Annotated in this window: 120 protein-coding genes, 2 pseudogenes, 2 riboswitches and 1 other annotated feature (1 of these 125 only partly in view); of the genes and pseudogenes, 12 read left to right on the plus strand and 110 right to left on the minus strand. The window is 48.0% G+C overall.

The features are described 5' to 3' along the window. The 48 genes and pseudogenes from TX85_RS27550 to TX85_RS10335 all read right to left on the minus strand — a co-directional run. Nucleotides 1-167: pseudogene (locus TX85_RS27550) on the minus strand (anthranilate phosphoribosyltransferase); the annotation flags it as partial. 38 nt (nucleotides 168-205) lie between these two features. Further along, complete coding sequence (trpE, locus tag TX85_RS10120) at nucleotides 206-1,768, minus strand: anthranilate synthase component I (protein ID WP_044479010.1); 1,563 nt, start codon at nucleotides 1,766-1,768, stop codon at nucleotides 206-208. A gap of 354 nt (nucleotides 1,769-2,122) precedes the next feature. Beyond that, nucleotides 2,123-2,491: a chorismate mutase gene (gene aroH / locus TX85_RS10125; RefSeq protein WP_044479011.1), complete on the minus strand. Its 369-nt coding sequence runs from the start codon at nucleotides 2,489-2,491 to the stop codon at nucleotides 2,123-2,125. Continuing rightward, complete coding sequence (gene aroB / locus TX85_RS10130) at nucleotides 2,484-3,590, minus strand: 3-dehydroquinate synthase (protein WP_044479012.1); 1,107 nt, start codon at nucleotides 3,588-3,590, stop codon at nucleotides 2,484-2,486. Before aroB ends, aroH begins: the two co-directional genes overlap by 8 nt. Then, nucleotides 3,590-4,759, minus strand: a complete 1,170-nt coding sequence (gene aroC, locus TX85_RS10135; protein ID WP_044479014.1) for a chorismate synthase — start codon at nucleotides 4,757-4,759, stop codon at nucleotides 3,590-3,592. Before aroC ends, aroB begins: the two co-directional genes overlap by 1 nt. 301 nt (nucleotides 4,760-5,060) lie before the next feature. Continuing rightward, nucleotides 5,061-6,116 carry a LacI family DNA-binding transcriptional regulator gene (locus tag TX85_RS10140; RefSeq protein ID WP_049894896.1) on the minus strand — a complete coding sequence of 352 codons (1,056 nt, stop codon included), beginning with the start codon at nucleotides 6,114-6,116 and terminating at the stop codon, nucleotides 5,061-5,063. 43 nt (nucleotides 6,117-6,159) lie between these two features. Then, on the minus strand, nucleotides 6,160-6,855 hold the full coding sequence (locus tag TX85_RS10145; RefSeq protein WP_044479967.1) for an MgtC/SapB family protein: 696 nt from the start codon (nucleotides 6,853-6,855) through the stop codon (nucleotides 6,160-6,162). Between the two features lie 64 nt (nucleotides 6,856-6,919). Further along, nucleotides 6,920-9,013: a methyl-accepting chemotaxis protein gene (locus tag TX85_RS10150; protein ID WP_044479015.1), complete on the minus strand. Its 2,094-nt coding sequence runs from the start codon at nucleotides 9,011-9,013 to the stop codon at nucleotides 6,920-6,922. An 18-nt stretch (nucleotides 9,014-9,031) separates the two neighbouring features. Continuing rightward, the gene (locus TX85_RS10155) at nucleotides 9,032-9,841 is read right to left on the minus strand and encodes a histidinol-phosphatase (protein WP_044479017.1); all 810 of its coding nucleotides are present in this window, start codon (nucleotides 9,839-9,841) and stop codon (nucleotides 9,032-9,034) included. Nucleotides 9,842-9,924: 83 nt separating this feature from the next. Continuing rightward, entirely contained in the window at nucleotides 9,925-10,764 is an 840-nt protein-coding gene (locus tag TX85_RS10160) for a sugar ABC transporter permease (RefSeq protein WP_044479019.1), read from the minus strand. After that, nucleotides 10,764-12,029: a carbohydrate ABC transporter permease gene (locus tag TX85_RS10165; RefSeq protein WP_316244883.1), complete on the minus strand. Its 1,266-nt coding sequence runs from the start codon at nucleotides 12,027-12,029 to the stop codon at nucleotides 10,764-10,766. Before TX85_RS10165 ends, TX85_RS10160 begins: the two co-directional genes overlap by 1 nt. A gap of 137 nt (nucleotides 12,030-12,166) precedes the next feature. Beyond that, on the minus strand, nucleotides 12,167-13,489 hold the full coding sequence (locus tag TX85_RS10170; protein WP_044479021.1) for a sugar ABC transporter substrate-binding protein: 1,323 nt from the start codon (nucleotides 13,487-13,489) through the stop codon (nucleotides 12,167-12,169). Nucleotides 13,490-13,532: 43 nt separating this feature from the next. Further along, complete coding sequence (locus tag TX85_RS25360) at nucleotides 13,533-14,231, minus strand: histidine phosphatase family protein (protein WP_233500681.1); 699 nt, start codon at nucleotides 14,229-14,231, stop codon at nucleotides 13,533-13,535. Nucleotides 14,232-14,623: 392 nt separating this feature from the next. Further along, nucleotides 14,624-14,797, minus strand: a complete 174-nt coding sequence (locus TX85_RS27010) for a hypothetical protein (protein ID WP_187375137.1) — start codon at nucleotides 14,795-14,797, stop codon at nucleotides 14,624-14,626. Between the two features lie 69 nt (nucleotides 14,798-14,866). Beyond that, nucleotides 14,867-15,673: a CheR family methyltransferase gene (locus TX85_RS10180; protein WP_044479022.1), complete on the minus strand. Its 807-nt coding sequence runs from the start codon at nucleotides 15,671-15,673 to the stop codon at nucleotides 14,867-14,869. Nucleotides 15,674-15,691: 18 nt separating this feature from the next. After that, entirely contained in the window at nucleotides 15,692-16,135 is a 444-nt protein-coding gene (gene ndk, locus TX85_RS10185) for a nucleoside-diphosphate kinase (RefSeq protein ID WP_044479023.1), read from the minus strand. A 122-nt stretch (nucleotides 16,136-16,257) separates the two neighbouring features. Then, nucleotides 16,258-17,232 carry a polyprenyl synthetase family protein gene (locus TX85_RS10190; RefSeq protein WP_044479024.1) on the minus strand — a complete coding sequence of 325 codons (975 nt, stop codon included), beginning with the start codon at nucleotides 17,230-17,232 and terminating at the stop codon, nucleotides 16,258-16,260. Continuing rightward, on the minus strand, nucleotides 17,229-18,095 hold the full coding sequence (locus TX85_RS10195) for a menaquinone biosynthesis protein (protein ID WP_044479025.1): 867 nt from the start codon (nucleotides 18,093-18,095) through the stop codon (nucleotides 17,229-17,231). The genes TX85_RS10190 and TX85_RS10195 overlap by 4 nt, the downstream gene beginning before the upstream one ends. After that, nucleotides 18,076-18,702 (minus strand): UbiX family flavin prenyltransferase, encoded by a 627-nt coding sequence (locus tag TX85_RS10200; RefSeq protein WP_044479026.1) that lies wholly within the window; start codon nucleotides 18,700-18,702, stop codon nucleotides 18,076-18,078. The genes TX85_RS10195 and TX85_RS10200 overlap by 20 nt, the downstream gene beginning before the upstream one ends. A 2-nt stretch (nucleotides 18,703-18,704) precedes the next feature. Then, complete coding sequence (locus tag TX85_RS10205) at nucleotides 18,705-19,571, minus strand: UbiA-like polyprenyltransferase (RefSeq protein ID WP_044479027.1); 867 nt, start codon at nucleotides 19,569-19,571, stop codon at nucleotides 18,705-18,707. Between the two features lie 3 nt (nucleotides 19,572-19,574). Continuing rightward, a complete protein-coding gene (locus tag TX85_RS10210; protein ID WP_044479969.1) occupies nucleotides 19,575-20,288 on the minus strand; it encodes a demethylmenaquinone methyltransferase in 714 nt (237 codons plus the stop codon). A gap of 10 nt (nucleotides 20,289-20,298) precedes the next feature. After that, entirely contained in the window at nucleotides 20,299-21,168 is an 870-nt protein-coding gene (locus TX85_RS10215; RefSeq protein ID WP_044479028.1) for a heptaprenyl diphosphate synthase component 1, read from the minus strand. 107 nt (nucleotides 21,169-21,275) lie between these two features. After that, nucleotides 21,276-21,818 carry a hypothetical protein gene (locus tag TX85_RS10220; RefSeq protein ID WP_044479029.1) on the minus strand — a complete coding sequence of 181 codons (543 nt, stop codon included), beginning with the start codon at nucleotides 21,816-21,818 and terminating at the stop codon, nucleotides 21,276-21,278. A gap of 91 nt (nucleotides 21,819-21,909) precedes the next feature. Then, a complete protein-coding gene (gene mtrB, locus TX85_RS10225) occupies nucleotides 21,910-22,155 on the minus strand; it encodes a trp RNA-binding attenuation protein MtrB (RefSeq protein WP_044479030.1) in 246 nt (81 codons plus the stop codon). 91 nt (nucleotides 22,156-22,246) lie between these two features. After that, nucleotides 22,247-22,519, minus strand: coding sequence for an HU family DNA-binding protein (locus TX85_RS10230; RefSeq protein ID WP_044479031.1), 273 nt, complete (start codon nucleotides 22,517-22,519; stop codon nucleotides 22,247-22,249). 274 nt (nucleotides 22,520-22,793) lie between these two features. Continuing rightward, on the minus strand, nucleotides 22,794-24,272 hold the full coding sequence (gene spoIVA, locus TX85_RS10235) for a stage IV sporulation protein A (RefSeq protein ID WP_044479970.1): 1,479 nt from the start codon (nucleotides 24,270-24,272) through the stop codon (nucleotides 22,794-22,796). Nucleotides 24,273-24,707: 435 nt separating this feature from the next. Beyond that, on the minus strand, nucleotides 24,708-25,451 hold the full coding sequence (locus TX85_RS10240; RefSeq protein WP_044479032.1) for a DUF3939 domain-containing protein: 744 nt from the start codon (nucleotides 25,449-25,451) through the stop codon (nucleotides 24,708-24,710). Between the two features lie 31 nt (nucleotides 25,452-25,482). Beyond that, nucleotides 25,483-25,839: a 2Fe-2S iron-sulfur cluster-binding protein gene (locus TX85_RS10245; protein ID WP_044479033.1), complete on the minus strand. Its 357-nt coding sequence runs from the start codon at nucleotides 25,837-25,839 to the stop codon at nucleotides 25,483-25,485. 15 nt (nucleotides 25,840-25,854) lie between these two features. Then, nucleotides 25,855-26,469, minus strand: coding sequence for a nucleotidyltransferase family protein (locus tag TX85_RS10250; RefSeq protein WP_049894898.1), 615 nt, complete (start codon nucleotides 26,467-26,469; stop codon nucleotides 25,855-25,857). A gap of 22 nt (nucleotides 26,470-26,491) precedes the next feature. Further along, nucleotides 26,492-26,671 (minus strand): DUF2768 family protein, encoded by a 180-nt coding sequence (locus TX85_RS10255; protein WP_044479034.1) that lies wholly within the window; start codon nucleotides 26,669-26,671, stop codon nucleotides 26,492-26,494. Between the two features lie 128 nt (nucleotides 26,672-26,799). After that, on the minus strand, nucleotides 26,800-27,072 hold the full coding sequence (locus tag TX85_RS10260) for a stage VI sporulation protein F (RefSeq protein WP_044479035.1): 273 nt from the start codon (nucleotides 27,070-27,072) through the stop codon (nucleotides 26,800-26,802). Between the two features lie 103 nt (nucleotides 27,073-27,175). Further along, on the minus strand, nucleotides 27,176-28,216 hold the full coding sequence (locus TX85_RS10265) for an NAD(P)H-dependent glycerol-3-phosphate dehydrogenase (RefSeq protein WP_044479036.1): 1,041 nt from the start codon (nucleotides 28,214-28,216) through the stop codon (nucleotides 27,176-27,178). Further along, nucleotides 28,209-28,820: a glycerol-3-phosphate 1-O-acyltransferase PlsY gene (gene plsY / locus TX85_RS10270; RefSeq protein WP_044479037.1), complete on the minus strand. Its 612-nt coding sequence runs from the start codon at nucleotides 28,818-28,820 to the stop codon at nucleotides 28,209-28,211. Before plsY ends, TX85_RS10265 begins: the two co-directional genes overlap by 8 nt. 15 nt (nucleotides 28,821-28,835) lie before the next feature. After that, nucleotides 28,836-30,158, minus strand: a complete 1,323-nt coding sequence (gene der, locus TX85_RS10275; RefSeq protein WP_044479038.1) for a ribosome biogenesis GTPase Der — start codon at nucleotides 30,156-30,158, stop codon at nucleotides 28,836-28,838. Between the two features lie 191 nt (nucleotides 30,159-30,349). Beyond that, nucleotides 30,350-31,585 carry a 30S ribosomal protein S1 gene (gene rpsA / locus TX85_RS10280; RefSeq protein ID WP_044479039.1) on the minus strand — a complete coding sequence of 412 codons (1,236 nt, stop codon included), beginning with the start codon at nucleotides 31,583-31,585 and terminating at the stop codon, nucleotides 30,350-30,352. Between the two features lie 114 nt (nucleotides 31,586-31,699). Continuing rightward, nucleotides 31,700-32,281 carry a lysophospholipid acyltransferase family protein gene (locus TX85_RS10285; RefSeq protein ID WP_044479040.1) on the minus strand — a complete coding sequence of 194 codons (582 nt, stop codon included), beginning with the start codon at nucleotides 32,279-32,281 and terminating at the stop codon, nucleotides 31,700-31,702. Between the two features lies 1 nt (nucleotide 32,282). Then, the gene (gene cmk / locus TX85_RS10290) at nucleotides 32,283-32,984 is read right to left on the minus strand and encodes a (d)CMP kinase (protein WP_044479041.1); all 702 of its coding nucleotides are present in this window, start codon (nucleotides 32,982-32,984) and stop codon (nucleotides 32,283-32,285) included. 117 nt (nucleotides 32,985-33,101) lie between these two features. Beyond that, nucleotides 33,102-33,311, minus strand: coding sequence for a hypothetical protein (locus TX85_RS10295; RefSeq protein ID WP_101781132.1), 210 nt, complete (start codon nucleotides 33,309-33,311; stop codon nucleotides 33,102-33,104). Nucleotides 33,312-33,392: 81 nt separating this feature from the next. Continuing rightward, nucleotides 33,393-34,046 (minus strand): flagellar brake protein, encoded by a 654-nt coding sequence (locus TX85_RS10300; protein ID WP_187375138.1) that lies wholly within the window; start codon nucleotides 34,044-34,046, stop codon nucleotides 33,393-33,395. 230 nt (nucleotides 34,047-34,276) lie between these two features. Beyond that, nucleotides 34,277-34,786: a GNAT family N-acetyltransferase gene (locus tag TX85_RS10305; RefSeq protein WP_044479044.1), complete on the minus strand. Its 510-nt coding sequence runs from the start codon at nucleotides 34,784-34,786 to the stop codon at nucleotides 34,277-34,279. Between the two features lie 87 nt (nucleotides 34,787-34,873). Further along, entirely contained in the window at nucleotides 34,874-35,356 is a 483-nt protein-coding gene (locus TX85_RS10310) for an SDR family NAD(P)-dependent oxidoreductase (protein ID WP_262362626.1), read from the minus strand. Beyond that, nucleotides 35,350-35,625: an SDR family NAD(P)-dependent oxidoreductase gene (locus TX85_RS27950; RefSeq protein ID WP_262362627.1), complete on the minus strand. Its 276-nt coding sequence runs from the start codon at nucleotides 35,623-35,625 to the stop codon at nucleotides 35,350-35,352. Before TX85_RS27950 ends, TX85_RS10310 begins: the two co-directional genes overlap by 7 nt. 22 nt (nucleotides 35,626-35,647) lie before the next feature. Beyond that, nucleotides 35,648-36,241, minus strand: coding sequence for a TetR/AcrR family transcriptional regulator (locus tag TX85_RS10315; RefSeq protein ID WP_316244894.1), 594 nt, complete (start codon nucleotides 36,239-36,241; stop codon nucleotides 35,648-35,650). A gap of 307 nt (nucleotides 36,242-36,548) precedes the next feature. Beyond that, nucleotides 36,549-37,904, minus strand: coding sequence for a germination protein YpeB (gene ypeB, locus TX85_RS10320; protein ID WP_044479046.1), 1,356 nt, complete (start codon nucleotides 37,902-37,904; stop codon nucleotides 36,549-36,551). 347 nt (nucleotides 37,905-38,251) lie between these two features. Further along, nucleotides 38,252-38,401 carry a hypothetical protein gene (locus TX85_RS27015; protein ID WP_187375139.1) on the minus strand — a complete coding sequence of 50 codons (150 nt, stop codon included), beginning with the start codon at nucleotides 38,399-38,401 and terminating at the stop codon, nucleotides 38,252-38,254. Nucleotides 38,402-38,474: 73 nt separating this feature from the next. Further along, the gene (gene prsW / locus TX85_RS10325) at nucleotides 38,475-39,164 is read right to left on the minus strand and encodes a glutamic-type intramembrane protease PrsW (protein ID WP_044479047.1); all 690 of its coding nucleotides are present in this window, start codon (nucleotides 39,162-39,164) and stop codon (nucleotides 38,475-38,477) included. Nucleotides 39,165-39,185: 21 nt separating this feature from the next. Then, nucleotides 39,186-39,806 (minus strand): genetic competence negative regulator, encoded by a 621-nt coding sequence (locus tag TX85_RS10330; RefSeq protein WP_044479048.1) that lies wholly within the window; start codon nucleotides 39,804-39,806, stop codon nucleotides 39,186-39,188. 193 nt (nucleotides 39,807-39,999) lie between these two features. After that, nucleotides 40,000-40,368 (minus strand): hypothetical protein, encoded by a 369-nt coding sequence (locus TX85_RS10335; RefSeq protein WP_044479049.1) that lies wholly within the window; start codon nucleotides 40,366-40,368, stop codon nucleotides 40,000-40,002. 99 nt (nucleotides 40,369-40,467) lie between these two features. Between TX85_RS10335 and TX85_RS10340 the strand changes: the two genes are divergently transcribed. Then, nucleotides 40,468-41,352: a polysaccharide deacetylase family protein gene (locus TX85_RS10340; RefSeq protein ID WP_081671691.1), complete on the plus strand. Its 885-nt coding sequence runs from the start codon at nucleotides 40,468-40,470 to the stop codon at nucleotides 41,350-41,352. Nucleotides 41,353-41,377: 25 nt separating this feature from the next. On the opposite strand, the gene TX85_RS10345 is transcribed toward TX85_RS10340, so the two are convergent. Both TX85_RS10345 and TX85_RS10350 read right to left on the minus strand, forming a co-directional pair. Next, nucleotides 41,378-41,674 (minus strand): hypothetical protein, encoded by a 297-nt coding sequence (locus tag TX85_RS10345; protein ID WP_044479051.1) that lies wholly within the window; start codon nucleotides 41,672-41,674, stop codon nucleotides 41,378-41,380. Continuing rightward, nucleotides 41,671-42,264 (minus strand): CPBP family intramembrane glutamic endopeptidase, encoded by a 594-nt coding sequence (locus TX85_RS10350; RefSeq protein ID WP_044479052.1) that lies wholly within the window; start codon nucleotides 42,262-42,264, stop codon nucleotides 41,671-41,673. The genes TX85_RS10345 and TX85_RS10350 overlap by 4 nt, the downstream gene beginning before the upstream one ends. Nucleotides 42,265-42,391: 127 nt before the next feature. Here TX85_RS10350 and TX85_RS10355 point away from each other — a divergent pair, with 127 nt between their 5' ends. Next, nucleotides 42,392-43,309, plus strand: a complete 918-nt coding sequence (locus tag TX85_RS10355; RefSeq protein ID WP_044479053.1) for a hypothetical protein — start codon at nucleotides 42,392-42,394, stop codon at nucleotides 43,307-43,309. Between the two features lie 91 nt (nucleotides 43,310-43,400). Beyond that, nucleotides 43,401-43,629: a binding site (T-box leader), on the plus strand. A gap of 147 nt (nucleotides 43,630-43,776) precedes the next feature. Continuing rightward, nucleotides 43,777-45,366 carry a phosphoglycerate dehydrogenase gene (gene serA / locus TX85_RS10360; protein ID WP_044479054.1) on the plus strand — a complete coding sequence of 530 codons (1,590 nt, stop codon included), beginning with the start codon at nucleotides 43,777-43,779 and terminating at the stop codon, nucleotides 45,364-45,366. A gap of 112 nt (nucleotides 45,367-45,478) precedes the next feature. Here serA and TX85_RS10365 read toward each other — a convergent pair whose 3' ends face one another. The 17 genes and pseudogenes from TX85_RS10365 to TX85_RS10445 form a co-directional block, all read right to left on the minus strand. Beyond that, nucleotides 45,479-46,906, minus strand: coding sequence for a sensor histidine kinase (locus tag TX85_RS10365; protein ID WP_044479055.1), 1,428 nt, complete (start codon nucleotides 46,904-46,906; stop codon nucleotides 45,479-45,481). After that, entirely contained in the window at nucleotides 46,907-47,623 is a 717-nt protein-coding gene (locus tag TX85_RS10370; protein WP_044479056.1) for a response regulator transcription factor, read from the minus strand. A gap of 76 nt (nucleotides 47,624-47,699) precedes the next feature. Then, nucleotides 47,700-48,962, minus strand: a complete 1,263-nt coding sequence (gene ccsA, locus TX85_RS10375) for a cytochrome c biogenesis protein CcsA (protein WP_044479057.1) — start codon at nucleotides 48,960-48,962, stop codon at nucleotides 47,700-47,702. Next, nucleotides 48,959-50,629 (minus strand): cytochrome c biogenesis protein ResB, encoded by a 1,671-nt coding sequence (resB, locus tag TX85_RS10380; protein ID WP_044479058.1) that lies wholly within the window; start codon nucleotides 50,627-50,629, stop codon nucleotides 48,959-48,961. The genes ccsA and resB overlap by 4 nt, the downstream gene beginning before the upstream one ends. Nucleotides 50,630-50,650: 21 nt before the next feature. Then, nucleotides 50,651-51,178 (minus strand): redoxin domain-containing protein, encoded by a 528-nt coding sequence (locus TX85_RS10385; protein WP_044479059.1) that lies wholly within the window; start codon nucleotides 51,176-51,178, stop codon nucleotides 50,651-50,653. Nucleotides 51,179-51,686: 508 nt separating this feature from the next. Beyond that, a pseudogene (locus TX85_RS10390) lies at nucleotides 51,687-52,418 on the minus strand (pseudouridine synthase); the annotation flags it as partial. Between the two features lie 75 nt (nucleotides 52,419-52,493). Then, nucleotides 52,494-53,027 (minus strand): spore maturation protein, encoded by a 534-nt coding sequence (locus TX85_RS10395; RefSeq protein WP_044479060.1) that lies wholly within the window; start codon nucleotides 53,025-53,027, stop codon nucleotides 52,494-52,496. A gap of 6 nt (nucleotides 53,028-53,033) precedes the next feature. Then, nucleotides 53,034-53,666, minus strand: coding sequence for a nucleoside recognition domain-containing protein (locus tag TX85_RS10400; RefSeq protein ID WP_044479061.1), 633 nt, complete (start codon nucleotides 53,664-53,666; stop codon nucleotides 53,034-53,036). After that, the gene (locus TX85_RS10405) at nucleotides 53,659-54,720 is read right to left on the minus strand and encodes a D-alanyl-D-alanine carboxypeptidase family protein (protein WP_081671693.1); all 1,062 of its coding nucleotides are present in this window, start codon (nucleotides 54,718-54,720) and stop codon (nucleotides 53,659-53,661) included. Before TX85_RS10405 ends, TX85_RS10400 begins: the two co-directional genes overlap by 8 nt. 143 nt (nucleotides 54,721-54,863) lie before the next feature. Continuing rightward, a complete protein-coding gene (gene ytfJ, locus TX85_RS10410) occupies nucleotides 54,864-55,313 on the minus strand; it encodes a GerW family sporulation protein (protein WP_044479062.1) in 450 nt (149 codons plus the stop codon). Next, a complete protein-coding gene (locus tag TX85_RS10415) occupies nucleotides 55,283-55,987 on the minus strand; it encodes a DUF2953 domain-containing protein (RefSeq protein ID WP_044479063.1) in 705 nt (234 codons plus the stop codon). The genes ytfJ and TX85_RS10415 overlap by 31 nt, the downstream gene beginning before the upstream one ends. Before the next feature lie 114 nt (nucleotides 55,988-56,101). Next, a complete protein-coding gene (locus TX85_RS10420) occupies nucleotides 56,102-57,376 on the minus strand; it encodes an extracellular solute-binding protein (RefSeq protein ID WP_044479974.1) in 1,275 nt (424 codons plus the stop codon). A 149-nt stretch (nucleotides 57,377-57,525) separates the two neighbouring features. Then, nucleotides 57,526-58,305: a response regulator transcription factor gene (locus TX85_RS10425; protein ID WP_044479064.1), complete on the minus strand. Its 780-nt coding sequence runs from the start codon at nucleotides 58,303-58,305 to the stop codon at nucleotides 57,526-57,528. Then, nucleotides 58,302-60,059, minus strand: a complete 1,758-nt coding sequence (locus TX85_RS10430; RefSeq protein WP_081671694.1) for a cache domain-containing sensor histidine kinase — start codon at nucleotides 60,057-60,059, stop codon at nucleotides 58,302-58,304. The genes TX85_RS10425 and TX85_RS10430 overlap by 4 nt, the downstream gene beginning before the upstream one ends. Nucleotides 60,060-60,864: 805 nt before the next feature. Beyond that, nucleotides 60,865-62,172, minus strand: coding sequence for an ABC transporter substrate-binding protein (locus TX85_RS10435; protein ID WP_044479065.1), 1,308 nt, complete (start codon nucleotides 62,170-62,172; stop codon nucleotides 60,865-60,867). A 57-nt stretch (nucleotides 62,173-62,229) separates the two neighbouring features. Then, nucleotides 62,230-63,060 carry a carbohydrate ABC transporter permease gene (locus tag TX85_RS10440; RefSeq protein ID WP_044479066.1) on the minus strand — a complete coding sequence of 277 codons (831 nt, stop codon included), beginning with the start codon at nucleotides 63,058-63,060 and terminating at the stop codon, nucleotides 62,230-62,232. Then, the gene (locus tag TX85_RS10445) at nucleotides 63,060-63,941 is read right to left on the minus strand and encodes a carbohydrate ABC transporter permease (protein ID WP_044479067.1); all 882 of its coding nucleotides are present in this window, start codon (nucleotides 63,939-63,941) and stop codon (nucleotides 63,060-63,062) included. The genes TX85_RS10440 and TX85_RS10445 overlap by 1 nt, the downstream gene beginning before the upstream one ends. 127 nt (nucleotides 63,942-64,068) lie before the next feature. Between TX85_RS10445 and TX85_RS10450 the strand changes: the two genes are divergently transcribed. Next, nucleotides 64,069-65,874 (plus strand): cache domain-containing sensor histidine kinase, encoded by a 1,806-nt coding sequence (locus TX85_RS10450; RefSeq protein WP_044479068.1) that lies wholly within the window; start codon nucleotides 64,069-64,071, stop codon nucleotides 65,872-65,874. Between the two features lie 25 nt (nucleotides 65,875-65,899). Then, entirely contained in the window at nucleotides 65,900-67,543 is a 1,644-nt protein-coding gene (locus TX85_RS10455) for a response regulator transcription factor (protein WP_044479069.1), read from the plus strand. A 456-nt stretch (nucleotides 67,544-67,999) separates the two neighbouring features. Here TX85_RS10455 and scpB read toward each other — a convergent pair whose 3' ends face one another. The 8 genes from scpB to TX85_RS10495 all read right to left on the minus strand — a co-directional run bounded on the left by scpB (nucleotide 68,000) and on the right by TX85_RS10495 (nucleotide 77,330). Beyond that, nucleotides 68,000-68,617: an SMC-Scp complex subunit ScpB gene (gene scpB, locus TX85_RS10460; protein WP_044479070.1), complete on the minus strand. Its 618-nt coding sequence runs from the start codon at nucleotides 68,615-68,617 to the stop codon at nucleotides 68,000-68,002. Beyond that, nucleotides 68,586-69,377 (minus strand): segregation and condensation protein A, encoded by a 792-nt coding sequence (locus TX85_RS10465; RefSeq protein WP_044479071.1) that lies wholly within the window; start codon nucleotides 69,375-69,377, stop codon nucleotides 68,586-68,588. The genes scpB and TX85_RS10465 overlap by 32 nt, the downstream gene beginning before the upstream one ends. 103 nt (nucleotides 69,378-69,480) lie before the next feature. Continuing rightward, complete coding sequence (ribH, locus tag TX85_RS10470; protein WP_044479976.1) at nucleotides 69,481-69,945, minus strand: 6,7-dimethyl-8-ribityllumazine synthase; 465 nt, start codon at nucleotides 69,943-69,945, stop codon at nucleotides 69,481-69,483. 37 nt (nucleotides 69,946-69,982) lie between these two features. Then, entirely contained in the window at nucleotides 69,983-71,221 is a 1,239-nt protein-coding gene (locus TX85_RS10475; protein WP_044479072.1) for a bifunctional 3,4-dihydroxy-2-butanone-4-phosphate synthase/GTP cyclohydrolase II, read from the minus strand. Between the two features lie 36 nt (nucleotides 71,222-71,257). Then, nucleotides 71,258-71,935, minus strand: coding sequence for a riboflavin synthase (ribE, locus tag TX85_RS10480; protein ID WP_044479073.1), 678 nt, complete (start codon nucleotides 71,933-71,935; stop codon nucleotides 71,258-71,260). Further along, nucleotides 71,916-73,067, minus strand: a complete 1,152-nt coding sequence (gene ribD, locus TX85_RS10485; protein ID WP_049894899.1) for a bifunctional diaminohydroxyphosphoribosylaminopyrimidine deaminase/5-amino-6-(5-phosphoribosylamino)uracil reductase RibD — start codon at nucleotides 73,065-73,067, stop codon at nucleotides 71,916-71,918. The genes ribE and ribD overlap by 20 nt, the downstream gene beginning before the upstream one ends. A 176-nt stretch (nucleotides 73,068-73,243) precedes the next feature. Continuing rightward, a riboswitch (FMN riboswitch) is annotated at nucleotides 73,244-73,411 on the minus strand. 367 nt (nucleotides 73,412-73,778) lie between these two features. Next, nucleotides 73,779-76,076 (minus strand): beta-L-arabinofuranosidase domain-containing protein, encoded by a 2,298-nt coding sequence (locus TX85_RS10490; protein WP_044479075.1) that lies wholly within the window; start codon nucleotides 76,074-76,076, stop codon nucleotides 73,779-73,781. 21 nt (nucleotides 76,077-76,097) lie between these two features. Beyond that, the gene (locus TX85_RS10495) at nucleotides 76,098-77,330 is read right to left on the minus strand and encodes a dicarboxylate/amino acid:cation symporter (protein ID WP_071784183.1); all 1,233 of its coding nucleotides are present in this window, start codon (nucleotides 77,328-77,330) and stop codon (nucleotides 76,098-76,100) included. Between the two features lie 291 nt (nucleotides 77,331-77,621). Between TX85_RS10495 and TX85_RS10500 the strand changes: the two genes are divergently transcribed. Together TX85_RS10500 and tlp are read left to right on the plus strand one after the other, a co-directional pair. Continuing rightward, nucleotides 77,622-78,521, plus strand: a complete 900-nt coding sequence (locus TX85_RS10500; RefSeq protein WP_044479076.1) for an AraC family transcriptional regulator — start codon at nucleotides 77,622-77,624, stop codon at nucleotides 78,519-78,521. A 74-nt stretch (nucleotides 78,522-78,595) separates the two neighbouring features. Then, entirely contained in the window at nucleotides 78,596-78,823 is a 228-nt protein-coding gene (tlp, locus tag TX85_RS10505; protein WP_044479077.1) for a small acid-soluble spore protein Tlp, read from the plus strand. 99 nt (nucleotides 78,824-78,922) lie between these two features. Here the strand turns inward: tlp and TX85_RS10510 are convergent, their stop codons facing one another. From TX85_RS10510 to TX85_RS10600, 19 genes are all read right to left on the minus strand, one after another. Next, nucleotides 78,923-79,360: a peptidylprolyl isomerase gene (locus TX85_RS10510; protein ID WP_044479078.1), complete on the minus strand. Its 438-nt coding sequence runs from the start codon at nucleotides 79,358-79,360 to the stop codon at nucleotides 78,923-78,925. Nucleotides 79,361-79,450: 90 nt separating this feature from the next. After that, complete coding sequence (gene lysA, locus TX85_RS10515; RefSeq protein ID WP_044479079.1) at nucleotides 79,451-80,782, minus strand: diaminopimelate decarboxylase; 1,332 nt, start codon at nucleotides 80,780-80,782, stop codon at nucleotides 79,451-79,453. A 112-nt stretch (nucleotides 80,783-80,894) separates the two neighbouring features. Next, a complete protein-coding gene (locus TX85_RS10520; protein ID WP_044479978.1) occupies nucleotides 80,895-82,499 on the minus strand; it encodes a spore germination protein in 1,605 nt (534 codons plus the stop codon). 74 nt (nucleotides 82,500-82,573) lie between these two features. Further along, on the minus strand, nucleotides 82,574-82,996 hold the full coding sequence (locus tag TX85_RS10525) for a stage V sporulation protein AB (RefSeq protein ID WP_044479080.1): 423 nt from the start codon (nucleotides 82,994-82,996) through the stop codon (nucleotides 82,574-82,576). Next, nucleotides 82,996-83,643, minus strand: coding sequence for a stage V sporulation protein AA (locus TX85_RS10530; RefSeq protein WP_392391817.1), 648 nt, complete (start codon nucleotides 83,641-83,643; stop codon nucleotides 82,996-82,998). The genes TX85_RS10525 and TX85_RS10530 overlap by 1 nt, the downstream gene beginning before the upstream one ends. An 88-nt stretch (nucleotides 83,644-83,731) precedes the next feature. After that, on the minus strand, nucleotides 83,732-84,439 hold the full coding sequence (deoD, locus tag TX85_RS10535; protein ID WP_044479082.1) for a purine-nucleoside phosphorylase: 708 nt from the start codon (nucleotides 84,437-84,439) through the stop codon (nucleotides 83,732-83,734). A gap of 60 nt (nucleotides 84,440-84,499) precedes the next feature. Continuing rightward, nucleotides 84,500-85,255, minus strand: coding sequence for an RNA polymerase sporulation sigma factor SigF (gene sigF, locus TX85_RS10540; protein WP_044479083.1), 756 nt, complete (start codon nucleotides 85,253-85,255; stop codon nucleotides 84,500-84,502). A gap of 11 nt (nucleotides 85,256-85,266) precedes the next feature. After that, nucleotides 85,267-85,719 (minus strand): anti-sigma F factor, encoded by a 453-nt coding sequence (spoIIAB, locus tag TX85_RS10545; RefSeq protein ID WP_044479084.1) that lies wholly within the window; start codon nucleotides 85,717-85,719, stop codon nucleotides 85,267-85,269. Continuing rightward, entirely contained in the window at nucleotides 85,716-86,069 is a 354-nt protein-coding gene (spoIIAA, locus tag TX85_RS10550; RefSeq protein ID WP_044479085.1) for an anti-sigma F factor antagonist, read from the minus strand. The genes spoIIAB and spoIIAA overlap by 4 nt, the downstream gene beginning before the upstream one ends. Nucleotides 86,070-86,158: 89 nt before the next feature. Further along, entirely contained in the window at nucleotides 86,159-87,349 is a 1,191-nt protein-coding gene (locus TX85_RS10555) for a D-alanyl-D-alanine carboxypeptidase family protein (protein WP_044479979.1), read from the minus strand. Nucleotides 87,350-87,835: 486 nt separating this feature from the next. Beyond that, on the minus strand, nucleotides 87,836-89,167 hold the full coding sequence (locus tag TX85_RS10560) for a pyrimidine-nucleoside phosphorylase (RefSeq protein ID WP_044479086.1): 1,332 nt from the start codon (nucleotides 89,165-89,167) through the stop codon (nucleotides 87,836-87,838). 11 nt (nucleotides 89,168-89,178) lie between these two features. Continuing rightward, nucleotides 89,179-90,015: a purine-nucleoside phosphorylase gene (locus tag TX85_RS10565; RefSeq protein ID WP_044479087.1), complete on the minus strand. Its 837-nt coding sequence runs from the start codon at nucleotides 90,013-90,015 to the stop codon at nucleotides 89,179-89,181. 18 nt (nucleotides 90,016-90,033) lie between these two features. Beyond that, nucleotides 90,034-91,221 (minus strand): phosphopentomutase, encoded by a 1,188-nt coding sequence (locus TX85_RS10570; RefSeq protein WP_044479088.1) that lies wholly within the window; start codon nucleotides 91,219-91,221, stop codon nucleotides 90,034-90,036. Between the two features lie 66 nt (nucleotides 91,222-91,287). Then, on the minus strand, nucleotides 91,288-92,202 hold the full coding sequence (locus TX85_RS10575; RefSeq protein WP_044479089.1) for a site-specific tyrosine recombinase: 915 nt from the start codon (nucleotides 92,200-92,202) through the stop codon (nucleotides 91,288-91,290). 105 nt (nucleotides 92,203-92,307) lie between these two features. Then, on the minus strand, nucleotides 92,308-92,544 hold the full coding sequence (locus tag TX85_RS10580; RefSeq protein ID WP_044479090.1) for a DUF4227 family protein: 237 nt from the start codon (nucleotides 92,542-92,544) through the stop codon (nucleotides 92,308-92,310). A gap of 152 nt (nucleotides 92,545-92,696) precedes the next feature. Continuing rightward, nucleotides 92,697-93,152, minus strand: a complete 456-nt coding sequence (gene fur / locus TX85_RS10585) for a ferric iron uptake transcriptional regulator (RefSeq protein WP_044479091.1) — start codon at nucleotides 93,150-93,152, stop codon at nucleotides 92,697-92,699. Nucleotides 93,153-93,244: 92 nt separating this feature from the next. After that, the gene (gene spoIIM, locus TX85_RS10590) at nucleotides 93,245-93,889 is read right to left on the minus strand and encodes a stage II sporulation protein M (protein WP_044479092.1); all 645 of its coding nucleotides are present in this window, start codon (nucleotides 93,887-93,889) and stop codon (nucleotides 93,245-93,247) included. A 101-nt stretch (nucleotides 93,890-93,990) separates the two neighbouring features. Then, nucleotides 93,991-95,175: an endonuclease Q family protein gene (locus tag TX85_RS10595; protein ID WP_044479980.1), complete on the minus strand. Its 1,185-nt coding sequence runs from the start codon at nucleotides 95,173-95,175 to the stop codon at nucleotides 93,991-93,993. Between the two features lie 3 nt (nucleotides 95,176-95,178). After that, the gene (locus TX85_RS10600) at nucleotides 95,179-95,751 is read right to left on the minus strand and encodes an NUDIX hydrolase (RefSeq protein ID WP_044479093.1); all 573 of its coding nucleotides are present in this window, start codon (nucleotides 95,749-95,751) and stop codon (nucleotides 95,179-95,181) included. Nucleotides 95,752-95,836: 85 nt separating this feature from the next. On the opposite strand from TX85_RS10600, the gene TX85_RS26770 reads away from it, so the two are divergent. Beyond that, nucleotides 95,837-95,977: a Z-ring formation inhibitor MciZ gene (locus TX85_RS26770; RefSeq protein ID WP_148444357.1), complete on the plus strand. Its 141-nt coding sequence runs from the start codon at nucleotides 95,837-95,839 to the stop codon at nucleotides 95,975-95,977. A 54-nt stretch (nucleotides 95,978-96,031) separates the two neighbouring features. Next, entirely contained in the window at nucleotides 96,032-96,991 is a 960-nt protein-coding gene (locus TX85_RS26280; RefSeq protein ID WP_049894900.1) for a tetratricopeptide repeat protein, read from the plus strand. A gap of 5 nt (nucleotides 96,992-96,996) precedes the next feature. Here TX85_RS26280 and TX85_RS10610 read toward each other — a convergent pair whose 3' ends face one another. Next, entirely contained in the window at nucleotides 96,997-98,124 is a 1,128-nt protein-coding gene (locus tag TX85_RS10610; RefSeq protein WP_044479094.1) for a M20/M25/M40 family metallo-hydrolase, read from the minus strand. Nucleotides 98,125-98,195: 71 nt separating this feature from the next. On the opposite strand from TX85_RS10610, the gene prli42 reads away from it, so the two are divergent. After that, nucleotides 98,196-98,297, plus strand: coding sequence for a stressosome-associated protein Prli42 (gene prli42, locus TX85_RS26515; protein ID WP_101781135.1), 102 nt, complete (start codon nucleotides 98,196-98,198; stop codon nucleotides 98,295-98,297). 102 nt (nucleotides 98,298-98,399) lie between these two features. Here the strand turns inward: prli42 and TX85_RS10615 are convergent, their stop codons facing one another. The 4 genes from TX85_RS10615 to lpdA all read right to left on the minus strand — a co-directional run bounded on the left by TX85_RS10615 (nucleotide 98,400) and on the right by lpdA (nucleotide 103,689). Then, the gene (locus TX85_RS10615) at nucleotides 98,400-99,773 is read right to left on the minus strand and encodes a dihydrolipoamide acetyltransferase family protein (protein ID WP_044479095.1); all 1,374 of its coding nucleotides are present in this window, start codon (nucleotides 99,771-99,773) and stop codon (nucleotides 98,400-98,402) included. Between the two features lie 128 nt (nucleotides 99,774-99,901). After that, nucleotides 99,902-100,888, minus strand: coding sequence for an alpha-ketoacid dehydrogenase subunit beta (locus tag TX85_RS10620; protein ID WP_044479096.1), 987 nt, complete (start codon nucleotides 100,886-100,888; stop codon nucleotides 99,902-99,904). Further along, nucleotides 100,879-101,919, minus strand: coding sequence for a thiamine pyrophosphate-dependent dehydrogenase E1 component subunit alpha (locus TX85_RS10625; protein ID WP_044479097.1), 1,041 nt, complete (start codon nucleotides 101,917-101,919; stop codon nucleotides 100,879-100,881). The genes TX85_RS10620 and TX85_RS10625 overlap by 10 nt, the downstream gene beginning before the upstream one ends. Nucleotides 101,920-102,264: 345 nt before the next feature. Beyond that, complete coding sequence (gene lpdA / locus TX85_RS10630; RefSeq protein ID WP_044479098.1) at nucleotides 102,265-103,689, minus strand: dihydrolipoyl dehydrogenase; 1,425 nt, start codon at nucleotides 103,687-103,689, stop codon at nucleotides 102,265-102,267. A 153-nt stretch (nucleotides 103,690-103,842) separates the two neighbouring features. On the opposite strand from lpdA, the gene TX85_RS10635 reads away from it, so the two are divergent. Further along, a complete protein-coding gene (locus TX85_RS10635; protein ID WP_044479982.1) occupies nucleotides 103,843-104,124 on the plus strand; it encodes a DUF2627 domain-containing protein in 282 nt (93 codons plus the stop codon). A 68-nt stretch (nucleotides 104,125-104,192) separates the two neighbouring features. On the opposite strand, the gene TX85_RS10640 is transcribed toward TX85_RS10635, so the two are convergent. The 9 genes from TX85_RS10640 to TX85_RS10665 form a co-directional block, all read right to left on the minus strand. Continuing rightward, complete coding sequence (locus tag TX85_RS10640; protein WP_044479099.1) at nucleotides 104,193-104,423, minus strand: hypothetical protein; 231 nt, start codon at nucleotides 104,421-104,423, stop codon at nucleotides 104,193-104,195. A gap of 202 nt (nucleotides 104,424-104,625) precedes the next feature. Next, complete coding sequence (locus tag TX85_RS10645) at nucleotides 104,626-106,287, minus strand: methyl-accepting chemotaxis protein (RefSeq protein ID WP_158297318.1); 1,662 nt, start codon at nucleotides 106,285-106,287, stop codon at nucleotides 104,626-104,628. A gap of 89 nt (nucleotides 106,288-106,376) precedes the next feature. Then, the gene (locus TX85_RS10650; RefSeq protein WP_044479100.1) at nucleotides 106,377-108,053 is read right to left on the minus strand and encodes a pyridoxal phosphate-dependent decarboxylase family protein; all 1,677 of its coding nucleotides are present in this window, start codon (nucleotides 108,051-108,053) and stop codon (nucleotides 106,377-106,379) included. 81 nt (nucleotides 108,054-108,134) lie between these two features. Further along, a riboswitch (cyclic di-GMP riboswitch) is annotated at nucleotides 108,135-108,220 on the minus strand. Between the two features lie 417 nt (nucleotides 108,221-108,637). After that, entirely contained in the window at nucleotides 108,638-108,781 is a 144-nt protein-coding gene (locus TX85_RS26520; RefSeq protein ID WP_392391818.1) for a sporulation initiation factor Spo0A C-terminal domain-containing protein, read from the minus strand. A gap of 65 nt (nucleotides 108,782-108,846) precedes the next feature. Beyond that, nucleotides 108,847-109,203, minus strand: coding sequence for a peptidoglycan recognition protein family protein (locus tag TX85_RS25860; protein WP_071784184.1), 357 nt, complete (start codon nucleotides 109,201-109,203; stop codon nucleotides 108,847-108,849). Nucleotides 109,204-109,311: 108 nt separating this feature from the next. Then, the gene (locus TX85_RS10655) at nucleotides 109,312-109,818 is read right to left on the minus strand and encodes a GNAT family N-acetyltransferase (protein WP_044479101.1); all 507 of its coding nucleotides are present in this window, start codon (nucleotides 109,816-109,818) and stop codon (nucleotides 109,312-109,314) included. Nucleotides 109,819-109,826: 8 nt separating this feature from the next. After that, nucleotides 109,827-109,991 (minus strand): hypothetical protein, encoded by a 165-nt coding sequence (locus tag TX85_RS26775; protein WP_158297319.1) that lies wholly within the window; start codon nucleotides 109,989-109,991, stop codon nucleotides 109,827-109,829. A gap of 349 nt (nucleotides 109,992-110,340) precedes the next feature. Further along, nucleotides 110,341-110,571: a hypothetical protein gene (locus tag TX85_RS10660; RefSeq protein WP_044479102.1), complete on the minus strand. Its 231-nt coding sequence runs from the start codon at nucleotides 110,569-110,571 to the stop codon at nucleotides 110,341-110,343. Between the two features lie 201 nt (nucleotides 110,572-110,772). Continuing rightward, the gene (locus TX85_RS10665) at nucleotides 110,773-112,848 is read right to left on the minus strand and encodes an ATP-dependent DNA helicase (protein ID WP_158297320.1); all 2,076 of its coding nucleotides are present in this window, start codon (nucleotides 112,846-112,848) and stop codon (nucleotides 110,773-110,775) included. Nucleotides 112,849-112,932: 84 nt separating this feature from the next. On the opposite strand from TX85_RS10665, the gene TX85_RS25865 reads away from it, so the two are divergent. Beyond that, a complete protein-coding gene (locus TX85_RS25865; protein ID WP_071784185.1) occupies nucleotides 112,933-113,169 on the plus strand; it encodes a hypothetical protein in 237 nt (78 codons plus the stop codon). 433 nt (nucleotides 113,170-113,602) lie between these two features. Here TX85_RS25865 and spo0A read toward each other — a convergent pair whose 3' ends face one another. Beyond that, a complete protein-coding gene (gene spo0A, locus TX85_RS10670) occupies nucleotides 113,603-114,403 on the minus strand; it encodes a sporulation transcription factor Spo0A (protein WP_044479103.1) in 801 nt (266 codons plus the stop codon). A 240-nt stretch (nucleotides 114,404-114,643) separates the two neighbouring features. Then, nucleotides 114,644-115,343: the 3' portion of a SpoIVB peptidase gene (gene spoIVB, locus TX85_RS10675; protein ID WP_044479104.1), read on the minus strand. Its footprint extends 635 nt past the window's final position; 700 of the gene's 1,335 nt are visible here — the last part of the coding sequence; the start codon falls outside the window, past its right edge — the gene reads right to left on this strand; its stop codon occupies nucleotides 114,644-114,646.

Genomic DNA, 115,343 nt, shown 5'->3' on the forward strand with positions numbered 1-115,343 from the left:
ACCGTCTCCCCCTTGATTCGCAGCGCTGTCAGCAGCGAGCCGATCTGAGCAGGCGTCGATTGTCCGTCCATAATGGATTCCATGACTCCCCTTGCCTCTTCCCGGCTCAGATTTTGACCGTCAATCAGTTTTGAGATTCCGCTTTGAATCGCTTCTTGTGCATTCATCTTCCTTCCTCCTGTTCCTAGTCGTAATTGGATATCGGTCAACCCCGCGGCTGGTATTCATACAGATAGTCCTGATTCACCGTCGAGTCATTCTTCTGTTGCGGCGGAAACATCTCTTCCGCGGTTCGTATCGCAGTCAGCAGCGCCTTGGCTTTGTTCACGGACTCCTGATATTCGTTCTCGGGAATCGAATCCCAGACAATACCTCCGCCAGCCTGGACATAGGCCCTGCCTTGCTTGAACACTATAGTTCGAATCGTAATACAGGAGTCCATATTGCCGGAAAATCCAAGATAGCCAATGGCCCCGGCATATGTGCCGCGCAATTCATTTTCCAGCTCCGCGATAATCTCCATCGCTCTCAGCTTGGGTGCGCCGGATACCGTACCGGCTGGCATACAGGAGAGAAAGGCGTCGAAGAAGTCTTTATCCTCACGAATCTTGCCTGATACCTTGGACACCATGTGCATCACATGAGAATATCGTTCGATCTCCATGTAGGAATCACATCTGACCGTTCCGAATTCGGCTACCCGCCCCAGGTCATTACGGCCCAGATCAACCAGCATCAAGTGCTCGGCGCGTTCCTTCTCGTCCTGCAGCAGCTCTTGCTCCAAGCGTTGATCCTCGGCATCTGTCGCTCCCCGCGGTCTTGTGCCGGCTATAGGTCTCGTCTCAACGCGCTCACCCTCCACCTTGACAAGCACCTCAGGGGAAGTGCCTACAATGATCTCTTCCCCGAGCTTCAGGTAATACATATATGGCGAAGGATTCATCGTGCGCAGCACCCGATAGACATGAAGCGGATCAACCTCGGTCTCGATGTGAAATCTCTGGGACAATACCACCTGGAAAATATCTCCTGCCCGGATGTATTCTTTGCCTTTTTCCACATTGGCAATGAACTGCTCCTTGGTCAGATTCGATTGAATATTCCCCAGATCCACCTGCCGCGGCACCGGTCTGCGGTTAAAGCTCTCTCCAGGTCCTTCTTCCTGCAGCAGGGCAGCCATATCGTCGAGCTTGCGTTCGGTCTCCGCATAAGCCCGGCGGATATCCTCATCCCTATCGCCCTCCTGGATATGCACATTCGCCACCAGCAAAATATGCTGTCTCACATGGTCGAATACAATTACTTGATCGCAGAACATAAATTGCATATCTTGCATGTTCAGATCGTCACGGCGATGTGCCGGGAGCTTCTCATAATACTGGAGCAGATCATATCCGAAAAATCCGATGGCTCCGCCTGTGAAAGGAGGAAGATCAGGAAGCTCGGGACTGCGGTATCCCCGTAAGATTGCCTTAAGCTCATCCACGGGCTTCTCGGATTGGAGCGTCGTCTGGACGCCCTTCTTCTCAAGAATCACCTCCCCCTTCTTCACCTTCATAAGCAGGAAAGGATCGGTACCGATGAAGGAGTAGCGAGCCCATTTCACCCCGCCCTCTACACTTTCAAGCATAAAAGCATAATTCCGTTCGGCAATCCGCCGAAAAATGCGGATAGGGGTTTCCATGTCAGCAAGCAAGGTGCGGACGACTGGAATCAAATTATATTCTTTGGCCATCCCGATCACTTGCTCCACTTGCGGCGTTGTCATTTCGCTCACTTCCTTCGCGGATATTGAAAATCTTCGGTATATAACAAAAAACCTCTACCGAAGTAGAGGTTTGCTTTTATCGCAGATTATTCACGTATGACGAACATATCAAGGAAAACAGAACCATGGACAATTTCTCCAGAACAGATAGGCAAATTACACCTGTCCCCAGGATTCATCCTCTGTTAACCCGGCCCTACAGCCGCTGCTCATCATGATCTCAACTCTGCTCAACTCAGCTAAACTCAACTCTACTCGGCTCTAATACTCACTCACTACAGACTAGCATGCCCTATGGCCTCAAAAATCTTAAAACTAATATACCTTATGCCAACTGCTTTTGGCAACAGGGAATTACTTGACGCTCAGATCGGGACGAAGGCTCTGCGCCTCGTTCAGGTACACATGATGCATTTCCCTCTGGCCTTTGTTCGTGTTGACCTGCACCAGCAGCCGAATACATTTCGGCAGACTTCCCTTCACCGGAATTTCGGTGGAGCACATCAACGGAACCATATCCCAGCCGCTTAAGCCGCGGATGGCGCGAGCCGGGAAGGTCGCATCCAAATCCGGTGTGACCGTGATCCAGACATTGCTGATATCCTCGGGAACAATTTCATTCCGCTTTACGATTTCTTTCAATAATTCCAAGGTAGCTGATAACATTTCCTCTTCTTCATTACGGGCAATCGTCGTCGCCCCGCGAATCCCCCGGTTATACACGGCGGTCGACCTCCTTCAATTCACGGATGACCTGACGGACTTCATCCAAGGTCACATCCGGAACAATCTCTACAGTTCCAATCTCCCTAGGCAGTACAAAGACAAGCTGCTGGGACACAAACTTTTTATCATGCATCATTGCAGCAATCAGCCGCTCCTCATCCATGTGCCCGGGAAGGGTTACAGGAAGTCCGAACCGCTGCAGCAAATCCTTTGTCTCCTCATAAAGCTCGGCAGGCGCAAATCCCCGATTGACAGCGATTTTTGCGGATGCTGCCATGCCGATGGATATCGCTTCACCGTGCAACAGCTCTCCATAGCCGCCAACCGCTTCAATCGCATGGCCCAGCGTATGCCCCAGGTTGAGGATGGCCCGCAGACCAAGCTCCCGCTCGTCTTTGGATACAACCTGTGCTTTGATTGCACAGCCCATCTCCAGACCGTAACCAAGCGATTCGGGCTTGAGATTCAGCAGCTCCTCAGCATGCTCCCTGCACCAAGACGTAAATGCCGCGTCCCAGATCAGGCCATGCTTCACCATCTCAGCAAGCCCGGCACGAATTTCACGAATCGGCAAGGTTTGCAGGGTATCCAGATCGTATAATACCATTTCAGGCTGATAGAAAGCGCCAATCATATTTTTCGCGAGTCTGTGGTTGACTGCAACCTTGCCGCCCACACTGCTATCATGCGCCAGGATGGTTGTCGGCACCTGAATAAAGGGTACTCCCCGCATATAGGCAGCGGCGACAAACCCGGCCAAATCCCCTACGACTCCGCCGCCAAGCGCCAGAACAGCCGAGCGGCGGTCCAGTCCGCCTTCGATCGCAGAGGTCATAACCTCCTCGAATACCGTCAACGACTTCGACTTTTCGCCGGCTGCAACCACCGCATGAACCGTACGGTATCCGCTGGCAGCCAGCGAAGTGGTCAGACGCTCCAGATACAACGGCCCCACTTGATCGTCGGTTACGATCAAATGCGGACTCTTCTTGCTAATCCCAAGCCGCTCCAGATATTCGCCGGCTGATTCAAGCAAGCCGGAGCCAATATGAATCGGATACGAGCGTTCGCCCAGCTCAACCGTTAACGTACGCATTAGTAATTCTCCAGCTGAGCCAGGTAGCTTTTCACATTCCGTTCGATTTCCTCCAGCGAGTCACCGCCGAATTTCTCCAGAAATGCCTTCGCAACCTCCCAGGCTACCACATGCTCAAGCACAACGCTGGCTGCTGGCACTGCACATGCATCCGAACGCTCCACCTGGGCCGCGAACGGCTCCTTCGTATCGATATCTACACTTTGCAGCGGCTTATACAACGTCGGGATCGGCTTCATCACACCGCGGACGACGATCGGCATTCCATTCGTCATACCGCCTTCAAAGCCGCCAAGCCGATTGCTGGCCCGATGATATCCGCGTTCTTCACTATACAGAATTTCATCATGCACCTTGGAGCCAGGCAATCTGCCCGCCTCAAAGCCAATCCCGATCTCCACGCCCTTAAAGGCATTAATCGACATCACGGCTTGGGCAATACGTCCGTCCAGCTTGCGGTCATATTGTACATGACTTCCCAGGCCAATCGGCACGCCTTCGACAATACATTCGACGATCCCGCCGATGGAGTCTCCCTCCTCCTTAATCTTGTCGATATAAGCCTCCATCAGCTTCTCTGTCTCCGGATCAACAACCCGCACCGAGGAATTCTCGGTCTTCGAGATCAGTTCATCAATCGGAAGCTGGTGCGGAGGGGCTTCGATCTCGCCGATCCGGATAACCTGACCGGCAATCTTGATGCCGAAATGGCCCAGCAGCTGCTTGGCAATCGCGCCAACGGCTACCCGTATCGCTGTCTCGCGAGCACTGGAGCGTTCAAGTACATTCCGCAGATCCTTCAGATTATATTTAAGTCCTCCGTTCAAATCCGCATGACCAGGACGCGGACGATGAACCCGCCGCTTCTCTTCATCTGTGCCGGAGATCGGTTCGATATTCATGATATTGCGCCAGTGGGTCCAATCATTATTGGCAACCACCAATGCGACAGGCGCACCGGTCGTCAAGCCGTGGCGGACTCCGCCGACAATCTCAGCCGTATCCTTCTCGATTTGCATGCGCCGGCCTCTACCATAGCCTTTCTGACGACGGGCAAGCTCAAAGTTCAAAGCCTCGAAATCCAGCTTCAAATTGCTGGGCAATCCTTCAATAATCGCGGTCAGCTGGGGTCCGTGCGTCTCCCCGGCCGTTAAGTAACGTAATGTCATGGATGCGTTCCCCCTTTAAACTGTTAAACTGTAAAGAGCTAAAATCCGATAATTCTTCTGACCATTATAATATTAGTTGCAATGTCTTGTCACGCATGTTTCCGTAAAAAACAAGAAAGCTATAATTTTAGCACGCTGGAATATAGGGTAGTGAAAAAGAAGATCGCCACAACCCTACCCGGTATGGGTGAACTGCTGACGATCTTCTTTATTTGCACTAATTTACATCATTAACTCCTCTTAGAGGCTTTTGGTTGTCTACGCGACCGCCACTGCCGAGACTTATAGAGACCTTCTTTTGTCAGATCAAACTAACTGTAGAACGATTTGTAGATTGCCGTTCAATAATTTCTGAAGGTAATGTCACACTTTTGTGTACCCAAGCCGGTGGTTTCGAATCCATTAATTCGCTTAGCAATTGAACAGCTTCGGTTCCAAGTGCTGATGGATTCAGGTTTAAGCCAGTGATGGATGGTGCGACTTTGTCTAAATATGTAACGTTATTGAAAGTCAAAATACCCACATCCTCCGGCACTCTCATTTTTTTGTTTTGACAATACTTCAATGTAATTAAAGAAGCAATGGGCTCCATTGTTATTATTGCATCGAAGCTCACTTCTTCCTCAATAGCCTTGTCCAGGGCTTTTGTTATATCCAATTCTTCATTGTCACAATAGATGATATTGGTAAAGTCGGTCTCTTCGCTTTCCTCAATAGCTCTCTGATAGCCATGAATACGGTCATAAGTAAAATCTTGTTTTAAATCGGGGGTCAGAAACAATATTTTACGGTAGCCCTTATCCAGTAAATACTTAGTCGCCATATAGCTATCTCGTATATTATCGTTGTGAACAGAAAAAACATTCTGGTTCAGGCTGCTTCCTATCATCACAAACGGAACATGACTCTCCTGCATACTCTTCAGCAATAAATCCTTGTCCGAGGAGAATATGCTGGTAAAAACAAACCCATTAACTTGCTTCTTCTTAAACAAGTCTATAGACTTCTCAATCAACTCTTCAATGTTATAGTACAGGGAGAATTGAACGTTGTAGCCAAACTTCTTCACTGCATCAGAAATTCCGCAAAGTACGTTGCTGAAGAACACATTGTCAAGCATATCCTTTGGATCCCTAGCGATTGAAAAGCCTATTGTTCCAGATTTATCATTTGCTTGAGAATGCACCGGCACATACTGGATTTGCTCCATGGCGGATAAAACCCTTGCTTTTGTTTCACTTGCAATATTACCTTTTTGCGTAATAACTCTCGAGACAGTTGCTGGCGAAACTCCTGCCAGAAGAGCTACATCTTTTATAGTAGAGATTTCAATCACCTCTCCAAAAAATGAGTACATTAAAGATATTACTCTTTATTTTATAATGAATATCCCGTTGAATCTAGTTGAGTTTCTTAGAGAGATTGAATAAATTTGATACTTCTATTGACAATACGTCTTCAAAATTGTAAATCCTGTTTATTGCACTTACAATTTTATTCTCCCGGGGCAATTTAACGCTTAAGCGAACAATTATGGTTTTCGATTTTTCTTCAGTCTTGTTGTTTGACTGAACCAGCAATTCGTGTATCTGTACTCCCTGTTCATCTAGTTCTTCTACAATTTGCCCTAAAGTTCCTTGATGATCATACATTTTTATATTCATTTCATGTCTTCTGTATTTGCGGAGTATATACTTCTCCCACTTCTGGAATACGAACAAGCTGACTAGTACGAGCAAAGTGACAAGAACTGCCACATAATAGAATCCAGCTCCAACACAAAGGCCAATCCCCGCCACGACCCAGATTGAGGCTGCTGTCGTTAAACCGGAAACAAACGATCCTGTTCGAATAATAGCACCTGCCCCTAAAAAACCAATACCAGTGATAACCTGAGCAGCTAGCCGGGCCGGGTCCATTCTAACATTGAATTCACTGGCAAATTCCCCAAATCCATAAATAGATAACAACATAATTGTCGCAGAACCAACACAGACAAGAATATGGGTTCGAAATCCAGCTGCATGATTATTAACTTCCCGTTCAAAACCAATGATCCCGCCCAGTAATAAGGCGATTAATATCCTGATCGTCATATCCAAGTAAGTGATATGCCATACACCTGAGCCTATATCAAACACATGTCTTCCCTGCCTTTCCCTATTCACTCTCCTTATTTCTTGTTTGGAATAGTTTTAATGATTCTTTCAGTTTTTGTGACAAATCCTCAAGTTTGCGGGAGAGACCGACTAGCTTCTCGCTGCTGCTTAATTGCTCGGATGTGATCGAAGCCACCTCCTCAGAAGCTGCTGATGACTGCTCCGCTACCGCGCTCACATTACTTATTGACTCCGACAAAATTAACTGTGATTGATTCAATTCCTTTATTGACGAAATAGATGACTTATTATGCTCAATAAACAAGTCCATTTTCTCCCGTACATGATCAAATATAGTTGCAGCTTCCTTAATTGAACGAATCTGTTCGTTTAACAACGGAGATGCTGTAAGGAGCAATTCAACTGTCGCCTCAACTTCATTTCGAATATCGCTTGTAATTGCCTGTACAATACCAATAGACTCCTTCGATTGATCTGACAGATTGCGTATTTCATTGGCGATGACCATAAATCCTTTTCCTGCTGCACCTGCCCTAACTGCCTCAATCGACGCATTCAAAGATAAAATGTTCGTCTGCTGCGTCATCGTCTTTAATACTTCCAATATTTTATGAATTGAAATGGTACTTTCCTTCAACCGATCTACTTTACCGACCATGGAGCTTGTCAGTTCTTCCGTTGTATTGGTCTTTGAGATGAGGTCGTTCATATACTCTGTTCCCTGACTGCTAATTAAATACACTTGGTCAGCCGACTCTTCCATTTTTGAATTAAAATCAATCACTTTATTCATACTCAGGCCAATGTTCTCGGCATAAGTCATCTCTCTTTCCGCCTCTATCGAAAGCTCCATAGCCCCTTTTGCGATTTGTTCAATTGCTGAAGCCACTTCTCTCGCCATCTCAGAAGTCTTCTCAGAAACCTCAGACAATTCAAAAGCAGTATGGAATACATGCTGTGCGGAACCATCGGTTTTGGTGACTAATAGGGAGATTTTCTCCATCATCTGGTTAAAGCTCTTTCCCAGCTTGCCTATTTCATCTTGTCCTTTAAATTTTGTGCGTACCGATAAGTTCCCTCCCTCTCCCTCCTCCATTAAGGAAGAAAGCTGCTGCAAGGGTTTCCCTACCATTCGAAGTACAAAAAAACCGATAGCGATACTTAATAACGCAGAAATGATTATGATACCAATAGTAACTGTAATAATACTGCTTGTCTCTTGAACCAGCTCACTAACCGGTGCTACACCCACCACCATCCAATTGGATAGTTCATTGCGCTTGTACACTACAAGCTGAGTCTTGCTCTGCTCATCTTTAATAAAGATGGATCCCCTGTCTTCTTCTCCATGACCGGTATCAAATATACGGAGTGATGATTTACTTTCCAGTAAAGTTATATCCTCAATGTGAGCAATATTGTTGTCATTGCCGATTAACATAATCTGGCTCGATTCAGCTAGAGAGATGTTCGCCAGAACATCTGTTAATGCCTGATCCCTGACTTCAAACAAGATAATATATTCTTTGTCTGGATTATTTAGGTTCTTTTGTAGTCGTCCAATCATCATCGTAGGCTCGGAATTCAGATCAAATAGCCCCTTCTTCTGAGCAGGCATATATACGACTTCACCATTCGCTTCAATCACTTGGCTGAGCCACGAATGGTTATCATCAGTCAAATTCAGTGAGCTTGCACCCTTGGAACTCAATAGCTTTGTTTTATCCAAATTTTTCGGGACAAGTCTCACCGAGAACAGCCTTTTATCTGCCGCAACTAAACTGTTTAATCTCTCAACAATATTATTCGTTAACTGGTTCTTCCCTGCAGTGGATAATCCAGGCTCATTATAGGCAAGCAATTGTCCAATGAGTTCTTGATCTACCATTAGCTGTCTAGCTTGACTCTCGTATACCCCAAATAGAAAATTTAATTTATCCGAAGCTTGTTCAATCGTTTGCAGAGACGCAGAAGCAACCTTCTTTTTAATAATATTCTTCGATATTGAATAAGAGGCCACTCCAAGAGTCGATACGAGCACAACAATACTGCAAATAATTATCAAAAAGAGCTTTAGTCCCACTGATTGATTGATGACGCTGAAGGGCCGTACTCCTGACAACCTGTTCTTCATAAATACCCTCCAGATTTATTAAGATTTGAGATCCAAGTAATAAGGATTGCGTTGTCTGAAAATAACCCATCTTCTAAATCCAATTTGCGCTAATGTGTTACGTACCTTCTCCCACTCGTTTCCGACCCGCAAAGGATCATGAGCATCTGAGCCAAATGTAATCTCCACTCCATAATAATAGGCCTGCTCAATCACATTGATAGATGGATACCAGTCCTCTGGGGATTTTCGGAATCCTCCAGTATTTACTTCTAGGGCAACTCCTCTTTGGGCCATAGTCTTGAGCAGCGGTCCTATATAAGGCGCATATAAATTTTGGAACGACTCATAACCCCGATTAAACCTGTCCATATGTCCAATGATATTCACCCATCTACTCTGAACAGACAGTTGCATTAACTCAATAAACCTTTTGAATTCCTCGTCCCGCTCTTCTTCAGAGGCGGTGCTCCAATCTACGCCCTTACTCACAAGCGAGGGAGAAGTGAAATGGATCGACCCAATGACATAATCAAGCGGAAAGCTGGTATAAGAGTGATCATATAAGTCAATGTGTTCCTTAAAAATATCCGATTCAACACCAATTAACAGTTCTATTTGATCCTTGTATTTCTTTTTTAAATAGTAAGCTTCTTCTATATATTTAAAGAATTCACTTTTTCCCATCGCTAGTTTCGGAAAAGGCTTGTCCTCATCTGAAAAAAAGTACGGAGAATGATCGGTTATTCCCAGAACTTTCATACCTCTTGAAATTGCGATTTCTATATAGTCCTCCAATGCGCCGCTTGCATGTCCGCATCTTTCGTGGTGTGTATGTAAATCAAACACTGCTTCTCCTCCAATCTCCTTCTACGACAAGATACAATTCAGAGATTTCTCGCGAGACAATAGCCTCGCATGCTCTCTTGGGACTATCCTTTATCAGCACCAGCGGTCAACCCTTCCACTAAGAAGCGTTGGAAGAACATGAACACTAGTGTAATAGGCAGTGCAACTAATACACATCCAGCAGCAAACAAAGTAAACTGTGTTGAAAATTGACTGCTTACCATGTTGTATAATCCAACTGCCAGCGTCTGCTGCTCCTTGGTTCGAAGCACCATTTGAGCGAAAATAAAATCATTAAACGCCCCGGCAAACGAGGTTACCGACAAATACACAATTAATGGCCTCGATAGGGGAACAAAAATTCTAAAGAACACAATCCAGTGATTGGCCCCATCTATTCTGGCCGCCTCTTCCAGACTCCGTGGTATGGTGTCGAAATAGCCTTTTACCAGCAAATACCCCATAGCTGCCCCGCCTGAATAAACAAACATCAAAGCAGAATGCTTATTCAGTAAATTCATATTTAACAACAAAATGTAAACTGCAATCATACTCATAAAAGAAGGAAACATATTCAGAACAAATAGTCCCGACATCAAGCTTTTCCGTCCACGGAAGCGGAAGCGTGAAACAGCGTAACCGGTCAGCAGTACAAAGAATGTACTGCATACCATGGATACAATCGCAATTTTGAGCGTATTCATATACCATTGTGCAAAAGGAAACTCTCTAAAAAGCTCTAAATAATGCTCAATGGTAAAACGTTCAGGCAGCAAATGCTCGCTGTATAGCGCAGTTCCTGGCCGGAAAGAGGCTAACACAACCCATAAGGCAGGATAGATCGTAACGATGGCAATAACAATCAAGAGTAAATGGTGACTAAAGTCGCCCACAATTTTTTTCAACTTCGCTGCACTTATCATCAGTTAAGATCCTCCTCTTTAAATGAGCGTGTCCGGCGAACATTCCAGATCGACAGAGTTGCCAAGATGATAAAGATTATGATACCGATGACAGATGCAAAATTATAATTGCCTTGGTTCATCGTAAGGTTATATAGCCATGTAATCAAAATGTCTGTATTTCCCGCGAATTGATACTCGCTGTTAGCCGGGTTGCCGTTGGTTAATAGGAAAATAGCACTGAAGCTATTCACATTGCCGGCAAACATACCAATTAGGATCGGAGATAAAGAATACATAACGCTTGGGAATGTGATCATTCTAAATTTTTGGAAGGCAGAGGCTCCATCAACTTCTGCAGCTTGATACAATTCTTTGGAAATCGTAGTTAGTATTCCGATGATCAACAGCATCGATATTGGATAACCATGCCAGAGATTAACTAATAACACGGTTACCTTTGCCCAGGTAGGGTCAGAGAGCCAGGATGGTCCCTGAATACCGATCCATTTCAAATACTGATTAATCGGTCCAAACTGAGAATTAAACATGTTGCGCATAATTAAATATGAGACAAAACTCGGAATCGCAAATGGCAAAATATAAATCGTCCGCCATACGGATTTGAGTCGTGTTCTGGTGCTCTGCACCAGTAGCGCCACGCCAAATCCACCGAAGAATGTCGATACCGTAGCAAGAACCGCCCAAATAACATTCCATTTGAGCACCCCATAGAATGTATTTGCCCATTTGTTCAATGTAAACAATTGTTTAAAGGCGTCAAAGCCAATCCAATCTATCAAATTAGCGGGGGGTAAATACTTAGGGGACGAATAGTTAGTAAAAGCAATCATGACCGAGAATACAAGCGGTAGAACGGTAAAGAAGAACACAAAAAGAAGCGGTACAGAAATAATCAGCTGCGGAAACCTATGCTGACTAACATATTTCAATGATTCTATAAAATTATGAGGTCGAATTCCTTGTTCAAGGGATTTCCCGACTTTATATGCATCTTTAATGTTAGCGATGTATACATAGCCAAACACAATAAGCCCGAACAACACAATCAATCCTTGAACAATCAAGAAAATGGAATGATCACCAGGAACCATCTTATATACTTTTCCAACCAGTTCCAATTGCTGAGCCTTTTCGCCCAAAGTAATGATGCCCCATAATGCTTCTTTTAAATTTAAGACAATGTAATATAATCCCAAGCCATGTAACAGGAGCATTAGAATACCCTTTATGTATTGGCGATTATAGATTTGTCCCAGTCCCATTGCAACGACGGAGAGAATGGATGCCGTCTTCCTGTTGGGTTTCATTATCAGTATTACATCTCCTTCAAGTTAAGCAATTATCCATTTTTGAAGAGGATAACTGCTTAACTTTTATGTTATCTACTACAATCCGAGAATCACTTAGCGCTTTGCTGTTCAATGCCTGCCTTGATGTCAGTAACAGCCTTGTCCAGCGTCGTCTTTACATCGGCGCCTTCCCAGATTAATTCCAAGGCAGCAGTCATCGGTCCCCACATTTGAGTCGCTGGAAGAATATTGGGCATCGGCTGAGAGTTTTTAATTTGTTCTGTAAATGCTTTCACTACCTCATTACCAGTAATTTCAGGCAGAGAATCCATGCCATTAAGCGACGGAATGACCCCCGTTAATTCAAAGTTCTTCATTGCAGCCTCTTCTGTAGTGGCAAAATGAATAAACAATTTAGCGGCATTCGGATATTGGCTGAATGAGCTTACATAATAAGCTTTCACTCCAGAGAAACTGATAGGCGTCTTGCCGTTTGGCATCGGAGGAAGAGGAACCGCCCCAACTTCAAATCCCAGCTTTTCCTTCGTGAAGTTCCCCAATTGAGCTACTCCATCCATATTGATCGGCAATTTCCCGGTTTGGAACAGGTTAGTTTTTACGTCTGCGGTTGCATCGACACCTTTAATCGGAAGAGCTGCTTTCAAGCTTTGGAAAAATTGCATTCCTTCAATAGCGCCGTCGCTATTCAAACCAATATCTTCCGGGTCCGTTCCATTGTTTCCAAAGATATAACCCCCGCTCCCCCCAATCCAAGAATAGTTATAATAAAAATCCGTCACCTGCCACATAAAACCAAACTTATTGTTAGCTACATCGTTATACCCTTTAGCAAATTCGACAATGCTGTCCCATGATTTTAGAACCTCCTCATCAACAAGCTCCTTGTTGTAATACAAGAGGTAGGTTTCTACATTACGAGGGTAGCCGTAGATCATACCGTCCAACGATACAGCATCCACCAGTTCCTTAGGGTAGTTGGCTATTGTTTCTTCTGCATAATAATCATTAGGCAGTAAAATGCCAGAAGCTACCGCATCGCCTAAGGTATTATGAGGCATAACCAATATATCCGCGCCCAGGCCGGCAGGGCCGTCAGTTTTCAATTTTTTCCGTTGTTCCGTAGCTGGAACCTCCTGAAATTCGACCGGAATATTATATTTGCTTGTAAACTCCTTCGCAATCGCTTCAATGAAAGGCTGCTCATCCTTACCTTCCCAAATGACCAGCTTTGCACCAGGCTCCGGTACTAAACCTTCATCTTCACCATTCACTGATGTTGATGACCCATTCTCGGACGAAATGTTATTGCTTGCATCGGATGTCACTGAATTGCCAGAGCCCGACGAGCATGCAGTAATAGAAAAAACTAAAACTAATGCAGTCAACAAAAGTGTAATTTTTTTGAAATTCATTAAAAAACCTCCTAATTGGGCTTTGTTATTAGGTGAATAAGATTCAATCAGATACATGTATTCCTAGATGTTCGGTAAAAACTTCAGCAGACTCGCATTTACCATCAGCTCTCATCGTGAACTTGACAATACCGGCATTATAGACCGGAATCATATCACCTGGATTAGCAATTTGCTTCAAGTCCGCAGTAGATTGTCCATGCCCAACAACAACAATGTTCTCGTCAGTCCCTAGTTCTGGAGCAATATGCCTATCATAAAAAGAACGAACTCTAGCTCTTACCGCACGTTGATCCTCCGGCCATACCGGCCACCACTGCTTACTTTTATCGTGTGTATGTATAAACCTCACGTTGTCGTAATCGCTTTCAATTTGGTCGCACCTTAGCCAGTTATAATCCCGATACTCTGTCCATTGATCCAGAAACATCTCAGACATTTCGGGAACCAGGATCACCGGCAAGTTGCAGGCCCGTGCAAGAGGCAATGCTGATAGAAGAGCTCTTCGAAGCGGACTAGAAAATATGACCTTAACTTTAATATCCTTAAAGTACGTGGGTATTTGCTGAGCTTGCCAATATCCTATTTCAGATAGCTCACAATCTGCTCCGCCTCCTTTTCCGATATTCATTGTTGATTGTCCATGTCGGATTACGTACAAATTCAACGTACAATTCCCTCCCTTCTCCAAATGGAATACTTCAAGTGAAATTAGATTCATATTTATTTCATAATATTTCATATTTATTTCACTTGATACTTTCTTATTTAATCACATATACCTTTCTTTGTGAAGCGTTTTTTTACATAATAAACCCTAAAACATCAATATTCGTTTATAATAGACGTTAACATAGTCTATATTGACATAAATTATGAATAAATTCGCGAAATGTTTATAAGATATTTCATTATCATTCAGAAATAATTCCATAAAAATTATACTTGGATTACATGGCATATACTTTGGGGTGGTTTTTATCTAGGGGAATTCTGTTTATGATGCTCGCTGAAAAAATCATTTGTGTGATCGGCTGCATAAAGATAAAAAACCCGTTTCTGCAGGAATACTACCTGCAAAAACGGGTGGTTAAAAAATATGCAGCAAGGAAATCGGCCCGGGATACCGGAAGATTAAGGATGTCCTGACGCATGCTGCTGCTCATCCAACAGCTCACGCCGCTTGTCACTGTAGGATTGCTCCAATATTCCTGACAGCTGTGCCTTTTCGAGCCCCAGCACCTGAGAGCACTCCTGCAGCGTCAATAATCCTCTCCGGTAAGCATCAATGACCTTTCTCTTATCCATATATGCCCTGCCTCCTATTGACCCTGTTGTTCGTCATTATGGGATAACAAGAGGAGGAATATACAGCGGCTAGGCTTTTTTACGATAAAAGAACGTATCGGCAGACTCAAATCCGTATTGCGAAGGCGAGAAGATCTGTTCAGTGCTTCCGACGAATAAAATGCCCCCTGGGCGCAGCGCTCCTGCAAACTTGTGATAGAGCTGATGCTTTGCTTCCTCTGTAAAATAAATCATTACATTGCGGCATACGATCAGATCAAAGCCCTCTTCGAATTTGTCCAGCAGCAGGTTCTGCTTCTTGAAGCTCACCGCTTTCTTCACCTTCTCGTCGAAGCGGAACATCGCTCCGTCCTGTGTGAAGTATTTCTTGGCAATCTCCTCGGGAACATCCTTCAATGAACGCTCCAGATATTTGCCCTCGGCGGCTTTTGCCAGCGCCCCTTCATCAATGTCAGACGCCAGCAAATATGTACTATGGAGCAATCCCTTCTCAGCCAGAATCATGGACAGCGTATATGGCTCCTCTCCTGTTGAGCAGGCCGCACTCCAGATGCGCAGCTTGGGGGTTCCGGATTCAGGAAGCAAAGACGGGAGCACCTTGTCCCGAAGCACCTCCCAACGATTCGGGTTCCGCCAGAACTCCGATACATTGATCGTCATCTTGTCCAGAAATTCATAGAATAAAGGCTTGCTTTGCATCATGGCTGTGTAAAAGGCATCGAATGAAGGAAAGCCGTTCTTGTTGCGCAGCGTAGTCAGTCTGCGTTTCATTTGGGCTTCCTTGTATTGGGCCAAATCTATGCCTGTGCTCTTCTTGATACTTTGAATAAATCCGAGATAGTCCGGATCCATCTGAATCTGTTCTTCCGGCAGCATCACATTATCCCCCAATCATTAGACCCAAGTTGCAATACTTTTAGCGTAGAGCACGAGCTCCGATTCGTCAAAAAAGTTGGCGATCTCCCGCTCCGCACTATCCGGACTGTCCGAACCATGAATCAGATTGAATGGCGTGTGAGCAGCGTAATCACCGCGAATCGTGCCTGGCAGCGCTTCCGTTACTTTCGTCTTGCCGATCACCATTCTCGACAGCTCGATAATATCGTCGCCTTCCCATACCATGGCAAATACAGGCCCTGAGGTAATGAATGTAATCAGGCTGTCGAAAAAGGGCTTGCCCTCATGCTCGGCATAATGAGCTTTTGCCTGCTCCTTGCTAACGGTCACCAGCTTCCCCGCCACCAGCTTGAAGCCCTTCTTCTCAAACCGGCCAACAATCTCGCCGATCAATCCGCGTTGAACGCCATCCGGCTTCACCATCAAAAAAGTCCGCTCCATAACTAACCTCCGTCTCACTTGTCAATATACTGCAGCATCCGCCTACCGGCGAAGGATAAAGATCAACCGTATTTTACCAGAAAAAAAGAGAGCTGATAAGGAGTTTATCACTTTTCACTGCTCTAGTAAGAACGTTTGTTAACAAACAAAGCGATCTCCTTCAAATGCGATTTCGCCTTGCACTCCGGCAGCCCTTCCAGAGCATTAAAGGCCTTGGCGATAAATCGGTCAGCCAGCTCCTCGGATTGGCGTATTCCATCGCTCCGGCGAATCATGTTGATGGCTGAGGAAGTATCAGCCGTTAGTCCGGCCGCGCGGATTTGTTCCAGTTCTGCAAGCAGCGGCGCTCTCAATCCTTCTTCCTGCAGCGCATAAATGACCGGCAGCGTAATATTGCCTTGTCGCATATCGCTTCCCGGCGGCTTGCCAATGGTCTTCTCGGTGCCCAATAAATCCAGCAGATCATCCCGGATTTGAAAGGCCATGCCCACATTATAGCCATAGCGGTATAACCGGTGATGCACTGATGAAGGCGCGTCGGCAGCCAATGCTCCCAACTGGCAACTGATTGCGATCAATAGCGCCGTTTTGCGGCGGATGCGGAGCAGGTAATTGCGCACGCTTTGATCCGTATTGAAGAAATCACGAATTTGCTCCATTTCCCCGATGGACATCTGAACCATCGCCTTGGCCAAAATCCGATGCAGCTCCGGGTTCTCCAGCGTAGTCGCCATCATCAATGCCTTGGCATAGATGAAATCCCCCGTGTACATCGCAATTTTATTATCCCACTTGGCCTTTACCGTGGGCTTGCCGCGTCTTGTCCCCGCATCATCAATGACATCATCGTGAACGAGGGATGCCGAGTGAATAAGCTCTAGCGGAACAGCTACATGCTGCAGCTTGTTCAAATCGTAGTCTCCGAACTTTCCGCCCAGCAGGACAAACACAGGGCGCAGCCGCTTCCCTCCCGCCTTCAGCAGGTGGAGAGAAGTCTCGCTCAGCAGGTCCTCATCGCCTTCGATGCTCCGGTACAATTGCTGCTCAATAACATCCATATCTTTTTTTAGTGCGCCGAAAATGTCCAATAATTTCATTCTTTCACCCGCATCAGCTTATTGTCATTCCATATGTTCATCCGGACTTCATGATCCAGCAGACCCAATTCTCTGGCATAAGCGAAATACAGAGCCAGCCCTGCTTGACGGCGTTCCGGGAAGTCGTAGCGCAAGTTATGAAAATAATGATTCCAGTAAGATGCTGTACCGCCGATTTGAGTCATCGCCTCATCTGCAAGCGGCTTAAGATTAGAAAGGCTTCTCGCCTTGCTGGTCTGGAACGCCTCACACACGGCGGAGACAAACTCCGGATACTGCTCGGCAAGAGAACGCTGCACCGCCCAGACGGCAAATGTCATGCCGTACCCGGTCCACTCCCTCCAGACTTCCCCCAAATCGGTGACGATATAACCGTGATCCTTCCAGGAGGCCTGGATCGCATGATCCCCGATCAGCAGAGCCGCGTCGCTGTCCTCCATCATTTTCTCCAGCACGGGCTCGCTGTCCCAATACGTCGGCTTGCCTTCATAGGCACGCTCCATAATGATCTTGAGCAGGTTCACCGAAGTCGCGGAAGTATTCGTCAACGCAAATGTTCCGTTCCGAATTTCCTTCAGCGGTTTGCGCGAGAAGACCAGGATCGAATGGACAGGACCATCTGTGCTGACGGACAAATCCGGCAGGAGCAGAAGCTCTTCCGATCCGTGGCCGTAGGAGAAGGAGGAGACTGGTGACAAGCCCAGCGTGTGCTCAAGCATTCGCCGGTTAAGCCTGGAAGGAACTTCAGTCACCAGGCTGGCCGGCAGCGGGAGCCGGCTTGCCTCAAAATAATGAAATACGGGCCAGACATTGGTATATTTGATCTTCCCGATGAGGATATCTTCATTCTCTCTGATGTTCATTGCGATCCCCCCATCTAGTAAACAGTGAATGTTCGATTCGAAGTGTGTCCAGCACCTTGCCGACCAGAAAACGAACCAGATCCTCTATGGATTGAGGTCCGAAATAAAAGGCCGGCATAGCCGGTACAATAGTAACTCCCAGCCGGGCCAGCTTCAGCATATTCTCCAAATGAATAGCGTGCAGCGGTGTCTCGCGGGGAACCAGAACCAGAGGCCGTCCTTCCTTCAGCATGACATCCGCAGCCCGGGTCATGAGATTATCGGAGATTCCGTTAGCAATCGAGGCCAGCGTGCCCATGGAACATGGCATGATGATCATTGCCTCCACAAGGAAGGAGCCGCTTGCAATCGAGGCCCCGATATCACCGGCCGGATGGTAGACGAGGGAGCCGCTGGCGGCTTCAAAATGCTCGCGCAGCATACGCTCCCGCTCCGCAGCGCTCCAGCCCAGCTCCTCATTCAGCACCCGCCACCCCGCATTTGAAATGACCAGATGAACCTGATAACCGGTATCGAGCAAAGCTTGTACTAATCTGATTCCATATATGGAGCCGCTCGCACCTGTTATTCCGACAACAATCTTTCTTTGACCATGGTTATTGCTCAAATTTACTGCACCACCAGATCAATCAGAGTAAAGGAAAAGACGACGATGCTAAGCACACCGTTCATGGTAAAGAAGGAAGTCTGCAAGCGGCTAAGATCCGCAGGAGACACAATATAGTGTTCATAAAACAAAATCAGGTAAGCGATAACCATTCCCGCGATGTACCACCAGCCAAGCTGGCTTAATAATAGGAGTCCAATAAAGCCGATAGCGGTGATGATATGGAACGCCTTGGCAATCTTCAACGAATTGGCGACACCAAACCGGACCGGAATGGAGTTCAAGCCTTCCTTGGTGTCGAACTCCACATCCTGGCAGGCATAGACGATGTCAAAGCCGGCAACCCAGAACACAATCGTTCCGAACAGGACCCATGCCGCCGCGTCCACCTTGCCTGTAACCGCTACCCAGCCGCCGAGCGGCGCAAGGGCGATGGTCAGCCCCAGGACAATATGGCACAACCATGTGAAACGCTTGGTAAAAGAGTAGAACACCAGCATGACTACCGCGATTGGCAGCAGCTTCATCGATAAGGAATTAAGCTGGGAGGAAGCCCAGAATAAAAGTGCAAAGGATGCAATAATAAAAATAATAACTTCGCCGATCTTCAGAAGTCCGGCTGGGATCGCGCGATTTGCAGTCCGCGGATTCTTGGCATCGCTGGCCCGGTCAATCAGACGGTTAAGACCCATCGCCGCGCTGCGGGCCCCGAACATCGCTATGAGAACCCAGCCGATCTGTGCCCAGGTCGGCATCGAATGGTTGACCGTAAAAGAGCCGAGCAGCGTACCCATAAATGCAAATGGAAGCGCAAAAACCGTATGCTCGAATTTTATCATTTGCAGAAAAATACCTATTTTCCTAAACATACACTACTCCTTCTTGCCAATATGCAATGCGGCAATACCGCCGGTTAATGCATATGCTTCTACTTCGGCAAGTCCGGTCTCCCGGAATATATCCGCCAGTTCTTTTCGGCCCGGGAACTGAACAAGCGAATCCGGCAGCCACTTGTATTGCTCGTATCGCTTGGCAATCAATCTGCCGAGCATCGGCAGCAAATGCTTGAAATAAAAATAATAAATTCCTTTGAATGGCTGCCAGGTCGGCTTGGACAGTTCCAGACATACAACCATTCCGCCCGGCTTGACGACCCGCTTCATTTCCTGAAGCACCTGTCTCAGGTCCGGCACATTGCGGAGCCCGAATCCAATTGTCGCATAATCGAAGCTGTTATCTTCGAAGGGCAGCGCCATGGCGTTCCCTTGAATCAAAGTAATATTCGACTCTATTCCCTGCTCCTTAATCTTCGCCCGGCCAATCTCCAGCATATTATCGCTAAAATCCAGACCGGTAATCGGCCCCTGGCTTGTCTTCGCCATGCTGATGGTCCAGTCGCATGTGCCGCAGCACAGGTCGATCGCTGAATCCCCATGCTGCATATTCATTTTGTTCATTGTGAATTTGCGCCAGGCCTTATGCCGCCTGAAGCTTAAAATATCGTTCATGATATCGTATTTGGGAGCGATGCTCTCGAACACCGAATGAACAAACCGCTCTTTTGTCTCCGCCTGGTTGCTGTTCATGTCCAAGACCTCACCCTTCCTGTATCATCTGACGTTCCGGCGCAAGCGCCATTTTCACCGGTTCGAGCACGGCAGCAAGCTCAGCCCGCAACTTGTCTCCCTGACATTCTCCAATCAGCTGCTCCACCCTATCCGCCGAATGACCCAACATCGTCAGAAGCTGTTCCCTGATCGTATACTTATTGAGCAATTGATGCCATTCCCCAGTCCCAATACTGTCTCGCGAAATTCGCTCCTTGTCCTCTGCTGTAGCCGATTCCAACATTTTCAGATATGCGAAGCCTTTTCGCTCTGCAGGGGACGTTACGCTCTGCTTGATCTCTTCCATCACAACCTCACAATGGCTGAGCTCCTCCAGCAGCAAATCCCAAACATTCCGCACCGATTTATCCATCTGTTGAGAAAAAGAAAGGAACAACGTCATTTTTAGCTTAACACGTTCCTTCACATAGGCTTCAGCCGGAAGCAGCATGCGCTTCAAGCTATTATATAGGCGAACCTTCAGCCGGTTCACTTCGCAAATGGCCGCGCTCATGGAATTCACCAGGCGAATCTGACCGCTATGCGCCAGGAGCTGATAGAACACGCTGCTGAAGTAATCTCCAGCAAGCACTTTCAACTGACGGGAGCGCATTTCCTGTTCTTCCTTTTGCCTGTCTTCAACATCAATCATGTCATGCGTATCCAGACCTAACTGGACGAGGAAAGCCGCCAGCGGACCGGCCTCTGTCAGCTGTCCGGAGTACTGTTCCCGGTGGTTCAAGAACGTATAAAGCAAACGAACACGGGGTACCGGAAAATCCGGAAGCTCCGTGTGAGTAGAAATCATGTCGTAGTCGACATATTTTCGAGCCAATTCGGTTATGTGATCAGGTCTCATCATCTGCCTCCGAGCTGCTATATAAGGACATTCCTAACCGATTAAGCTTCAAGAATGTCACAATCTTGTCTATTATAGCACATGTTCATATGGAGCGCACAGTACGATCAATAAGGAATATGCTCCTTCCAGAGATGCGTCGCCGTGATTCTGAACCATCGGATTAGTGATGGCGAAAGCTCCTCTTGACCGGAATTCCGAAGCTCCTCCAGGGCCTGTACCGGCCAGGCTCCCCGGCGGACATCCGCTGCAAGCAGTAAGTACCTGGTGCCAAGCCATTGATCCTCGGCAATCAGCCTTAGCAGCAGCTGGTCGATGTTGGAGGTATCCTCCATAGCAAATGAGATGACTTCCGCCATGCTCTGATACAATTGCTGTTTATCAAATTGTTCCTCGGCTACCCGCAGATCGATCGAAAGAATTTGACCATTCAAGTCCACCTTGGCAATCCGTACCGACAATTCAAGCGAGGCCAAGCCGTCCACCAGATTCTCATCGGTCAGCACAAGGGAGGAAGCAGGAGCAACGACGGAAGCAGCCGAAAGGGCACCGCCCTGCGGCAAAGCTCCTCCCGGCCCGATTAACCATGCACATAGCATGACAGTGCTGACGGCAAATAATAATGACCGGATCAACCATTTCTTGTCCATGGGCTGCGCTCCCTCCGTCCAATTAACCTGCAGAATGCTGTCCCTTATTTCATTCTACAAAAGAAAAAAGCAGGCTATGCCTGCTTAACAATTATTCCTCGGTATTCACGATACCATACTTGGTGTATACAACAGCCTTGCCCCTGATCTTGACCGCAGAAGTGTGATCGGTGAACTGGGCAATCAGCACCTCGCCCTTGTCGAGTTTTTCCGTATGATGAAAACGGGTGTCCTTCCCGCGGGTCAGACCGATTACGGTAACCCCCTGGTCCTTGGCTTTTACGACAAAATAGTCGCCGCCCATTCCTTGCTCGCTTCCTTGTCCGGACTGCTCCATGAATGTAGCTCCTTCCCGTTCTGGAATTCATAAGAAAGGCCCGTGAACACTAGTGCCCACGGACCTTGATCACGGAAGATATGTAGAAATCTTATTTGATTCCGTCTTTGAGCGCCTTGCCAGGCTTGAATGCCGGGATTTTGCTCGCAGGAATTTCGATTTCTTCTCCGGTTTGCGGGTTGCGGCCTTTACGAGCGGAACGCTCGCGAACTTCAAAGTTACCGAAACCAACCAACTGTACTTTATCTCCGCTTTGAAGTGCGCCCGCAATCGCTTCAAAAACAGCATCTACTGCTTTAGTAGCGTCTTTCTTGGACAATTCAGTGCTTTCAGCAACTTGCGAAATCAAGTCGGTCTTGTTCATTAGGATTCACCTCCCTAGTAAATTTGAAATTCATTCTGATATACTTTGTTTCCGTTTTGCCGTAAATTATACGTTGAAGCGGACAGAATAGGCATATTTCTCCTGGAAATCCGCCATTTGCCATCGTTTTCAAGGCGCGGAACAAATTTATAGTAATACAGCGGATTAATATTTTCAAGTGAATTAAGTCCCGATTTGGTGAATTCCGCGCGAAATGCACATCAAAAAGCCGGCTGTAACCCAGCCGGCCTGTTGGTTAACCCGTCTATAACCGTTACAAAATAATCGCGATCAAACCGCCCGAGCCTTCATTGATAATCCGCCCAAGTGTCTCCTGAAGCTTGTAGCGCGCATTGTCCGGCATCATGGCAATCTTGCCCTGGATTCCTTCTCTTACAATGGAGTGGAGCGATCTGCCGAATATATCGGATTCCCAGATCTTGATCGGATCATTCTCAAAGTCCTGCATCAGAAAGCGAACCAGCTCTTCACTCTGCTTCTCGGTACCGATGATCGGAGCAAATTCCGATTCCACATCCACACGAATCATATGAATTGAAGGTGCCGTTGCCTTCAGGCGAACACCGAAGCGAGAGCCTTGCCGGATCAGCTCCGGCTCGTCGAGAGCCATTTCCGCGAGAGAAGGGGCGGCAATTCCATAGCCGGTTGTCTTGACCATCTCCAGCGCTTCGGAGAAACGGTCATATTCCCGCTTGGCATGGCTGAAATCCTGCATCAGCTGGAGCAAATGATCCTTGCCGCGGATTTCTACTCCGACGACCTCCATCAAAATTTGGTCATACAGATCATCCGGGGCATACAGGTCAATCTCTGCTACGCCCTGCCCCATATTCATACCGCTAAGTCCCGCACGGTCAATGAAGTCGTATTCCATAAAATTATTAACGACACGATCCACGTCGCGAAGCCTGCGGATATCCTTGACCGTATCGCGGACAGAGTTCTCATAGTTGCTGCGCAGCCAATGATTCTCGTTCAGCACCATCACCCAGCTTGGGAGGTTGACATTCACCTCATGCACAGGGAATTCGTACAGTACTTCTCTGAGCACGCCGGTAACATCTTCCTCAGTCATTGTAGCTGCGCTAAGCGTGATGACCGGAATGTCATATTTGGCAGCCAGCTCTCCCCGAAGCTGTTGTGCTTCTTCGCTGCTTGGCCGGGTCGAATTGATGACGAGTACGAACGGCTTGCCGACTTCCTTAAGCTCGGCAACCACCCGCTCCTCCGAGTCTACATAGGAATATCTCGGGATATCGGCAATGGTTCCGTCCGTCGTTACGACGACCCCCAGTGTGGAGTGCTCCTGAATCACCTTGCGGGTTCCGATCTCGGCCGCTTCCTGGAAGGGAATCGGCTCCTCGAACCAAGGCGTAGAAATCATTCGAGGGCCGTTCTCATCCTCATACCCCTTGGCTCCTTCTACGGCATAGCCAACGCAATCCACAAGCCTGACGTTTACCTCAAGTCCTTCCGCCACCTTAATCTGTACCGCATTATTGGGCACAAACTTTGGCTCAGTCGTCATTATCGTCTTTCCTGCAGCGCTTTGCGGGAGCTCATCCACTGCCCGGACCCGGTCTGCCTCACTTGCGATATTCGGGAGTACGACCGTTTCCATAAACCGCTTGATAAACGTAGATTTGCCGGTGCGGACAGCCCCGACGACGCCCAGATAAATATCCCCTCCGGTACGTTCGGCAATGTCCTTAAAAATGTCTACTTTCTCCAATACCACTGATATCCCCTCCTCAAATTTCGCCGAAGGAAAAATGCTTTGAGAGCATCCGCTTCGTTATTCACCAACAATTTGCATACGCAGCTGGGCAGGAGCGGCAGCTCCCGTAACCCGCGTCCGCCGCCGCTTTACCTGATGAAGGAAGATTACAATCGAAGCGGCGCCACTCGTACATGCTTTTGGACTAGTACCATCTTATGTACAAGATGAAGTTTTATGACAGAATCCCCGTCATCTCCGGTCCTTTTTTTGATCTCACGCCTGCCTCAGGCAGGACAATGATTTTTCCGCCATATTGAATGCGTATGAATGGGAGATACGCATTATGCAATGTTTTTTGCAAAAAGAAAGCCGCCCCCGGCCAACTGGCTCAGGAACGGCTTGTTTCACAGCTAATAACGCATGTTCAAAAAACTACCTCTAACTAGATTACTCTGGTTGGGGGATCGGTCGATTATCCTTCCAAAAATAAGGCAAGGATTTCACGGGAACGAAGTAAGATTGCTCCGTCAGCATTTCCCGAATATCATTGTCATCGGAAAGCGTAATACCCATGCGCTCAACAATCTGCATCAAGTCCGGAGCATAGTCCACATAGACCTTGCCTTCCTCGTTGATCAGATAGTTCAGTTCCAGGCCGGAATACACGCTTTTCAGCACATAGTTCTCCCCGCCCATCGCCTTCAAATCGATCCTATGTATTCCTTCCGGCAATTCTCCATCTTCCTTCTTTACCGGCAGGACGCCTCCCTGCTGCTCCCTGTATTTGGCGGCGAGCCGTTCAACATCGTTAACGTACTGAACCGTTGTCAAATCCATGATCTTGATAACAGGGTCAAGCTCTTCATTTTGAATGAGAAAATAGACGCTTCCCCCGTTCTCGAAGGCGGCTCGGGGAATCGACTCCAGATATCCTTGCTTCTGCAACAAAACCAGATCTACCCGAAATTTCTCGTACTTCGGGGTCTCTTCGGAAGGGGTTATTAAAGGAAGGAGCTCATGATCGCTTTGGTACTGGTCCACAGCAAGCTGGATTCGGTTCACACCCTCACGATAGGCATCGGAAGGATTCTCCGACACTGCCTCCCGATACAGACAGCCTGACAGCAGTATAGCAAGAGCCATCGGGACCAGCATGATTCTGACTAATGGAGCAAAATGATTTCGATGCATACCGAGTTCTCCTTATGCATAATTATGATATTTACCACAGTTCATCCGACTCTTGCGCCTTCAGTTCCATCTGTCTGCGAATCGCAGCCTTGAGCGGATTCTCAGGGAGCCTGATCGCTACGTCTCCAAGGACCTTGCACTGACAGGCAAGCCTTGTCCCTTTTTCCAGCTCCGCCATTCCCAGCTTGCGCCGCTCCGCAGCAGAAGGAGGAGATAAAGCGGCAGAGCTATCCTCTTCCACCTGGATCTTGCACATCATACAGGACGCCTTCCCCCCGCATCTCGTAGGCATAGCGATCCTGGCTTTATGAACAGCCTGCAACAAGCTTGTACCGACCCGTACTTTAATCGGCTTTTCAGCCGGATAAAAGGTTACTTGGGCTTCCATCCATGCGGCCTCCTCTTATCCTTCCATTGCCCAGGGAAATAGCTCTTTAAGCTGACGAAGATGGGCTTCGCTCCATGAATTGCTCCGAATTAATGTTCTTAATGTTGCGGCATGCTGCTTCGGCTCTCTTGCCATGGCTTCGGCAACGGCCTGATAACGATCAGGACGTGAGCGGAGGATATTGAACACCAGCTCATGAGAAAGGGGCATCAGGGGCAGTTCCCCTTCAGCCAAATCTAGCTTGATCTGGCGAGCAGCAGGGGCAAGAACCTCTTCGACCTCGGTCAAATACGAAGACGAGCCCGCGCGAATTCGGAACCCTCCAACCAATTCCACGGCATATTCGCCCAATCGGTAGTGACTTAATCTGGAGCTGTAGATTCCGCTCTCATCCAGAGTCGGCTCATCCGTTGCCAGGTTGAACAGCAACTCATGGAGAAGCGGAACATGCTGATCATCAGTATACACATCGATATCACGAGGCAGTGAAGAAAGGGTAACCCCTTGCAGCCATAAGGCGCAGCTTCCGCCCAGTATCCAGGGAACCTCCGCATGCTCAAGCCGCTTATGGAGCAGGCAAAGCGATCTCAGCAGTTCCGAGGCCGATGTATCATCTTGCTGGAATCTCATGATTTAAACCTCTTCCCGTTGGTCAGGTGATGGACACCAGCCCCGCCAGAAACCCGGCAACCATAATCACGAAGGCAAACAACGACAGCAAACCGCGAACAATCCCCTTCGTTTTGGTCCTGGCAAATGTGATCAGAAATACGGACAAGCCCATTACAAGCAGGGCTGCCAAGGACAGCCACATTTTTGTCATCGGATCCATACACTTAACACTCCCAATTCTAATGGCGTGAACTGATTATGATAAATATTATAGCACAAAAAAAAGTCCCGTTTGAAGCCATCGCTTCCAAGCGGGACTGCCGATTACAGGCTTGATCTGAACTTTGTTTACTTCTTCAACATCATTTTCATCAAGGCTTCCATATTGGATGGATTCATTCCGCTTTTTTTGACCGCTGCTACAATCTCATTGACCGTGCTCTCAGTCACAGGAACCTTCGCCATAGATGAAACTTGCTTGATCAGCTTGCGAAGCTCAGCCTCGTTCTGCATTGTGGAAGGCTTTACCGTACCGGCCAATTTTTTAACTGCACCCTCGGTTATATTTTTGCCTGTCTTTTTATTGATTGCATTCAACGCATCCTTGGAAACTTTGCCCATGCTCTCGCCTCCTCCATGTCCTCCCCAACAGTTTATGAGGTGTTCACGAAAAAGGTCCTGGGCGGTTGCGGATTGTCTACATCGGTAGTTCAACTTACATAGCTCAGCTGTGCCACTGCTCCCAGGTTTCGATCGACATCATTTCCATTTCGGTCTTGCGATCCCGTCCCATCAAGGCTTCAACCGCTGTCTTCGGGTTCATTCCCTCGAACAACACGTGATACAATTGACTCGCGATCGGCATTTGCACCTGGTACTTCTCGGAGATCGTATGTGCAGCTTTGGTGGTACGAATTCCTTCCACGACCATCCCCATCGACGAGAGCACCTCATCCAGCGGTGTCCCCTCGCCAAGCATGAATCCGGCCCTCCAGTTCCGGCTGTGCTTACTTGTTGCCGTTACGACAAGGTCACCTACTCCGGCTAGCCCGGCAAACGTAAGCGGATTGGCCCCCATCTCGACACCGATACGAGTAATTTCGGCCAATCCGCGGGTCAACAGCGCGGCCTTGGCATTATCCCCATACCCAAGCCCGTCAGACATACCGGCACCCAGTGCGATTATGTTCTTGAATGCTCCGGCAAGCTCTGCCCCCAGCATATCCCGGTTTGTGTAAACACGGAAATAGGAATGCATGAACAGGTCCTGGGCTTTAGCAGCCTCTTTGTCATCCAATGAAGCAACTACAACCGTGGTCGGGCAGCGCTTGACGACCTCTTCCGCATGGCTCGGACCGGAGAGAACAACAATCCTGCCCTCTTCACATTCAAGCTCCTCGGAGATGACCGTCGAGATACGCTTCAAGCTTTCTGTCTCGAAGCCTTTAGTGGCATGGACCACCAGCATGTTCTCGCTCCAATAAGGCTTCAACGAACGAGCAACCTCTCTCGCTGCAGACGAAGGAGCGACTATAACAACAGAGCTGGCTCCCCGCACCGCCGCCTCCATATCGGTTACAGCAACCAGATTGGACGGGAGTACAACTCCCGGCAAGAAGCGCTCATTCGTATGGCGCTCATTGATCTCCCGGCACTGTGCTTCATTACGTGTCCAAATATTCACATCGATGCCCTTGTCGGCCAGAACGCTGGCCAGAGCCGTTCCCCAACTGCCTGCAACCAGTACAGCAGCCTTCTCAGACAATGCGTGTTCCTCCTTTGGATCCAAGTTTGTTCTCTTTGCCTTGAATGATCTTCACAATATTTGAGCGATGCCGCCAGAAGGCGAACAGACAGATGACGAGACTCGCCCAGAAATAAGCGCCGAACTCGCCGCTAATCAGCAAAAATATCGGTGTTAAGAATACAAAGATCAGGGAACCAAGCGAAACAAATCTCGTAAAGACGATGGATAGGATCGCGATAATTCCGGCGTAAAACGCTGGAAAAAAAACCAGCGTTGCCAAAACGCCAATGGCCGTAGCAATTCCTTTTCCGCCGCGAAAGTGGAAATAGACCGGCCAGTTATGGCCAATAATCGCAGCGATACCACTGATTGCAGCGACCCATTCCGAGCCTCCGCCAAGCCAGCGTCCTATCCAGACGGCTGCGATTCCCTTCAATACATCCAGTGCCAGCACTAAAATGGCCGGACCCTTTCCCAGCACACGCAAGGTATTCGTTGCTCCGGCATTTCCGCTGCCATGTTGCCGGATATCAATTCCCTTAAGTCCCTTGGCCAACACAACACTGAAGCTGACCGAACCGAGCAAATAACAGGCGATTACAGCTATGATCGGTAATATCACTTGTGTCCTACTCCCCTAACCTTCGTCAGACTTCCGGCGCGTAAACAACCGGATTGGCGTTCCTTCAAAATCAAAGGCAGCCCGGATTTTGTTCTCCAGGTATCGCTCATATGAGAAGTGCATCAGCTCCGGATCATTCACAAACACCACCATCGTAGGCGGCTTCACCGCTACTTGGGTTACATAATTGATCCGTAGTCTGCGGCCCTTGTCTGTCGGAGGCGGATTAATGGCAATCGCATCGGACACTACATCATTAAGCAGATGCGTCTGAACCCGCTTCGTATGTTGATCTGCAACATGCTGAACGACCGGCAAAAGCTTGTGAAGCCGTTGCTTCGTTTTCGCAGAGAGGAACACAACCGGTGCATACGTCATAAACAAGAAATGGTCTCTGATCTTCTGTTCGAATTGATGCATTGTTTTGTCGTCCTTTTCGACAACATCCCACTTGTTAACGACAAAAAGCGCAGCCTTGCCAGCCTCATAGGCATAGCCGGCAATATGCTTGTCCTGCTCAATGATTCCCTCCTCACCATTAATAAGCACAAGCACAACATCAGCACGCTCAATTGCCTTCATTGCTCTCATGACACTATATTTCTCCGTGCTCTCGTATACCTTGCCGCGTTTTCTCATTCCGGCTGTGTCAATCAGGACATATTTTTGACCGTCCTTCTCAAACGGAGTATCGATCGCATCTCTCGTCGTGCCTGCAATATCGCTTACAATGACGCGTTCTTCGCCAAGAATGGCGTTTACAAGCGAGGACTTTCCTACATTCGGACGACCAATCAATGCAACCCGGATTACATCGTCTTCATATTCCACATCCTCCAGCTCCGGCAGGTTATCAGCGATAGCATCCAGAAGATCACCAACGCCTGTTCCATGGCTTCCGGACACCCCGATAGGTTCGCCGAATCCGAGATTATAGAATTCATAAATATTATCCATCCGACCGATATTATCGACTTTATTGACAGCCACAATAACCGGTTTGCCTGAACGGAACAGCAGCCCGGCAACTTCCTCGTCCGAACCCGTTACCCCCGTCTTGGCATCACACATAAACACAATCACATCCGCTTCCTCAATTGCCAGCTCCGCCTGCATGCGGATTGACTTTAGAATCGGCTCCTCATCATCCAATTCAATACCGCCTGTATCGATGATACTAAAAGGCTTGCCGTTCCATTCCGCGGTGCCATAGATCCGGTCACGCGTGATTCCCGGCTTGTCCTCCACGATGGCCAGACGGTCGCCAATAATCCGGTTAAATATCGTGGATTTCCCCACATTCGGCCGGCCGACAATCGCCACAACTGGTCTTGCCATGCGCATTCCTCCTTGTTTCGTTCCTCTATCTCATCAACGCATTAGCTGTAAGCCTGCATTGCTTTTCATCGAAAACATCATAGCAAAAAAAGCAACCATATGCTAACCGTTTGTAACCAATTCTTCCTAAACAAGCAAAATCGGCGAACCCGCTTCAAGGGGCCGCCGATTCATGCTTGCCTTTATCCCGATTACTTGAATTTGCTCAGCTTGTCGCCAAAGCGTTCTCCCAGGGTAATGCTCAACCCTTGGTTGCTAAGAGACACATTCGGGTTGTCTCCGAGGTCTTCTTTGCGAACGCTGCTTCCCTTGCCAGGCTTTTCACTCTTAGGAGCCGGTTCCGGAGCATCTTCTGTTTCCTTGATGCTGAGGCTCACGCGCTTCTCACCAGGGTTCACTTCAAGAATCTTCACTTGAACCGTTTGGCCCTCTTTCAGCACTTCATGCGGAGTACCGATATGTTTATGAGAAATTTGCGAGATATGAACAAGTCCTTCAACGCCTGGTGCAATTTCAACAAATGCGCCGAATGCCACAAGACGCTTTACTTCACCGGATACGATATCTCCGCTCTTGAAGTTCTCAGCTGCAGTTTCCCAAGGACCTGGAGTAGCCGCTTTAATGCTCAGGCTGATTTTGCCCTTCTCAGGATCAACCTTAAGCACCTTCACTTTTACCTTGTCGCCTTCGGACAGTACGTCAGCCGGCTTATCGACATGGCTCCAAGCGATTTCGGATACGTGCACCAGACCGTCAACTCCGCCCACATCAACAAATGCCCCGAATTGGGTAAGACGTTGTACAGTGCCTTCGATGACCTCGCCTTCCTTCAAGCTGCCCATAACCTTCAGCTTGTTAGCTTCGAACTCTTCATCGAGGACATCCTTCTGGGACAGGATCACTTTATTGTTCTCCTGATCAATTTCCTTCACCTTCACCCGAAGGGTGCGTCCTTTATAATCACTGAAGTCTTCAACGAAATGACGTTCTACCATCGAAGCCGGAATGAATCCGCGAACGCCCACATCGGCAACGATGCCGCCTTTTACCACATCGGCAACCGTAACCTCAAAGGTTTCTTGAGATTCGAATTTCTTCAGCAATTCTTCCCAAGCATTTTCACTGTCAATCGCACGCTTGGACAGCACCAGACGCTCTTTATCGTCGTCAATGCTGACAACCTTTGTTTCTACTTCCTGGCCAACTTGTACGACATCAGCCGCGTTGTCCAAATGTACCGAGGACAGTTCACGAATAGGAATAACGCCGTCGTATTTATATCCAATGCTCACATAAGCTTGGTTATCCTCAATTTTGACGATCGTTCCTTTTACTGTGTCCCCTTTTTTCAAGGATACGATTTGTTCCAATTCTGCCTGGCTTGCCGCCTCTGCAGCTTCCAATCCGTTCTTCGTTTCTTCCGACATGTGATTACCTCCTCAATTCAAAAAAACCATTTATTTAAACCCGCAGAAGCGAAGTTCAAAACAATTTAATCCTATTTTTCCAAGTTTTCATGCCTTCATGCATCAGGCGTTAAATTATCCTAGTTTTCTGAGCTCCGAGATTTGCGACATAATCTTCTCGGTAGCCTGTTCGGCTGCCTCCGCGCCTTTCAGTTCTTTGAAAGCTTCCAAATCTACCGGCGCACCGTAGACAACTCTGGTTTTGCGGAACAATTTATATTGGCCGATTATTGCCACCGGAATGACCGTCGCATCACTGCGGAGCGCGAAGGTTGCGGCGCCTTTCTTGCCCTCTCCTCCATCATCGCCCTTCTGTCTAGAACCTTCCGGGAAGATCCCCATCACGTGGCCTTCCCGCAAAAGCAGCAAGGAGGTCTTGATGGATTCCTTGCTGACTCCGCCGCGCTTAACCGGAAAAGCTCCCAATTGACGAATGAGCCAACCGAAACCAACGATGTCGAACAGTTCCTTCTTAGCCATAAAGTGCACCTTCCGATCCAGCAAGATACCGATCGTCGGAGGATCCAGCAAGCTAATATGGTTGGAGCATAACAGCACTCCTCCCGAAGAAGGAATATTCTCCAGACCCTTGGCTTCCAGTCGGAACAAAATCTTGTAAATTCCACGGAGCAGAGCCCGGCAAATGTTGTAAATCATCCTATTCTCTCACTCTCACAAAAGATCTGCACATCGATATGATGACGTTGACAACTTCTTCAAGGTTCAGATTGGTAGTATCCAATAATACCGCATCTTCAGCCTGACGCAACGGAGATATCTCCCGTTCCTGATCTAGACGATCACGTCTTGCCATATCTTGAATCAGTTGCTCCATAGTGATCTGGTCCTGCTCTTTCATTTCATTGAAGCGCCGCCTTGCCCGCTCCTCTACAGATGCGGTCATAAATACTTTAACCTCCGCATCCGGCAGCACCGTTGTTCCGATATCGCGTCCGTCCATGACAACGCCTTTACGCAAAGCCATTTGCCTCTGGAGCGCTACCAATCTGCTCCTAAGCCCCTCGACCTGCGCATATCTTGATACTTTGGCGTTGACTTTGATGGATCTGATCTCGTCTGTAGCATCTTGTCCGTTAATCACTACTCGTTGTCCATCTGGCTCGGGTATTAATTCAATAACCAGATCCGGCAGCATTTGAAGCAGCTTCTCTTCATCTTCCGGTTCGATTCCGCGTTGCCCGAAATACCAGGTAGCTGCGCGGTACATGGCTCCAGTATCTACATATACATAAGACAGTCTTTCCGCCACCCTCCGGGCGATCGTACTTTTACCTGCTCCCGCAGGCCCGTCAATTGCAATGTTGATTCTATCTGTAGATGTCGACGTTGTACTAGCCAAAGGGTAAATCCTCCTTCAAGACGGTCTCAATAAAAAAGCAGGCTTTGCCTGCGACGTGAAAATTATACCACATTAAAACCCGGTATGCAAAAGCAGATGTCATAAATTCGTGCAATTTCAGTGCGCTCCGATGCGTTGAATCGGAACTCCTTCGTGACGGTCTGCGGATGCCAGCACATGCCTCAATGCGGGTACCGAGAGCGCAACCTGACTCAACAACAGCAACGCGACAAGCACGATAATCCCTCTCTTGATCCACAGCTCCACCCGGTCCGAGAATGTCAGGAACAACTCCGTATAAGCGTCTGCTTTCTTCTTGCTATGCATTTGGCGCACCCCTTGTCTCCAAGATGAAGTCATTAATCCTAGCTTATCCAGGGGCATCCAGATCAAATCATATCGGAAGTCTTACCGGTTGCGAAAATCAAATTGCCGCTCGAAACAATAACGGATAATCTTCTGCCGCTCCATATCCGAGATCGTGATGAGCTTCAGCATAACTCGGGTACGACCATTCTCCAGTTTCTTGGTTCTCACAATCTCCGCCTCAAACGGAGCATGCTCAATCGAGCCATTTTTATAAGGAAGCAGGAGCCAGCAGTACATTTGATCCCCTTCATTCAGCTTATAGGTTGAGTCGCATAGAAATGATACTCCGCCCCCGCCAACATCGTCCGTGTATGCGACAAATCTCGTATTATCCTTCAGCTTGACAGCCAGCTCAAGCTCGGCTACAACCCGCAAAAAGTTGCGCCGTTGAACCTTGGTGATGGACTCCTCGCTGGGTTTGCGAATCCGGATCAGATGAATTACATCCTCGGCGAAGCCGATCACATATGTATTAAAGTAATTTTTCACGCCTTCATCCGTCAAAAAGTAGATGGACAGCTCATCGCCGACAAATAAGCGCTTGATCCGACCCGTACCGACCTCAATCGGCATTTCTATCAAATAGTACTCATCCTCGATGTCGGCAATCCGGGATTTGCACTCCTTCTTTTCCTCCTTTTTGTTCGGCGAGGCAACCTGGATATAGACCAAATCATTTATTTTAGGCAGCAACGTTATCCCCACTCCTTGACCAAATCTGACACTATATGATCTGATTATAGCATGGAGCATAGTATCATGGCGCCAGAATTTTCTTAAGAGAGGGGTATCGGGTTTCACCCGCTGTTAGAGTCAGGTTCTGATTGAACTTGTCTTAGGGTAATAACCCGAGTCTAAAGGCGGGCCGTAAACTTTGCACCCGATGCCCCTCCCCTTAGCAAGCTAGAGGCAAGATTCACCACTCATATCTGCTTCGCAACCTGAGGCTTCATCTCTTTTTTCAACACAAAGCATCCTTCCTCCGGGTTCTTCGGATTTTTAATTTCAATACAATGAAACCCGCACTTATTGATGTAAAAATGATGATTCCTTCTGCTAAAGATAGGAGTTTCCGTATTCCATGTTATGGTGTCGGGATACATGTCCTCTATCTGTTTCCATACCTTTGTTCCAATCCCCTTATTTTCTACATCAGCATCAAGGAAAATCGTTCCCAAATAGTTCTCGTTGCGGGAATGAATCCAAAGAATAACCCCGCCTATTAATGCCTCATCGTAATAGATTTTGAATGAAGTACACCCAGGGTGAAATCCCCATTTTCTGAGAAAGCTTCCGTCATCATATCCTGGTGGTCCTCCTGCTTCTTTCCCTAAATGAATCCGAGTATCTTCATCAAAGGCTCTTTTCATAATTGGGACAAGTTCTTCAACATCCTGTTCTTCCATCGCTACAAACTTAATTGAATTTGCCATTTCTTATTGATCTCTCCTCCATGCTTATTTAGAGAAATAATAAGGCCTTACATCACGTCAAAGTCAACCGTTTGCAATTCCATCACTTTAATCAATAGTCTCTAAGACAACGGCCTTGCCAAAATCTTCACTTAATAGAATCTCAATTAATTTAAGCGCCGTGTATTCAGGCGTTTGCAGTCTCCCTTCCTCAGAAAGTCGAACGAATTCATTAACATAAGGAAAAAGGTTCTCACTTACTGATCGAATATCCGCTTGTAACTTTGTATCGATCATGCCTGGATACACAGCGACTACTTTTGCAGGGTGTACAACAAGCTTTTGTTCAATCTCAATACTCTTTGTAAAAGAGTCAAGACCGGCTTTCGCAGTACTGTAACAGCTTTGTGAGGGTATTAAATATTTTGCAGATGCTGAGGATATATTTAGAATTCTTTTATCCACATTCAAATTCTTCGTATGTTTTAAATAATTTGACGTTATGATCATCGGTGCCAATAAATTTAAATGGATATTCTCGATTATTTCTTCAGTTTCTATCTGTTCAATTGGGCTCACAGGAGTCAACATGGCGGCATATTGATAAGATAGATCGCTTCATCATTGGAACAAACCTCAAGATGACGGAAGATGTCTATGAAAAGCTGATCAATACCGCCAATGTTTGTTAAATCATAATTAAAATAATCAATCCTGCAGTTCCTCATCTGAGCTTGGTCGATAATCTGTTGGTTAGTAGTTCTAGAGATGCATATAAGGTGGTGGTTCTTATCGAGTAACTGATTAGCCAAAGCTTCACCGATTCCTCTTGATGTACCAGTAATAATAATATGTTTCAAATTTATCTCTCCTAATAAGCGACTATGTTCTTTCTCGAGTAATAATTCTATTAACGGTCTCTTCCCAAATGATCTGATAATCCAAATCCATCTTCATCATCTTACATCTGGATAAGTTATCTATAAGCAGGGCAAGAATTTTAGAGCTAACTTCGATTTTTTCAGGCCCAACAAGACCCCATTCAGCACCTTTTGACAATAAATCAAAAAAGCCGTTAGTAAAGTCTTGTTGAACTTTCAACAAAGGGGCTCTAAATTGCTCATCACGCTCGGCAAGCATCGTAAACTCACTTAGTACTCTCAATGTTGAACGATGCTCCTTATCATCACTAGGCAGCATTTTTAATCCGCCTCTTATTAGTGTTTCTACATAATTGTCTTCAGTAACAGATTCCGTATCAAAGTAAACAGCGAAATAATGATCTCTAAAAATATAATCGAATGTTCGGGCAATCAACTCTTCTTTTGTAGAAAAATGGTAATATATGGAAGATTTAGTTATTCCTACTCTTTTTGAAATCATCCCCAAACTCGTTTTCTCTATCCCGCACTCTGCAAAGAGTTCATATGCTGCTTGGATGATATGACTAGATGTAATCTCTCTTTTCTTGATGATCTTTCAGCTCCCTTCAATTGAATTAAGGCCATTATAAGGAGGATTCTAATGCATTGTCAATATTTTAACGACCGATCGTTCAAAAAAAGCCAAGAAGGTATCGCCCATGCCGGGCGCACAACCATGAAAAAGGGCACAGCCCGGTAGCTGTGCCCTTTCTTTACCCCAAGGGAGCGAGCGCTTGAGATAGCGCGTAATGCCCCCCAAGCTTTGATGTGTGTGCTAGAAATTTGGTCCAATCAGGGAAATTCCGAGAACAACTGAGGTCATAAGTTACCTCCGCTCGCAGCGACACCCGCTCTGTTAGTTACGAGCGAGCCCCCTGCTTCCGGCTTTGAATCTCCTCAATCGTCTCTTCCACTCCCGACTCCGCATTGATGAAAATTTTAAAGTCTGAGCCGTTAATGGCACCTCCGAACTCGTAAGTCAGCACCTTCTCGAACATCTCATTTTCAATCAGTGCGAGTCGATGATACTTCACTTTATAATCCGAGTTCAGATATTTTCGAGCTTCCTCCAGCGTCAATTTAGGCTCGCCTACAGGCTGTCTGTTCTCCCGCTCATAGACGTAGTCGCTGGCCTGAATCCCTGTCACGTCGCCCGTATCCAATCCAACACGGACCGTGATCTTCTCGGGGTAGATCAATACATCGTTCAATTTGGTCACAAAAGTAAAGGTTGAGGTATTGTCGAACTCGTCATAAGCCACCGGCGTCATATCGCTATATCCTTTATCCTTCAGAAAAGCGCTCGCCTTCTCTCTTGCCTGCTCATAACTCGCTGCTTTTGGACCGATTGTCCGGTTGTTGGAATAGGCAATGAGCTGTCCTCCATTTTTCGTGAAGTCCAGCGTAGTCACTTCGTTATTAGCCCCCTGAACCTGAGCCGTGAACGAAGCCCACTCTGTCCCTTTTCCGTTCTCCGTTACCTTGATATCGCCTGTCACGCTATTTCCAAGAAATTTAGCCGTTTTATCCTTGATCGTGTCCAAGGTTACCGGCGTACCTCCCAGCTTTTTCACGGATCTGCGGTTATACATGCTGGATACGGAAGGCCCCCAATCCAATTCAGGATATTCCCCTACCTTTTTATCCACTGTCTTGAAGCCGTCAATAATGGTGTTGTCCTTCGGCTCATCCTGGCTTGCCAATGCCGTCTCCACATCCATCCAGCGAAGGCGGTTGCTGATCACCTTATCCTGCACGGCTTGAAGCTCCTTTGATATTTCTGCGGAACTCTTATAGAGCTCCTTCAGATTTTTGACCTCCGAATCGGATAAAGGCTGCTTCGTTAAGTCACGTACTCCAGTCTGATAAGAAAACTTCGCAATCCGGGACAAGAACTCTTCCGTCTTGTTAAAGGGCAGCATCGTCAGTGGAAGCTGATTGATCTCATTCTGGGCTTCACTTGTAATTCTCCATACATTTACCAGCCCCTTGCGGTGCGAGCTGGTAGACGCCGAATGCACAGCCAGCGTATTCCCCAGCTCACTGTGAAGCCGGTCCACATGATAGGACAAATCGTGAAATGCCCGCTGGTACTGGTTTTCCGCTTTGATTAAAATCGCATTCTTCTCCTGGTTCTCCTGATACCCCCATACGACGGCACCGATTAATAGTACGGTTGCTATCGGGAACAATATCGCGCTCAGTCGTTTGTACATCCGAACAGACACTCCTTTCTTCTACTGTCTGTGGATAGTTTGACATGAAGCTGGGAGCTTTATTCATTTTTAGCGGTAGTTCAAAAAATCTGCTTTTGATCACGAAGTAAATCAAGTGGCGGATTCGGCATCGAATCTTGCGTTCACCCTCGAAGTCCGGTACTCATGTAGGTTCCGCCTACACTCCGTTCCTCCTTCTTCAGGTTCTCGCAACCTTCTCGGTGCTGAAAAGCTGACTTTTTGAACCTTCATTTTTAGCGGTAGTTCAAAAAATCTGCTTTTGATCACGAAGTAAATCAAGTGGCGGATTGGCATCGAATCTCGCGTTCACCCTCGAAGTCCGGTACTCACTCAGCCTCTTCAATAATTTCAAAGCGCTCCCGGTTATCGCAAATGCACTGCTTAAACCCGGTTTCAATATTGCCGTGCTCCTTCTTCCCCCGCAATATAAAACGCTCACCGCAATTTTTACATACGATTTTCACTTTTATCCGCATAAAAAAGGCACCCCTTCCAGTATCACGCCCGCAGGCCTGCTTCTGAATTCAGGATGCCCTTTATTGCACTTCATTAATCCTGCCCATGTGCCTCTGTAACTCGGAATGGCGAGCTGTTATTCGCCCGGTACATCTTGCTTAGGCCGCCGTACCATAAGAAGGCCATCAGCGGGATGATAAACCAGATCCAGTAATGGGTCACATGGATTAGAACATAATTGTAAATGCCGTGCCACAAGATCGGGAATATCAGCGAATAGCTCAAATACTTGCGACTGCCGGTTCCGCTCGAGAACTTGGCTCTGCCAAGATGATAGCCCATCATGACACCGAACATCGCATGACCGGAGACCGGCAGCAAGGCTCGAATCATCAGCGCCCCGAACGAAGCATGGCTGGCAATGCCATAGATAATGTTCTCCATTGTTGCAAATCCAAGGGATATTGCAGTAGCATATACAATCCCATCGTAAGGCTCGTCGAATTCCTTATGCTTGTATATCATGTGGAATAGAACAAACCATTTGATAAATTCTTCGACACCCGCAGATATGCCAAAGGAGCCGAGAAGCGGCCCCTCCCCCAGCCAGAACGTTATGCCCCGCTGGATAATCATAATTGGGAATACGGTAAGGATGCCGACAAAAAACACTTTAATGACCATATGAAGCGGTTCGGCATCATACTTGTCCTTTAGGTAAAAATAGGTCAGTAGAGCAATACCGGGAGCAACCGCCGCCGTAGCAATCGAAAAAATAAGCAACGGCCCTTCCCCTTTCACTTACTAGCTTTGGCGCTTGAAATGACTGCAGATTTGTTCAATCGCATGATCCCCGATAATCAGGCTGCCATACTCTTCAAGCATGGCCGGCGTGACCGAGGTCGCTTCACCGAACTCCGCAAGCACAGCAATCAATCCTGGAACCTTTCCTTCTTCAAGCTGCTCAGGCTCCATTCTCAGAATCCATTTCCCATTGTATTTATACAGACTGCCAATATCGAACAGCATATGATGGAGAACGTGCGCCGCTTCAATGAGCACTTCGAAATCATCGAAGGAATACAATATTGTATCACTTGTCTCAAGCGTAACTTCCATTTCATATACTTCGTCAGGCAGTTCATCCTCGTATGACGTTCCCCCGCCCATATGCGGATGGTCGTATTTTCCCTTCGTAACGATCACGACCATGCCTTGGGCTGGAAGTGCAAACACTTCTACCGCCAAGGGGCCTGTTGCATCGAAGCCCACTTCCGTGTAAGCCTGATCCATCATTTCGGTAAACAGATCGTGGACCTTCGGAATTTCCTGCCACATATCCTCTCTTTGAATACCGCGTTCGCTTAAATCGTCAAACGTGAGGAAAATCCGTATTTTATCCTGGCCAAGTCTTTCAATCCTCATACAGGATCCTCCTCTCCATTCCTTGTTATAACAGATTATGAAACCTGCTCTAATGTGTGATGGAAATGGTTCTTTGTATGTATGTTATCACTTCTTTTCACGAAATGCACGCATTAATCATTTCAAAAAAGAAGAACCATATTCCGCCCTTCGGAAGAAAAGTGGAAGATGATTCTCCGGAGTTCATTAACCCTTATAAACCGGGGACAGCCGTATTCGATTCCTTCAAAATAGCCTCGACCTCGCGGCGCACATCCGCGCTGCCCTTGATCAGTTCCTTAATCTGCTTCAAATTGTATTCCTTCGGATGGTTCTCGTGGCTCTGTGCGGCTGGACTGGGAGGCACCTGGGCCGTGGCAGCGGCTCCCGTGGTGAAGGAATTCACCTTTGATTCTGCCTTTGCTCCATCATGCTTGTGAGCATGGGAATCCTTTCCGGACGACGGCATCTTGATAAAGGAGCCCGCCTCAGTCAGCATGCCTGCCCATCTTTTTCGTTTTGATGCCCAGACGACAGCGGCCATCCCGAACAATGCTCCGCATAAAAATGAGGAAGATTTCATCCAAACAACCTCCTTGTATGTGTTAAAATCAATTGTAGTGTTCGCGCTTTAACACAAACTCATGCGACATAAATACAGGAAAGCGAGAGGATACGCTTGATGAGCAAGAAATTGCTGCTGCTTGCCGCTGCCTGCCTGATCTTGAGCTCTTGCGGTCAGAAGCAGAACCAGGCGGCTGTTCCGTCTCAAAACAATACTTCTTTGGAGGCTGCAGCTCCCGGGACCGGACCTTCAGCCAATTCGGACCATTTATCCGAAACCGCGACCGAACCATCAGCCGAAGCAGGGACCGAAGAGCAGGAGCCCCCTTCCCAGGATGCCGTGGAGGAGACAATTACCCCGCTGTATCACATTAACAAAGCTTACAGAGTCGTCCCGAATGAAGAAGGGACCGAGACCAAGGTGGTATTGCTCACCTTCGATGACGGCCCCAAAGAACAGGAAATGATTGACGGTCTCATTGATACATTGGACAAACACCAAGCGAAAGCGATTTTCTTCGTCAACGGCTATCGTGTCGAGACTCACCCCGAGCTGCTGAAGCTGATCCATGACCGCGGCCAAGTGATCGGCAACCATAGCTGGGATCATATCGACCTGAAAAAAGAATCCGAAAGCGAAGCTCGCAAACAAGTGGAGGATGTTCAGGCTATCGTCGAGGACACCATCGGGGAGCGCCCCCGTTTTTTCCGTCCCCCATTCGGTTCAGGCAATGATCAGCTTCATCAAATTGTTGAGGAGAATAATATGATTTATATGACCTGGTCCAACGGATCACTGGACTGGGATTCCAAGAACAAGAATAAACCGGAAGCCGTTATTCAAAATGTTCTGGAACAGCTGCATGCCGGCAGCAATATATTAATGCATGAGCTCCCATGGACGGTCGAAGCCCTCGACGGCCTGCTAACCCAGCTCGAAGAAAAGGGCTACTCCTTCGTTGATCCGCGGACCATCTCCGAGGCACCAGAGCAATCGGAGTGACTGGTGCGAAGCATCCTGCAGGCCGCTATAGTCCATGCTCCTGTCCCCAGGGAGAAGCGCTAATCCCCCACCAGAGCAAGTAAATTGTAATTCCTATAAAGACGTATAGTAATACATTATAAAATATTCTTGTTATCCGCAGACGCTGGGAAGGGAATAACTCCCTTCTTGGCGGCAATTCGGAAAAATCCAGCCCCCCCTCCTCTACCTCCGCTTGCAGCGCATGCTGCACTTTTTCCGGAAGCGATGACGTCGGCTTGATCTGTTGTTGGCGCCGGCGCACCGTCCGATGACGTTCACTCCGGCTTAAATGCTCGTTCATGATTCCCTCCGAAACCGGATTACTAATCCTGAGATGAAATCAATTAGAAAGTGGCATACAATGGGAGCCCATAAGGTTCCGCTCTGTAAATAAATGTAGCCCAGCCCATAGCTGCTGACAAACACCCAGCCTGTCGGAATCCAGTGTCTTAAATACCGGATATGAATGACGGCAAATAAAATACTGGTCCAGTAAGGGCCGAGTCCATGCTGAATCGCTCCCCGAAACAACAGCTCCTCACAGATGGCAACGACGATGGAAATAACGGCGATATGCCATATCGGACGCGCCTTGAACAGCAGTTCATTAATTCCTCCGTCATCCATCGCATCCTCGGGGACAAGCCTGGAAATCAACAGGTCCGCTAAAAACATGATCCCCGCCAAACCGAATGCCCACCCCAAAAAATGAATTTGTTCAGGAAATTGTAATAATGTAAACGGATTTCGTTTCTGAAATAATAGGATGATTAAACCGATAATTAGAGTAAGTCCCTGAGTCAAATACAAATTGACCAGCAACATTTTTTCACTGAGCTGCCCTGGATCCACCTGCTGGATCTTGATCTTGCTGAATTTAGACTTTTTCATAAGTATTCATTTCCTGTCTTAAGTTATTGAGTAGTAAGGATACATAGTTTTTTAACGGCAAGCTCAGGCTTCTGTTTTATGCTTGCTCACGGACTTAATATGATGAGGCAAGGAGCGTAATATCAACATGAAACGAAAACAAACACGGATCGAGGTATGGTTTTCCATCGGATTTCTGTTCACGCTGATCGCCGCATTCGGTACATTCTTCCTTGGCTTAAGCCTGGGCATCGAACGCACGGAAGCAAAATACATTAATCTGAAAGAGAGCTTCCTTGAAATGGAGACCGATGCCTCTTACACCCAGCAGGAACTGCTTACCTTCTACTATGTCGCTTATCAGCCCTATTTGCAATTCAAGAATGAGTACCTCAAATTGGAAAGCAAGCTGGGCCGTACAGAGTCTGGAATCACTGCCTCCAATCTGATCAAAGAAGTGCAGAGGTCCTCACAAACGATGTATAAGCAGATTTCCGAGCATCCGGTATCCAGTTCTTCTCCGCTCCTGACAGATGCGCAGCGTGACATTCTCAAAAGTCTGAAGCTGTTTGATGAGGGGCTCGACAAATATGTATCCCTGCTCGGTGGTGAGAAGGGGCCTGTATTGCTGGTGGAGCTGTCAGGAGACGAATTCGCAACAAGCGCCGAGGAATACGGTCTTCGAGCCCAGAATAAATTTTACACCTCAATCATGAAATGGTGCGCGAAGACCGACAGCAATACGCCGAAGGAATTTGCATTGAAACAGGATACCACTACCAAAGAATGGAGCGGCTATTCGCTGTCTTTGAAAAATAAAGCCGTGTCCGATGTGATGCTAAGCTCCAAGCTGTACGTCTCCTATCAGCCGCAGGACATGACCGCCAAGATCGACCAGATGATCAACAGCGGCAAGGCGGCCTCGCTCGGCCTCACCCATGTGAGTGCGATCGTCAAGGTTCTTACAGAGACCGAAGCTGTTCAGGATCAGGAATACGACAAGTGGAAAACGGTCTATTATGCCTCCGAGCATCTTCCAGCGCTGCCGTTCTTCTCGGTTCAATAAAATCATAACGAAAAAAATCGTTGCGTTCAAGGCGGTACGAGCTATTGACACCTCTGACAGAGCATGATACATTATGAAAAATTAGTTTTGTAATAAGACAATGAAGGAAACAAGGTTGTCCGGAAGCTCCCAGAGAGCCGGTGGTGCTGCAAACCGGCAGTGGAACGACAGCTTTAGCGATCCTGAGTCATTGCGTTGAACCCCTATAGTAGACGCAATCGGATGAATTCCGTTATCATTCTGTCAATGTTGACACTGAGACCTTGATCGGAAAGTCAGGGTGAATTAGGGTGGTACCACGAACAACTCTCGTCCCTTACTACGGCAGTAGTATGCGGATCGGGAGTTTTTTTATTACCCGCTTCCAACTGCTTTCGCGGTCATGCCGCACCTCAATCCTTTGACACAGTATAACGGTAATGAGAAAAAGAAATCAAAGAAAACAAAAAAACGGGAGGCAAGAAATCATGTTTAAAGTGTTAGTATCGGATCCTATTAGTGACATGGGTATTCAACAGCTCATGGATGCAAGCGACGTTATTGTAGACAAGAAACCAGGGCTGAGCGAAGATGAGCTCGTCGGCATTATCGGAGAGTATGACGCATTGCTTGTGCGCAGCCAGACGAAAGTCACAGAGAAGATTATGGCTGCGGGCACACAACTGAAGGTGATCGGGCGTGCAGGCGTCGGCGTGGATAATATCAATCTGGAGGCGGCAACCAATCGCGGGATCGTCGTGATTAACGCTCCTGACGGGAATACGATTACTACCTGTGAACATGCCTTTGCCATGATGATGGCTCTCGCGCGCCACATTCCGCAAGCCTATGCCAAGACGATTCAAGGAACATGGGACCGGAAATTCTTGGGCGTAGAGCTTCGCAACAAGACGCTGGGCGTCCTGGGCATGGGAAGAATCGGCAGCGAGGTAGCAAAGCGCGCCAAAGCGTTCGGCATGGACATTCTCGGTTATGACCCATTCCTAACCGAAGACCGGGCCGAGAAGATCGGCGTTAAAGTCGCAACGGTGGATGAGATTGTTCGTCAAGCAGACTTTATTACCGTGCATACACCGCTGACACCAGAGACCAAGCATATGATCTCCAGACCTCAATTCGAAGTGATGAAGAAAGGCATGCGGATCATCAACTGTGCCCGCGGCGGTGTTGTAGACGAGTTGGCGCTTGTTGAGGCGATCGATCAAGGGATCGTTGCCGGTGCTGCATTTGACGTCTTTGAGAAGGAGCCGCCTGAAGCGGACCATCCTTTCCTCAATCATCCTAAGGTCATTGTCACTCCCCACCTGGGCGCTTCCACGGTTGAAGCCCAAGAGAATGTGGCAATTGACGTATCGGAGCAAGTGCTGCATATTCTGCGCAATGAACCGTTCAAGAATGCGGTCAACATGCCTCCGGTAGCTCCAAGCGTTATGAGCAAGCTGCAGCCTTTCTTCGGACTGGGTGAAAAAATTGGTGCTTTCGCAACTCAGCTCAACAATGAGGCGGTTAAGGAGATTCACGTCGATTATGCCGGCGACCTCTCAGAGGTGGATACCCAGCCGCTAACCCGTTATGTCATTAAGGGAGTACTGTCCCGCCACTTCGGCTCAGATGTGAACACCGTCAACTCGATGCATCTTGCCAAAATTCGCGATGTGAACGTGGTTGTATCCAAGGCTACTGCTACGAAGGGCTTTACGAACCTTCTCAGCGTCACCTTGAAGTTCAGCGACGGAACCGAACGCCGTGTAGCCGGCACCTTGCTTAACGGCTTCGGTGCCCGTATTGTCCAAATCGATAAATTCCCTGTCGATTTCGCACCGGAAGGGAACCTCGTCTTCATCGCTCATAACGATAAACCGGGCATCATCGGTAATGTCGGGACACTGCTCGGCAAGAACAATGTGAACATCGCGACCATGCAGGTAGGACGTAAAATTATCGGCGGTGATGCAATCATGGTATTGGGTGTCGATAAAGAGGCTCCGAAAGAAGTCCTCAGCGAGCTTACCACGCTGCCCGAAATCAATAAAGCCTTGCAAATGAATTTCAACTGATTTTGAATCCGTTAGCAGATTGTTTCACGTTGAACAAGATTTATCTTGCGGATTCAACAAAAAAGCGCCCTTTTTCAAAAAAAGGGCGCTTTTCCTTGTTCTCAGGCTCTTGTTATTCGACAGGCAGCCGCATATGGAACGTCGTGCCTTTTCCTGGCTCGCTTTCCGCGTAAATGGTCCCTTGGTGGGCATCCACAATATTTTTAACGATAGAGAGCCCTAGTCCGGTTCCCCCGGATTCGCCCCGAACACGGGCCTTATCCGCTTTGTAGAATCGATCGAATACGAACGGTACATCCTCAGCCGGTATGCCTACCCCGCTATCCCGCACCGACACATGGATCATTGTTCCTCGAGCGCCGTCCTCAAGCTGCACTTCTATAGTGATCCGTCCATGCTCAGGCGTATGCCGGAACGCGTTGTCCAGCAAATTGGTCATCACCTGCTCCAGACGATCTTCACTTGCAGCCCGCAGTGTGAGCGGCCCTTCGCCTAATTTCAGTTCAAGCTGAATCAAGCTTTCCTTCGCCCGAACCAAAAACTTACGGTGAATTCGTTCCGCGAGCTCCCGAAAATCCATGCTCTCCTTGGACATATCGATATAACCGGCTTCCATCCGCGCCAAATCGAGCAGATCCCGAACCAAGCGGCCCATCCTCAAGGATTCATCATGAATGACCTGCACAAGCTCGGCACTTTCCTCCGGCGAGCTTGCCATACCGTCCAGAAGCGCTTCACTGTAGCCTTGCATCATCGAGAGAGGCGTTCTGATCTCATGGGATACATTAGCAACAAAGTCGCGGCGCATCTTCTCCAGCTGAACCTCTTCGGTTACATCACGGAGCACCGCAACCGCTCCCCGGATCTCGCCATCCGAAGTCAGCGGAGCCATATGAACAGACCAGACTCCCTTCTTCACATGCACATTCATGCTCTGATCGCCTTCCCGGTTAAGCACTTGATGGAACATCTGCTCGAGCGGCTTCGGCACATAGGGAAGCGGGTTATCGGACGCCTCATCCGCGTCTGACTCTTCGCCAAGGAGATTAGCCCACATGTTCATAATAATATCCCCAGGCGGATTCGCCAGAATGACGTAGCCCTCGCGATTTAGTGTAATTACTGCATCGTTCATACTCCGCAGGACACTGGAAAGATGCTCCTTCTCATGGTTAAGACTGCGAATCGTAATCTCCAGCTCTTGGGCCATGTAATTAAACGTATTCGCCAACACCCCGATCTCATCGCTCGTTCGCAGTGAAAGACGGGTGTCATACTTGCCCTTGCCGACCGATTCAGCCGCTTGAATAAGCTGCTGCATGGGCTGCGTAATTTTCGTGATCAGGAACAGAGCAAAAAAGGTGGTCAAGGAGAAGCCGATAATCGAAACGATCAAGAACAGCTTCTTGATCGCTCCGGGATTCGTAAAATTGGTATCAATATACGGCAGAAAGAACAGACCTACCGTAAGGAGAACGAGGGCAACCAGACAGATGATCGTGATCCATAACTTGCCGACAAGCGTTCTCAGGAAGCTCACTTATTTTGCAACCTCCAGCTTATAGCCTACGCCCCAGACCGTTGTAATCATCGCAGCCGACTCTGGAGAAACCTTGTTCAATTTCTCGCGGAGACGCTTAACGTGGGTATCCACCGTCCGCAGATCTCCGAAGAACTCATAATTCCATACATCCTTGAGCAATTCCTCACGGGAAAACACCTTATCCGGAGATACAGCCAAATAATGCAGGAGCTCATACTCCTTAGGTGTCAGACTGACTTCCTGTCCGCCTGCCGTCACTCGATGGGCATCATGCTCGATAATCAGATGCGGAAATACAATATTGTTGCTTGGACCGCTCTCCTTGGACAGATATGCGGTAGCGGAAGCCCGGCGCATAATCGCTTTGACACGGTAAATGACCTCACGCGGACTGAACGGCTTCACCACATAGTCGTCGGCTCCCACCTCAAAGCCTTGGACACGGTTAATCTCTTCCCCTTTGGCGGTAAGCATCAGCACAGGTGTCGACTTAACCTGTCTCAGCCGGTTGCACACCTCAACCCCGTCGATTCCAGGCAGCATGACGTCGAGCAGAATCAGATCGTAATCATTCTCGGTCGCTTTTTTCAAAGCAATCTCTCCGTCCTCCGCTTCATCAATCACGTAACCTTCTTTTTCCAGATACATTTTGAGCAGACGGCGAATGCGCTCTTCATCGTCGACTACAAGAATTCGATTTTCTTGATCTGACATAGACAACAACCCCTTTACAATCTTACGCATATCCTGTTAGGTCCATCATGTTCGTCAAAAGTTATTACTTATATCATTAGTCTACACCTGCATAGGAATGCAGCCCGGCGATAATTAAATTTACCCCAATGAGTGTAAACATAACTACAATAAATCCAATCACTGCGAGCCATGAGCTTTGACGCCCCTGGAACCCGCGCGACAAGCGGAGATGGAGATAAGCGCTATAGAAGAGCCACGTAATTAGCGCCCACACCTCCTTCGGATCCCAGCCCCAGAAACGGCCCCAGGCCTGCTGAGCCCAGATCATGGCGAATACAAGAGCTCCAAGCGTAAAGATCGGGAATCCAATCGCGATCGACCTGTAGCTGATCTCATCCAGATCGTCGGGATCCAGACTTTTCAGCGTTGGCGCAATCAGCCTGCTAAGCGGTTTTCTTAGCAGCAGTCGCAGCAAGAAGTAGAGCAGCGTGCCTGTTACAACCGCCCATACCACGGTGTTCAATTGTCTGCCCGCCTGTTCTCCCTTCATCCATGAAGGCGCCTCAAACCAAGGAAACTTCAGGCCCAGAAAGGAATCTATGTACTCAGGCTTGCTGTCATCAGGAGCTACAATCGGCGGTAAATTGTACACTATTCTTTCTATTGTACTATCTTCCTGTACTTCGCTGTCAATCACTGTCGTATTTTGTACGAATACAGCTTCATAATTTGCAGCTCTGAATCCGTATACAGATATAACAAAGCCCAATACTATAATAATAGAATAAAGCGTAAATTCAAGCCATCTTTTTTGCCTTAGCGAACTTTTATCCTGTTTGTCGAATTCAACAGTCCGCAGCAAATACATTAATCCGGCGGCAAAGCCTATCGCAAAAAACGCCTCTCCGGTCGCTGCAAGCGTCACATGAATATAGAGCCAGATCGATTGCAATGAAGGAATTAGCGGCTGTACGTCCTTTGGAAAAACAGCGGCATAAGCCATAATAATGATGGCCACCGGAAGCGCGAACATACCGATGAGTATTTTTCGATAAATTAAAAAGATTACGGTAAAAGCAAGCATAACCATCATCGACAGAAAAGTCATGAATTCATACATATTGCTGACCGGAATATGTCCGCTGTAGGCCCAGCGGGTTCCGCAATAGATAAAATGGGACAACAGGCCCAGAGAGGAAGTAACAAATGATACAGCTCCCCATTTACGCTCATGCCGGACCGGATCACGATTTCTCCAGGTTTTTCCCGTTACGGCCACCACATAAAAAATAAAGGATAAGCAGTATAAATAAAATGCAATTACAAAGGCTAATCTGCTGATCTCCAATACATTCATACTTGGTTCCCCCTGTTTTCCAAATGCTTCTCATCCACATCTACACCCATGTCTTGCAAGAAGCGCGCTACCTCCCGACGCAGGCCGAACCAGTTCTTTGCTGTATGCGCACCAAGAATCAACGTCTGCCCGTCAAGCCGTAGCCAGATTCTCCGATGGTGCCAGTAAAACCCGAGCACAAGCCCCAGCATGACGATTCCAAGCCCAATCCATACAAAAGGCATCGCCCGGTCCACCCTGATGTTCAAATAACTGGATGAAGCGATGAAATCTACGTCCTCCATCCCAAGCACATCCAGCGCCAATCCACTGTCCAGTCCGCCGAGACGTTCGTTAATCGCATCCTGCTGGAACCGCTCTTTGTCAATCTGCTTCGGAAAATAAATATACTGCACGCCTGCTTCCGGCAGATCCGGCCCTTTGATGACAAACAGAAAGGCAGGAGCATTAGGGTCGTTCGACTTGGATACCGGCTTGCCCTCTTCGTTAAGATCAAAGTCCATGTACTTATTGCTTAATTCCAGCGTATACGGACCGACCTGATACGTCTCTTCGGAGTTCGTCATGCTGAGCTTGAACTTCCCATAGGATTCTCCGGTATCTGCCCGAACCAGGCTTGGTGTAACCGACCGCAGCTTCGGCGTTAAATCGAAATCAAACTGATAAACCTTGAACCCGTTGTAATTGAGCGGATCATTTACACGGATATCATGGCGCTTGACCTCTTCCAGTAATGGATCCTTCGAGGGATCGTCACAATCCGCCGTGCATTGGTACAATACAGCCTTTGTTTCAAACAGCTTGGGAACAACCCGTCCCGATTCCCGGAATTTCTCCGGCAGCTCTTCCTCCGGATAATACTCCACGGTAAATCCTTCATTCTTGAGATAAAGATTGCTGTCAGGAATCTTCGTAATCTCTCCTTCAGGGAACCAATAGTGCTTATCGACATTCAAGCCTGGAAGTCCCCGAAATAGGATCGCGAGCAAAAAGATGATGAGACCGATATGAATGATATAAGGCCCCCAACGGCTGAACCGTTGTTTCTCGGCAAGCAGGGCGTCTTCATCATGCTTCACCCTATAGCCTTTTTTCTTAAGGGAAGTGACCGCACTGGAGATCCAGTCTCCCGTCAGATTCTCAACAGGACCTTCATAGACAACCCGCTGCCGGATCAGAAATTGCCGGTGCTTACGTATTTTCTGCCTGGAAAGCGCCTTGTAAAGCGGGAGAACTCTGTCCAGACTGCAGATCACGAGCGAAGCTCCGATCATGACCAGCAGTGTTACAAACCACCAGGATTCATAAGTATGAGATAAGCCCAGCTTGTAATAGATATCACCGATCGTTCCGTACTTCTGCTTATAGAAGGTGGATGGGTCAAAATAGACAAAATTGCTCTCCTGCTCAAAAATCGTCCCGAACATGGCCCCAACCAAGGTGATGATAATCAAATAGACGGCAACCTTGACCGAGGAAAAGAAGTTCCAGATCCGGTCAATAAAATTAGGATTGCTCTTTTGAGAACGCCGGGCCACACCGTCATAACGCATCTCAAGCGGCTCGGTCGATTGATCCGAATCGTACAACGGTTTGCCGCAAGCCTCACACAGTACGGTTCCCACCCGATTCTGGTGACCGCATTCGCATTTTGTGTTCTGGATCAATACCTAGCTCCTCCTGTCGTATCAAGGCTCTATTAATTTTTCGATTTGCTCGTCCAGCATCGTCAAGTCCAGCTCGCCCTCATGAATAGAGACAATATTGCCCTTCTTATTGACGAAAAAAGTTGTCGGCATCGGAACAATTCCATATTTTTGGACGGCTTCATTCTCCGAATCCAGCAGGATCGGGAAGTCCACACCGACCTGCTTAACGAAGCGATCCACTGTCAAGCGGTCTTCTCCTGTATTGATGCCTAGTATAACTACATCCTGATCCCGCCACTTCTCCCATTGAGCTTGCAGTGCAGGCATCTCGCTGACGCAGTACGTGCACCAGGTAGCCCAGAAGTTAATGACGACAGACTTCCCCCTGTACTCCTTCAGGCTGTGAACGCTTCCATCCATTCCAAGCAGTTTAAAGTCAGGAGATGTGCTCCCTTGGGTTGGTCTTCCCTCGTGATCGCCGAATACCGTTGAGCCGATTGCGTATCCGCCCAGAACAATAATGAATAATAAAATCACAATCTGAACAGGGCGTCGGGCTTTCCCCATGCGCTTCCTCTCCTATCTATGATGTTTTTCATAAAATCAATGGACAAATCGTGAATATCCTATGAACATTATAACGAAAAACGACACACTTTCAGATGGGGAAATTTTGAATATTGTGTGTCATGAATAAAAAACAACTTATTATCTCCTGTAATTGGACAGAAAACAATAAGATGTTTAAGTTAATTCTAAGTTTTTACTATTTTCCGCGCCGCCGCGAGTCTCCAGCCTTACGATTCCTCGAGCCATTTGCTCCGGCTCTTCCCGCCGGCTTCGCTTTGGAAGTCGGTCTTGACGATGATCTTGCCGCTTGCTTCGACGCTGGTTTTGCGGTCGCCTTGGTTGAAGCAGGCTTCCCTGATGCAGATCTTGCCGTCGTGGTCTGAGCATTTGCCGACTTCGTTGCTGGCTTTGTGTTCGGCCTAGGTTTCGGCTTCGGCTTAAATTCTTCTACAGCTTTAATACGCGAATCATCCGGTGATTTTATTGCAGACCTCCCTGCGGATGATTTGCCCGCTTGCTTTGCAAGCTTCACCAAGCTCTCTACTTCATCCTTGGTTAAGTGGCGGAACAATCCCCTCTTCATGTTCCCCAGGAACAGGTCTCCGAATGAAATCCGCTTCAGCTTCGTTACCGGATGGTTAATAGCCTCGAACATTCTGCGAACCTGGCGGTTACGCCCCTCATAAATCGTGATGGAGATCGTGGAATGCCTCTGCTCCGAATCAATGTCATGATACTCCACCTCTGCAGGTGCAGTCATTCCATCTTCAAGCATGATGCCGTTCTTCAGCTTGTCCAGCTCGCTTCCATGCGGCACTCCCTTAACCGTGGCCAAATAAGTCTTGGCCACATGATGCTTGGGGTGAGTCAGCAGATGAGCGAACTCCCCGTCATTGGTCAGCAGAAGCAGACCTTCCGTATCATAATCCAGGCGGCCTACCGGATACAGCCGCTCGGTAATCCCCTTCAAATAATCGGTGACAATTTTGCGGCCCTGCGGGTCCGAAGCGCTGGTAATAACACCTTTGGGTTTATTAAATACCAGATACATCTTTTTCTCCGTGCCGATTGCCTTGCCATCTACTGTAATTTCATCTACGTCCGGGTCAGCCTTCGTTCCCAAGGCCGTGACGGTCTCGCCGTTCACCTGAACCTTGCCGCCCAGAATCAGCTCCTCGCATTTGCGCCGCGAAGCCACGCCCGCACCTGCAAGTATTTTCTGAAGTCTTTCTTCCATAATTGATAGGTCACCTCATACCCATGATACCTATTGGAAGTCAAAATCACAATAGCAGCGCATCAGTTATGTATTTTAGCCAAACAACAGCAAGCACACGGCAATCGCGGCAATGAAGCCGACGATATCGGAGAATAATCCGACCTTAAGCGCATATCTCCCGTTTCGAATACCGACTGCGCCGAAATAAACCGTCAATACGTACAACGTGGTGTCTGTGCTGCCTTGAATCGTTGAAGCAATTCTTCCGATCATGGAATCAGGTCCGTAGGTCTTGATCAAATCCGTCGTAAATGCCAATGATCCCGTACCTGTCAGCGGGCGCAGAATGCCAAGCGGCAGCACCTCGGACGGAACTGACAGGCGCGCCAGCAGCGGCGACAGCCAGCCTGTAAAGAACTCCAGGGCACCGGAGGCGCGGAATACGCTGATCGCTACCATCATTCCGACAAGATGGGGAATGATACTGACCGCCGTGGAGAAGCCGTCCTTAGCGCCATCAACAAACGACTCATATACCGGGACTTTTTTAATAGAAGCATAAAGCGGAATAAAGGCTATCATTACAGGAATCGCCCAGGCAGAGAGTATATTGATCCAGTCCAGCAAGATTTATCACCCTTTCAGTGTATAGGATGCCTCTGAAGGAGGGGACACGGGCGGCTTGGTCCAGGCGGAGCGTTTTCTGTACCAACGGTCCGCAGCGATCGCGGCAAGGGTCGCAATGGCCGTCGCAAGCAGCGTTGAGCCAACAATTTCAGCGGGATTAGCTGAATGGAAATTTAACCGGATGGCGATCAATGTCGTAGGAATCAAAGTGATGCTTGCTGTGTTAAGCGCCAGCAGGGTGCACATTGCCGGAGAAGCGGACTGTTTGTCCGGATTTAACTCCTGCAGCTGCTGCATCGCTTTTATTCCCATGGGAGTGGCCGCATTTCCGAGTCCCAATAGATTAGCGCTCATGTTGGACAGAATATAACCCATAGCAGGATGGTTCTTCGGAACATCCGGGAACAAATAGGCTACGACCGGTCCGAGCACTCGGGAAATAGCCCGAACCAGTCCTGAATCCTCGGCAAGCTTCATGATTCCCATCCAGAATACAAGCACGCTGATCAATCCGAAGCATACTGTTACTCCAGTGGCTGCTCCTTCAAAAGCGGCTTGAGTGACGATTTGAATATCCCCTTTTAGCGCCGCGAATATAAACCCGATTAAAATCAAGCCAAGCCAGATTTTATTAACCATCTCCCACAATCCCCCTTGCATCGTATACAGGCACAACCCCGATCTCCTGATCCCCCAGCCTGATCAGAATTTTCCCCCGATAACCGAATAACCTGCTGCTGGACACCTGTTCCTTTAACCGGAATTCAACCATTTTCGCCTCTTCCGCGCTCAAAGGATAACTAAAGGTAATTCCAGCCTTCAATCCTTTCTGAACCGCCTGCCCTGCTTTAATTAGTGTCTGCTGCGGATATTGTTCAAATCCGTAATCGAGCAGCTTGCGATGGTCATTCCAATCGTCGCCGTCATTGATCGTTACAGCTACAAGCTGTTGATCGTTACGGGTGGCCGAGCTGACCAGACAACGTCTTGCAATTTTCGTATATCCAGTTTTCACCCCATCCGCACCTTCGTACAGACGAAGCATTTTATTTTTATTGTCCCATTTGTAATCCCAGGGATCATTTGGATTGGGCGCTGTACGTGAAGGGGTGCGAACAATCTCCTTAAATACTGGATTATGCATGGCATAGGCCGTCAGCTTGGCCAGATCGTTAGCAGAGGAGTAATGTCCGTTCGCATCAAGTCCATGGGGATTCTGAAATTGCGAATGCTCCAATCCCAGCATCTCTGCCTTCTTGTTCATCAGCAGAACGAAGCCCTCTTCCGAGCCGCCTACATGCTCCGCTATTGCGGTAGCCGCATCATTCCCTGACCTGAGCATTAATCCATACAGCAGATTCTCCAGGCTCATCTCTTCCCCAAGATGAAGATAAATGGACGAGCCTTCCTTGCCATAGGCGCGTTTGCTGACCTTTACCCTATCGTTCAGCGTCCCGTGCTCAATCGCTACAATAGCTGTCATGATCTTCGTCAGACTTGCGATGGGAAGCTCCTCATCTCCGCGGGCACTGAACAATATTCTGCCCGACTCCACATCGATTAGGGCCGCCGCCTGAGCATTCGTTGAAGGAGCAGCATGGATAGGTCCCTCGGCCATCCCCCACAGGGGAATGACAAGCGCCAGAATGATGATATATTGGATGATTCTTCTTAGCTGCGTAGTGATCTTCATCTTCAATTCCTCCGAGCGGTTCTAGTGAATTATATGTCCTTCTTAAGAAGAGTATGTCCAAGCTCTCTTGACCTTAGAGCAGACTGCCTATAGATTTAAAAAAATCCCCTCCCGAATCACCGGAAAGGGACCAGCTTGTTCGATTACAGTAAAGGCGCTTCAGATTCTGCCGCCCTTTGATTCGTAACCACCACATGATTCCCGCCAGGGATCATGGATTCGATCTTGTCCATTACATAAGGCACGGAGTCGATCAATTTTTCGAACAAGTGTGTTTGATTATCTAAAGGAACGATGTGCACGCCTTCTTGGCCCACAACCAGAAAGGCAATCGGATTGATGGATACGCCGCCGCCGCTGCCCCCGCCGAAAGGTCTGGGCTTCGCCTCTCCGTTGTTGCTTGTCTGGTTCTCATCCAGATGAAAGTCGCTGCCTCCGGCAGCAAATCCGAAGCCGACGCGGCTGATTGGAAGAATTACACTGCTTCCGTCCGGCGTCTGCACTGCTTCACCCACGATCGTATTCACATCGACCATTTCCTTGATGTTCTCCATCGCTGTTTTCATGAGCCCTTGAATAGGATGTTCAGCCATTTTCTCACTCCTCCTTTCACTTTTAGCACGCGAACTATGAGTACCAGTCCAGCATGTATAGCATGTCCGCAGCGAATTTTGGCTATGCAGCTCAATTCGGTGGTAAATATCGGCGGGCTATTGAACAAGGGGACAACGAATAACTTCGGCTGCTGCCTTAAGGAAATATGTTGACTAAGCCAGCCTACTAACGTGGATTTGATGGCCCAGAGCGCGCCGGTTAATGTTGCTGTTACGGCTGCATCCGGCAAAGCCACATTGGTTGACCAGTCAAACTGCTGGAAAGAAATCTTCTTTAACGTCGTTTTCAACCATGGAAACAGCCCTTCTGTGGAATGAAGCATCCGCTTGACCTGCTCACTCCACTGATCAATCTTCTCCTTGTTGATATGCTGCTTTTCGCTGTTCGTATGACCTGAAAACAAATTATCGGCATGGTCATTTTCTACCTTCAATCCCGTTCGCAGGTTGCTGAAGCTCATCCTAGGAATGATATAGTGAAAATGAATGATGCCGAACAGCATGGTAACTTCGATCTTTATCGTTTCATCCTGATTGCTCTTGCGGGCTTTCATTTGAATGGTGATCGTGGACCTCAGGACTAGGATCATCGCCAAAAATAGCACCATCAGTAATGCGATCAGGATGACTCCGAGCCAGTCCCATAGCGACACGGAAAGCCCTCCAAGCCTGTATCAGATTGTGATCTAGGCTTAGTATGACTCCTGCAGTGAGATTTAATTCCAATCAAGGCGAACCTGCGATTCTTCAACCCGCAGCAAATACTTTTAATACCCTTTCTCCAGAGCGGCTTCATGCTCTTTGACGAATTGCTCCGGTGTAATGGCTTTGCCGAATAAAGCCTGAATCATGTTCAAATGCGTCTGGGCGGCGTTCGGCTTCATCTGCACATCGGCAAACAGCGTCAGGTTGCTGGCATTGCCTAATTCGTCCAACAGATCGATATATATTTGCGGCAGGTCGGACGAAGAGGTGTCTACCTTGGTCGCAGGAATAACGCCTGCCGTGCTTACGGAGCTGGCCCCCCACTTATCGATAAAATATTCAACGAACTCCTTTGCTTCTTCCTTTACCTTGGAATTCTCGGCAATGAATAAACCGACGCCCGGTCCGCCCACCCAGCTGTTGATATCTCCCTTGCCGCTATCCAAGGTTGGAAACTTAAAGAAGCCTACCTTGTCCTTAAATTGCTGAGGCACTTCAGGATTGGATGTAAAATTCGGAATTTCCCAGGTTCCCGTCAAGTACATGGCCGTTTTTTCATTCATGAATTCAGATTTACCCTCATCGTTCGACAGCCCGTTGAATCCTTTGTTGAAGGCATTCATATCTACGAGCCTTTGAATCTCCGCAGCCGCTTGGATCAACGCCGGATCTTCGAACGTGCCTGAGCGGTCGATGGCCTTCTTCATGGTCTCCGGTCCGCCCAAACGGTCGGCCAGATACATGTACCACAATGAGCCGGTCCAGCGGTCCTTATTGCCCAAAGCAATCGGGGTCACCCCATTGCCGGATAATTTCTCTACGATGCTCAAAAATTGATCATAAGTTTGCGGCACCTCCAGATTGTACTTCTCGAAAATAGCCTTGTTATAATAAACCGGCGAAATATTCAGCTCAATCGGCAAGCCGTAAGTCTTCCCGTCCACGGCGTAGGCATCGGTCGTCCCCGGGAAGAATTTATCCTTCAGACCTCCGCTCAGCAAATCATCCAGCGGTGCAAACAGCTCCCCTTTGACATAAGGATCCATGAATCCGGCCGCCCAGGTGACTCCTACGTCAGGAAGCTCGTTAGATGCAGACAGAATCTTCAGCTTGTTCTTGTATTGCTCGTTCTCCAGCACTTCCTGCTGAATCGTAACATGCGGATGCTGGGTTTGATATTGATCAATGATCTCGTTAACAAGCTTATACTGCTGGGCAGATACGTCCTGCGGCCACAAATGCATCATCTTGATCGTTACTTTATCCGTATCCCCGTGCCTGACTTCCAGGGCTCCGGCGCGTTCTTCCGGATGGCTGCAGCCTCCAAGCACAAGCATGATCGATAGCGCAATCAAAAGGATCGATGTCGTTTTCTTTACCGTCACCTATTACATCCCCCATCAATTCGCGTTTTTATGAAAACGCTTTAAACCAACTGTATCATCCTGATTGCGCTTTCAAAAGTTCACTTTTATTAGTTATAATCCTACTTTTTTTGGCTTCGGTATTTGCTTGGGCTCAACCCCTCATAGGTTTTGAATACTTTAATAAAATATTTGTCGCTTTGATAGCCTATGCGTTCGGCAATCTGAGCGATGGATAATCCGCTGTGAAGCAGCAGCTCCTTGGCCCGCTGCATACGCAGCCGGCTGACATACTCGCTAAAGGTCAATTCGGTCTGTTCCTTGAACAATACGCTGAAGTAGCTGGGATTCAGATGCAGCCTATCCGCCACTTGCCGCATCGTAATCGGCTCATGAAAATGCTCGTCCAGAAATACGAGCGCATCCCGGATAAGCGGATTGTAGTTGACGCGGGTTGTCTTCGTATCCAGCAGATGCGGATCAATGAGCTTCTCCATCGTCTCGATGCGATGGCGGCTGTCCTCGATCATCAAGGCTTGCTCGACCGCCTGTACCAGTTGGTGCTTGTCCACGGGCTTGAGCAAATAATTGACCACGCCAAGCTGCATCGCCCTTTGGGCATATTCGAATTCGGCATAACCCGAAATAATGATCGCAACCGGATTGCAATGCTTGTGCCGTTGCTGCATTTCGATCAGTTCGAGTCCGGTCATGCCCGGCATTCGAATATCGGTAACCAGTAAATGGGCAGGATGATGCTCCAGCCACAGCAATGCCGCCTGGCCGCTCTCCGCGCACTCAATCCGGTATCGCCCGGCAGACCAGGCCTCCAGTGTCTTTAAAAACCCTTGTCTTGTGCGGATCTCATCTTCTACGATCAGTATCGTCCGGTTCTCAATCATAGCGGTCCTCCATATTCGCTTGGAATCTCAAAGCTAACGCTTGTGCCTTCTCCCGGCCTGCTTATCACTTCGAGTTCGTGTCTCCCGCCGGATACGCTGTCATAATACAGACGCAGACGCTGCCTTACATTGACAACCCCGACGCCCGTTCCTTTGGAAGACACTACTTTGCCCCCTTCCATCGCCTGCCACAGATCTCGCAGAGTATCCTCATCCATGCCCGGTCCGTTGTCGCGGACGGTGATTCTGACGTAACCATCACGATTTGCAGCTTCGACGCTGATTGTAACCTCTCCCGGACCCTCCATATTTTCCACCCCATGCCTGATAGCATTTTCCACAAGCGGCTGAATCAGCAGCTTTGGAATTTTGAGGTGTTTAAATTCAGAAGCGTCGATCGACCAGGTTAACCGGTCCGCCAGCCGGATATCCATCAGCTGCAAGTATCTCCGGATATGAGCCAGCTCATCTTCGATTGTCACCCATTCATCCTGATTCGGGGTACTGATCGTGTATCTGAACAGACTGGACATGGAGACCACAAGATTCGCAAGCTCCTCTTCCCCCTTTTCCTCAAGCGACCAATAAAAAGCTTCCAGCGTATTAAACAAAAAGTGCGGATTGATCTGGGCCTGAAGCGCCTTCAGTTCGGTCCGGCTCTGCAGAATCTCTTTTTCATAGACTACCCGTATCAATTCATTCATATTTTCAACCATCTGATTATACGAATTGTTCAATTCGTTGATCTCCATCGTATTCGAGAACATCGGATTAGGCTGCAGAACTCCGAATCTGGCTCCCCGCATCGCTTTGATTAATTTGAAAATCGGGCGTGTGATCGTCGTGGACAGGATCAGCGACATTATCAGGAACAACAGCACGCCGATGGCTCCCGACACCAATATCGCCGTTCGCAAGGTGGAAATGCCATTCGTAACATAGCTCACGGGCGTAAAAAATACAAGCGTCCAGCCCGTCGTCTCCGAGTATTGCTTCACCTCGATGTAATCGCTTCCGTTAATCGAGATGTTCTTCTCTTGGTTACCCAGCAACTGCGCCAGATCCAGTCCGGAATCCAGATTGAAATTTGTCGTAATGGGCTGCTGGTTCGTATCGACGAGCAGGATGGATTCGCCCGCTTCCCCGCCGATTTGCTCATCAAACTGAAAATAAGCTTTATCCAAGCGGAGCATGAGAAAGCCTCCCGACGAAAACCACCGGTCCACAAGGCTTACCCTTTTTAACGCAAGCACCGATGACGGATCGTCGGGATCTATGCCCAGCCAGACAAGCTCTCCTTTTCCCCGGTCGGCCGCCAAAATCCATTCCTGATCAATAGTGTCGTTAAGCGGGATATCATTCAAAGGGAATAACCGACTATAGTCGTTGCTGTATAGCTCAAGCGCTTTGATTCCCGAAATGTAGGATTGGTAGCTTCCCAGGATCGACAGCAAGGATTGCCGCGCACTGAAAGGCGTCTCCGCCCCATCGACTTCGGAGAGCAGTAACTCTTGAATATAATCGTTCGTAGCAATTTGAGTCGTGATCGTATCGATTTGGGCAATCAAGGCATCAAGCCGCCCGTTCGCCTGGATTGCCGTCTGGCCGATGTGCTTCTCGGCATTGGACTTCAACATCGTCGACACGCTTGAGTAGGTGAGCACGCTTGCGATCCCCAATACGAACAGCATAACTAGCATAAAGCCGACAAAAATTTGGTTTCTGAGCGTGAACCACCGTCTCGGTCTTTTCACTGGAATCCATCACCTCTCCGTTAAAGATGAAATTTGCCCCTAGCTTTTCCGGCTTCAAAGCCAATAAATCGATACAATCAAACTAACATAGGATCGGTTTGGTGAACAGGAGGGAATCATCCTTGAGTATAGTTGAACTACTAAATTTTACGTACTGTGGCAACGTGTGAAGTGTTCTTACGATCGCTGTTGTTCGCGGATTCCTCTAATTCAACGAAAATATTATAAGGTAGGAATCCACTCACAAAGGCGAACGCTTTCGCTTCTACAGATCACTTCACACTTATGCCCTTTCTACGTAGCTTTTATAGTTCAACTTACATAGAAGTAGGTTAAAGCTCCGATTTAAGAATTAAAGGTAGAAATTTCACTGGAGCATGACCAAACGAGGCTGATCAAATAAAATATGGCGAGTGAAGTTCGGAGTAAGACTGGAAATGCCAGTCGGACAATCAAGGTTTCGTACTGTGCCTGAGCATTCCAGGCGCACTATGTTCTACTTGCTGCGCATCACAGGCTGCGAGCACAGTGCCATGCAGCCTGTGATGCGCAGCCATGTGCAAATTTGTAGTTAAACTGCAAGGGCAAAGTTGTCAGGGCATAAGTGTGAAGGGTTGTGAAGAAGCGGAGCGTTCGCCTTTGTGAGCGGATTTCTCCATTGTTAGAACTTAGTCCAATCATAGAAATCCGCGAACAACAGCGACCGTAGCAACTCTTCACACGTTGCCCCTCTAACGCGCCCTCTAATGAATACAAAAAAACAGGGCTTTCTGCCAGATGGGAGAGCCCTGTTGCCATTCAATTTTTACTTCTTCAATTTATCCCAGGCTGCTTGCATATTGCTCATCCAGCCTTCCACATCTACCTTATCTGCAATCAATTGCTGGATTACGCTCGCAAATTCTTGCGTTACCCCATCAGGGAACTTGGAGGATTGCAATCCGTAGACCTTATTCTCATCCACATATTTCTTCACGTCCGCTCCCAGCATACCGATATCCTCGGAAGTAGCCGGAATTGTCATCAAGGCCGGGATGAACTTCCACTTCTTAGAGATGTATTCTTTACCCAAATCGCTTGTAACCAGCCAGTTCAAGAAGGTTTTTGCTTCTTCCTTGGAAGCGGACTCCTTGTTGACTACCAGGTTAGCCGGAATTCCCACGGTAAGCTTATCATTCTTCTCAGCGTCATTGTCGATTGGCATTGGGAACATGCCGATGTTCATATCCGGTGTTATGTTGTCCACCAATGTCTGTGCCCAGTTGCCTTCCTGCATCATGGCCACTTCGCCGCTTGCAAACATGGCCAAGTGAGTGTTGGCGTCGGTAGTCAAGGGATTCTTTTGACCATATTGAACCGTCAGCTTGAGCAGATCGCTCCAATTCTTGAAGTGCTCGTTTCCAGCAATCGTCGCAGTACCTTCGTTCAATCCCTTAATGAACTCATCTACGTTGTCCTGTCTTGCGAAGGCCACGCTGATGCCTTGGTTGCCGAGCAGCCACCATTCCTGATATGCGTTACCGAACGGCGTTACGTCGATGGCTTGCAGTTTCTTCGCAGCGTCTTCCAGCTCGGCGATCGTCTTCGGCGTTTCCGTGATCCCTGCCTTTTCGAACAGATCCTTGTTATAGATATACCCGATTCCTTCCAGATTCATAGGCATACCGTATACTTTACCGTCTTTGGTCATCGGTTCGGCAGCAAGCGGTACCAGATCCTGAACCCAAGGCTGGTCGGACAAATCTTCGATTTTATCCTGCCACATATCCAGTTCGGCAAAGCCACCGTTAGAGAAAATATCAGGCGCATCGCCGGAAGCAAACTTCGTCTTCAATGCAGCCGCATAATCGGCTCCGCCGCCAACAGTCTGGATATCCAGCTTGATGTTCGGGTATTCTTTTTCGAACTCGACCTTCAGTTCATTAAGGCCTTCCACGATTTCGGTTTTAAATTGGAATATCTTTACCGTTTTGGTCTCTCCTGTTGATGGAGCGCTTCCATTTTGGGCATTCCCATTGGTGGTATTTCCAGCATTGTTGTTTCCACCGCATGCTGAGAGCAGCATGCTCATGATCAGCAGAACCGAGACGATCATCCATGAACTTTTCTTCATCTTTTTCCCCCGCAATCTGTATTAGTAAGTGCTATATTTGGAACGCCAGGCCCGGCGTCAACCTTTGACCGAGCCTGCCGCAATTCCCTCTACAATGTAACGTTGAAGCAACAGATAGAATGCAATGATCGGCAAGATCCCGATCGCCAGCGCTGGAAGCGCCATGTCCCATTGTTTTGTGTATTGCCCGAAGAATGAATACGTTGCCAGCGGAATCGTGCGTAGCTCCGGCTTTTGCAGAATCAGGGACGGAAGCAAATAATCGTTCCAGATCGCCAGCGCATTCAATACAATGATCGTCATCATCATTGGCTTCAGTAATGGCAATACGATTCTAAAGAAAACGGTAATCGGATTGCAGCCGTCCACCGTTGCCGCTTCTTCAATTTCCAGCGGTACGGATTTGACGAATCCATGGAACAGGAACACCGCCAGCGGCAAGCTTAGTCCAAGATTGGTCAGCAGCAAGCCCCATATGCTGTTATTGACGCCAAGTGTATTGACGACCTTCAGGACCGGAATCATGATCGTCTGGAACGGAACGACCATCGCTGCAACGAAGAGCAGCAGCAGGATCCGGTTAAACTTGGAGTTGGAGCGAACCATCCGGTAAGCGGCCATCGCGCTAAACAATGTAATCAAGATAACGCTAACGACCGTAATAATTACGGAATTTTGGAATGCCTCGGAAAATCTGGCCAACTCCCATGCCTTCGAATAGTTGCTCCAATTGAATTTCTCGGGCCAGCTGGCTGCATTGGTCAAGATTTCGCCGAAAGTCTTCACGGAATTAGCGAACAAAAAATAGAACGGAGCAAGGAAGATCAGCGCGACCAGCGCCATCATTACCTCGGTAAACCCGTTTCTTCCGCGCTGTTTGGATTCCATCAGGCCTCCACCTCCTTACTCTTCGTAAACCAGACCTGAAGGAGCGAAATGCCTGCGACGATTACGAAGAACAACAGTGCTTTGGCTGTTCCATACCCATAACGGTTATTTAGGAACGCCTCATTATAAATATTAAGCGCCACCGATTCCGTTGATTTGAACGGTCCGCCTTTCGTCAGCGACAAGTTCAGGTCGAACATCTTGAACGACCAGGAGATCGCCAGGAATAGGCAGACGGTAACCGCAGGCATAATTAACGGAGCAATAATGCTCTTCAGAACCTGGAAGCGGTTCGCGCCATCAATCTCGGCTGCCTCAAGCACCTCTTTCGGCACATTGCTCAATGATGCGATGTACACGACCATCAGGTAACCGGAATACTGCCACACAAATACGAGCACGATCGCCCAATATCCGGTGGTCGCGTCACCGAGCCAAGGCAGTTGGAAGAACGACCAGCCGGTCACATCGCCCAGCGCCGCGAAGCCTTTAATGAAAATGAACTGCCAGATAAACCCGAGCAGCAGGCCTCCGATCACGTTAGGCATAAAAAAGATGGTTCGAAGCAAGTTGCGCGTTTTCAAGGGCTTGGTCAAGAAATAGGCCAAAAAGAAGCCTACTGCGTTCACCAGAATGACGCCCAACAGTGTAAATCTGACTGTGAACCAGAACGAGGTCCAAAAGTCAGGGTCATTGGCAAACATTTTCGTAAAATTCGCGAATCCGACCCAGCTGACCTGTCCCGATACCCCGTCCCAATCTGTGAAGGAGTAGTACATCCCCATCAGGAATGGAATGATCATTACTAGAGCAAAAAATGCAAATGCCGGACCGACGAAAAACAGCTGCTGCCCGAATTGCGATAATCTTTTTGTACGCATAGCTGCCCCTCCTCTCTATCTCTCTTTGTTGAAACACTCCTGTAATGCTATTATGTAGTTTATCTTAGCTTTCATACACCTACGAAAGTGATCACTGAGGTGTAAAATATTGATCGGATGTGTCTTGATGAACTGGAACAGTATACGAACCAAACTGATTGTATTTTTGATTCTCCCTATCATTCTTAGCTTGGGGGCAGGGATGTTCATCAGCTATTCTCTCACCACCCAATCCGTGAAAGAGCGGACCGTGGAACAGAACAAGAATTTGCTGTACCAGGGCTACCGAAACATTGCCGGGCTGCTTGAGGAGTTGAATCGGATCTCTTTGACTGCATATTCGGATTCGGAGTTATACCGCATGTTAAATGCCGGTCATGATGATGTTGCAGCAAACAGCACTATTTACGCTTCCCTGAACTCCATTTATAAATCAACGCCCGACATCTTTCAGGTTTATCTGTTCGGAGTCAAGGACCGCCAAGCGACGCTCATGACGCAGACGACTCCCAAGCGCTGGCAAGGAGCTGCGCCTTATGTGGATGCAGTTCCACCCGAAGGCCAATCCGTATTTCTCCAGTCCACTCATGAGAGCCATTTTTATGGATTGACTTCGCCTATACCTGAAATTAAGCACGAGCAAGTGTTCACGCTGCATCGGCGAATCGAGCGAATACCATCGAATGAGCCGCTTGGCTTTCTGTCCATTGACGTCAAGCTCTCTTCACTGCAGGATATTGCCGAACAGTTGTATGACAGCAGACAGGAGAAACTCTATGTAACCGATACGGTTGGCAATATCATTTACTCCGGGCAGGAGGAAATGATCGGCCGAGCCATGAATGAAGACTGGTATGGCGAGCAGCTTGAAGCCTTTAGCCAAAACGAGCAGGGGAGCTTCGAGATCAACCACTCCATGTTTGTGTATCAGCGGATCAATCAGGAGAACGCCGACTGGCTTATCATCAAGGAGATTCCCGAAAAACACCTGCTGCAAGAGGCTAACCGTTCGGTCATGATCAATCTGATCATGTTCGGTCTTGCCCTGTTGGTTATTATCGCTGCAACCGTGCTGATCTCCATTCGAGTGACCGCCCCGATCAAGCGTCTGGCCGATTATATGAATGAGGTAAAGACCGGCAATCTGAACGTCGCCGTGCTCCCCGCCGGCAAAGACGAAATCGGTATGCTGACCAGACGGTTCCGAACGATGATGGAGACCATCAACGATTTGATCCTTCGTGAATATAAGCTGGAATTATCCAGCAAGACCAGTCAGTTGAAAGCATTGCAGGCACAAATCAATCCGCATTTTCTCAATAATACGCTGCAAATAATCGGTACGCTGGCGCTGGAATTGAAGGTTCCCCAAATCTATACGCTGATTTCTGCGCTTGCCAAAATGATGCATTACAGCATGCACAATAGCGATTCGACCGTAACCTTAAAGGATGAATTGGAGCATGTTAAGGCCTACATGGAGCTGCAGAAGGAGCGGTTCGAGAACCGCTTTTCCTATGCAAGCGAGGTTCCTGATCATCTGCTCCACCTTAAGGTTCCCAAGCTGATTCTCCAGCCTATTATGGAGAACTACTTCAAGCATGGGCTGAGCGTTACGGAGACAGACGGCCGGATACATCTTCAGGCGTCACAAGGTGAGAGCTATGTCTTTATCGTGATCGAAAATAACGGAGCCAGCATCCCGCCCGGACAGCTGGAAGGGTTGTCACTGGAGCTGCAGCGGCAAGCGGAAGCTGAATTCGATGCGGATACGGAAGCTGACGAGTCGGTCCGTAATGAGCTTATTCCTGCAACGATCGGGCTTCATAATGTGCTTGCCCGGCTCCGGCTGGTGTACGGAGAAGCCGCTTCGCTGGAGCTCGAGAATTTGGAACCTGTCGGAGTCCGGATTATACTGAAATTACCTGTTTGATATCGGATATTTGGAGAGTGAACACATGAGAGCACTAATTGTCGACGATGAAGCCCGGGTCCGGAAGGCCGTGCAATTGCTGGTGGATTGGGATAAGCACGGCATTCGTGAGGTTAGGGAAGCCAATGGAGGAAATGAGGCTATCGAAATTATCAAGCAATTCCGTCCCCAGCTTGTCATTATGGATATGATGATGGGGTCGGGGCATGGCCTCGAACTGATGGCATGGGTCTATGAGCACGCCAGCAATACCAAATTCATTGTCGTCAGCGGGCATGATGATTTTGATTTTGTGCGGAGCGCCGTTCGTCATGGCGGAGTCGATTATATTTTGAAGCCAATTGATCCGGAAGCGATCAATACTGCCGTCCGCAAAGCCGTTGATGGGTGGCGCCTTGAAGAGGCCGAGCGGGCAGACCAGCAGCTGCTGAACATCCGGTTGAACGAATTCAAGCCGCCTTATGATGAGAAGCTCTTGTCTTCGCTGATCGACGATCCGGGATCGGCGGAAGGCGCACTGGGGAAATTGCGTAAGGAAGGCCTCATCCCGACCGGGTTGGAGGAGGCCTGCTTGCTGATTGCCCGGATTGATCCCGGCGACTCTCTGCTCCAGCAAAAATTCGGCCATAACGGCGAGCTTCTTCTTTTCGCTTTTATCAATATTTGCAATGAGTTCTTGCTTGCTCACCGCCAGGGAATCGCGTTCAAGCATCTGGGCGGGCCGCAGGAAATAGTGCTTCTCGTATGGTCTTCGGACAGAAACATCGCAGAACTGATCGAGCAGATCAATCAGGGACTGTTCGTCACATTGCAGCGCAGGCTGCACTTTGGAGCTGGCTCTGCCGGGCCATTGCCGCACAGTCTGCCGAAGCAATACAGCGAAGCTGGCCTGGCCTTGCGCAGGAGAAATCTGCTCAGGCCTGATGAATACATGCATCGGGCGGAAATCCAGCATCAATCAAACGCGGCTTTAGGCCGCCATTCTCTTGGAAAACTTCAAGAAGAATGGAAGCTGGCCGTTCAGAGCGCGGATGACGACCGAATAACGCTCGCCGCAAGTAAATGGTTCGACGAGCAGCTGCGCCTTGGGGTCATTACTCCTGAATTACTCACCGCCTGGAAAAACGAGGTCATGGCCTTCCGGGCAAGAACCATTCAAGATGTGCTGGGTCATCAGGCGGACAGCCTGCTTGCCGATTCGGAATACGAAAATGAAGACACAGGAGACACAGATGCCCCGCTGCCGGAGAACTACACCTTCTCAAAGTATGCCTGGATCGATTGGACAGTCGGCGTACTTGCCGGGTTATCCAGGCTGTTCAGCCGGCACTTGACCCGCGACAAAGATACGATCTCGGAGATCGTGCATTATATAGAGCAGAATTATCAATCCAATATCGCGCTTCAAGATATTGCCGCTCAGTTCTATGTCAGCAGAGAATATGTGTCCCGAAAATTCAAGCAAACCTTTGGGATTAACTTTTCCGATTATTTAGCCAAATACCGGATCGACAAGGCTAAATTGCTGATGTCCAACCCGCATTTAAAGCTTCAGGATGTGGCGGAGTTGGTCGGCTTCCGCGATGTGAAATACTTCAGCAAAGTATTCAAGAAGCAAGAAGGCTTGTCGCCGCGCGAATATAAAGAAAGCAGAGCAATAATGCAGTGAGCCCGCATCGCTGTTCAAAATAAGGTAAAGCCAGCTAATACCTTCTGCTGCTCGCTGTCGGATAATTTAAACTCGCTAACGGACATTTTAGAATCTTAGCAGACTTGTTCTCATGATTCGAAGGGTTAACGGACATTTCAGGCGCTTAGGACGCTCAAACGACTCTGGTTCACTCGATTCTACTCTCTAAGCAGCCAAAATGTCCGTTACAATTCTGGCTCATCCAATGGCGGACCGTAAGGAGACATAATGTCCGTAAGACCAAGGACTTCTTCCCTTAGATTAAATGTACAAAGAAACCGTCTCCTTGGTTTAGGGTTGAGTGGTACCTCCATTTTCCAAAGAGCGGTTTCTTTTTGTTTAACGAAATGAAAGAGGGTGCACCTCAGTTCATCTTAATGATCACTTTTGGTACACCCTCTATTAAACTGATTTTCCACACAAAGCCGCAAAATCTCATCCTTCACCACCAGGCTTGTCCACATCGTCAATGGTCAGCTGCTGCTCCTCAAGTCTCTGAAACAATAACTGTGTCTCCTCTTCCAGCTGGTCGGTAGTCTCAAAATCGGACAGGTCCGGCAAATCCTTCAGACTCGCCAGTCCGAAATAATCAAGGAAGGCTTTTGTCGTGCCATACAAGATCGGCCTGCCGATGGCTTCCGCCCGTCCTACCTCTTCAATGAGATCTTTGTTAACCAAGGTATGAATGGCCCGTTCCGATTTCACACCGCGGATCTCTTCAACCTCAATTCGTGTAATCGGCTGACGGTAGGCAATGATGGATAGGGTCTCCAGTGCTGCTTGGGACAAGGTCGAACGGGAGGGCGAATAAGCCAGTCTCTCAAAATAGTGCGCATGCTGCGGCAAGGTTGCAAGCTGGTAATTGCCCGCGATTTGCAGGATCTGAATCCCTCTACCTTCACGCTCGAACGATGACTTCATATCTGTGAGCGCGTCGGTGATTAATTCTTGACGCTGCTCCGTAACCTCCGCAAGCTGCTTGATACTGAGGCCTTCCTCTCCCGCAAGAAACAGCAAGCCTTCAGTAATCGATTTCAAGTCCTGAAAATTCATCTGCCTTGACTTCCCCTCTCCACTCCATGACAATATCATCGAACAACTTGTTCTGATAACATACAATTCGCTTCATCTTCATAAGCTCCAGCACCGCGAGAAAGGTAACGACGATCTCATGCCGATACATTTCCTCATGCAGCAGCTTGGAGAACAGCAGCCTTCCGCCGATCCCCACATCTTCCAGCGCATTCACTATTTCCTTAATCCGGTCCTTGACCGAGATTTCATCCCGATGAATCCTTGCCACGACATTGCGCTTCATCGACTTCCGGATGGCCTTCTGGAACATAGCAATCAAGTCGGACGCATGCAGACCCTTCACCGGGTTCTCCTCGATCTCCGGCAGGAATGGAGAAAGATCCTCAGGCTCCTTGGAAAAAATCAGGCTTCGCTCCCATTCACGTTCGTGTAAATGCTCGGCAATTCCCTTATATTTACGGTACTCTATCAGTTGACGGATCAGCTCATCCCTTGGATCCTCATCCTCCAGATACTCGTAATCATCGTCAAATTCGATGACAGGAGGCTTGGGAAGCAGCTGCTTGCTCTTGATCGACAACAGCGAAGCTGCCATCACCAAAAATTCACTCGTCACTTCCAGTTCGAGCTCCTGCAAATTATGTAGATATTCAAGGTATTGATCAGTAATCTCGCTAATAGAGATTTGATGGATGTCGATTTCCGCTTTATCAATCAGATGCAGCAGCAAATCAAGTGGTCCTTCGAAAGTTTCCAGTTTATATAATACCGTCGTCAATGAACTTCCTCCAACCTTGTGAGCTTGTCTGCATCCATAAATTATAACATTAAACAAATAAAAAGTAGTACCCAAAATTACATGGGTACTACTTTAATAAGCATTATTTTAGCTGATTCGTCAAGTTTGCCATTTCAATCGCCGCCGTGGCTGCATCCCAGCCCTTGTTCCCGGCCTTCGTCCCGGCACGTTCAATGGCCTGTTCAATGTTCTCGGTGGTCACGACGCCAAAGATCGTCGGAACGCCTGTCTTCAGACCGATTGCCGCCACACCCTTGGCAACCTCATTACAGACATAATCATAATGCGAGGTTGATCCCCGGATTACGGTTCCCAGCGTAATAACCGCATCATATTTGCCGCTCTCGGCAAGCTTCTGGGCAGCAAACGGGATTTCAAAGGCTCCAGGCACCCATACTACACTCACTTCCTCATCCTTTACCCCATGGCGCTTCAATGCATCCAGCGCTCCGCTAAGCAGCTTGCTGGTAATAAACTCATTAAATCTTCCCACTACGATAGCATATTTAAGTCCGTTCGATACCAGATTTCCTTCGAATACTTGCATTTGTGTCATTGAGAACTCATCCCTTCTTCAATTCGTATTAGTTATTTGCAGATTCGTCTTGCTCCAGATCATCAAATTGCAGCAGATGCCCCAGCTTAAGCTGCTTAGTATGCAGGTAGCCCGTATTGTCTTTGTTCTCCTGAATTTGCAGGGGAACCCGCTCAACCACCTGCAGGCCGTATCCTTCCAGTCCGGTAATCTTCCGGGGATTGTTGGTCAACAGGCGGATATTCGTAATCCCAAGATCTTTAAGAATCTGCGCACCGATTCCATAATCCCGAAGATCCGCCGGGAATCCGAGCTTCAGATTAGCATCGACCGTATCCAGTCCCTGCTCCTGCAGCTTATAGGCCTTTAATTTGTTGACCAGGCCAATTCCCCGGCCTTCCTGACGCATATAGAGCAGCACGCCTCTTCCTTCCTGCTCAATCTGACGAAGGGCCGCTTCAAACTGCGGGCCGCAGTCACAGCGGTGCGAATGGAATACGTCACCGGTCAAGCATTCCGAATGAACGCGCACCAGCACCGGTTCTTCACCGCTAACATCGCCTTTTACTAAGGCAACATGCTCCTTGCTATCTACTTCATTCGTATAAGCTACCGCTCTGAATTCACCGTAATCCGTAGGCATCCGAACCTCGACCTCCCGGGTAACGAGCTTCTCCTTCTCGTTCCGGTAATGAATCAGGTCCTTGACACTGATCAGCTTCAGGTCGAACTTGTTCGCAATCTCTACCAGGTCCGGCAAGCGGGCCATACTCCCATCCGGCTTGATAACCTCGCAGATAACACCTGCCGGGTAGGAGCCGCACATTCTGGCCAGATCGACAGCCGCTTCGGTATGACCCGCCCTACGCAACACGCCGCCCTTCTTGGCGATCAGAGGGAACATATGCCCCGGTCTCCGGAAGTCTGCCGCTTTAGTCTCAGGGTTCATAAGCTGCTTGACCGTCATAGCACGTTCATGCGCCGAGATTCCTGTAGTCGTGTCCTTATGGTCTATCGACACCGTAAATGCGGTCCCATGATAATCCGTATTCTGTGCTACCATCGGCTGAAGCTCCAGTTCCTCTGCGCGCTCTGCCGTAATCGGCAAGCAGACTAATCCCCGGCCTTCAGTGATCATGAAATTGATTACCTCGGGGGTTGCCTTTTCGGCAAGTGCGACAAAATCCCCCTCATTTTCCCGGTCCTCGTCGTCCACCACAATGATGACCTTTCCGCGCATTAGCTCGTAGATCGCTTCCTCGACTCGGTCCAGCTGTATATCACTCATCTCTGCATCTCCTTCCAATCCATTCTTGATCCCGACTTATACAAATCCATGAGAATTCAAAAAGGACATATCAATGGCGGATTCGGTTCGGCGATCAGGGGCACCGCCACTTCCGTTCATCCTGCCGTACTTAAGTAAATGCTCTACATATTTACCGATACAGTCGCATTCCAGATTTACCGTATCGCCCTCCCGTTTATGGACAAGCGCCGTCTCAGCCAACGTATGCGGAATGATCGACACTCCAAACCCGCCATGCTCAACCATAGTGACCGTTAGGCTGATACCGTCGATTGCTATTGAGCCTTGAGGGATAATATATCTGAATATACTTTCATCAAGAGGCGCAATTTCGTAGATCACCGCATTCTGGTCCCGCTGGATTCGGGTAATCTTTCCAGTTCCATCAACATGGCCCTGGACAATATGTCCGCCGAAGCGTCCGTTTGCCGCCATGGCACGTTCCAGGTTCACCGGACTGCCCGGTCTAAGCTCCTTCAGATTGGAATGACGATAGGTCTGCGGCATCACATCCACGGTGAAGTGTCCCTTATCAAAAGAGACGGCCGTGAGGCATACCCCGTTTACCGCAATACTGTCGCCGAGCTTCAACCCTTCAGTCACAACCGTTCCTGAAATTCCCAGAAGCATCGCTTCCCCCTTGCGCCCAATACTCTTCATCGTTCCTACTTCTTCAACCAGTCCCGTAAACACGGTTCTCCTCCTTTCGCTCAGGGATCCCTCTTACGCAAATGTTGTCGCCGCCGATCATTTCCACCTCAAGATCCTTGAGCCGGATACCATCCTCCATGCGATCCCATCCCGCAAAGATGAACGCCCCCGGCGCTTGAAATCCCCCAATCAGCTTCGGCGCGAGGAATAGAATCATCTCATCCACCAGGCCCAGCTCCAATAGCGAGCCGTTGAGGCGACCGCCTCCCTCCACCAGGATCGAAGAGATCCCCCGTGCTCCCAATTGCTTCAAGGCTAGGTTCAGATCAACCCGAGGACCTGCTCCGCAGATCAGAACCTCAATCTCCCGGTCCTGCAGCACCTTCACGCGAGCTTGATCGGCTTCTTCAGTCGTCAGCACTATGGTGTGGGCCAGACCGTCATTTAATACACGGCTCTCTGAAGGCATAGACAGCTTGGAGTCTGCGATAATCCGGATCGGCTGAATACCCGGAACCTCCAGTCGGGTCGTTAACTGCGGATCATCCGCCGCCACCGTCCCTGCGCCTACCATAATAGCCTGATGACGGTGCCGCATGGTATGCACTAAGGCTCTCGCTGCTTCATTGCTGATCCATTTGCTGTCTCCGCTTCGAGAAGCAATCTTGCCGTCCAAGGTGCAGGCTGTCTTAACCGTCACATAGGGCATGCCAGTAGTAATGAATTTGTTAAAGAAACGGTTCAGCTTGATCGCGCGTTCCTTCAGAACACCTACCTCGACCGTAATGCCTGCCTCTTCAAGAAGCTTAATTCCCCGGCCGGCAACCTGCGGGTTGGGATCCTCACAGGCAACAACCACACGTGCTACCTGTTCATGGACAAGCCGCTCAGCACAGGGAGGGGTCAATCCATGATGACTGCAGGGCTCCAGCGTGACATATACTGTGCTGCCAACAGCTGCACTCCCAGCCATATTCAACGCGTGCACCTCAGCATGAGGTGTTCCTCGCTGCAGATGCGCTCCCATACCTATCACTGCCCCATCCTTGACGACAACAGCGCCGACGACGGGATTGACGCCTGTTTGTCCTTGCGTCCGCTCGGCCATTTGAATCGCCAGCTCCATATAGTACTCGTCATTCAGTCCGATCACATTTCCACCTCCTTCGTTCATGTGTAATAGCACAAAAAAACCTGCCGGCATCCGGCAGGGTTGAGAGTGAGTGTACGCAAATAAACTATTGTCAGGAATGTCCCTTTTCCACTATGTGAAAAACTGAACTTTCCAGCAATAATCTACACTTCAACTTAACTACACATATACAAAAAAAACGATGTGCTTCGTTGATGCGTCTCCTTCTCCCATCCAGACTATACTGTCGGTCCCGGAATCTCACCGGCTCAGCCATATACAACTCCAAGTGCTGTATACAGGTCACGGACTTGTGCGCCGTCCATCTTCATGCTTCTGGCGCCATCACCGTCGGTAGGGAATTTCACCCTGCCCCGAAGGATGCTGCTTATTGAATTGTTTCCCATGACAACATTTTACATTTGCGATCAGAAATAGTGGTTTTGTGTGAGACTGTTTCCCACCAAAATCCTACCACGATCCGACCAATACTATCATAGGCTCTGCGGTAATGGTACCACCACAAATTGAAAAATGCAAGGACTCCCGTCGCGTCCCACAATTCGTCAAGCAAGCTGCCCCTCGTAATAATACTTTTGGGGTTGTTAATAAACACCAAACAAGCGGTTGTAAACCATGCAATTTCGCCTTTCTGCCAAATGGAGAGCAGGCGCCTCTAGTCTCCTTCAATGCAAAAATAGAGCCAAAACTTCGCTTCGGAAGTCTTGGCTCTACGGATTTCCGGATAAACGTTTACTCCGTGAACTTAAAATACATATGATATCGCTGATCTTGGATTTGATACAGTGGAGCAAAACGTATGCCATTCAGGGAGAAATTCAAGTCCCCTTCCGCTGTTCTCATACGTTGCACGAATTGTTCTTCGCCGAAAGGCCATGTAATGAAATCCTCACCTTCATGGATTGCCGCCAAAGCATAAGGCCCGTAGAATACGCTTTTGATTCGGTTATCATCCGGCGTACTCTCCAATCTTAAAGCAAAAGGCATGATGAGTTCTACTTGATCGCGTTCCCATGTTTGTTTAATTTGAATATACCCATCCGCAATGTCTGGAGTAATAAGAACATCATTGATCTTAACGGCGATGGAGCTTTCCGCCCACTCGGGAATTCTAAAACGAATGCTGAATTCTTCTTTCCCGGCATTAATATAAAACTTTACCGTTTCACCATTTTCGCCTCTAATCCTTTTTTGGGTAACGGTAACACCTTTCTCTTTCCACGACAAAGCGGACGGAATATACAGATTGACGAACAAGTTGTCTTGGTCATGGAAATAAATGCTCTCCTGATATTTGAAATGGTTTTCTAAACCGGTGCCATGACAACATGTATTTTCATGGGTATCGAATTTCTTGCATGAACCCGGGGCCAAGGGCATGAAATAGGTGCTTCCCCCTTCCGCCCGCTTGCTGTTTTCCGTGGCCAGAATGTGATTGTAAAGGGTTCTCTCATAATAGTTCATGTATTCCTTTTTAGGTTCAAAGCCGTACAGCTCTTTGGTCAGCTTTAGCATATTGTAGCTGGCGCAGGTCTCCGCGGTTTTATCCGTTAAATATGCGGCAATCCTGCCGGGCTCCTTGAACATTTCCGTTTCGCCGACGCCGCCGATTTGATAAGCATGGTCTTCCGTAACCATATGCCAGAAATTTTTGACTGCCTCATAATAGGCTTTCTCGCCTTCCGCCTCAAATAGTTTTAACGCGCCGATCATTTGCGGAATATGCTGGTTCGCATGCATGTCGCCGAGTGTATCCATATTTTCCTTCATGGGAAAAAATAATTTCTCATTGTCAAAATATTTTGCGGCAGCCAGATAGTTCCGGTTTTGCGTGATCAGATACAGGTTTGTTAAGACCTCGTTCATGCCGCCGAATTCTCCGGCAATGTACAGTGACCACATTTTCTGGCGTTGTTCCTTGGAAAGCTGGCTCAACCGCCGATGTACCCAATCGCCTAACTGAATGCACATCACCAGGGCGTTATTATTTCCGGCCAGGGTATAGCAATCCAACAGCCCCGCCATAATCTTATGCAGCGTGTAGTACGGGGCCCAAATTGTCGGGTAAGTGGTGTACTGCTCCAATAAATTAAACTGCTCCTCCGAGTAAGCGCTTAGGAAGCCTTGATGATAGCCAGGCAGCTCCGACATGACATTTTGGCATAGGCCCAATTCGGCAATCATGTAGTCCATTTTTGCTTTTATCGCCAAATTTCCTCCTGTCGCGTCATAGGCAAGCGCTAAAGCCGATAAATAATGCCCTGTCGTATGCCCCTTGAGATTGCATTCCGGAGCATCCCAGCCGGTCATCGGTTTTGCCCCTTTGACATCCAAATTGGCGGCGATCCGAAAATTGTACAGCATCTGATCGTCATCCACGGATAACAGATACTCCAGCGAACGGTTCATCGCCGCTCCAAACTCCGTATCTGCCTCAAGCCGTACGCTTTGACCGTTAAATGCATATACTTTGGGAGTATGCTCAATTCGTTCATCCGCCTCGGTCGCCACGGTCACGATGGCTTCGGCCTGCCATCCGCTCTCCTCAAGCTTGCCTTTGATCGTAAAAACACCCGTCTGTTGATAGTTTTCCCTTGCGCTTGGCTCCCAGGATACATGGCTAACCGTACGGCTTCCGGTATCGTTTCTGACGACAACGACGCCCGGCAATTCCGGCTTGATCCCTGCCTTCGTGAGAATCCGGACAGGATAAACTTCCACGATTTCGGCCTTATAATCTTCCTCCAGCACCGTGACTTCAAAAGTTCTTTGCAAAGCTTCCCCTTCAAAAGTTACGGTTGCCACCAAGGGAACAATTCGGTTTCCAACCCCATGAGTGGGTCTGGTGACCTTGCCGGTATGGCTTAAAAAAAGAATTTCTTTAGATTCCCAGTTGATGGATGAGCCATGCTTTCCAACGGAAGGCAGCTGCAAATCGGTATCCACCGTATATAAATTACCAATATAGATGCTGTCGCAGTCCTGTTTCGCGATCGTCTGCCGTCGCTTTTTTATCTCTTCCCTATCCATATTTGTACATCCTCTCTAATCTCAAGCTTGTGTTAAGTTGCCGATTTTGTTTTTCACCCAGTTCTTCCCTTCGACAATTCGCGAAATGACCATACTTATGGCCGTGTCGCCCGTGACGTTCACCATCGTGCAGAACGGATCGGTAATCGTGCCCATAATCACAAGAATCGGAACCGCTTCCACCGGAAACCCGAAAGCGGTGCAGATAAACATCTCTCCAATGAATCCTCCGCTGGGAATCGTACCCACAATGATTCCGCTGATCAAAGCCACTACAATCGCCGTGGCCATATCCGCCGGGCCCATCGTTAGGTTTAAAATACCGAACAAAAATACGATTTTAATGATTTGAACGGCGACGACCCCGTTTTTATGAACGCTTGCCCCCAGCGGAATGACGATGTCGCTGATTTCATCGGGGATGCCCATATCCTTGGCGGCCAGCCGATTAACCGGGATGCAAGCCGTACTGCTGCAGGTTCCCATAGCGGTCGTCAGCGGCAGCCATATATTTTTCCAAAACCGCTTTAATCCGGTTGTCCCGCCGCCGTAATAAGAAGCCAATATGGAGAATAGGACGAAAAACAAAATGCAGAAGACGGAGTAGATGATCGAGGCCCGAGCCACGGACCATACCACCTGATTGCCGACTTTTCCGATTAACGTAGCGAAATAACAGGCAATGCCGACCGGCGCGTAATACATGATGATCGATACGACTTTGTTCAACACGGCGGACAAGCTGTTTAGCAGCTTGACCACGGGTTCTCCGATCTCCCCGATCGAGCTGACGGATATCCCGAACAGAATGGCGAACACGATCAAGGCCATCATATTTTTTAAAGACAGCAGCTCCACAAAGTCTGAAACCGTAAACAATCGAACTAAATCCAAAGAGCTGTTCTCGACTTGCGCCGCTTCCCCGAAGGTCACATCCGAGTTTAACGCCGGATTAAAAGCGAGACCGCTAATCAGCGCCAGCACGGCAGTAATTAAGCCCGTCACCACAATCACTATAAAAAAGATACCGAGAATTTTCCCTAGCTTTTTCAAATTGGTCATACTTGCGATCGAGCTGGCGATCGACACAAACACGAGCGGAACGATAATACAGAACACCAAATTCAAAAAGATATCCGCAAAGGGCTGCAATACGGATGAGCGTTCGCCGAGAATCGTACCGGTAATCCCCCCTACCAAAACGCCGGCCAACAAAATAATCGAGAACTTATAGTTTTTTAACACTCCCAGCATCTCTGTTCCCACCTCATACATGAAGTTGTTTGCTTTCGATAATGCGCTTTCAAAACTTATTCATCGTCGACGGAATGAAAGTTTATAACCTAAGTATGGGAGTTTGATCCGAATTTTTGAATTATCAAAATGAACTAAGAATAGTGCATTATTAACCTAAATAATATAAGATAATGAGCATTTTTTGCTCTTCACTCAAACCGACCAGGAACTGGAAACAGCTTTTATCATTGATCTTTCCTGCTTATCATGGTATTTTCAATGAAACAAAATGAACACAGGAGGTATGGAATGTTATATATCAATTTCAGTTGTCCTCCGCTGCCCCACCTTATAGTCGGGGGCAATTCGCTCTTTCGGAAAGGCGATATTCACGAACGGCGTGTGTTGAACCATACCTTTGATTTAATTTTCGTATCTACCGGCGCGCTTTATCTGGAGGAAAATGGGCAGAAGTTTTCGGTCGAACCCGGTCAATTTCTCATTCTGCCGCCGGACAATTTGCATAAAGGATACAAGCCATGTGCAGCCGATACCGCCTTTTCCTGGATTCATTTCTATACGACAGGCAGCTATTCTTATTCGGAAAGCCCGATTTCCTATGTTTCCACCAAGATGAACAAACACAAATATTATAAGAAAGATACTTTTTATATCTCGCTGCCTCAATACGGGACGATCGACAAGAGCTTCCATGATGTCCTGAAAAGCTTGATGGACGATATTTCACAAGTCAAAATCGATAAATATCAGAATGAAAAGTTATTCTACTCCTCCACCATTTCGCAAATTCAATATCAACAGCTGTTTCTTAAAATACTGACCTTATTTTGCGATTCCAATGAACGTTCGGAAGAAAAAGATGTGGCGGCGGAAATTTACGATCTGTTTACTTTGAATTACCAGCAGAACTTTACGTTGAACGAGTTGGCCGCGCAATACGCCTTCCATCCCGCGCATATTATTCGCTGCGTCAAGAATAAATACGGCATCAGTCCTTTGCAACTGCTTTTATCGATCCGGCTGAATAAAGCCAAGCAGTTGCTTGCCGATCGCGATAAATCGGTGAACGGGATCGCGGCTTCCGTCGGTTTTTCCGACACGTCTTATTTTTGCAAGCAATTCAAAAAAGCAACCGGCATGACCCCGGTGGAGTATCGAAAATCGATGGCCCCCGTCAAAAGTGAATAAATCGCGCTCAAAAAGGCAACCTTATACCACGAAATCCCCATCGAAAAATCATGATCATTCAGGAGGAATTTAGCATGGCGAAACCCGACGACCGTTCCGATAATGTCGAGAAGCTCCAGGACAGCATTCAAGATACGATCGAAAATTTCCGCGAAGGTCAAGACTATCTAAGCGAACATGCCGACGAAATCTCCGGCGGAGAGAAGCGGCAAATCGAGGAGAAAAACGAAAGACGGCTCAAAGCCATCGAAGGTCAACGCGAAGAAGTGAAGGATGAAGCGGCCCATCAAGGAAATTCTTAAAGTCCGCTTGAGGATCACAGCGCTAAACATAAGCAAAAAGGGGGTGTTTCGGCTCGCCAGCAAAACTGGCGGCGAAACACCCCTTTACACGTTGTGGGATTAAGCCTCGTCCCACACCGTAACTTCCTTCATCTTGTCCCCAGGACGAACCTGATCCACAAGCTCCATGCCCGAAGTTACTTTGCCGAATACAGTATGCACACCGTTCAAGTGCGGCTGCGGCTCATACACGATGAAGAACTGGCTTCCGCCGGTGTCCTTGCCTGCATGGGCCATCGACAACACGCCGCGCTCGTGCTTGGTGACGTTCGTATCTGTCTCGCATTTGATGGTATACCCTGGCCCACCCGTCCCAGTTCCATTGGGGCAGCCGCCTTGAGCGACGAAGCCCGGAATGACACGGTGGAACGTCAAGCCGTTGTAGAATCCGGAGTTAGCCAGCTTCTCAAAATTCGCTACCGTACCCGGCGCTTCCTCAGGCAGAAACTGAATTTCCACTTCTCCGCCCTTTTCCAATACGATTTTACCCTTTTTCATATCGGTCACTTCCTTCTTCATAGTTACAATTTGGACAAACCTATTACAGTGTACTATGAAAAAGCGCCGGGAGCAAAATCCATACGCTGATTATTTGAATGAGGGCTGTTTGGCAATCCGCTCCGGAACCAGATCACAGGCTGTAATATCCTCGAAGGATTCACGACGGACAACCAAATCGCTGTGACCGTTCTGTACAAATACTACCGCCGGACGGCGAATCCGGTTATAGTTGCTTGCCATCGAATAGTTGTAAGCGCCCGTACACGATACGGCCAGCAGGTCACCTGAGTTGACCTTCGGCAGCTCCAGATCCCAAATCAGCATGTCGCCGCTCTCACAGCATTTTCCGGCGATCGATACGGTCTCCTCAGCTCGATCTAACCCCCGGTTAGCCAGCATGGCCTCGTATTTTGACTCATAGAGTGCCGGACGAGGATTATCTGTCATCCCGCCATCCACAGCCACATATTTTCTCACGCCAGGAATATCCTTGCTTGTTCCAACCGTGTACAAGGTCGTTCCGGCATCGCCAACGATACTGCGGCCCGGTTCCACCCAAATTTCAGGAAGCTGAGGATAATCTTCAGCGAAGAACTTCTTCACCGCATCGGTAATCGCCTTCACATATTCTGCGACAGCCAGAGGAGTATCTCCTTCCGTATAGCGGATGCCAAAGCCTCCTCCCAGATTAATCACCTTAAAGGTGACATTCAGCTCACGCTTCACTTCCAGACTGAACTCAGCTACTCTGCTTACCGCCAATTGGAAGCCGTCAACCTCGAAGATTTGAGAGCCGATATGCGAATGCAGTCCCAACAGCTTGAGATTACGGCTGCCGGAAGCCTGTTTCACCGCTTCAAAGGCAGACCCGTTGCCGATGTCAAAGCCGAATTTCGAATCCGTTTGGCCTGTAGAAATGTACTCATGCGTATGAGCTTCTACGCCCGGTGTAACTCTGAGCAAGATATTAACCGATACGTTCTTCTCTTCCGCAAGTGCCTGAAGCATTTGCATTTCAATGAAATTGTCTACTACAAAACAGCCGATCTGAGCGGAAATCGCCATTTCCAGCTCTTCAGGAGTCTTGTTATTCCCGTGAAAATGAATGCGGTCAGCCGGGAATCCCGCCTGCAGTGCAGTGTACAGTTCTCCTTCAGACACTACATCAAGCGACAATCCTTCATCATCAACAAGACGGCACATAGCTTTTACACAAAACGCCTTGCTTGCATAAGCCACCTGGAACGGCAGGCCGGAAGCCCGGAACGCATCCATATATTCGCGGCATCTTTGCCGAATGAGCGCTTCATCCATGATGTATAGCGGGGTGCCATAGGTTTGCTTCAAATCGACCGTATCACATCCGCCGATTTCCAGATGCCCGCTGGAGTTAATTTTGCTGGTACCGTGTAAATACATCTGTGTCGTCCTCCACTTTCAGTTTTTTCATCAGTATATCAGACATCCGCTCAACTGAGAAATGGATTATTCGGATTATCATTTGTGTTAAAAGGCGGACATGCCGTGTCAGTTATTTTTCTTTGGGCATTCTAGTATTGTCTCTGGTTTTGTTGAACGAAGGACGCTGCTTCGATACCAATACCGGCACACGCACCAGAATTCCGGCCAATGCTTTAGCATTAAACGGGATGAACGGCCACAGATAAGATGAATTGAACGATCTCTGAAAGGCGAGGAAAATGATAAAGGCTGTCACTCCCCCTACCAAGCCTGCTACCCCGAAGATTGAGACTAACACCAGCATCAGCAGCCGGACTACCCGGTTAGCCAGCCCCAGCTCATAGCTAGGGGTCGCAAACATCCCGATTGCCGCTACCGCCATATAGAGCACAACTTCATTTACGAATATACCTGTCTGGACCGCAATATCTCCTATCAGAATTGCAGCGATCAGGCCCATCGCGGAAGCAAGCGGGGTCGGGGTATGAACAGCGGCCATCCGCATGAGGTCTACACCGAACTCGACAAGCAGGAACTGCGCGATCAGCGGAATCTTGGCCTGCTCCTGCGGCCCGATAAAGGCAAGCGACGCAGGCTTTAATTCCGGATGAATGACCAGGAGCAGCCAGAGCGGCAATAGGAATAGTGAAGCGAAGATCCCGGCGAACCGCACCCAGCGCAGATAGGATCCCATAAACGGGGTCTGGCGATTTTCTTCCGCATGCTGGCATAGGTCAAAAAAGGTGGTCGGGAGAATCATGACGCTTGGCGACGTATCTACAAACACCACAATTCTGCCCTCCATAAGATGAGAAGCTACCACATCCGGGCGCTCCGAATACCGGACCAGCGGATACGGATTCCACCCCCTCTTCACGATGGCCTCCTCCAGCTGCTTATCTGCCAGAGGCAGGCCATCCAGAGCAACGGCCTGAATTTTCTTGCGTACATCATCAATCAATGTCTTGTCGGCGATGTCGTCAATATAGGCAATGCAGACATCCGTCTGAGAGCGGCGGCCTACCTTCATCGCCTCGAACTTTAACCCCGGGTCGCGAAGTCTGCGCCTTACCAGGGTAACGTTGGTTAGCATCGTCTCTGTGAATCCATCGCGGGAGCCGCGAACCACCCGTTCCAGGGAAGGCTCTTCAGGGCTTCGAACCGGATAATTCCGCGTGTCCAGCACGATTGCGGTCTGTTCACCTTCAATGAACAACACACTCATCCCAATCAGTACATTGTTAACGGTCTGGCTGAGAGAGTCTGATTTTTCAACCTGGACGTGAGGAATATACAAATGGAAGAAGGAGTGAAGCGCACCGGAATCCAGGTCATCCGGGGTCAAATAAGTCAGGCGCTTCAGAATTTCCTGCATTATGTCGTCCTTTGCAAAGCCATTTATAAAGAACAGGGCTGTTTTCTTGCCGCCAAAGGTCATTTCGCGGAAAACCACGTCAAACCCTTCCTGAAGTCCGACCACCTGCTCCAGCGTCAGCTTAGTCGTATGAATACTGGGGCTGATCTTATCACTGGTCTGCCAATAGATTACGGATTCCTTCAAGCTGTCGGAGGTCTCGGTTTCTTTCTTCCGTTGTAAAATCCTTGCCCTTTCTTCCTCCTCTCCTCCCCAGGAGATGTGTTCTGTTCCGTCCAAAAAGTGAGGGATACCGTTCATCTCCTCCTGAGGCTGAACCTCCTCACCGGTTCCTCCGCGTTCCTGACTCATCATTGTGGATACCTCCTATGCAGTTACTGTCTATAGATGAACCATTCAAACAATGAACCTGCGACCTTGCCGAACACCATCGCATACAGCAATTGGGTCATATATTTATGCATGTATAGCCGCTTCGCGAAGATCGGCAGAACATTCAACACCTCAGTCAGCGCGGCGGCGAGCATTCCGATGAATATGCCGTTGAACAAGCCGACAATTCCGCTGCCAATCCATGGCCCGGGAACACTCCAATTCCAGAAATCCGCTGCCGTTCCCAGCAAGGAGCCGCTAATCATAGCCCCTTCATACCAATGCACTTTATCATAGGAACGGGTAACCTGAGCCAATCGAGGTATCATATCCAGTACAATGAAAAGGGCAATCACACCCGTACCGACAGCAATCCCTCCTGCAAATCCCAGGAAAACAACAGCCGCTTGCGAGACCAGGGTCATCAAGGCTGCTTCCCCTTGGGCGATGACTCGGCAAGCCGCATCTTCTCATATTCCTCCGCAATGACATATTGATTCAGGTTTTCCTGGTACAGGTACATCTCAACCTCAAGCGGAGTCGGTTCTTCATTCCATTTCTTCTTGAATAAATGATTGAAGAACAGAATCATGCCAAAACCAATGCCGAGCGAATAAGCGACCTGAAACAAATAGGGATGCTCGTCTCTATGACCGGTAATCATCTCAACGATACGTATGTGAACCTCGGGCATGCTCACATCTGCATGGAAGTTCATAATGGTCAGCCCCGCACCGAAAAATAACAGCAGCCACACCAGAACGAATAGAACGATTGAAGGTTTTCTGGGCGCTTTCTGAATCACAACCAGCACATGAGGCTCTCCGATAAACTCGATAAGCACTGAGGGATGCTTCGCTTTAATTCTTGAGATGATTTGCAGCATATCAATCACAATTCGATTTCCATCGCTAGGCTCAGATCTGGACAACACCATATCCAGCAGCTCCCGCTCCAGGCTCGGATCAGCCAGAATCCGTGCAATATCCCTCAGCCTGATGGGAGCTCCTGCCGGATGTATCACCTGCTTGCGCAGCCGAACATAGATGACGGAAGCTTGATCCTGCAACAAACAGACCACCCCTTTCATGGCGAATTACCCATAGTATGCCATGGAGGGGTGGTCTCTACTCTGTAAACCGTGTATTTGATTGATGAAGCTATAAAGAAATGGCCGTCTCCAGCGCAACCTCCATCATCTCATTGAAGGTCGTCTGACGCTCTTCTGCCGTAGTCTCTTCTCCTGTCAACAGATGGTCACTGACGGTAAGAATGGTTAACGCATTCACTCCGAATTTCGCAGCAAGGGTATACAGCGCTGTCGTCTCCATTTCGACGCCCAGCACCCCATATTTCATCAGCAAGCCTGTGACCGAGGTATCGTCCCGATAGAAGCTGTCGGAGCAGAAAATATTGCCGACATGCAGCTTCAGCCCCTTCTCTACTCCGCGCTCATAAGCGGCCTTGAGCAGATCAAAACTGGCAATCGGAGAGAAATCGTAGCCTTTGAAGATATGGCGGTTCATACTGGAATCAGTACATGCTCCTTGTGCCAATATTACATCACGCACATGCACATGCTCCTGCATGCCGCCGCAGGTTCCCACACGAATCAGATTCTTCACCTGATATTCCTGAATCAATTCATTGGCATAAATCGAGAAGGAAGGAATCCCCATCCCGCTGCCCTGAACAGAAATCCGCTTGCCCTTATAGGTTCCGGTAAATCCAAGCATACCGCGAACCTCGTTATAGCAAACGACGTCGCTTAAATACGTTTCGGCGATGAACTTTGCGCGTAACGGATCGCCGGGAAGTAACACTGTATCCGCAATATCACCTGGTTTTGCTCCAATATGTACACTCATAATTATAGACTCCTTCAATCCAATATCGTCATGCATGTCTATATTATATATGACGTGACACTATTGTGCGATTTGATCGCGAATATTTTGCAGTATTTTCTTCTCCAGACGGGATACCTGGACCTGGGAAATTCCAAGCCTGGCCGCCACCTCGGACTGGGTTTGATCCCGGTAGTACCGCAAGTACACGATCAGTCTTTCCCGGTCGCTGAGTCCGTCTATCGCCTCGTGGAGCGCCAGCTTGTCGAACCACCGCTCCTGGGATTCGTCGGCAATTTGATCCATCAGCGTGATTGGATCCCCATCGTTCTCAAAGACGGTCTCATGGATTGAGGTCGGCGGCTTATTGGCTTCTTGCGCAAATACCACGTCTTCCGGCGTCACTCCAAGCTCCTCCGCCACCTCCTTGATCGTGGGGAGACGATTGAGCACCTTTGACAGCTCGTCTTTTTTCTTGCGAACCTTGTTTGCCATTTCTTTAAGGGAGCGGCTAACCTTGAGGGTGCCGTCATCCCGCAAAAAGCGCTGAATCTCTCCGATAATCATCGGTACTGCATAGGTGGAAAATTTGACATCATAGCTAAGATCGAATTTATCAACCGATTTTAGCAGGCCGATACAGCCGATCTGAAACAGATCCTCAGGCTCGTATCCCCGGTTCATAAAGCGCTGAACGACGGACCAGACCAATCGGATGTTGCTGCTTACAAGTCGGTCTCTGGCACCCGAATCCCCGGCCTGGCTAAGCGCGATCAGCCGTTTTACTTCTGAGTCGTCCAAATATTCTCTCGAGGCTTGCTTCACTTCAGCATCCATAGCTCCAACCCCTAATTGTATAAAGCTGTCTTTGATACGATTCTCTTCTTCATCCGGATCGAGGTTCCGCCGCCAAGCTCACTGCTTACCTCAAATTCATCCATGAAATTCTCCATAATCGTAAAGCCCATCCCCGAGCGTTCCAGCTCAGGCTTGGACGTAAACAGCGGCTGCTTGGCAAGCTCTACATCCTCGATGCCGCGCCCCTTGTCCTCTACCGATAAGGTCACCGTATCTCCTTCAATCAAAGCCGATATGGTAACAATCCCTTCGGGATCTCCGTCATAGCCATGAATAATAGAATTGGTTACCGCTTCAGAAATGACCGTCTTCAGATCCGTGATCTCATCCATAGTCGGATCAAGCTGCGAGACAAAGGCAGCGACCGTGACACGGGCAAAGGATTCGTTCTCGCTTCTGGCAGCAAACTGCAGCGACATAAAATTTCGGCCGGGTTGGTTCATAGTGCGACCTCCAATTCGGTAAGAGCTGTGGCTTCATTTTCATAAACGGCCATGATTTTAAACAGCCCCGACATTTCCAACAAGCGGTACACCTGCGGGTTTACGCCACATATGACCATTTTTCCGCCTTTGAGCTTGATCTGCTTATAGCGGCCCAGGATGACTCCGATCCCCGAGCTGTCCATAAACTGCAGTGATTCCAGGCTTAGTACAAGATGACGGCAGTCGCCGCGTCCGATCTCATCCTCCAGCATGATACGGACTTTATCCGCCGTATGATGATCGAGCTCCCCTACCAGACGCGCCACAAGGGTGTTGCGATGCCTGATCATATCCATGTGCAAATTCATGTCTGTTCACTCTCCTCCCTGTCATGAACACAACAATTCTACAGCTCATTCAGAGAATCCTGCCGGATGACAAAACTAGAAGAAAACTGCTACGAATCTACAAAGAACAGATGTGAGGCCGTACGCTTGAACATGGTCCACCAGCCCGCCTTTTCGATCGAAGAGGCCGCCTTCAGTTCGAACTCAGTCAGCGGCTTGCCGTCCTGATAAATGATCAGCTTGCCGATCATCTGCCCTTCATGGATTGGAGCAGACAGCTTGTCAGGAACCTCCAGCTTTTGTGTAATGTCTGCCGGCTGGGACCCCTTTTTCACCAGAACATTCATCGTTCTCGACGCTGCCAGATCTAGTTGGGAAGCCTCGCCGCGATGCACCTTCACCTTTCCGATAACTTCGCCCGCTTTATAGATCGGATGCAGCGCATACTGCGAGAAGGCGTAATCAAACATAGAGGATACTTCACTGTTCCGAGTCTTTGTATTGGGTTCTCCTAGCACGACAGCGATCAGACGCAAGCCATCGCGCTTTGCGGTCGCTGCCAGACAAAATTTTGCCTCCGAGGTGTAGCCGGTTTTCAGGCCATCAGCCCCGCTGTAGAAGCGAACCAGCTTATTCGTATTCACCAGCCAGAACGGCTTCTCCGTCTCCTGGCGAAGATAATCCTGGTAGGCACCGGTATAGGCCGTGATCCCCTCGTATTTCAGGAGCTCGCGGCTCATCATAGCGATGTCGTGGGCCGAGGAATAATGGTTCTCCACCGGCAAGCCATTGCAGTTGGAGAAGTGCGTATCCTTAAGTCCCAGCTCCTTTGCCTTCTCATTCATCATATTGACAAAGGCCTTCTCGGTTCCGGCGATTTTTTCAGCCAAGGCTACAGAAGCATCATTGCCTGAGGCCATCGCAACTCCTTTAAGCAGTTGATCCACAGTCATCTCTTCGCCCGGCTCAAGGAATATCTGCGAACCGCCCATGGAAGCTGCATATTCACTCGTCGTAACTTTATCGTTCAGCTTCAGCTTGCCCTGATCAATCGCTTCCATCGTGAGCAGCATTGTCATAATTTTGGTGATGCTCGCCGGAGGAAGCTGTTCATGACTTTTCTTTTCGAATATAACTGTTCCCGTATCCGCATCAATCAGAATGGCGGATTGCGCCTGTTCAGCCAATGCGAGCTCCGAGGCAGTGTTGCCGGGCTCTTCGACCGCCGCCCTTGCCTGTACCGCCCCAAGAGGCACTGCCAAGAGCAAGGCCATACAGCACAGGATTAACCGTTTCTTCAACATAAGTCCCCCTTAGTCTAGGAATTACAATTCTGATAACTTAGTATGAACCAAAATTTGTAATAATATTCTTAGTATATAAGTTGAACTACTGAATTTTACGTTCTGGGGCAACGTGTGAAGTGTTCTTACGATCGCTGTTGTTCGCGGATTTCTCTATTTGAACTAAGATATTATTAAGTAGAAATCCACTCACAAAGGCGAACGCTTTCGCTTTATGCTTCCGAAGCAGCTTTCTTACAGAAAGCTTTTAACACTTCACACTTATGCCCTTTCTACGTTTTTATAGTTCAACTGATATACCTTGACGGGCTGTTGAGTTTTACGGAGAGATGATAGATGTTTTGAGCCGCTGCGGGCAAAGGTGTCTTTACGGCCCTACAACTTTTTTTGCAAACGCAAAAAGGGGCAGCCCGGAAGTCAGTTTTCACTAACCCCGGACTGCCCCCGCAAAGGAAACAAACCTACTCAATTGCCTGAAATCAGCTAGAATCTCTTAATTCCTTCAGGAGTGACCAAGGCAAAGACGAGAGGGCGTCTCGGAACCTTTGATTCCGTGATGCCGTAAGCCTCAACCACCTTGGACCTTGCTTCCTCCAGCCTGTCCTCATGGGCACGGTTCAAATGAAGTACCGCTATTGTCTCGCCCGCTTCAACGTAATCACCAATCTTCTTGTGCAGAATTAGCCCTGCTGCAAGATCGATCACGGAATCCTTCGTTTCCCTGCCAGCGCCTAAGAGCATAGCCGCTATGCCGATCTCTTCGGCCTGGATCGATTCTACATATCCTGCCTTCTCCGCCTTCACCTCAACTTGAAGCTCAGCTGCCTGCAACTGGTCAGGTTGATCAATCTGTGCGGCATCGCCGCCCTGAGCATCTACCATCCGTTTCAGGCTGTTCAGCGCCTCTCCGCTATCCAGCTTGGCTTGCAGGAGGGCTCTCGCCTCCTCTTCGCTGCTTGCCTTGCCTCCAAGAATCAGCATATGGGAAGCGAGTATCAGGCACACTTCCGCCAGATCCGGCGGGCCTTCTCCACGCAAGGTAGCAATCGCCTCTTTAACCTCCAGGGCATTCCCGATTCCAAAGCCCAATGGCTGATCCATATCACTGATCACGGCAATCGTACTTCGCCCGACCTGTGTGCCGATATCTACCATTGCCTTGGCCAGCCGGATGGAATCGTCTAGCGTCTTCATGAACGCCCCGCTGCCGGTCTTCACGTCCAGAACAATCGCATCCGCACCGGCTGCAATCTTCTTGCTCATAACCGAGCTGGCGATCAGCGGAATCGAGTCTACGGTTGCGGTAACATCGCGCAGACCATAGAGCTTCTTGTCGGCAGGCGTCATATTGCCGCTTTGTCCGACGACCGCAAGGCCGATCTCATTCACTTGGGAAAAGAATTGCTCTTGATCCAGCTCTACCGAAAAGCCGGAAATGGCCTCCAGCTTATCAATCGTTCCGCCTGTATGCCCGAGTCCGCGACCGGACATCTTGGCCACAGGAACGCCGGCGGAAGCGACGAGCGGCCCCAGGACGATGGTCGTCTTGTCTCCAACCCCGCCGGTTGAATGCTTATCTACCTTGATGCCATGAATCGAGCTCAAATCAATCATGTCTCCGGACGAGGCCATATGCATCGTCAAATCGGCGGTTTCCCGCGCATTCATCCCTTGATAATATACAGCCATGGCCCAAGCGGCCATTTGATAATCGGGAATGCTGCCCTCGCTGTATCCCCGGATCAGAAAGCCTAATTCTTCTCCGGACAACTCATGCCCGTCTCTTTTTTTGCGGATCAAATCCACAGCTCTCATCGTTCTTCACCTCATCCGTTCGCCATATCCGGAATAATCGCCAGCACAAGGTTCAAAAATTGCTCCCGCACCCGATCCGTCGTCTCCATCACCTCGTCATGGGATAAGGGTTGATCGAGGATCCCGGCCGCCATGTTGCTGATGCAGGAAATTCCCAACACTTCCATGCCGGCATGTCTCGCTACGATCACTTCCGAGACCGTAGACATGCCTACGGCATCTCCCCCAAGCGTCCGCAGCATACGGATTTCAGCGGGCGTCTCATAGGTAGGACCAAGCAGGCCTGCATAGACGCCCTCCTGTACGGAAATGCCCTGCTGCTTCGCGGTTGTCCGCGCCAGCTCGCGCAAGCGGCGGCTGTAGGCCTGGGACATATCCGGGAAGCGCACACCAAGCGCACTATCATTCGGACCAATCAACGGGTTGGTTCCGGTCAAATTAATGTGATCCGAGATCAGCATCAGATCACCCGGGTTGAACGAAGTGTTGATGCCGCCAGCTGCATTAGTGACCAATAGGGCGGAAACGCCCAGCTCCTTCATGACCCGAACCGGAAAAGCCGTCAGTTCAGGACCATAGCCCTCATACATATGGAAGCGTCCCTTCATTAGAACGACCGGGGTTCCATTCAAGCTCCCGATCATGAGCTCGCCGGCATGACCTTCCACCGTTGAGACCGGAAAATAAGGAATTTCGCTGTATGCGATGCTGACAGCATCCTGCAAATGATCTGCGAGAACGCCAAGACCAGACCCGAGAATAAGTCCAACCTTCGGAGTCGTATTTGTCTTTGAGCGGATAAAATCAGCCGCTTCCTTAATCATGCCTATCGTAAGTACAGTAACCATTGTCCATCTCTCCCTTGCTTATTTCAGTTGGCCTAAAAAGCTCTTTCCATGCACGGTGCTCTGAACGCCAAAGTTGTCCGCAATCGTTGCGGCAAGATCGGCATAGCTGGCACGCACACCCAGACTTCCAGGTGAAGTCAAGCCCTTGCTGTACACAAGTAAAGGCACATATTCCCGGGTGTGGTCTGTCCCCGGATGCACCGGATCGTTTCCATGATCCGCGGTAATCACCAGCAAATCACGCTCTCCGGTCCGTTCCAGCAATTGTGGAACATACGCGTCAAATTCCTCCAATGCACCCGCATAGCCTTCCGGATCCCGACGATGGCCGAATAAGGAATCAAAGTCAACCAGATTGGTAAACAGCAATCCGTTGAACGGCTGCTCCATTAAGCGGATTGTCTCCTGAATCCCATGCAGATTGCTCTTCGTCGGATACGACGCCGAGATGCCCTCCCCGGAAAAAATGTCATTAATCTTCCCTACAGAGATTACATCCTTGCCGGACTCCTTCAATGCATTCAGCACGGTTGGTTCCGGCGGAGATACCGCATAGTCATGACGGTTCGGCGTACGCTTAAAGGCTCCCGGCTCACCTACGAACGGTCTTGCGATGACTCTTCCCACCGAGTGCTCAGGAGCCAGTGTCAGGCGGCGTGCGATTTCACATGCCCGATACAGCTCTTCAAGCGGGATGATCTCTTCATGAGCAGCAATCTGGAACACACTATCGGCCGAGGTATACACGATCCAAGCCCCGGTCTTCATATGCTCTTCACCCAGCTCGTCCAGAATTTCTGTGCCGGATGCAGGCTTGTTCCCGATCATCTTGCGTCCAGTCTCTTGCTCAAAGCGGGTAACCAAATCCTGGGGAAAGCCTTCCGGATACGTCTGGAACGGAGTCTCAATCTTTAACCCCATCAGCTCCCAGTGTCCTGTCATCGTATCCTTGCCTGTTGAAATCTCCGCCATCTTGCCGTAATAAGCCTCCGGCGATGCAGCCGGTCCCAGATTAGGCAAGTCAGCGATATTACCTAAACCGAGCTGCTGAAGATGAGGCAGCTTGGTGCCCGGCACCCGCTCCAGAATATGTCCGAGCGTATGGGAACCAAGATCCCCAAAGCTCGCAGCATCCGGCAGTTCTCCGATTCCTACGCTATCCAGTACGATGACTGTTATTTTGTCAAAACGGTTTTCCTTTGTCATCCTTGTCACTCCTTCTATCCTGCTCCATTTAGTAATCCCTAGACCCGCGCAAACCATTCGGAGCACTTATTGAGCCGGATCCGAATGCCGTGCCTTCGCTCGAGGGTGAAATTGATCATAAACCGCCTTCAAATTAGGCTTGGATTGAGCAAGGTACAGCTGAATTGTGGCCAGATCGCCATGTCCGAGCATCTCTTGCACCGAACGGACATCCGCACCGCTCTCCAGCAAATGCACTGCACAGGAGTGCCGCAGCGTATGCGGGGTGATATCCTTTGTGAGTCCCGCCCGCTCTGCATACTTTTTTAGCAGCTTCCAGATACCTTGCCGGCTGATTCGTTCCCCGGAGCGGTTCGGAAAAAGCGGTTTCTGCTCAGGATGCAAGGCTGGTTCTCCCCGGATCTCGTTTAAATACTTGTCCAGCCATTTGGCTGTTTCCATGCCGAACGGCAAAATTCGTTCTTTGCCTGTATCTCCTGAACAACGCAAAAACCGGACGCCGATATCGACATCCCGTATGTTCAGGGCAATGAGCTCGCTGACCCTAATCGCCGTAGCATATAACAGCTCCAGGATCGCCTTATCTCTAAGTCCCAATGGAGTTGTATCATCCGGCGCCTCAAGCAGAAGCTGTGTCTCCTCAAGCGAGAGGATATCCGGCAGCTTCTTCTCCAATTTGGGCGGAGTGATCGCTGAGGCAAGATCCTGTTCAATGATGTTATCCTGCAGCAGAAATTGGAGGAATGCCTTCAGCGCGACCGAGCTTCTTGCAATCGTAGCCGGAGCTTTGCCTTGTTCTCTTAACCGGGCAAAATATAACATTACTCCGGTTCGCGTAAGCTCAGGATAGGCCGAAATTCCCCGGTCCGTCAAATAATCCAGAAAATGTCCAATGTCCCGACTGTAGCTCTCCAGCGTTGACGGGCTTAGCTTTCTTTGCTGCGTTAAATAGGTGATAAAAGAGGCTGCGGCCTGCTGCACGTCCAGTTCCTCCTTTCAAGCTGTCAGATCATGTCATCAGATGAGGATTTCCCCTCTACTCAACTATTCCACATTTCCGGCAGTTTTCCCTGCCCGAATTTCAGTTCATTCTCCGTACCAGTAAAACAACTTTAGTCGATCTGCCAGATTCTCCGCATCGGATACCTCGGCTGCATCCCCGTAAAACACTTTTACCGCGGAGCCCTCAGGTACCCGATACTTATCGGGCTGCAAAACATATTCCTTCATCAAGCCGATCGCATAGTAAAACATGTAAGAAAGCAGCATAAATATTAAAGCATATTTTAAACGTAATAACCATTTACGCAGGGAGATTACCATAGGCCCACCTCATATTTACCCGAATTAGCGATCTTAAAGAGGTTGTTCAAGAATTACCGCTTGTACATTATATTGAACGCTGGGCCTGAATATGAGGAATAAGCGCAATAAAAAACTCCATCCGGCCAAGCGGTGGAGTTCCTGTATTTTAATTACTTGCTGTCTTCGTTCTTATCCTTACAGCGGTAACAGATTCCCTGAAAGTCAAGCCGGTGATCGAGCACGGTGAAATTAAACTCCTTCTCCAGCCGTTCCTCCAGCGGACCGAGCCAATCTTCCTTGATCTCGTCCATCGCTCCGCACTGTACGCAGATTAAATGATGGTGATGATGCTTGGTAGTATCCGTACGCAGATCGTACCGGGCCACCCCATCGCCAAAGTTGATCTTCTCTACCACATGAAGTTCGCTTAATAGCTCCAGTGTCCGATAGACCGTAGCCAAGCCGATTTCAGGAGCTTTATCCTTAACAAGCATAAAAACATCCTCAGCACTAAGATGATCGTCTTCATTTTCTAGCAGGACTCGAACCGTGGCTTCCCGTTGGGGCGTCAGCTTATAACCGTGGGATTGTAGCTGCTGTTTGATTTTATCAATTTTGGATTCCATGTTTTCCCCCCCAGGATTCGCCGCAACTTGCATATAAATCACTTCTTTCATTATAGGGGGTCTGAATCAACAAAGTCAAACATTAACTGGCATTATCCACGGATCAACGCTTGCTGCAGCATCGGAGTCACCCAAGCCATCATCGATGGGCTCACATAAGTTTCAAAAGAAGCCGCGGCCAGCAGCACTGCGGCCATTGTGGGCGTCAAGCCTGTATAGGAAAGGAATGGTTTGGCGATGCCTCCGCCCCGATTCAGCAGAACCCGGTTGCGGATAATTCCCAACGAGAACCCTACAGCCGCAACACTGCTTACCATCAGTGCCGGAATGACGAGCAAATTGTGCGGTGCAACAGAGACCAATGCAAAGAGCAGTCCTTTCCAGGTAAACTGACCAACCAGGCAGCCGACTGTAAAGCCGATCAAGACTCCCTTCAGAAAATCGAGGATCAAAATGCCCGGCAAGCCGATAACAGAGAGTCCCAGCAGCCAGATCAGCCCTAACCATTTCAAATGCAGACTGGCTGCCTGCCAATAAGTCATGGGCTGAAAGTCCTCGCCGCCTTCCTGAATGGAAACAAAGAAGTTGCCAAAATACCTTGATAGATCCTGCTGCTGCTCTAGAGTCAGCGCATTGACCATCAAGGCACCGAACACAACCCCCATCAAAAAGAGCACGGAGACAAATACATATAATGGCGTCTGATCCTTTAAAGTGTGGCGTATAGGTTGGAGCATCCGGCAGAGCCTCCTGTTCTTCGGTTCATGTTCATATATACTTACTCTACTGTATGAACAAGCCCTGCTACTTATGCCGGATGCGAAGAGAACCTAACTCGTTATTGCCCAACTTTTCCGTATATGCCTCCCCCGCCAGATTGAAGGGAAAGTCCGCCGCTTCTCGCAGCTGCGATCCAACCCGCTAATTCCTGGCCGACCACCCGTGCAAGCTCTTCCTCCGGAATGCGGTGCAATATATTCATCTCGGTTCCAAAGTGCTCCAGCAAGCGGTCGAGCTTCGCCGGACCTAATCCGGGGATGAACTCAAGCGGTACTTGATTGAAATAAGGAGGGCGATGCTTGGGAACCTGCATCATGGGGCGATCCGCAATAGAGAGAATCCGGTCAAGCACCCCGCGAACGATATGCTTGCTGCCGCAGCCCGGACAACGCTCAATCATCGGCTCGTCTCCGCTTGCGGTTGTACCGCAGGTACTGCAAAAGGAACGATGATACTTGCCCAGCCGGGGGTCAAGGCCATAGTTGGCTGCAATGGAACGGCCTTCCTTGCCGGCCAGTGCAAGCTCAAATTCGCTGTAGGAGGGTGCCGACAGCAGCAATTCATTATACTCTCTGCCGATCTTCCCCAGAGAATGCGCATCGGAATTACTCAAGAGAGGATAAGGGTCCAGTTCACTGAGCCAGCCTGCCATCTGGCTATCCGAGCTAAGCCCCAGCTCCACGGCCGCTATCCGTTCAAGATCAAGCACATCCGCCATTCGCGGCGAACAGCTTCCATAAATACTCCGGTGAGGGGTGAAAATATGAGCCGGAATCATCATTCCCCCGCGGGCGTAGACTTCCTCCTGAAGCACACGTGCCGGAACATAAATCCGCTGAGAGCTGAGGTGAATGTTTTTCATATGCAACGACATCCATCCAGAGAAATCCACCATTTGATCCAGGTAAGGAAAGAATACCAGCAAATGTGCAGGACCCATTCCCGGCTCGCGGATTTCAATCTCGCTGCCAAGCAGGATTGTTGTGCTTCTGTAGGCAATCCCTCCCTCATCCAGCTCCCGCATCGTTCCCTCTTCCAGACATGCCATGATATCCTGCTGCACCCCAGGAGAGTGACAGTCAATGATACCGATCAGGTCAATTCCTTTTCGCTCAGCTGCTTCTTTGGCAATATTGGCGAAGGTCAGGTTCCGGCTGCCGCTGATCTTTACAGGCGCCCCCTTGGACGTCTTGCCGATGTGTATGTGCAGATCCGCATAGATGCTAACAAGCTTCTGCTCCATCATTTACTCAACCGCCGCCGCATTCCGGGACTGCTCTTGAAGTCTTTTCAATTGCCAATAATAAAATGCCAATAATGTCTTGGCATCTGAAATTCTCCCCTCGGAAATATACCGCTGCACCTCATCATATGTGGCTTCAATAATTTCAAGGAACTCGTCCTCATCCGGAGACATCGCTCCAGCGGTCAATTCTTCGGCCAAGTAGAGATGGATGATTTCATCGGCAAATCCGGGAGAAGTATAGAACGAATGCAGCAGGGTGATTTTACCGCAAGTATAGCCTGTTTCCTCCTGAAGCTCGCGCCGCGCTGCCTCAAGTGGGTCTTCGCCCTTCTCCAGCTTGCCTGCCGGTATTTCCAGCTCCGGTCTGCCCATCGCCTGACGGTATTGATCCACAAGCAGCAGCCGATCCTTGACGATTGCGACTACAGCGACTGCACCCGGGTGCTTGATGATTTCGCGCGTGGCCTGGCTGCCATTCGGCAGCTCCACAGTATCGATTTGCAAGGAGATGACCTTTCCTTCAAAGATCGGCTCCGTGGATATTGTCTTCTCATCTAATCGTTCGTTTCCCATTCCCGTACTCCTCCTGTCATAACTTGTCCCTTCCGGACATATGGTGTTATTATACCAAACCTGATCGAAAAAGGAGATTTCTGCGATGAAGACCACGCTTGGCGAGCAAGGGGTTCGAATACAAGGAAAAGGTTGGCAGGTTCGGATTTTGCTGGCTCAATGGACCAGGTCTGCCAGCGCCGATACCACACTGCAGCAGTGGCTCACACCTCGGATCAAAATGTAATGGTTTGTTATTCATCTGCATGAAATTGGTTTAATTGTTTAATGGAGGTGTGACATGCTGTTACAGCAGATGCTTAACCATGGCGAAACTTTGCTTCGAAAAGGAGCATCGGATACCGTCATCTATGAGACTTTACAGAATTACATACATCATCCGGATATCAGTCCAGAGGAAGGCCGGGAATGGCTGTTCACATCATTATACCGGCTCGGTGCTTATACATATGCGATTGAACATGTCTCTCCCCTGCTGCTTGAGAAGGAATATATACGGCTCCAGTATGCAGAATGCCTGATCCGTACCGGGCAATTTCAGGCTGCCCTGCAAGCATTGGAGAATTGGATGATGAGTCTGGCTTCTGAGCAAGACACGACAAAGCTTCACTCTCAGCTAGAACTGTGGGTGAAGCTCTGTCGGCTTGCCGAGATTGTGGTGCCGCAAGGCAGCAACCCCGAGGCTGTACTTGCGTCCAATGCTTTGCCGCTAGACCAAACCCAAGCGTTGATGGAAACAGCAGTTAAAATGGGTGTTCTGCCTGTAGCAAGCGCGCTGGCTTCAAGCAACGATTTTCTTAGAGATGATTATATACTTGTCCTGTATAAGGAAGGTTATGTGGAGCTTGCAAGATTGGAGCTTGAACGAATTGGCAAGGAGAAGCTGAGCGAGGACGGCACAAGCCATCGTCATGCCCGCTATATCTATGCAGAAATCCTTCATGATGACGGTCATTTCGAGGAAGCAGCCAGAATCTTTGAACGTATTGCCGAACAGTTCCCTGATATGGCCAGGGCCAGATTCGGCGCATGCTCCTGCTATCTGCATACAGTGATGAACCGCCTTACCAGGCGCATCGAGCTATACCGTCCCGACCGGAAGGAACAGGGCATTATCGAACGGCATTTGGACGATATCTCCCGGGCCTTGAACATCATCTACGAGACAAAATGGCATACAGTCTGGTCTGCGACACAAAGCCGGAATCTTCCGATCCCGGCTTCTAAAATGCTGCAGTAATCAGGTTATTTGCTCGACTGCGCGATAATCTCAAGCACATATTCAGCCAGACCTTCGATATCTTGCCTGCGGATTCTTTCTGCCGTGGTATGGATATGCTCATAGCCGACCGCCAGATTCACGGTAGGAATTCCGTGGCCATTAAATACATTGGCATCACTTCCACCGCCGGAAATAAAGGTTGTTCCTGACAATCCCAATTGGGCTGCGGCACGCTTGGCCAGCTGCACGACCTCGTCGCCTTCCTCAAAATGAAATGCAGGATAGGCAATCTGACTGTGGAATTCCCCACGCGTGCCAAATTCCGTACAAGCTGATTCCACCGCTTCGCGCATCTGCTTAATTTGCGCTTCTATCTTCGCTTGCGAGGTGCTGCGAGCTTCGGCATACAGCTTCACATAATCGGTAACGACATTCGTCTCCCCGCCACCTTCAAATTTCCCAATATTAGCTGTCGTTGTCTCGTCAATCCGCCCCAGCTTCATCCGCGAAATCGCCTTACCTGCCACCTGGATCGCGCTGATTCCATCTTCCGGATTCACACCGGCATGCGCAGATTTGCCGAAAATCTCAATATCAATTTGCGCCCGGGTCGGAGCACCGACACAAATAGAGCCAACCTCACCATTGGAGTCCAGCGCAAAGCCGTATTTCCCTTCAAGCAATTCCGGATTCATCGCACGAGAGCCTGTTAGTGCCATTTCCTCTCCGACGGTAATGACAAACTGGAGCTGGCCGTGGGATAATTGCTGTTCCTGCAGGCTCTGAATCACCTCAAGCAAAACGGCAATCCCGGCCTTATCATCTGCTCCAAGAATCGTTGTTCCATCACTTTGAATCCAACCATCTTCTCCGATGACCGGCTTGATGCCTTGTCCCGGCGCCACTGTATCCATATGGCAGGTGAACAAGAGCGGGATCCCTGCGCCGCCAGCTTCATTAGCAGGAAGCGTAGCAATTAAATTTCCGGCTCCATGACCTGTTCGGCCAGCCGAATCATCCTCAGTCACCGTTAATCCGAGCGCAGTAAATTTTTCTTTTAATACATCTGCAATCTGGCGTTCATTCCGGGTTTCACTGTCAATTTGTACCAGCTCCAGAAAGAGCTCAATTACTCGATCCTTGTTGATCACAAAACTTTCCCCGCTTTCCGTTTTACGATAATATATTGTGTACAAGCATTTTTAAGGAGGACCCTATTTTTATGAAGAAAAACAAGTGGTTTAAAATCGTTGTCTATTTGATGTTATTTGCGATGGTGGGTTCCACGCTGGTCGCATTGTTTGAGCCGTTTTTTTTACGCTAAAATCCTGAACCTTCTCCGCCGTATTGCAGCAGATGCCGAAGCAGCAGCAAGTTAGGTACCTGCTGCTGCTCCTCATTCATTAGCTTATTCTGATATCCGAGATTAATACACCTGGGTTTCCAAGGAATAGCTCTCCATATTATCCTTCACACGCTGCATAAAGCGTCCGCAAATGACCCCATCCAAAATACGATGATCCAGGGAGAGGCACAGATTCGCCATCGAACGTACCGCGATCATGTCATTGATCACCACCGGCTTCTTCACAATCGATTCAAAGGTAAGGATCGCAGCTTGCGGGTAGTTGATAATCGGCTGGGTCAGAATCGACCCGAACGAGCCTGTATTATTGACTGTAAACGTACCGCCCTGCATATCATCGAGCTTGAGCTTGCCGGCGCGAACCTTAGTCGCAAGCTCATCGATTTCGCGGGCAAGCCCGGCGATATTTTTCTGATCCGCCTTCTTAATTACCGGTGTAAGCACGGAATCTTCCGTACCAACAGCAAGAGAAATATTGATATCCCGCTTTACGATAATTTTATCAACTGCCCATACCGAGTTCATGATCGGATAGTCCTTGATTGCGCTGACTACAGCTTTGAGCAGGAAGGCAAGGTAGGTTAAATTAACGCCTTCCTTACGCTTGAACTCATCCTTGATCTTATTGCGCAACTGGACCAGATTGGTCACGTCAACTTCGATCATCATCCAGCCATGCGGAATCTCCGAGACGCTCTGGCGCATCCGTGTCGCAGTCGTGTTGCGAATTGGCGTAACATCGATAAAGTATTCCGAGCGATCCCCGCTCTCAACCTCAATCGTAGGAATCTTGGGCGTCTCCGTTAGATGCAGGCCGGAATGACGGACCGGCTCAAATGCTGCACGGCCCAGGTCAGCCGAGATGGTGACTGGACTTGGTGCCGGCGCCATAGGCGGCATGGCTGCCGTTGTACTATGCACATGAGCCATCGGAGCGGACTTGCCTCCTCCGTTCTCTGCGAAAGCAAGGACATCCTTGCGGGTAATTCGTCCGCCAAGTCCGGTTCCCTGAACTTGAGCAAGATCAACTCCATACTCCGCAGCCAGTGTATGCACCGCTGGAGAATAGCGGCCTCGCTGCGATTCATCAGCATGTCCTCTCGACGAGCCGGCTTCCCGCTTCGACTCAGCTTGAGCTGCCCTTTGATCGGCTTCTTCCTGGGTAGAGACCTCCGGTGAAGCGGTGATCTCCATCCGGCAAATCGCCTGGCCAACGGCCACCTCTTCACCCTCAGCTGCGAGCAGTTCTCCCATCACACCGTCAACGGTAGAAGGAATCTCTGCATTTACCTTATCGGTGATGACTTCACAGATCGGCTCATATTGCTCAACTGTATCTCCTGGCTTCTTGAGCCATTTTCCAATCGTTGCCGACACAAGCGATTCAGCCAGCTGCGGCATGACGACATCGATTACTTGCTTGTGAGATGACATCTCTCATTCACTCCTATTCGTTAAGAAAAACATCTGCCTAGCCCGTGGCTAAGAGGCAGACCGCAATCGCGGAAGTTTTCCTTTCGATTAAAGCTCAGCTTCGCTGATCATGCAAAGATTCTATAATCTTAAAAAAGCGCAAGCTGCAGCATCGCGTCCTTCACTTTGTCCTTGCTCAGCATAAAGAACTTCTCCATCGGCGGGCTAATCGGCATGGCCGGTACATCCGGACCGCAAAGACGTTGAATCGGCGCATCCAGCTCGAACAAGCATTCTTCTGCGATGATCGCCGATACTTCCGCACCAACGCCTCCTGTCTTGTTGTCCTCATGAATAATGAGGACCTTGCCTGTTTTGCGGGCGGCGGCAATGATCGCTTCACGATCCAGCGGCTGCAAGCTGCGCAGATCCAGAATATGCGCGCTGATGCCTTGCTCATTTGCAAGCTCTTCTGCAGCCTGCATGGCAAAGTGTAGCGGAAGGCTGTAACCGATCACGGTAATATCGCTTCCTTCACGCAGTACATTTGCTTTGCCGATGGGAACGATGTAATCATCCTCAGGGACATCCTCCTTGATCAGCTTGTAGCACTTTTTATTCTCAAAGAATAAGACCGGATCCGGATCGCGAATTGCCGCTTTCAACAGACCCTTGGCATCATATGCAGAATATGGCGCCACAATCTTGAGTCCCGGTGTTCCAAAGAAGATCGACTCCGGACATTGGGAGTGGTACAAGCCTCCGAAAATCCCGCCTCCAATCGGCGCACGCACAACCACCGGACAACTCCAATCATTATTGGAACGGTAACGAATTTTTGCCGCTTCACTAATAATTTGATTCGTGGCAGGCAGCATAAAATCCGAATATTGCATTTCGGCAATCGGCTTCATTCCGTACATAGCGGCACCGATTGCGACCCCGGCAATCGCCGATTCCGCAAGCGGAGTATCCAGCACCCTCAGCTCGCCGAACTGCTCTTGAAGACCTTTGGTCGTCGTAAATACGCCGCCCTTAACACCTACATCCTCCCCGAGCACAAATACGGCTTCATCCCGTTGCATTTCTTCCTTCATCGCCAGCCGAATCGCGTCGATATATTCCATCACTGCCATGCCGACACCTCCTTATCTCCGGCATAGACGTGCAGCAGTGTATCCTCCGGTTTCGGGAATGGTGAATTCTCCGCAGCTGCGATCGCTTCCTTCAACTGCTCCGAAATCTCCCGGGCCAATGCTTCATCCTGCTCCTCGCTCCAAATACCTTGATCGATCAAATAGGTCTTCATTCTTGGAATGCCGTCCTGCTTCCAGTTCTCTTCGACTTCCTCTTTGGTCCGGTAAGCCAGATCATTATCGGACGTGGAATGAGGAGAGAGGCGATACATCATCGCTTCAATCAAGGTAGGGCCTTCCCCGCGGATCGCGCGTTCTCTGGCTTCCTTGACAACACGATAGACCTCAAGCGCATCGTTGCCATCCACTCTGATTCCTGGGAAACCATAGCCAAGCGCACGATCCGATACCTTGCCTCCAAGCTGCTTGCGAACGGGAACGGAAATTGCATATTGGTTGTTTTCACACATAAATATGACCGGCAGCTTCTGTACTCCGGCAAAGTTCAGTCCTTCGTGAAAATCCCCTTGGTTGCTGGAGCCTTCGCCGAAGGTTACGAAAGAGACGATATCCTTCTTCTGCATTTTCGCAGCCAATGCAATGCCTACGGCATGCGGAACCTGTGTCGTCACCGGACTTGAGCCGGTCACGATTCTGAGACGCTTGCTGCCGAAATGACCTGGCATCTGACGGCCGCCGCTGTTCGGATCGCCAGCCTTCGCAAAGGCAGACATCATGAGCTCGGTCAAGGTCATGCCCACAGACAATACGAAGCCGTAGTCCCGGTAATACGGAAGAAAATAATCCCGCTCCCGATCCAATGCAAAGGCTGATGCTACCTGCGCCGTTTCCTGCCCGATCCCTGACACGTGAAAATTAGTCTTCCCTGCCCGCTGCAGAAGCAAATTACGCTCATCAAACTTCCGCGCAAGCAGCATATATTTGTACATGTCGACGACTTGCTCATCCGACAACCCAAGCTGCTTATGCTTCGCTTCTGTCTGAGCTTCCGTTAAATGATTTGAATTCATGGGAGTTACCTCCTTTTGTTGGCCCTCATCTTAGAGGTTAATGCTCATCTTATAACCTGGTACTAAGACTTGGAATAACCTTATTATAATCCCTTTCCGGCAAAAAGGAAAATAAACTTATATAAGTCGAGCAATGATGTACGCCGAGGCAACGTGTGAAGTGTCCCTATGATCGCTGTTGTTCGCGGATTTCTTTGACTGAACTAAGCCATCATAAAGTAGAAATCTGCTCACAAAGGCGAACGCTAACGCTCTATGCTTCCGAAGCAGCTTTCTTACAGAAAGCTTTTAACACTTCACACTTATGCCTTTTCCACGTAGCTTCATTAGTTCAACTTGTATAAGCTACAAATTGAGGGCACGGCCATCGACAGCGAGCGCTGCTTCACCAAAGATTTCCGACAAGGATGGATGCGCAAAGACCGCTTGTCCAATCTCCCAAGGGCTTGCATCCAGCAATTGTGCCAGTGCCGCCTGGGCGATCAACTCGGTCGCATGGGCTCCGATAATTTGAACACCGATCAAATCGTCTGTATCCGCATCAGCCACCAGCTTCAAGAAACCTTCCTTCTCACCTTGAACAAGCGCTTTTCCAATCGCTGCAAATGGAACCTTGGCTGTCTTCGTATTCCGTCCCTTCTTTTTGGCTTCCTGCTCGGTATATCCAACGGATGCCACTTCAGGGCGGGTATATACACAGCGGGGAACCTGGGATTCCTCATAGGTATGAGAAGTCTCCCCTGTCATATGTCCAACAGCGATCAGTCCTTCGTGACTCGCCGCATGGGCCAGCTGGAGACCGCCAATACAGTCGCCGATGGCATAGATGTGCGGCTCCGTGGTCTGCATTTGCTCATTTACCCGAATGTAGCCCTCTTTTGTCAAAGCAATATCGGTATTCTCCAGCCCGATATTCTCCACATTAGCCTGGCGTCCGATGGATACAAGAAGCTTATCGGCCTCAAGGCGTTCATTCTTCTCCCCGTCCTGAATCGAGATCTGAATGCCTTGCTTCGTGGTCTCATAAGTTTCTGCCAACACCTTGACACCCGTCATTACCGTAATCCCCCGGCGCTCCAGCTGCTTGCGCAGCTCACGAGAGATTTCACCATCCTCAGACGGAAGCAATTGATCAACCGCTTCAACCAGTGTCACACGCACACCGAAATCATGGAGCAGAGAGGCCCATTCTACGCCGATGACCCCGCCGCCCACGATTAATATGGATGCAGGCAATTCCTCCAGCGTCAATGCTTCATCACTGCTCAACACATGGACACCGTCCGGCTGTAAGCCGGCCAGCGTTCGCGGGCGAGAGCCTGTCGCGATAATCAGGTTAGCCGGAACAACCGTCTCCATCTCATCATTGTTAAGCTCAACCGCAACGGCTCCGCTTTTTGGCGAGAAGATCGAAGGTCCGATAACGCGCCCCCTCCCTTCGATCACCTGGATCTTGTTTTTACGCATCAGAGCCTGAACGCCTTTATGTAATTGATCGACGATCGCCTGCTTGCGCTGCTGCACCTTTGGATATACAAGCGTAACCTCGCTGCTGGCAATACCGTACTCCTCGCTATTTTTCATCTGAGCATACAGTTCCGCACTGCGGAGCAGCGCCTTGCTTGGAATACATCCCCGGTGCAGGCATGTCCCGCCCAGCTTGTCCTGCTCAATAATCACAACCTGCTTGCCCGCTTGAGCCGCACGGATTGCTGCTATATATCCACCCGTTCCTCCGCCCAGCACGGCTACGTCGCAATGAATCGCCATATTCTACTCTCCACCATTCTTGTATAGTATTCTTGTTCCATTGTACCTCGTTTTTATCGTATTACAAATAAGCGGGGAAGCCTGGCAATAGACAGCCCTTCAGGAAAATTGTATGATAAATGTAACATTGACATGCGGAGGATGATCAAGCCGATGAAGTTGATACTATCCCGATTTATTGCGATCCTCATTCTGGTCATCCCCGGTATTGCCGCTATGATCGGATTCCTGAAAATCAAGGATGCCCTGTTTGATTATATGGTCCAGCATGGTGACGATGAACTCGTCCAGACATCCTTTCAATGGGGCGAATTTCTATTGGGGTTGCTATTATTCGCTGCCGGTATTTCCTTCCTTGCCGGCTGGATCTACTTCCGGGATAAGAAGCGTAATTATGTCGGCCCGAGAAAAAAAGGAAGGGGTCTCAGAGTGTAATGTTTACATCCCCCGGCCAAATAGAAGCAAAAATCTTTCCTGCTATGAACGCGGGAAAGATTTTTTATTTATTCATACAAGGCTTCCTTCAGCTTTGTAGACATCTTTGGTTTATTGCCTGCGGATAATCGATGGATCATCTTGCGCAGCCGCGTATTCTCTGCTTGCAGAGCGGTAAGCTGCTCCAGTAACGCTTGAATCTCCAGGCGGTCCTCCTCCTGGAGTCCGGGGAGTTCAAGCAATTTAAGCAATCCTTGGTCGCGCTCCTCTGTGCCTTGCCTCAGTTCTCCCTGTTGCATATTTTGCCTCCTAACCGGGACCTATGACGACCCCTTAACCTCTTTATTTTACCACATTATCTTATCCCGGACAGCGAGGAGCCCAATGCCCCAGCGATGACAAGCAAACGGTAGAAAATGGATAGTCTTTTTATACAGTATAAAAACAGGAGAATAAAGAGCACTGGCTCCGCATTCTCCTGTTTTACTTGAAAATAATGAATTAGGATACTTTGAAGCTTTGCACGGATTGCTGCAAATCCGCAGCCATCTGCGACAAATTCCGGATCGCGCCGGTTATTTCCTGAATCGTTGCGCCTTGTTCTTGCACAGCTGCACCAACCTCTTCATATCCGGCCGATTGCTCCTCTGTGATTCCGGAAATCTTTTGCATAGACTCTGTAATCATCTCAAAGGACTTATCCGCTTTATCCAGCGCATTCTTCAAATGGTCAATTTGAGTAGAGAACGAGGAAACTCCGTTAAAGATGACCTTAAAGTTCTCAAACATCTCGTGAATCCATGTCTGCCCTTGTTCTACCGCCTGATAGCCTTGGGCAATGCTAGAGAGTACAGACTGGCTGTCCTGCTGCGTGCTGCTGATTAGCTCGGTAATCGAATTCGCCGCATCCGAGGATTGCTCCGCCAGCTTCTTGACCTCTCCTGCAACGACTGCAAAGCCCTTGCCATACTCGCCGACATGCGCTGCTTCAATAGATGCATTCAGCGCAAGCAAATTGGTTTGTCCTGCAATGTTTGTAATCAGCGTAATAATCTCTCCAATCTCCTTGGAGCGCAAATCAAGCTGAACAGCCGCATCTTGTGAGTGCTGCATTTCCTGCTGGATTACATTCATTTGATTCAACGTCTTCTCTACAAGATCCTGACCGTCCTGCGAATGCGAGCTTACCTCGTAGGCCATTTCCTGCATACTCTTGACTTCGTCGGTTACCTTGGCCAGATCTGCATTTACTTCAACGATAGAAGAAGTACTCTCCGTAATAGATACCACAACCTCGGACACGCCTTCATTCATACTATTCATTGAAGAAGCCACCTGCTGCGAGCTTGCCCCCATTTCATCGGCCGATTGGTACAGCTTTCCACTTGTTGTCGAGAAGATCTTCGAGGAAGCCGAAACTTTCCGAATCAATGATTCCAGATTGCGACGCATCAGTTCAAACGTATTTGCCAATTGCCCAATTTCGTCTGTGCGCTTAAGCACAAGCTCCTCCGTGAGATCCCCACCCGCTACCTTCTCCGTTGCGCGAACAAGCAGGGCAATCGGGCGGGTTATGCTTCGGCTGATCACATAAGCCACTGCTGCGCCAACCACGACAACCCCGAGCACAATGAAAGCGGTCGTCCAGAAAATAAATGTTCTGGTTTCCGGAACGATGGATGCATCAATGTCGATACCGGCGATTCCTAATGCTTGTCCATTCCGGTCCTTTAAAGGAAGAAAAACAGACTTATGAGTGCCATACTCATCCTTATAAATCGTGCTATAGGTTCTTGTCTGGTTCTCAATCGCACTTTTCATTTCGTCAGTAAAGGCATAATCAGTCCCGTAATCATCATCCACACCCGTCAGAGCAACGATTTGCTCTCTGCCCGTATTGTTGCTAAGAATATAGACATTCTCCAAAGCATCCGTCTCAAGGATCCGTTGCAGTTCAGCTTTGATTTTGATATAGCTGTCGCTAGTTAACCCATCTATATCCTCGACATGCTCTGGAATCGAATCCAGATAAGTGCCGATAGACTGGATACTGCTTGCAAGTCTTAGGTCAAACTGTCCTTCAAGCTTGCTGGTCAATCTGTTGCTGATTTGATACTCGGTCACTGAGAAAACCGCACATATAAGAATTATCAATCCGATCATGCTGCTCATCATCTTAAGTGAAATACGGCTATTCAACCAGCTAAATACTGATTTTTTTGAAGTTAAAGAAGCTTGTTGTCCCACCTTGTCTACCTCCCGATTGTGTGTAGGTTATCAGTGTGTAATTGAAATACCTTATCGATATTCTGTTTGAGATATTGAACAATCTCCTGCACGTGAGCGACTTCCGTATAAGGAGAAATCACAAAAATTTTCGAGGCGTACAGAGTCGAACTGCTTCCTTCACGTGTCTTCACCACCAGATGCTTTTTCGTGTCTCCAAAAAAGATTCGATCGCGCTGATCGCCCAACACCTCGAATAACTGCTCATTAAAACGATTCGTCCGTTCAATCTCGACCAACGAGCAAGCACCGGACAACTCGGCTTGAAAGCCATTTTGTCCATTCGGATAAATACGGAACAGCGTCACAATGCCCGGATTATCATCATTTACAATGACCGCTTGAGGCACGTCCCGGCGCAACGCCTCGCGAAACGCCAGATTGACTTCCACAAACTGAGCAAGCAGACACTGGTAACCCTTCACTCCAAATGCGAGAAGCGCACTATAAATACTGATCGAGCTTGCCATACGAGAGCATTCAAGGGTATAGCCTGTATGATATTGGCCATATCCACGATGGCCGACGTAAGGCGTCTCTTCTTCCGCCAGATCAATTAAACGCAGATCGTCAGCATGCTTGACCAGGAATAAACTGGTCAGGTAAGGGGTTTGTCCAAGCTTTTGGAAATCGAAGCAGAGCGAATCCGCCAGAGATAAATGCTTCATTTTACCCTGAATTCGCTGCAACGCATCCAGTACATGGGGCTTAAACTCCAACGGATTAGCAGTAAAATCATATTCACGAAAGAATGCAAAAAAACCGCCAAGCGCAGAATCTGCATGAATATGCGGCCGCTGAAGCCCATGCTTGGCCGCAATCTCCGAGGCCGTATAAAGGATCTGCTGCACATCGTCAATACCCATGGCATCTGTTGTCCCAGTTGTTGCCACAATGTAGATTGGAACACCGCCATCCGCGATGACCTGCTCCATCTTTCGACGAAGGTCTTCTACATCCATAGCGCTATCAGGCGTAGTCCGCACCTTGATCAAGCGGTCGCTGCCAAGGCCTGTTGCCTCCATTGATTTGAACAGACTGTAGTGAGCCGATTCCGAGCAGAATGTATAAAAATGTCCAGGAACACCTTTGCGCGGAGCATCTGGGGCAAACTTGGCGATAGCCAGTCTCAATCCCGTGAAGATCGCTCCCTGTCCTCCCCATGTGGTGTAGCCCCCGCTTTGAGCGGCATCATAGCCAACAAGCTTGGACATCATGCTGATCACCCGAACCTCGGCTTCAGCTCCGGCTGGACCGTAAACATCCCAAAGATTGTTGCCATTTACCAGAAACGCTGCAATCATACCGAGAATACCCGGAACGCTTGCCATAGGCAAAATATTCGTCAGAAAATACTTTGAATGATAAGGGTGGTTATGTAGAAGGTTTAACAACCGTTCGTTGACCTCTTCTTGCTTCATACTATCGTCTGGTATCGTACTCGTCTGAATCAAATCCTTGTAGAACGTATCGGAGCGTTGCTTCTCTCCAAGCAGATTCACCCCTTCAGGGTTTTTAAGACGATCCACACCTGCAACTAACTGCTCAATAAGCTGTAAAAATCGTTGCCTTTCTTCCTTGTTTCCATTTTCACTTGGGAAAAAAGTTTGAACCGAATTCTTGCTGTAGTCATCATCTGGCACTCTCCATTCTCCTCTCAATCTATGAAGTAAACAAAAAAAATAGTGAATAATGGAACTTGCGCCCATTCTTCACCAATTACTACCTGCAACTGGCTGACTTATCCTTACCGGATTTAGTCCCTATAGCTTTGCGTCCCTACTTTTCAATAGGTTTGCCGAATTATTAAATTATCATAGAAATAGTCAATTTATCATAAATTGATAAATTTCAACAGGAGAACCGTTTTAAATTATAGTATACTATCCTGATTCTTACAATACTTATTTACATAGCATGTTAGGTAATAAGGTCCTCCTACCTATCAATCGGAACAAATCACAGAAATTATTATCTGTGAGTTAGCTATCGCTCGTCTAAAACAAGCCTTTCTGCCTACAGATTGGCATGTATGGCTGTCTGTGAACTTTTATAGAGGATATCCGAACCAGTTCCTAAGACCAATAGAAGTTGAAGAACTCAAATGAGGACGAAATAAAATCTGTCACGAAAAAAGCTCCCTTACTGGTAAAATTTCTCGACCAATAAAGGAGCTTGATTCATTTTCATTCCACTATTCCTTGTCCCCAAAAGAGTCCTTACCCTTTCACGATACCTTATGCTCGATTCTCAGCTTGTCAGCGACCATCGCGATGAACTCGCTGTTGGTTGGCTTGGACTTACTGATGTTGATCGTATAGAGCATCTTATAGGATAAAGGATCGTATCTTACTTGATTATGTGATTTCACTGCACTTTGTTGGCATGAACATCAGTAGTTTATACGCAAAAATGATTTGCAAATTCATTGTATCATTATCTATTTACGAAGACAAAAGGAGTCAAATAAAGCATGTCACTACAATAGGCTTTGCTAGGCATGCATATACATGCGTTACAGAGCGTTTCTGCGCGTCTGAATCTCCACCGGTATCCAAAATTAGCAATGATTTCAACGCAAATTGCGTTACCATTTGCACCTTTGATACCGGCAGTAGCATTGTTTAATTTCCTGTCTAAGCTAACACCGATTAATCCATTTTCAAGGACACTAAAGTGCTGTCCTGTAGCTGCCCAACCACTAGCCAAATGTGATCTTCTCATACCCTCCAAACATTCGAAGGGATCTTGATTTTTACGAGTCGTATAGTTTGGTTTCCATGTGTGATGCACCTGTATCGTTCTCCTTTCTTATGGTGGTTGAGTGAAGTGGATGTGGGAATTTGGACAAAATAAAAAAGCCACTCCTGCATAGAGTGACTTGAAGAATTATATGTAGTTTTACAATTCGCCAATCTTAAAAAACATATCCGTGTATGGAGCATTATAACTTAATCTATGAAATTCATATCTTTCGTAAAAGGAGACACAGCTAGGGAGAGATTCAACACTTAGAAACACACACCCAGATTGTTCTGAGATTTCCTTAACTGTATTTAATGCAGCCAGAAGTAAGTATTCACCGTATCTCTGTTTACGATATCGAGAATCTACTCCTAAATAATGAAGCTTAACGGAGGGATAATATTTGTATGAGGGAAGAGATGCTAGCCCGTGTTTTCTTCTTTTGTGCTTTCCGATCTGCATCATATCATTATACAAAGTAAAATACCCGATAAGTTCATCTGACTCATTAAAATATAATCGGGTATCTGCTAAATTTAATTTTTGAAGTTCCCATGCTTGTTCTACTAAAAATCTTCTAACAGTTGGCTCATCGTCACATTGGAATTGCTCCAAAATTGCACTGTCTTGTTCTGTTAAATAGCGATAATTTAGTTCAGGCATTGAGGTGACTATTTCCTTTTCTCTTTAAAATTACCCATCATTTCACGAATACGATCCATTCCAACACTTTGAGTCTTCTCTGTTTGCGTTGCATAATTATGGATTTTTTTAGCCCTGTTATCGTTGACCATACTTTTTGTAGGACGAATGGGTTTTATTTCTGTAATTGGCATTTTACATCGTCTCCTCACTGTCACTCAAAGCACCCCCAGTAACTTACCCTGGTATACGTTATGCCCAATTGAGTGAATTTGATACTGTCTTTCCTTAATGTGTATGCGACACATTCTAAAATATAAGTGTCTCAAATGACTTTAAATTTGAATGCTAATTTAAATCTATTAAAATAGCCGCATAACTCTGATAGGAAATCGTATCTTTCTATAGGAATAATATACCATGAAAACTCGATTTTGAATACATTTTCGCTAAGTATTTTATGTAAACGCAATTTAATTGCAAATTTTGTATACATTTAAGAAGTGTAAAAGGACTCTCTGTATACAAATCACATTTTCCGGCTCAATTTTTCTCTACAAATTCCGCTTCAATTTTTTCCTCAATTTTCTCTTCACTTTTCTCTTCACTTTTCTCTTCCAAATTTGGTTTCTCAGAATAATGATATGCTCCACTAGCTGTTAACCCAACAAGAGAGATCGTAAGCATTGTTTGTTGAATGTGATCTGGAACCAATACAAAGATAGCTGCTATAACTAAAACAAATGAGACTGTTATGTTTACTATTAACCCCATATGCCTTGAACACACCAACAAAAGAACTGACTACAGCGGCCAACAATAATATCTCATTGCTTAATTTGATCAACTCCAAAAAAGACATGACTTTAAAAATGAAAAATAGTTTTTATTAAAAAGAGACCTCCATTGTAACTTGGGAGGTCTCTTGTGCTTTTTCAGTAAAAACACTAGGCAATTGGAGTTCTATTATTTTTCTTAAGATACTTCCGAAAATGTGGAATTTAATTTTGATTCAGCAAACTCCTTTACTACGCCCAAATTCTCAGTAACGGTTTTGAATGGCAATGCTTTCAGCACATCCAACCTATATTCCCTGTTGGCAACTTCACATAACCTTGAATCCAAAATACTAATGATCCCTTTATCTGTTTCTGATCTAATCAAGCGGCCCGTTCCCTGTCTAAGTTTAATTAGCATCTCTGGTATTAAAACTTCTTTGAATGAATCATTACAGTTATTCATTTTATATTCCATTACTGGGTCGGTAGGTACAGGGAAGGGTAATTTCACAATGATAACTTGAATTAAGTCAGGTCCCTGAATGTTAATTCCTTCCCAAAAGATACCCGTGCCAAATAAAACTCCTTTACTTTCTCTAAATCTTTGAATAACTGAATCTTGATTCGAACCACTTTTTTGTATTACTTTTTCCCATCTGGTCTGAATTAAACCAAGTTTACCTACTAAGTACTGTAAGTCTTCTTTCGCTGAAAATAAAACCATCGTCCGTCCATTAGTAATATCACATAAATCTATTATTCGTTTAAGTACCTCATCTAGATATTCCAAACGATTCCCATCATCTCCAGCTCGGTAGATAGGAAGATCATTAGCGACATACATTATTGAATTATTGACGTAGTCATAAGGAGAAGTTTGAGGGTCACCCAGTACGCCTTCAAAGCCTAATGATTTTTTAATATAACTATATTTATCTTCTATATCATTACCACTTTGACACAGAGTGGCGGAAGTCAATATCACTGAACCTTTCAATTTGAAAAGATTATTAAATAGGACTTCATCAATATTTTTAGGGCAAAATTCTATACAGTGATTATTATGATTATCCTTCTTGACCCAAACCAAGTTTTCTTCAACATCTCCATTAAGTGTACTAAAAAGTGTTAAGAATTTATCTAAAGTTTGTACAGCCTCATCAATTTCTCTCCCCTTTTTATCCTCATCAAAAAGGGAGAGCGTTGCTTGAAGATCTCCCAACAGTATAATTTCTCTACTGAAATCTGAATGCACAGTATGAATAGGAAATCTTTCAGAATCACTTGAACCATTTTCAATTAATTTGATAATTAGCCTATCAATTTCTTGAAACATATAATAGAATCTTCGTTTAATTATCTCAAATTTTTGGATGTGGTCATTAGATTCACTTTTATGATCAAATAATGAGATCATTCGATCTATTGTTAGGTTTATACTTTTGATAGTAAATGATTCTGTCAGAGCAGAGCGTACTTTCTCTTCAAAATTGTGAGCCTCATCAATAATTGTTAATGCTTTAATATTTGTTATCAATCCATCACCAGTTTGATTTCTTTTTATTATGTCGCGTACAAATAAATCTTGATTGACTATGATAACACTAGTGTGATGATATTTAATTTGCATCCTCATTTTATAAAAATTACAAGAATGCCTGTATTCACATCTTTCATATCTACAATGGCTAACTGAAACTTTCGACCATGAATTATCTTCAATGCTTTCTTGTGTATCTGATCGAAGTTGAATTTCTCCTTTTGCAACACCTTCAGCTATAAAATAATCAGGTGTATCAACATCTCTATTTTCTTCAATTAGTTTAAAAGATTTCAATTTACAAGCATAATTATTCATTCCCATACCTAAAACTATTTGCATATAGTTAAACCCTAATTTTTCCGAAATAAACTTTGCATCGTTGTATATTTGCTCAGATAATTGAATAGAAGATGTAGCTATTATTATCGGTTTTTGAGAATATCTATTGATTAATAATGCTGGAATTAAGTAACCAAATGATTTTCCGATTCCAACGCCGGCCTCAATTAAAAGATTAGTCTGATTTTGGAATGCTTCAGCTATGTCCAAGGACATATTTTCTTGTCCCTCTCTTGGTGTTAATCCATAACTGCCACTTTGTGAATAAATATCGAAAACCTTCTGAACAACTTTTTCTCCTTGTACCTTAATTATTTCAGTGTTATAACTATTGAACCAATAAATAAGCTTCCCCCCTCTTTCTTTTTCTGTACATACTAATAATAACATATCACATAATAAAAGAACTAGCGTTCTCATTTTTCTTTTCCATTATTTATTTTTTGCTCATATATTGGGCGAAGGCTGAAGCCTGTGAAAGAGAATTATTTGGTTCATCGTGAGTTTGGGAAATGGGTTAAAGATTCCTTTGATTTCATTAATAGCATGGCTTCTAATTATATTGCAGCATACGATCAATTTTCAGAATTGCCGACATCGGTAACTATAAGTTCTTCAAAAATTTTAGAAATGCTCTCCCTGTCCGAATCCATCGATCGTAGAACAGGAACACATTGTTCCCTCGACAGGCGAATCCAAGACGGTAGATGAAATGATGGTGAAGGAGTTGCGAGAGGTCAAAAAGGAACTTAACAAAAGAAAAGAGCGCCTATCCCCCGGAGAAAGGACAAGCACTCAAAGCGGTAAAGCATCTAATGATTGTAGGACGGCTTATAAAGCGTCTTACAATCATTACACACACAATATATACCACATATCATTCCATACCGTTAATTAGAGGCTCAGAGAAGCTCAGAAAGCGTCTTGGAATGACGGTATGTCTGCCTACAGAAGAGAAAGCATCACCTTTGCCTGTACTTGTCTTTGCTACAAAATTAAGTTAACATTATTTTGGCTAAACGTCCGTTAAACTCAGACAATATTTGTGTTAATAGCAAAAAACTTTAACGGAAGATCCCCTAAAAGTTTATCGGAATCCTAGCGATGCCCAATAAATTCTTTAAATCCCTTACTCCTTACCCTTTCACGATACCTTATGCTCGATTCTCAGCTTATCAGCAACCATCGCGATAAATTCGCTGTTGGTTGGTTTGGACTTACTGATGTTGATCGTATAGCCGAACAGATGGCTAATGGAGTCGATGTTGCCGCGTGTCCAGGCCACCTCAATGGCATGGCGAATGGCGCGTTCCACACGGGAAGGCGTTGTCTTGAATTTCTCGGCAATAGCCGGGTAGAGCGTTTTCGTGATTGCTCCCAGTATTTCAATATTGTTATACACCATGGTGATTGCTTCTCGAAGATATTGGTAGCCTTTAATATGGGCAGGAACACCGATTTCATGAATGATGGATGTAATATTGGCGTCCAGATTTTTACCCTTGCCCAGAGGTACTACGTTGGATTTCGCAAATGAAGTCTGAGTTGTGCTCACACTTGACTGGACTCCCACAAGCTGACGAATACGGTTAGCCAGCACCTCCATGTCAAATGGCTTAAGGATGTAATACGATGCCCCGAGCTGCACAGCACGCTGTGTAATGTTCTCCTGCCCAAAAGCCGTCAGCATAATAATCTTCGGCTGAGGGTTCAGGTTCAGATCACGCAGGCGCTCCAATACACCAAGCCCGTCCAGGTGAGGCATAATAATGTCCAGAATTAGTACGTCCGGAACCTTTGAAGCATTGTTGATCATCTCCAGAACTTCTTCACCATTGTATGCAATTCCTGAGACGATCATATCGTCCTGCCCCGAAATATATTCCGCGAGCAAATTTGTGAATTCACGGTTATCATCCGCCAACAACACTTCAATTTTCTGCACTGACTTTCTGCCTCCTTAAGTAATTAAATAAGATTTTATCTTTTCTCTTCCAGAATAAGGTTTCGACATGCAGAAGTAAATTCCTTCTGTCGAAAATTATTTTTCTTTATTTTTTTAGTCCATTAGGATATAATTACATATTTATCTACATATTACGATTCCTTTCCATTTATTTCGACAGATTCCCCTGAACTCGGCCCATTTACTATTATCGGCGGGCAACAAAAAATCTTAAGGCGATTATCCCGCCTTAAGATTTTGTTCTCCGTTTTTGGAGCTCCCCTGGATGATTCCCGCATCCTGCAGCATCCACTCAATGAAGCAGCCATAGCCTGATTTAGGATCATTGACGAACACATGAGTTACAGCTCCAATTAGCTTCCCGTTCTGGATAATGGGGCTTCCGCTCATGCCTTGAACAATCCCTCCGGTCTTCTCAATAAGTCTGGAGTCCGTGATCCGCAAGACGATCCCTTTCGTCTGAGGGGCGTTCTGCTTGGATACGTGAACGATTTCAACCTTATATCGCTCAACCCGCTGACCCTCCACGACGGTAAGAATTTCCGCAGGACCTTCTATAATCTCATCAGAAAATGCTACCGGAATCGATTCTTGATATACACTATGCTCGGGATTTTGAGTCATTTTCCCAAAAATGCCGAAATGCGTGTTTCGTTCGATCGTTCCTAAGGTTTTACCTTCTCTAATGAAATGAGCGCGTTTCTCTCCTGGCTCTCCGCTTTCACTCTTTGCAATCGAAGTAACGCTTGACTGTAGAATTTGGCCGCTGCCGACGACGATCGGAGTCTGAGTGTTCATATCCGTGATGACATGTCCCAATGCTCCATATACGCCTTGATCCGGGGCATAGAACGTCAGTGTACCTACCCCTGCAGCGGAGTCGCGAATATAAAGTCCTAGCCTCCAAGCTCCGTCCTGT

It is taken from the genome of Paenibacillus antibioticophila, assembly GCF_000455265.1.
GTDB classification, from domain to species: Bacteria; Bacillota; Bacilli; order Paenibacillales; family Paenibacillaceae; genus Fontibacillus; species Fontibacillus antibioticophila.

Bases quoted from the DNA above. Each gene is read 5' to 3' on its own strand.
- spoIIM (WP_044479092.1), bottom strand. From the start codon at position 93,889: ATGCTCCAACCTATACGCCACACTTTAAAGGATCAGACGCCATTATAT.
- TX85_RS10240 (WP_044479032.1), bottom strand. From the start codon at position 25,451: ATGCATCGAAATCATTTTGCTCCATTAGTCAGAATCATGCTGGTCCCG.
- TX85_RS10635 (WP_044479982.1), top strand. From the start codon at position 103,843: ATGAAGTTGATACTATCCCGATTTATTGCGATCCTCATTCTGGTCATC.
- TX85_RS10600 (WP_044479093.1), bottom strand. From the start codon at position 95,751: ATGGGAAACGAACGATTAGATGAGAAGACAATATCCACGGAGCCGATC.
- TX85_RS10400 (WP_044479061.1), bottom strand. From the start codon at position 53,666: ATGGTTAATAAAATCTGGCTTGGCTTGATTTTAATCGGGTTTATATTC.
- TX85_RS10230 (WP_044479031.1), bottom strand. From the start codon at position 22,519: ATGAACAAGACCGACTTGATTTCGCAAGTTGCTGAAAGCACTGAATTG.
- TX85_RS10295 (WP_101781132.1), bottom strand. From the start codon at position 33,311: ATGCATAGCAAGAAGAAAGCAGACGCTTATACGGAGTTGTTCCTGACA.
- TX85_RS10420 (WP_044479974.1), bottom strand. From the start codon at position 57,376: ATGCTTGTGCTTGGAGGCTGCAGCCATCCGGAAGAACGCGCCGGAGCC.
- TX85_RS10490 (WP_044479075.1), bottom strand. From the start codon at position 76,076: ATGGATAGGGAAGAGATAAAAAAGCGACGGCAGACGATCGCGAAACAG.
- TX85_RS10595 (WP_044479980.1), bottom strand. From the start codon at position 95,175: ATGGAGCAGAAGCTTGTTAGCATCTATGCGGATCTGCACATACACATC.
- scpB (WP_044479070.1), bottom strand. From the start codon at position 68,617: ATGAATTTTCAGGACTTGAAATCGATTACTGAAGGCTTGCTGTTTCTT.
- TX85_RS10645 (WP_158297318.1), bottom strand. From the start codon at position 106,287: ATGATCGGATTGATAATTCTTATATGTGCGGTTTTCTCAGTGACCGAG.
- TX85_RS10440 (WP_044479066.1), bottom strand. From the start codon at position 63,060: ATGGAATCCAAACAGCGCGGAAGAAACGGGTTTACCGAGGTAATGATG.
- TX85_RS10655 (WP_044479101.1), bottom strand. From the start codon at position 109,818: ATGCCTGAACTAAATTATCGCTATTTAACAGAACAAGACAGTGCAATT.
- aroC (WP_044479014.1), bottom strand. From the start codon at position 4,759: ATGACATTACGTTACTTAACGGCCGGGGAGACGCACGGACCCCAGCTG.
- sigF (WP_044479083.1), bottom strand. From the start codon at position 85,255: ATGGATGCTGAAGTGAAGCAAGCCTCGAGAGAATATTTGGACGACTCA.
- aroB (WP_044479012.1), bottom strand. From the start codon at position 3,590: ATGCGTACGTTAACGGTTGAGCTGGGCGAACGCTCGTATCCGATTCAT.
- TX85_RS10160 (WP_044479019.1), bottom strand. From the start codon at position 10,764: ATGATAAGTGCAGCGAAGTTGAAAAAAATTGTGGGCGACTTTAGTCAC.
- TX85_RS10180 (WP_044479022.1), bottom strand. From the start codon at position 15,673: ATGCTGCCGGAAGAACAGATTCAGATGGATCCGGACTATCTCGGATTT.
- TX85_RS10370 (WP_044479056.1), bottom strand. From the start codon at position 47,623: ATGTCAGATCAAGAAAATCGAATTCTTGTAGTCGACGATGAAGAGCGC.
- TX85_RS10190 (WP_044479024.1), bottom strand. From the start codon at position 17,232: ATGAAATTATTGGACATTTTCGGCGCACTAAAAAAAGATATGGATGTT.
- tlp (WP_044479077.1), top strand. From the start codon at position 78,596: ATGGCGAAACCCGACGACCGTTCCGATAATGTCGAGAAGCTCCAGGAC.
- TX85_RS10245 (WP_044479033.1), bottom strand. From the start codon at position 25,839: ATGGAAGCCCAAGTAACCTTTTATCCGGCTGAAAAGCCGATTAAAGTA.
- TX85_RS10500 (WP_044479076.1), top strand. From the start codon at position 77,622: ATGTTATATATCAATTTCAGTTGTCCTCCGCTGCCCCACCTTATAGTC.
- spoIIAA (WP_044479085.1), bottom strand. From the start codon at position 86,069: ATGAATTTGCACATGGATATGATCAGGCATCGCAACACCCTTGTGGCG.
- TX85_RS10445 (WP_044479067.1), bottom strand. From the start codon at position 63,941: ATGCGTACAAAAAGATTATCGCAATTCGGGCAGCAGCTGTTTTTCGTC.
- trpE (WP_044479010.1), bottom strand. From the start codon at position 1,768: ATGACAACGCCGCAAGTGGAGCAAGTGATCGGGATGGCCAAAGAATAT.
- TX85_RS10640 (WP_044479099.1), bottom strand. From the start codon at position 104,423: ATGCAACAGGGAGAACTGAGGCAAGGCACAGAGGAGCGCGACCAAGGA.
- TX85_RS10660 (WP_044479102.1), bottom strand. From the start codon at position 110,571: ATGGGGTTAATAGTAAACATAACAGTCTCATTTGTTTTAGTTATAGCA.
- TX85_RS10525 (WP_044479080.1), bottom strand. From the start codon at position 82,996: ATGACCCTGGTCTCGCAAGCGGCTGTTGTTTTCCTGGGATTTGCAGGA.
- TX85_RS10255 (WP_044479034.1), bottom strand. From the start codon at position 26,671: ATGGATCCGATGACAAAAATGTGGCTGTCCTTGGCAGCCCTGCTTGTA.
- TX85_RS10475 (WP_044479072.1), bottom strand. From the start codon at position 71,221: ATGAGTGATATACAGCTGGACCGAGTCGAGGAAGCGATCTACGAGCTA.
- TX85_RS10210 (WP_044479969.1), bottom strand. From the start codon at position 20,288: ATGAACAGCAACCAGGCGGAGACAAAAGAGCGGTTTGTTCATTCGGTG.
- TX85_RS10335 (WP_044479049.1), bottom strand. From the start codon at position 40,368: ATGAAATCTTCCTCATTTTTATGCGGAGCATTGTTCGGGATGGCCGCT.
- TX85_RS10285 (WP_044479040.1), bottom strand. From the start codon at position 32,281: ATGATTTACAACATTTGCCGGGCTCTGCTCCGTGGAATTTACAAGATT.
- TX85_RS25360 (WP_233500681.1), bottom strand. From the start codon at position 14,231: ATGAAATATTATGAAATAAATATGAATCTAATTTCACTTGAAGTATTC.
- TX85_RS27015 (WP_187375139.1), bottom strand. From the start codon at position 38,401: ATGCGGATAAAAGTGAAAATCGTATGTAAAAATTGCGGTGAGCGTTTT.
- fur (WP_044479091.1), bottom strand. From the start codon at position 93,152: ATGGAATCCAAAATTGATAAAATCAAACAGCAGCTACAATCCCACGGT.
- TX85_RS10565 (WP_044479087.1), bottom strand. From the start codon at position 90,015: ATGGTTACTGTACTTACGATAGGCATGATTAAGGAAGCGGCTGATTTT.
- TX85_RS10150 (WP_044479015.1), bottom strand. From the start codon at position 9,013: ATGAAGAACAGGTTGTCAGGAGTACGGCCCTTCAGCGTCATCAATCAA.
- TX85_RS10620 (WP_044479096.1), bottom strand. From the start codon at position 100,888: ATGGCAGTGATGGAATATATCGACGCGATTCGGCTGGCGATGAAGGAA.
- ytfJ (WP_044479062.1), bottom strand. From the start codon at position 55,313: ATGGCTGAACATCCTATTCAAGGGCTCATGAAAACAGCGATGGAGAAC.
- TX85_RS10145 (WP_044479967.1), bottom strand. From the start codon at position 6,855: ATGACGATCAGGATATTAATCGCCTTATTACTGGGCGGGATCATTGGT.
- TX85_RS10350 (WP_044479052.1), bottom strand. From the start codon at position 42,264: ATGAAAAAGTCTAAATTCAGCAAGATCAAGATCCAGCAGGTGGATCCA.
- TX85_RS10355 (WP_044479053.1), top strand. From the start codon at position 42,392: ATGAAACGAAAACAAACACGGATCGAGGTATGGTTTTCCATCGGATTT.
- der (WP_044479038.1), bottom strand. From the start codon at position 30,158: ATGGCAAGACCAGTTGTGGCGATTGTCGGCCGGCCGAATGTGGGGAAA.
- lpdA (WP_044479098.1), bottom strand. From the start codon at position 103,689: ATGGCGATTCATTGCGACGTAGCCGTGCTGGGCGGAGGAACGGGTGGA.
- TX85_RS10425 (WP_044479064.1), bottom strand. From the start codon at position 58,305: ATGATTGAGAACCGGACGATACTGATCGTAGAAGATGAGATCCGCACA.
- TX85_RS10495 (WP_071784183.1), bottom strand. From the start codon at position 77,330: ATGCTGGGAGTGTTAAAAAACTATAAGTTCTCGATTATTTTGTTGGCC.
- TX85_RS27010 (WP_187375137.1), bottom strand. From the start codon at position 14,797: ATGGATAAGAGAAAGGTCATTGATGCTTACCGGAGAGGATTATTGACG.
- TX85_RS10250 (WP_049894898.1), bottom strand. From the start codon at position 26,469: ATGAGATTCCAGCAAGATGATACATCGGCCTCGGAACTGCTGAGATCG.
- TX85_RS10435 (WP_044479065.1), bottom strand. From the start codon at position 62,172: ATGAAGAAAAGTTCATGGATGATCGTCTCGGTTCTGCTGATCATGAGC.
- TX85_RS10330 (WP_044479048.1), bottom strand. From the start codon at position 39,806: ATGAGGATTGAAAGACTTGGCCAGGATAAAATACGGATTTTCCTCACG.
- TX85_RS10625 (WP_044479097.1), bottom strand. From the start codon at position 101,919: ATGAATTCAAATCATTTAACGGAAGCTCAGACAGAAGCGAAGCATAAG.
- TX85_RS10570 (WP_044479088.1), bottom strand. From the start codon at position 91,221: ATGACAAAGGAAAACCGTTTTGACAAAATAACAGTCATCGTACTGGAT.
- TX85_RS10580 (WP_044479090.1), bottom strand. From the start codon at position 92,544: ATGGTAATCTCCCTGCGTAAATGGTTATTACGTTTAAAATATGCTTTA.
- TX85_RS10195 (WP_044479025.1), bottom strand. From the start codon at position 18,095: ATGAACATCAGAGAGAATGAAGATATCCTCATCGGGAAGATCAAATAT.
- spoIIAB (WP_044479084.1), bottom strand. From the start codon at position 85,719: ATGAACCAACCCGGCCGAAATTTTATGTCGCTGCAGTTTGCTGCCAGA.
- mtrB (WP_044479030.1), bottom strand. From the start codon at position 22,155: ATGGAGCAGTCCGGACAAGGAAGCGAGCAAGGAATGGGCGGCGACTAT.
- TX85_RS10520 (WP_044479978.1), bottom strand. From the start codon at position 82,499: ATGAACGGTATCCCTCACTTTTTGGACGGAACAGAACACATCTCCTGG.
- ccsA (WP_044479057.1), bottom strand. From the start codon at position 48,962: ATGAATGTATTGGAGATCAGCAGATTAGCCTTTGTAATTGCATTTTAT.
- TX85_RS10170 (WP_044479021.1), bottom strand. From the start codon at position 13,489: ATGAATTTCAAAAAAATTACACTTTTGTTGACTGCATTAGTTTTAGTT.
- TX85_RS26775 (WP_158297319.1), bottom strand. From the start codon at position 109,991: ATGCCAATTACAGAAATAAAACCCATTCGTCCTACAAAAAGTATGGTC.
- TX85_RS26770 (WP_148444357.1), top strand. From the start codon at position 95,837: ATGAAGACCACGCTTGGCGAGCAAGGGGTTCGAATACAAGGAAAAGGT.
- TX85_RS10665 (WP_158297320.1), bottom strand. From the start codon at position 112,848: ATGTTATTATTAGTATGTACAGAAAAAGAAAGAGGGGGGAAGCTTATT.
- TX85_RS10305 (WP_044479044.1), bottom strand. From the start codon at position 34,786: ATGGCAAATTCAATTAAGTTTGTAGCGATGGAAGAACAGGATGTTGAA.
- TX85_RS10455 (WP_044479069.1), top strand. From the start codon at position 65,900: ATGAGAGCACTAATTGTCGACGATGAAGCCCGGGTCCGGAAGGCCGTG.
- TX85_RS10140 (WP_049894896.1), bottom strand. From the start codon at position 6,116: ATGTACTCATTTTTTGGAGAGGTGATTGAAATCTCTACTATAAAAGAT.
- TX85_RS10345 (WP_044479051.1), bottom strand. From the start codon at position 41,674: ATGAACGAGCATTTAAGCCGGAGTGAACGTCATCGGACGGTGCGCCGG.
- TX85_RS26280 (WP_049894900.1), top strand. From the start codon at position 96,032: ATGCTGTTACAGCAGATGCTTAACCATGGCGAAACTTTGCTTCGAAAA.
- ribH (WP_044479976.1), bottom strand. From the start codon at position 69,945: ATGCAAGTATTCGAAGGAAATCTGGTATCGAACGGACTTAAATATGCT.
- TX85_RS10560 (WP_044479086.1), bottom strand. From the start codon at position 89,167: ATGAGAGCTGTGGATTTGATCCGCAAAAAAAGAGACGGGCATGAGTTG.
- TX85_RS10165 (WP_316244883.1), bottom strand. From the start codon at position 12,029: ATGGGACTGGGACAAATCTATAATCGCCAATACATAAAGGGTATTCTA.
- rpsA (WP_044479039.1), bottom strand. From the start codon at position 31,585: ATGTCGGAAGAAACGAAGAACGGATTGGAAGCTGCAGAGGCGGCAAGC.
- ndk (WP_044479023.1), bottom strand. From the start codon at position 16,135: ATGGAGCGGACTTTTTTGATGGTGAAGCCGGATGGCGTTCAACGCGGA.
- TX85_RS10615 (WP_044479095.1), bottom strand. From the start codon at position 99,773: ATGTCATCTCACAAGCAAGTAATCGATGTCGTCATGCCGCAGCTGGCT.
- TX85_RS10215 (WP_044479028.1), bottom strand. From the start codon at position 21,168: ATGAGACCTGATCACATAACCGAATTGGCTCGAAAATATGTCGACTAC.
- TX85_RS10310 (WP_262362626.1), bottom strand. From the start codon at position 35,356: ATGTTGACTCCTGTGAGCCCAATTGAACAGATAGAAACTGAAGAAATA.
- ypeB (WP_044479046.1), bottom strand. From the start codon at position 37,904: ATGTACAAACGACTGAGCGCGATATTGTTCCCGATAGCAACCGTACTA.
- TX85_RS10220 (WP_044479029.1), bottom strand. From the start codon at position 21,818: ATGGACAAGAAATGGTTGATCCGGTCATTATTATTTGCCGTCAGCACT.
- TX85_RS10260 (WP_044479035.1), bottom strand. From the start codon at position 27,072: ATGGGCAAAGTTTCCAAGGATGCGTTGAATGCAATCAATAAAAAGACA.
- lysA (WP_044479079.1), bottom strand. From the start codon at position 80,782: ATGTATTTACACGGTACCAGCAAAATTAACTCCAGCGGGCATCTGGAA.
- TX85_RS10510 (WP_044479078.1), bottom strand. From the start codon at position 79,360: ATGAAAAAGGGTAAAATCGTATTGGAAAAGGGCGGAGAAGTGGAAATT.
- TX85_RS10385 (WP_044479059.1), bottom strand. From the start codon at position 51,178: ATGGGGAAAGCCCGACGCCCTGTTCAGATTGTGATTTTATTATTCATT.
- ribD (WP_049894899.1), bottom strand. From the start codon at position 73,067: ATGAACGAAGGAGGTGGAAATGTGATCGGACTGAATGACGAGTACTAT.
- serA (WP_044479054.1), top strand. From the start codon at position 43,777: ATGTTTAAAGTGTTAGTATCGGATCCTATTAGTGACATGGGTATTCAA.
- deoD (WP_044479082.1), bottom strand. From the start codon at position 84,439: ATGAGTGTACATATTGGAGCAAAACCAGGTGATATTGCGGATACAGTG.
- TX85_RS10340 (WP_081671691.1), top strand. From the start codon at position 40,468: ATGAGCAAGAAATTGCTGCTGCTTGCCGCTGCCTGCCTGATCTTGAGC.
- prli42 (WP_101781135.1), top strand. From the start codon at position 98,196: ATGAAGAAAAACAAGTGGTTTAAAATCGTTGTCTATTTGATGTTATTT.
- TX85_RS10450 (WP_044479068.1), top strand. From the start codon at position 64,069: ATGAACTGGAACAGTATACGAACCAAACTGATTGTATTTTTGATTCTC.
- TX85_RS10405 (WP_081671693.1), bottom strand. From the start codon at position 54,720: ATGAAGATCACTACGCAGCTAAGAAGAATCATCCAATATATCATCATT.
- TX85_RS10205 (WP_044479027.1), bottom strand. From the start codon at position 19,571: ATGTTTAGGAAAATAGGTATTTTTCTGCAAATGATAAAATTCGAGCAT.